Here is a 101,626-nt window from a genome sequence, read left to right as displayed (position 1 = left end):
CAACGCATGACTCGGGGACAGCGTGATTCGCTAAATCTTCTGCTGTCAGGGACTTTCACCCTTTACTCCTTGCCGGTTAGCCGGCGCACACTGTATATATTTACAGTACCTGTATGGATAAACAGTAGGAGTCCGGCCATGGAACACCTGATCCGTGTGCAAAACGACTATGACCGCCAGGTGCTGGCCTGGCTGCGCGGCCGCATCGGCGATGCCGCCTTGCAGAGCGCCGCGCTGCGGCTGGGCGACCAGCGCAAGCCATACCTGTCGACGATCTGCCGCAGCCTGGGCATCCGTCCGCCCAGCCGGCGCGATTTCGCCGCCGAAGCCGCCCGCATGCACCGCGCCGTGGGCGACAGCTACCTCGCCCGCATCCGCGAGATCCTCGGCCAACCGCCTGCCGGGAGCGCAGCACACCGGTAAGGCTTCCACCGGTTACCGGACCACGCGGGCGCCACGACGCGCGTGGCCGCTGCCCGTCACCCCGTTGCGCTGTCTGCGCTTGCCTGCGACTGACTATCATCGATCTATGCGTCCGCCGCAGCCCGCGGCGAGCCTTATCGGCAGCCATAGCCAACCAACGGGGACACTACATGAGCAAGATCGGCTTTATCGGACTTGGCGTGATGGGCAAGCCCATGGCCCAGCACATTGTCGACGGCGGGCATACTGTGTTCGCGCATACGCGCAGCGGCGTGCCGCAGGACCTGCTGGATGCGGGCGTCAAGGCGTGCGCCAACGCCGAGGAGGTGGCGCGCCAGTCGGAGACCATCATCCTGATGCTGCCCGACACGCCCGACGTGGAGAAGGTGCTGTTCGGCAAGGAAGGCGTTGCCGACGGGCTTGCCGACACCCCGGGCGGTGTCACGGTGATCGACATGAGTTCGATCTCGCCGATCGCCACGCGCGAGTTCGCGCGCTGCATCGAGGCGCTGGGCGTGGACTACATCGATGCGCCGGTTTCCGGCGGCGAGGTTGGCGCCAAGGCCGGCACGCTGTCGATCATGGCCGGCGGCAAGCAGGACGTGTTCGACCGCGTGCTGCCGCTGCTGCAGCTGATGGGCAAGAACATCACGCGCGTGGGCGAGGTCGGCGACGGCCAGGTCGCCAAGGTGGCCAACCAGGTGATCGTGGCGCTGACCATCGAAGCCGTCAGCGAGGCGCTGGTGCTGGCCGCGCGCGCCGGCGCCGATCCGGCGCGCGTGCGCGAGGCGCTGATGGGCGGCTTTGCCAGCTCGCGCATTCTGGAAGTGCATGGCGAACGGATGATCAAGCGCACCTTCGACCCGGGCTTTCGCATCGCGCTGCACCAGAAGGACCTTGAGCTGGCGCTGTCGACCGCGCGCCAGCTCGGCGTGGGGCTGCCCAACACCGCATCGTGCCAGCAGCTCTTCAATGTCTGCGATGGCCTCGGCGGCGCGGAGTGGGACCACTCGGCACTGGTCAAGGCGATCGAGCATCTGTCCTCGTACGCCATCGACAGCACGCCGCCGGCCGGCTGAACCCGCGCACGACCTCCGCCCCCGAAAGCCGCCACGCATGCCGCGCGCGCGCACCCTGCTGCTGACGATCCTGGCAATGCTGGCGTTCGCCGGCAACTCGCTGCTGTGCCGGCTCGCGCTCAAGGGCACCACCATCGATGCGGCCAGCTTCACGCTGGCGCGCGTGGCCGCGGCGGCGGCCGTACTCTGGCTGATCGTGCTGGCGCGGCGGCAGATGCAACGCGCGGGCCATCGGGAATCCTCGCTGCAGGGCAACTGGATCTCCGCGCTGGCGCTGTTCTGCTACGCCGCGGCGTTCTCCTTTGCCTATGAGCGCCTGAGCGCGGGCACCGGCGCGCTGCTGCTGTTCGCCGCGGTGCAGGCGACGATGACCGGCTATGGCCTCTATGCGGGCGAGCCGCTGCGCGCGCAGCAGTGGGTCGGCCTGGCGATGGCGCTGACGGGGCTGGTATGGCTGCTGTTGCCCAGCCTGCAGACGCCGCCGCTCGCGTCGTCGCTGCTGATGATCGCAGCGGGCATCGCCTGGGGCGTCTATTCGCTGCGCGGCAAGCGTGCCGCGGATCCGGTCTCGACCACGGCGGGCAACTTCGTGCGCGCGGTGCCGATGGCGCTGGCACTGGGCGCGGTCATCCAGGCGCAGCGCTCGCTGGACGGCGCAGGACTGTTGTATGCACTGCTGTCCGGCGCCATCACCTCCGGGCTTGGCTACGTCATCTGGTACACGGTGGTGCCGCAGCTCAGGTCCGCCACCGCCGCGACCGTGCAGCTCAGCGTGCCGGTCATTACGGCGGTGGGCGGGATTCTGCTGCTGGGTGAAGCGCTCAGCCTGCGCCTCGCACTGAGCGCGGCCGCGGTGCTGGGCGGCATTGCGCTGGTGATCGCCGGCAAGCGCGCCGAGCGCGCGTAGCGGGCTATGGCTTGTCGGGCTTGTCGGCGCTGGCGACGGCGGCAAAGCCGCCGCCGTGGAACACCAGCGGCGCACCGGGCGATGCACCGTACGCCACCACCTCCACCACGAACACCACATGGTCGCCCACCACGCGTACCGAGCGGTGCCGGCAGATGAAGTACGCCAGCGCGCCCGCGATCAACATCGTGCCGCACGGCCCCGGACGGCAATCGGCGCCGGCAAAGCGCTCGATGCCGCGGGCGGCAAAGCGCTCGCACAGGGCCTGCTGCCCGCTCGCCAGCACGTTGATTGCATGGCAAGGGGCCGCGCGCACCGCCGGCAGGCTGCCGGAGGCGCGCGCCAGGCACCACAGCAGCAGCGGCGGCGCCAGCGACACCGAGGCAAAGGCGTTGATGGTGACGCCGACAGGCTGGCCGTCGGCGCCGGCAGCGGTGACCACCGTGACGCCGGTGGCAAACTGCCCCAGCGCATCGCGCAGCGAACTCCGGGCGCCTTCGTCGTGGCCGATGCCGATGGCCTCGTCGTCAAAGGCGCTGTCGTTGCAGGCCTCCGTGGCAAACGCCAGCGGCGCGAGCGCGGGCTTCATTGCGCGGCCTGTTGCGCCACCGGCTGCACCTCGCCGGGCGGCGCATCGATATCCAGGCCCAGTGCCATGCGCCCCGCGTACTCCTGCTGCGCGCCCGCCTGCAGCGGATGGAAGCGCGCGCCCTGCGCATCGCGGAAGCGCCGCTCCAGTCCGGCATCGCGATAGAAGCCCGCGCCGCCGGCCAGATCCATCGCGGCCTCGACCGTCCCCAGTACCGCACGCGCGGCCAGCGCGCGTCCGCACATGATGCGGTTGGTGGTGACCGCGCCCGGCGCCGGGCCGGAGGCCGCGTCGAACATTGCATTCAGCGCCATGCCGGCAGCCTCGGCCTCGGTGCACAGGCGCCCCGCCGTTGCCACCGCATGCGCATTCAGGCGACGCTTGCGTGCGAGCTGCAGCGCGATATTGCGCGCGGCTTCGGCAACGCCGACGTAGACCGCATAGATCAGCGGCATCGCGATCATCGCCACCGTATGCATCATCGGATGCCAGACGCCCTGCGGCCGGCGCGCGGCAATGGCGCTGTCCGGTACCACCACGCCTTCAAGCTCCACATCGTGCGAGCCGGTGCCGCGCATGCCCAGCGTGTGCCAGTTCGACATGACGCGCACGCCCGGCGACTTCATCGGCAGCGCGAAATGCAGCACCGTGGGCCCGCTTTCCGGATCGTCATAGACCGCGCAGGTCATGAACAGGTCTGCCACCGGCGCGCCGCTGGCGAAGATCTTGCGCCCGTCCACGCGAAAGCCGCCTTCCACGCGGGTGGCCGTGCCGCTGCCCTGCAGCCAGTCCGAACCGCCGCTGCCCAGCAGTACCACCTGCTCGCCCGCGACGCGCTTGAGCAGGCCTTCGACCGGCGCTTTCTGATTGCGCCAGCGCCATGCGGCGGTGGCCACCGGATGCGTGTGCATGGCAAACGCCAGCGCGGTCGAGCCGCAGTACTTGCCCAGTTCGCGCAGCACGGCGCCCAACTCCTTGTGCGAAAGTCCGCCACCACCCAGCTCCTGCGGCACGGCGGCGGCAAAGAAGCGGTGTGCGCGCAGGTCGTCGTAGTTGGCGCTGACGAACTGCTCGCTGGCGTCGATCTCCGGCGCGCGCGCATCGAAGGTGCGGCCCAGCGCCGCGGCAAGGGCGAGCCAGTCGGTCTGCGCGCCGGCGCTGGCATCAGTGCTGGTATCCGTGTTGGTACCGGATTGGGAAAGCGTTTCCATGGGGGTTGTCTCCTGCGGGTGTGATTCGTGCCGCCGCCTTTGTCTACGCCTTTGTCCACGTTGTCCGGCATCGGGCACGGTGCTAGTATCGGAGCCCGGTCCCCTCGCCCATATGATCGGGCGTCCGGCTTTCTTGCGCGAAACTCCGGATCTGGAGGAATGTGACCATGGATGCCCTGTCCGACCTCTTGCGCGCGGTGCAGCTAAGCGGCGCCGTCTTCCTCAACGGCGAGTTCAAGTCGCCGTGGTGCCTGGTCTCTGAAGCGGATGCTGAATTGCGCGCCGCGTTCCTGCCTGGCACCGACCGCGTGGTCTCCTACCACCTCATCACCGAAGGCATCTGCTGGGCGCGGCTGGTCGACGGCAGCGGCCCGGGCCTGTGTGTCGAGACCGGCGAGTTGCTGGTGGTGCCGCAAGGCGAACCGCATGTGCTGGGCAGCGACTTGCGCCTGCAGCCGATCCCCTCCGCGCCATTGGTCTCGGACATGCTGCGCAACAGCCCCGGCGAAGTCATGCGTGTGTCGTACGGCGGGGGCGGCGACACCACGCGCATGGTGTGCGGCTTTCTCGGGTTCGACGACACCATGGGCAACCCGTTGCTGACGTCGCTGCCGCGGCTGTTCAAGGTGGGATTGGGTAGCGGGCTCGAGTCGGCCTGGCTGGCGTCGGCGCTGGCCTTCGCCACCTCGGAAGCGGCTGAACCGCGCGCGGGCAGTGCCACGGTGCTGGCCAAGCTGTCCGAACTGCTCTTCGTACAGGCGGTGCGCCGCTGCATCGACACGCTGCCCGACAATGAAAGCGGCTGGCTGGCCGCGCTGCGCGATCGGTACGTGGGGCGCGCGCTGTCGCGCATGCATGCGCGCCCGGCGTATCCGTGGACGGTGGATGAACTCGCGGGCAACGTGGGCCTGTCGCGCTCGGCGCTGGCGCAGCGCTTTACCGATCTGCTGGGGCAGCCACCGATGCAATACCTGGCGCACTGGCGGCTGCGCACCGCGGCCGCCGAACTGCGCAGCGGCAATCGCTCCATCGGCGAGATCGCGTGCGCGGTGGGCTATGACTCCGAGGCCGCGTTCAGCCGCGCCTTCAAGCGCGAATTCGGCCAGCCGCCAGCAAGCTGGCGCCGCAGCCGCGTCGACGAGATGCGCGCGCCGGCGGTGGCGGCGGGCTGAAGGCACACCCGCACCAGCCCGAACGAAAAGCGGCCCGCGCCAGGAGGCGCGGGCCGCTTTGCTGGTACCGACCGAGGCGGGGGTGCTTACATCTTCTGCTTGGTGGTTTCCGCCGCGCCCTGTACCTTCTCGCCGCCGCGTTCGATGTCCTTGCCTGCGCCGGCCAGGGTGTTGCAACCAGTAACCAGCATCACGCCAGCGAGGGCAAACAGTGCGAATAGCTTTCTCATGACGATCTCCTTGCTTCGTGTGGATGCGGCATGCGCCGCCAGGATGGAAAAGATCGGGACAGCATGATCGGGCAAGCCGCTCGCCCAACCGGCAATTGGATCGTAGCAAGGCATGGCGGCCGAATAAGTCGGCATTCGTCCTACCGCGATGTCAGCCGAAGGCGCGACATGGCCCGGCAGCGCTGGTAGGACCGCGACCGATAGCCGCTGGCCATCGCATCGGATAGAAAGTCAGTCAATCTGTAAAACCGCTATTCGGTTCTTTTTTCGGGCTTTTCCATTTCCTTCCCTTTCTTCCTCGGAGACCACCACGACGTCACGCATCCACGTGCTTCCCGCCGCGAACGGCGAGTCGCGCGGCGGCGGGATGCGTATGGGCCGCCGACATCACAGGCCGGCCCTAGCGCCGGCTCCTCAACGCTCGCCGCATTGACCACGATCAGGAAATATCACTCTCCCGGCAAATGTGAACAAGTGTCATATCGGCTTGGCAAAGATATGACCCCTGCGAAAGAATGGGCTTCCGCATGCGGCGCGCTCTGCCAGGGCACTCGCCGCTGCACCATTTTCGTGACGCAGCGACATGAATCGAACCACCCGGGAATGCGTGTTGGCGTTGATTTCCACCCTGCGAGCCAAGGGGCCGATGCCCCGGCACCGGCTTGCCGCCGCCAGCCGCCTGAGCGCCGCGGAACTGACCCGCGCACTGAAATCCGCCCGTCAGATGGGCGTCGTCGCCTACGTTGGCGAGCCGGAAATGCCGGCACAGGCCGACACACCGCTGATGCTGACCGGCAGGCCGCTGCCGCCACCGCGTCGCGTTTCGCCGCCACCGCGCGAGAGCACGCCGCACTTCCAGCCGCTGCTCGACGCCTGGGGTATCGCACGCCCGGCGGCGCTGCCGCGCGGCCATGCTTCGTCGCGACGAGTTCTCCCCTGATACCGGCGCTCCGGTACCCCCTTCTTACAAAGGCCGGTAAAGAGCACACGCAGGGCACACGGAGTGTCCAGGCACGACCCACGCGCAGTGCAGGCACAACGCCACGGAGCCGCGCAGCGATCCGGGCTCTGCATCCCCCGGGCATGCGCCTATGCCGCGCCCGCCATACGCGCAAGGCGTCCGGCGCCCCTCTCTCAGACCTCCGGTACGGAATTTGCGCGACGCTTCAGGATAATCTCCCCTGAGGTGCGACATGAGGCAACAGAATCCGCCCGGCACCACGGCGCACGTCGCGCCGGACACACCGCATGAGTTCCAGGAGCCGGCCAGTTTCAAGCTGGAGCCGGGCCGCAACTGCTGGCGTGTCGAGCCATGCCAGCGTTTTGCCATGCTGGTCGATGCCGATGCCTACTTCCGCGCGCTGCGCGAGGCGCTGCCGCTGGCCGAGCACACCATCTTTATTCTGGGCTGGGACATCGACAGCCGCATGGAACTGGTGCCCCAGGGCGTGACTGACGGCCTGCCTGCGGGCCTGCGCGATTTCCTCTGTGCGCTGGCCGACCAGCGCCCCAATCTGCGCATCTACATCCTGAGCTGGGACTACGCCATGGTGATGGCGCTGGAGCGCGAGTGGCTGCCCTCGGCCAGCGCGCACTGGCAGGCGCACCGGCATCTGTCATTCAAGCTGGACGGCAATCATCCGCCCGGCGCCTCGCACCACCAGAAGGTAGTGGTGATCGATAACAAGATGGCCTTTGTCGGCGGGCTCGACCTGACGCTGCGCCGCTGGGACGATAACAGCCACGCCCCCAAGGCGCCGCTGCGCATGGCTGAAGGCAAGCCCTATCCACCTTTCCATGACGTGCAGTGCGCGCTCGATGGGCGGGCCGCTGCTGCGCTGGGCATCCTGTGCGCGGCGCGCTGGCTGCGGGCCACCGGCAAGCGACCGCGGGCGCCTGCGCCGACGTCGTCGGATCCATGGCCGCCGTCGCTCGCGCCTGAGCTGACCGACGTCCGGGTCGGCATCGCGCGCACCATGCCCGCTACCGAAGACGAACCCGGCGTCAGCGAGATCCGCATGCTGATGCGCGATGCCATTGCCTCGGCGCGGCACAGTGTCTACATGGAGAACCAGTACTTCAGCTCCGGCGTGATCGCCAAGGCCCTGGCCGCGCGGCTGGGGCGCGAAGACGGCCCGGACATCGTGCTGGTCTCGCGCCGCAACGAAAGCGGCTGGCTTGAGGCGCACAGCATGGGCGTGCTGCGCGCGCGCCTGTACCGCAAGCTGCATGCGGCCGATACCTACGGGCGCTTCAGGCTGTTCTGCCCGATCATCCCGGGGTTACACCCCGATTGCGTCAACGTGCACAGCAAGGTGACGGTGATCGACGACGATTTCATTACCATCGGTTCGTCGAACCTCAGCAACCGCTCGCTCGGGCTCGACACCGAGTGCAATGTGGTGGTCACCTCGGGCGGCGACGAGCGCGTGCGCAAGGTCATCGCGGCCATGCGCGCGAGGCTGCTGGGCGAACATCTGGGCGTAGCGCCAGAAGAATTCCAGGCCGTCGTCGCCGACACCCGCAGCCTGCTGGCGGCGATCCGCTCGCTGCAGCGGCCCGAAGGGCGCACGCTCGAAGACTATGAGCCGCCGCTGCCGGAAGACCTCGACGCCGCCTCGCCCGCCGACCATCTGCTGGACCCGATCGAGCGCATCGACAGCGAGCAGGTGCTGGCGGAATTCGTCAGCCACGAGGCCCGCCCGCGCGTGATCGGACGCGTGGGGGCGCTGGTGACACTGGCGCTGGTGCTCGCGGGGCTGGCATTCGCCTGGCGCTATACGCCGCTGCGGGAGTGGGCAGATTTCCGGGCGTTGCTGGCCCTGGTCGAGCGGCTCGACGACATGCCCTTCGCGCCGCTGGCGATGATGGGCGTGTACCTTGCCGGTGCCGTGACGATGATACCGGTGACCATACTGATACTGGTGACCGTGGTCGTGTTCGGCCCCCTCTACGGTGCGGCGCTCGCGCTGTGCGGCACGATCGTCAGCACCTGTGCCGGCTACCTGGCCGGACGCGTGCTGGGGCGCGCTACGGTGCGCCGTTTTGGCGGCAGACGGCTCAACCGCGTCAGCCACCAGTTGGGCCGCCATGGCGTGCTGGCGATGGTGGTGCTGAGGCTGGTGCCGCTGGCGCCTTTCTCGCTGGTCAACCTGGTGGTGGGCGCCTCGCGCATCAGCCTGCGCGACTGCCTGATCGGCACGGCGCTGGGGATGCTGCCAGGCATCCTGGTCTCGGCCGCCCTGGTCGACCGCGTCGCGGCCGCGGCGCGCAATCCGGGGCTGCTGACCTTCGGGCTGCTGTTGCTGGTGCTGATGCTTCCCGCATCGGTGCTGCTGCTGTTGCGCAGCCGGCGACGGCGCAATGCCGAGCGCCGCGCGGCACGCGGGCACGACGAGCCGCCCAGGCCGGGCGGCCGTCTCGGGCGGCTGTCGAAGCTGGCCGGCGGGCGCACTTAGCGGCGGCCGGCTCGCTTACCTGCTTGCCTGCTAACGCTTGCGGCGGTAGGTCGCGCTCATGAACTCCGTCCACTCGCCATTCTCGTCTTGCATGTAGGACGTCAGCAGGCGGTGGTCGTCGTCCTTGAAGGTGATCACGTCGCGGTACTGCGCCATGCGGCCGTTGCCAGAGCAGTCCGGCCCTTCGGCGCGCAGCGTCAGTTGCTGGCCGCTGGCATCGAGGTCGCCCTCATAGATCCACAGGTGGGTCATCATCGAGCCGATAAAGGTGCCCACGAAATGCTTGCGCGCCGGATCGTAGCCCAGCGTCATCACAGTGGTGGCTGGCCCGCAGCCCGGCATGTCGCCTTGCGCCACGCACTGCACCCAAACGTCTCCCACGCTGCTGACACGCTCGGGGATTTCCCACTTCTGCTTCGGCTGGTCCGGCCCCATCATCGCTTCGCCTTCGGCGATCCAGTCTCCGACCAGGCGTTGCAGCCAGCGGTGTTCCTTCTGCGCTTCGATTTCCATCGTCGGTCTCCTTGGCAAGGTACCCACAAACGGCAGCAGCACGGCGCTACAGCCTGGGAGCATGCTTTTGTGGATGCTGTACACATAGGCTAGCAAAGGAGCTGGACAGTGTCCACATCAAATTGCGATGAAGCGCTCACACTGTTCAGAGGCCGGATCGCGTTCGGGAAGGCAAGGCCGCGGGACCGCGGCCGGAGAGGATTACTGCGGCAACCGGACCTTCGGAACGATGAACTGGTTGCCCGGTGCGCGCATCACGTCGCACTGCACCTTGGCCTTGCGCACGGCGCCATCCTGCGCCCGGTATTCGACATCGGCCACCACGCTGTAGGCGTCTTCCGCCACCTTGCGGGTCTGGCCGGCGATCCACTTGAACGTTGCCGGATTGGGCAGCGCCGCTTTCACGGCCTTCATGCAGGCAATCGGCGCTTCGGGCGCCTCGTCCTTGCCGCGCGGCCGGGGTGCCTGGTCCTTGCCGGCCGCCAGCGCCGCCTGCGCGCACGCGGCCGCAAGCATCAGCACGAGCGTGGCGGAGAGGGATCGGGGCGGGCGGCGGACAAACATGGTGGGACTCCTGAGGCGCAGTGGCTGGCGCGACATTCTAACGCTGGCGCCGATACCATTCAGTCCGGGCGGCCACCCCATAAGTTCCCTTGGCGTCACTGCGCATCACGCTACCGTGGCAAGGCGAGACACGGCAGGGGATGGCCGGCCGCGTGATACAGTCTTTCGCGTACCGCCCACCGCCACCCCGCACGCATGAAGACCCTGCTGATCATTTACCACACGATGACGGGAGGCACCCGGCAGATGGCGGAAGCGGCGGCAGACGCCGCGCGCGCTCAGTCCGGCATTACGGTCATCCTCAAGCGGGCCAGCAAAGCCGGCCCGGACGATGTCCTGGCAGCCGACGGCTACCTGTTTGCCACCCCCGAGAACCTGGCCGCAATGGCCGGGATGATGAAGGACTTCTTCGACCGCTGCTATTACGCGGCACTCGATCGCATCAATGGCCGCCCCTACGCCACCATGATCTGCGCCGGCAGCGACGGGCAGAATGCCCTGCGCCAGATCGACCGCATCGCCACCGGATGGCGGCTCAACAGCGTGGCGCCCGGCCTGATCGTCTGCACGCATGCGCAGACGCCTGAGCGGATTCTCGCGCCCAAGCAGATCGGGGCCGAGGACCTTGCGAAGTGCGCGGAGCTTGGGGAAGCGTTGGCGGCCGGACTGGCCCTCGGGGTGTTCTGACACGCCCGCCGGCGCTTACGCCCGGGAACGGCTCTTGCACGGCTAAGGCATCGCCATCCCACCGTCCTTCGCCATGGAAGACCCCGAAATCACTGCCTCGGAAGCCCGACGCGATCCGCTGGCCGGTACCGCGCGCGGTCCCATGCGGCTGGTCGATGCGCTGACGCAGACCGGACTGGTGGTGGCCACCGCCACGCTGGCGTGGGTGCTGTGGCGCCGCACCGACGCCTTTGCCTGGTTCGGCTCGCTCGAGCCCGCCGCCACCGCGGTGCTGGCGTTGCTTACCACGCTGGTGGCATTGCTTGGCGTCTGGATGGGCGTGCGCACCTGGCGGCGTGTGGGCTGACGGCGTCGCTAAACCTTACAAAGCGGCGGTAAAAATAGGCTGCGCCGGTGTGGCGCCTTGCAGCCTTCGATATACAGATTCCCTGTTCTGGAGGCCACCGTGTCTGACACCCCCCTCACCCCTGGCCCGGCGCCGCGCACCGGCCTGCTCGCCGTCGTCACCGGTGCATCGTCGGGTATCGGCTATGAACTGGCGCGCTGTTGCGTGGACCGGGGCTATGACCTGGTGATCGCCGCGGACGAGCCGCAGATCGAGATCGCCGCCGAGCAGTTGCGCGACGAAGGCGCGGAAGTGGTGGCGCTGCTCGCGGACCTGTCAACGCCCGAAGGCGTCGACAAGGTGTGGGCCGCGCTGGGCGGCCGCCGCGTCGACGTGCTGTGCGCCAACGCCGGCCGCGGCCTCGGCCACGCCTTCCTGGACCAGAACTTTGCCGAAATCCAGCGCGTGGTGGAAACCAACGTGACCGGCACCCTGGACCTGCTGCACCGCGTGGGCCAGCGCATGCGCGAGCAGCAGAGCGGGCGCATCCTGATCACCGGCTCGATCGCGGGCTTTCTGCCGGGCACCTACCAGGCGGTCTACAACGCCACCAAGGCCTTCCTGGATTCGTTCTCGTATGCGCTGCGGCATGAATTGCTGGGCAGCGGCGTGACCGTGACATGCCTGATGCCGGGCACGACGGAAACCGAATTCTTCGAGCGCGCCGACATGCTCGATACCAAACTCGCGCAGAAAAAGAAGGACGATCCGGCCGAAGTGGCGCGGATCGGCTTCGACGCGATGATGCGCGGCGAAGGTGAAGTCATTACCGGCTGGCAGAACAAGCTGCGCGCCGCCATTTCGATGTTGACGCCGGCGGACGTGCTGGCCGAGCGGCATCGCCGCGTGGCCGAGCCAGGCAGCAATCTGCCTGAAGCGGAACGGGAAGCGGAAAGAGAGGCGCAAAGAGAGGCGCAAAGAGAGGCGCAAAGAGGTGCGCAACCGCCAGCCGGTTGAGCTGGGCTGCAAGCACGCAGTTTCCGCCATGGTGACATGGCCGCGCCACTACAGGCACGGCCATGTTTGCCGCTAGTGGCGAGTGGTGCCGCCGGTGCTGTCGCGGCCCTGGCCGGGCCCGCCGCTGCCGGTTTCCATGCCGCCGCCATAGCTGCTGGCGCTGGAACCCGTGGCGCTGCCCGAGCTGCTGACGCCGCTGACTTGCCCTTGCGACGAAGCGCCGGTCTGAGAGGTCCCTGTGGTGCTGCCTGAGGTCCGTGCGGTCCCCATCGACCCTTGCGTGCCCTGCATGCCTTCCGAAATGCCGGACACGCCAAACGCTCCGGGCGAGCCGAGCCTGACGGCATTGTGGATCTCGCGCACGCCGAACACGTCGTCGGCGATTTCCTCGATGGAGTACTTCTGGCGCCGGTCCTGTACGTTGCCGCTCAGGCGCACCACGCCGCCCTGCACCTCCACTTCCACGTCGCGCACATCGACATGGCGAGCATGGGCCAAGCGCTCGCAGATTTCTTCGCGGATGCGTTCGTCACTGCGTTGGTAGCCCTTGGGGCCGACCCGGTCGCGGCCGCGCATCGTGCCGTACGCGGACTCGCGCGCCCCTGGCGCGTCCTTGCCCGGTTCGCCGATCCGGCGGCCCGCCGATCCGGGACGCTCATACATGCCGGTGCGGCCTGACTCGTCTTCATCCCAGCCGCTTTCCCAGCCATACGAGGACGTGCGCGACTGCCCGCTTTGCGGGCGACGTGTCTGCGCGCCCGGCGAGGCGTAATCGGAAATGCCGTAGCCCTGTTCATAGCGGCCGCGCCCTTCCATGCCGCCCTGGCGTCCAGTCATGCCACGCCGGCTTTCGCCCCATTCGTCGCGCAAACTGCCGCCCCCGCTGGGCCGCCGCGTGTCCTCGTCTTCCCATGGCGGCCGTTGGCCGGCCTGCTGCCAGTCCTCGCGGCCAGCGCCCTGGCGGCTACCGTAGTAGCCACCTTCGCGCACATCGCTCTCATGCCACTGCCGGCCTTCATAGCGGCCTTCGCCATAATCACTGGCCGAGCCGCCACGCTGGCCGTAGCGGCCTTCGCCGTAGCCGCGCGGATCTCGTTGATCCTCACCGCGGCCCTGGCCTTGCCACGGCTGGCGTTGTCCCTGGCCCTGCCATTGCTGCCCTTGCCCTGGCCCTTGCCGGCTACGTTCGCCACGGTTGCGGCGCACGTCATCATCGTCGCGGTCCTCGCGCCACCAGGAGCCGCCGCCTTCATTACGGGATATATTCATTGATGTCTCCGCTGATTGGAAACCACGGCGCCGCTTTCGCAGCCGCGCCGCGCCAGTCGCTCTGGGGCGCAAGTTCCATACCACTGGGATCACACACGGACAGCGCGTCGATTCGCAGCGCGCGGCAACTGCCGTGCAAGCAAAACAGCGGGCGCCATGGGTAAAAAGCGCCCACCGTTGTAAAGGCATCCTTCGCGGCGCCAAAGGCGGCGAAGGGAGGGAAATGCGGAGGCCGGCCTGCCTGGCGCCGGTTTTCCCGATGTGCTGTCGGTGGTGTCTCTTCTGTGCGTTGCCTCGACGCTCAGGCGGCCAGGGGCTGCGCAAAGCCCCGCGGGGTGTTGAAGCCGCCATCTTCTTCCTGCACGATCAGCTCGACGCCGCGCCGCCTGGCCGCGGCTGTGCCGATATTGACGGCGATTTCCCGGTCTGCGCAATGAACCAGGCCCTTGCGTGCACTTTCGACCGTCAGTTCCCAGCCTTGGGGCGTCTGCCTGATGAGGAAGTTCGCTGCCATGGGTTGCTCCCGAGTCGTTGGTGTTCTTGCAGGGTAACGCATGGGACTACAGGGGAAACCGGCGTCCGTCCGATAGCGTGTGGGCGCTGCTCCTACACGAATACGGAAAATTAGGGTTGGGAAACAGCAAATGCGACGTATTAATGTCACTAAAATGCGATTCTTGACACATATCATGGTAATCGCCAGATCAGGCCATAGAATCCGTCGCGATTCAACGGCATACCACGGCAAACCCCGTCGACGCTCCCGTTTACAAACCGCGAAAAATAGCGTGGCGGGTCATGACTATCGGAAACCGTATTGTGCCCCGATATTCCCGCCACCCGATTTTCCCATCCCCTGCCCTGAAAACAATGGACGCACGCATTCCCGCCGAACCCCCGCATGCCGGCATGCCCGTCAAGAGTGTGCTGCAGGACATGGAACAGACGCGCCTTGCCGTCGAGATGATCGGTCTCGGCGCCCGGCTGCAGGTGCTGGAATCAGAAGTGTCGCTGCCGCGCGTGCGCCTGCTCCGACTGTACAAAGAGCTGTGCGGCGTGTCGCCACCCAAGGGCATGCTGCCATTTTCGACGGACTGGTTTGTCACGTGGCGCCCCAATGCCCATGCCTCGATGCTGCTCAACGCGTATCGCTTCATGCGGCGAGGCGGCGGCCTCGATGGCACCCGCGCCATGCTGGCCGGCTTCCGCATGTACCGCGAACACGTCGGTGTGATCGGCGAGGCCGCCGAACTGAGCTTTACCCGCGCCTGGACGCTGGTCCGCTTCTACGAGCGCGGCATGCTGCAGCTGGCACGCTGCCAATGCTGCGGCGGGAAATACGTGGTGCACGCCCACGATCCGCGCCGACACTATATCTGCAGGCTTTGCATGCCGCCGGCGCGCGCCGGCAAGAGCCGCAAGCCCACCACCGCGGGCGCCGCGGGATGAGCCGGCGCGCGGCACCCCGAACTGTCTCCTTTCGCACAGTCCGGCCGCGCACCGGCTTCCATGATGCGTACATCAGCAAAGGCTGGCCGCCGTAACGCCATCCGGCAAAAATGGTGTTGCCCGCTCCGGGAGTCAAGTCCATGTTCAGGATCCACATGCTTTCAAAAATGCTGGGCGCCGCGGCGCCGCTATCCCAAAAGCCAGGAACCGCTGCTGACAGTGAGGTTCAACACGCGGTCCAACCCCAGGCGCAATCCGACGCCCAAGCCACCCCGGCCGCGGGAACCTCCCCGCCCGCCACGCATCCGGCAACCTCCACCGAGCCCGGCTTGCCGGAACAATTCGCCCGCAACCTCAAGACGCAAGGCGACGCCATGGTGCAGTACGGCGCCCGACTGCTGGTCATCCGCGAGTTGCTCTTCTCGCTGGCGGCCAGCCTGCCCCCGGCGTCGCGTGCCGGCGTGGAGCGGCGCTTCCGTCAGCGCATCGACCAGTTGCTGGCGCTGACCGACGACCGCGTGCTGCCGGGCGAATTCCACGACACGCTGCTGGCGGAAATCAATTATTACCTGCGTGAGCTGAAAGCCTGAGCGAATACCGGTGATCGCATTTTCCTGGCGCGATAATTTGTTCCTGCCACGATAATCCGCGACCATCTCATCGTCGCATTCGGATTCCACACTCGGAATTCACGCGAGCAGAATGAGAAATTTCGCTACGACAATAAGGAACCGACTCGCGCCGGCGTTCTTATAATCACAAACACGGCAAGACACCACGCGTGCCGGCGGGATAATCCTTCTGTCGGCTGACGCCATTCACTCCGTTCACGCCATTCCACGCGTGGTCAGCGCCGCGTTATGTCGCCCGCCCTCCGCGGACGGCATCCAGACTGACAAGAACGCCGCCGGCGGCACGTTGCCGGAAAGCGCCGACGCCCTTGCGCCATGACCGACCAGCATTGCTCCAACTGCCCCATGGGGCGCTCCTGCCTGCCCGCGGACCTCGACCCCGCCGAACTTCCCGCACTGGACACGGTTCCGACACGGCGGCTGCGCCTGAAAAAGGGCGAGACGGCTTACCGGGTTGGCGATCCCGCGCTGGCAATCTATGCCGTGCGGCTGGGCACGCTCAAGTCGCATGTGGTCACGGAGGATGGTCGTTCGCAAATCGTGGGTTTCCACCTGCAGGGCGAGATCCTGGGGCTGGACAGCGTGTTCGCGCCTACCCACCCTTCCAGCGCCACGGCGCTGGAAGACACGCAGCTGTGCGTGCTGCCGGTCAGCGCGCTGCAGGCGGTGCTGCCGCGCCTGCCCACGCTGCGCCGGCACCTGGTGCTGGCGCTGGCGCAGGAGGCCCAGCACGATCGCGCCATGATGACGACCATCGGGCTGATGACGGCAGAGGAACGGCTGGTGGCATTCCTGCTCCAGCATTCCGAGCGTCTGGCCGCGCGCGGCTTCGCGCCGAACGAGTTCGTGCTGCGCATGAGCCGCGAGGAGATCGGCAGCTACCTGGGGCTCAAGCTGGAGACCATCAGCCGGCTCTTCTCCCGCCTTGCCGAAGCCGGGCAGATCGAAGTGCACCATCGGCACATCCGGCTGCTGCGGCCTGACGTTCTGCGCCGCATCTATCGCCGCTCACGCTCGGTGCCGGCAACGGTACGCACGGCCCACCATTGCGCCGCCGGGACGGAACCGGCGACGGCCGTTCTGGAATCGCTGACCGCGCTTTAGATGGGCGCCCCGCGGTGCCTTGACGCAAGTGCAGGCGCCACCCGTGGTTCAATACAAAGCCGATAGCGCGGCCGTGCTACAGTGCGCGCTTCAGACCCAGCTTGCGCAGCGACGCATAGCGCACTTTTGCCGCCCCAACACACCCGCGCGCCGCGCCGGGGCGGACGCCACAGCGCACTTCCTGCCTTGCCCGCGGTCTCAGCCCCGACGCCGCACACCGTGCCGCGCCAGGCGCCGCCCGCCTTTCGCTGGGCTGCCGGCAATTGCTCTTCCCGCTTGCGCCTTTTCGTTGCGCGCACTCCGCCCGCCACCAGACCGTGGCGCCGAACCATTGCCGCGCAGCGGCCCGCCGGGCCCCGCCCGCCGCCGCTGCCACCGCATTCAAAGGATCTTCATGACCCATCGGCTCCAGGCCGCACTGACCACCGCAGTCTTCAAGTTTTTCGCCGCATTGCCATATGGCGTCACCGCACGGCTGGGCGACGGCATCGGCAAGCTGCTGTACCGCATTCCCAGCCGCCGGCGCCGCATCGTCCATACCAACCTGCAACTCTGCTTTCCGGACATGGACGAAGCCACGCGCGACCGGCTGGCACGCAGCCACTTCGGCCACGTGCTGCGCAGCTACCTGGAGCGCGGCGTGCAGTGGTTCGGCAGTGCCGAGCGCCTGGGCAAGCTGATCGAACTCGACACGCGCATCGACCTGGCAAGCTGCACCGAGCAGCCCACCATCTTCATGGGCTTTCATTTCGTCGGCATCGAGGCCGGCTGCATGTTCTATTCGATGCGCCACCCGGTCGCGTCGCTGTACACCAGGATGTCCAGCCCCATGCTGGAAGAGATCTCGCGCACGCAGCGCGGCCGCTTCGGCGCCGAGATGATCCCGCGCAGCGGCAGCGGCAAGCAGGTGGTGCGCACGCTGCGCTCGGGCTGCCCGGTGATGCTGGCCGCGGACATGGACTTCGGCATCAACGACTCTGTATTCGTGCCGTTCTTCGGCGTGCCGGCCTGCACGCTGACCTCTGCCTCGCGCCTGGCCAGCATGACCGGCGCGCGCGTGGTGCCATTCACCACCGAGGTATTGCCCGACTACCGCGGCTACCGGCTGCGCATCTTCGACGCACTGGAAGGCTTTCCGTCGGGCAGCGTGGAAGAGGATTCGCGCCGCATGAATGCCTTCCTGGAAACGCAGATCGAGACCATGCCGGAGCAGTACTACTGGATCCACCGGCGCTTCAAGAACCGGCCCGAGGGAATGCCGTCGGTGTATTGAGATGGGACTAGGCGGCCGCGCGCTGCCAGGCCGCCTGGATATCGGCTACCAGCCTCTGCAGCTTCGCTGCATAGCGCACGCGGGCATCGTCGCGGCTGTGCTGGTCTTCCGCGTACGGGAAGCTGATATTGAGCCCGTATAGCTGCTGGTCCGGGCCGCAGAATGCCGCGCCCACGGCCAGCAGATGCCCCGGCTGGTAGGCCGCGGTGCAATACCCCTGCCGCTGCGCCTGCGCAATGCCGCGCAAAACGCCCGCACGCATGCCGGCCCAGGCCTTGCCCTGGCGCGCAGCAATGCCCTCCAGCATGTCTTCCCGCACACCCGGCGGCTGCGCCGCCAGCCATGACAGCCCGATCGCCGTCAGCTCCATCGGCACGCGCGAGCCCGGCTCCACGCGCCGCGTGCGCGACACCACGTCGCCGCTGTGCCGGATCGCCGCCAGGTACACCATCTCGAGCTGGTCGCCCACGGCCAGCCCCACGTTGACCTTGTCGGCCTCGGCCACTTTGCGCATCAGCGGCAGCGCGATATCCGGCGCGCGGTTGGCCTGGCGGAAGGCATCGGCCAGGCTCAGCACCGCCGGCGCCAGGCGGTAGGCGCGGTCGTTGACGTCGTAACGCAGGAAACCCGCATCCACCAGCGAGCGCGTCAGCCGGCTGACGGTGGGGCGCGGCAGGCCGGTGCGGACCGCCAGCTCGGCGTTGGTCAGGCTGGTGGTGCCGACACGGAAAGCGCGCAGCAGCAACAGCCCCCGCTCCAGCGACTGGCTGCCGGCGGTTTCGCGGGTAAAGCGGCCGGTCTGGTGCGTGACCCGGCGGGTGGAGGCTTGTGACGGCACAGCGTCCGGCATCGCTTTGTAATTTCAGTAAGTGAAATCCGAGTATAGCGGTGCGGCGGCGCAGCGCGAATACTGGGTGCTCCCCAACCAAGAGGAGCGCTCCGCATGTCATCCGACGCCGAAATCCAGCTCACCCGCGAGGGCCATGTGGCCCGCATCGTGCTGTGCCGCCCGCCGCACAACTATGTCGATGCCGAGGCGATGCGGCGCCTGGCCGACACCCTGCTGGCGCTGGACGATGACCATGACTGCCGCGCCATCGTGCTGGCTTCCGGCGTCGGCACCTTCTGCGCCGGTGCCGACTTCAGCGGCGCCGGCCAGGGCGACGTCGCCAACGATCCCGCCGGCTTTTACGTGCATGCGATGAAGCTGTACCGCAACCGCAAGCCCATCGTCGCCGCGGTGGAGGGTGCAGCGGTCGGGGCCGGCCTGGGCCTGGCGCTGGTGGCTGACTTCCGCGTGACCTGCGCCGAGGCGCGCTTCAGCGCCAACTTCAACCGGCTTGGCTTCCACCCGGGCTTTGGCCTGAGCGTCACGCTGCCGCGGCTGGTGGGCGAGCAACAGGCCGCGCTGCTGTTCTATACCGGGCGCCGTATCAGCGGCACCGAAGCGGTGGAAATCGGGCTGGCCGATGCGCTGGTGCCGAAGGAAGAAGTCGGCGCCCGCGCCATGGCGTTGGCGCAGGAAATCGCCGCCTCCGCTCCACTCGCTGTCGAAACCACTCGCGCCACGCTGCGCGATGGGCTGGCCGAGCGCATTGCCGAGGTCAACCAGCGCGAGCTGGCGATGCAGCGCGGGCAATTCCGGAGCGAGGACTTCCGCGAAGGCGTCGCCGCCATGGCCGCGCGCCGCACGCCGGTATTCAAGCGCCGTTGAAAGGGGGACCCCGATGAGCCAACCCGCCACCACGCCCACCGGACCGCTCGACGGCATCCGCGTGCTCGACCTCACATCCGTCGTGCTGGGGCCGATGGCCACGCAAGTGCTGGCCGACTTCGGCGCCGACGTGATCAAGATCGAAGGGCCCGAGGGCGACCTGATGCGCGCCAACGGAGTCTCGCAGCACGCGGGCATGAGCTCGATCTACCTGGCGCTGAACCGCAACAAGCGCTCGGTCGTGCTGGACCTGAAGACGCCCGCCGGCGCCGAGGCGCTGCGCGGCCTGATTGCGAGCGCGGACGTGCTGGTGCACAACATGCGCGTGGCCGCGATCGAACGGCTCGGCTTTGGCTATGCCGACGTGGCGCGCATCAATCCGCGCATCGTCTACTGCATGGCCACCGGCTTCGGCCAGGACGGCCCGCATCGCGACAAGCCCGCCTTCGACGACATCATCCAGGCTGGCTGTGGCCTGGTGGCGCTGGGCTCGGCCGCCGGCGAGCCGCCGGAATACGTGCCCAGCCTGATCGCCGACAAGACCACCGGCCTGGCGCTCGCCAACGCGGTGCTGGCGGCGCTGCTGCACCGGGAGCGCCACGGCGTGGGCCAGTCAGTGGAGGTGCCGATGCTGGAGACCATGGCCGCCTTCGTGATGGCCGAGCACCTCGGCGGCCTGACCTTCGAGCCCGCGCCCGCCGGCGCCGGCTATGCCCGCCTGCTGCAGGGCGGACGCCGGCCAGCGCCCACACGCGACGGCTGGATCTGCGCGCTGCCCTACACCGGGCGCCACTGGCAGGCCTTTTTCCGTTCGGTAGGCCGCGACGACCTGGCCGACCGCTACGACGTGGACGACCGCGCGCAGCGCAACGCCAATATCCGCGCGCTGTACAGCCACCTGGCCGAGCTGACGCCGCAGCGGAGCACCGACGAGTGGATGGCACTGTTCGAGGCGCTCGATATCCCGGCCACGCCGATCTACGGGCTCGATGCGCTGGTGGACCACCCGCACCTGCGCGCCGTAGGGCTGTTCCAGGCCACGCACCACCCGACCGAAGGCCCGTTGCGTGAAGTGCGCCCCGCCGCGCGCTTCTCGGCCACGCCGTTGTCGCTGCGCCGCCATGCGCCGGCGCTGGGCGAGCACACCGCGGAGGTGTTGCAGGAAATCGGCATCACCCGGGACGCCGCCTGAACCGCGCGCAAGCACGCAACGATGCCAGCACAAGGAAGAGACAAGCATGAACTTCGAACTGGATGAAGAACACCGGATGCTGAAGGACCTGGTCGCGCGCTTCGTGCGCGAGCAGCTGATCCCGCTGGAGCCCGCGGTACTGGCGCGCGAAGCCGCCGGCGGGCAGCTGGCGCTGCAGCCGGAAGAGCAGGCGCGGCTCGACGCCATGTCGCGCGAGCTCGGCCTGTGGGGCCTGGACGCGCCCGCCGAGATGGGCGGCGCCGACCTGCCGGCGGTGGCGATGGTCGGCGTCAACGAAGCACTGGGCAAGACCATCACGCCCTACGAGCTGCCGCCGGACTCGCCCAACCTGCGCATGCTGATGCTGACCGCCAGCGATGCGCAGCGCGAACGCTACCTGGCACCCTACGCACGGGGCGAGACCGTGTCAGCCATTGCCATCTCCGAGCCCGGCGCCGGCGGCGACCCGGCCATGATGACCACGCGCGCCGAGCGCGACGGCGACGACTGGGTCATCAACGGCCGCAAGATCTGGATCAGCCGCGCCGCGCGTGCCGACTGGACCATCGTGATGGCGGTGACCGACAAGGCCAAGGGCGCGCGCGGCGGCATCTCCGCCTTTATCGTCGAGCGCGGCACGCCGGGCTTCCGGGTGGAGCGGCGCATCCCGATGATCGGTGGCGCCTCGACCTATGAAGTGGTGCTGGAAGACTGCCGCATCCCCGCCTCGCAACTGCTGGGCACCGAAGGCCAGGGCTTTGCGCCGATGCAGACGCGGCTGTCGACGCGCCGCGTGCAGATGGCCGCCTGGTGCATCGGCCGCGCGCAGCGGGCGTTGGACATGATCTGCGAGTACGCGCCGCAGCGCCAGACTTTCGGCGCGCCGCTGGCGCAGCGCCAGGCGATCCAGTGGTGGGTGGCCGACGCCGCCACGCGCATCCACGCCTGCCGCCTGATGACTTACGAAGCCGCCAGCCGCATCGACGCGGGCGACGAGGCGCGCACGCAGGTGTCGATGATCAAGGTGTTTGCCACCGAGATGGCGTGGGACGTGATCGACCATGCGATGCAGACCTTCGGCGCCATGGGCATGACCAAGGAGCTGCCGCTGCAGCAGATGGCCAACGAAACCCGGCTGATGCGCATCTACGAAGGCCCCAGCGAGGTCCATCGCTGGGTCATTGCGCGCGACCTGCTGGGCTTGCGCCGCTGACAGCGCCCTCGCCTTTCCCACTGCACCGGCGGGAACACGCCGGGCCTGATGACAGAAAAGGAGACACCATGCTTCACGCTTTCCGTTCGCGCCGGCGCTTTTTCGGCCTGGCCGCGGCCGTGTTGGCCGGCATCGCCGGCACTGTGCCATCTCTGGCAATGGCGGCCGAATCCGCCGACGCCTTCCCCTCGCGGCCGATGCGCTTTATCGTGCCATTCCCCGCCGGCAGCGGCACCGATACCACGGCACGCATGTTTGCCAAGAAGATCGGCGAGCTGACGGGCCAGGGCGTGGTGGTCGAGAACAAGCCTGGCGGCAACGGCTTTATCGGCGTGCAGACCGTGCTGAACGCGCCAGCCGACGGCTACACGGTATTTATCGGCAGCAATTCCACGTTGTCGACCAATGCCGCCACGTTCCGCAAGCTGCCGTATGACCCGCTCGCGGACTTCGCGCCGATCACGCTGCTGTCGCGCGGACCTTGCGTCATCATCGTGCCGTCGACTTCCCCATACCGCACGCTGGCCGAGCTGCTGGAGGATGCGCGCAAGCGTCCGGGTGCGCTCAACTACGGCTCGGGCTCGATCTCGTACACGCTGTATTCCGAGTGGCTCAACGAGCTGGCCCGCATCAAGACCACGCCGGTGCCATACAAGGGGGCGGGCGATGCCATCAACGGCGTGATGGCGGCCAATGTCGACTTCGCGGTGGTGGATGCCAGCGGCGCCATCGAACTGGCGCGCAGCGGCAAGATCCGCGCGCTGGCCTACACCGCGCCGCAGCGTTCGCCCCTGCTGCCCGACGTGCCGTCCATCGTCGAAGCCGGCCTGCCTGACTTCCTTGCCTACAACTGGGTGGCGGCGGCGGTATCGGTCAAGACGCCGCCGGCGCTGGTCAAGCGGCTGCAGGACCTGTTTGGCCAGGCCGGCCAGGCCGCCGATGTGCGCGAGTACTACACGCGCCAGTCGACCAAGCTGATCCTGTCGTCGCCCGCCGAAATGCGGCAGTACCAGAAGGACGAGATCGAGCGCTGGAAGCGGCTGGCGGCCGTGGCGAAGATCCCGCTGCAGTAGCCCGGTCGCCGCGCGTCAGCGGCTGTGCTCGCGCAGCAGCGCGGTCAGCCGCTGCGCCAGCGGCGACAGGTAGGCGCCGGCGCGGGAAATCACCCCGACCTGCCGGCGCAAATCCAGTTCCTCCACCCCCAGCGGCAGCGCACGCAGGCCATGCTGCATGGCATCGCCGCCTTCGTTGGCGATGCTCAGCATCTGCGTGCCCTGCATCAGCGCGAACAGCGAGGTGCTGCCGAAGTCGATCTCGACGCGCAGCTTCGGCTCGGGCAGGCCGCGCTGGCGGAAGGCGGCATCGACCTTCTGGCGCAGCGTGATATGCGCTTCGGGCAGCAGCCATTCCTGGTCCGCCAGGTCGGCCAGCCGCAGCTTGCGCCGCCGCAGCAGCGCATGGCCCTCGTCCGCCACCACCATCAGCCGGTCGTCGAACAGCGGCTCGACCGCGAAATCCCCCGATGCCTGCGCCGGCGCGGGCGCCACCGCCACATCGAGCTCCCCCGCCGCCAGCAGGTCCAGCAGGTCGCGCGCCAGCCGGCGGCGCAGCCGCAGCCGGGCCACCGGCCGCTCACGCATCAGCTGGCGGCAGGCGCCGAGGATCACGCTGCCCGGGATCGACGGCGAATAGCCCACCCGCAACACGCCCTGCTCGCCGGTGCGGATACCGAGCATCTCCTTGATACCGTCCTCGTACTCCAGCCGGATGCGCCGCGCGCGCTCCAGGAAGCGCGTGCCGGCATAGGTAGCGGTCATGCCGTTGGCGGTGCGCTCGAACAGCGGCAGACCGGCCTGCGACTCCACGCGCTGCACCGCCTTGGTCAGTGCCGGCTGGCTGATTCCCAGCGCGTCCGCCGCGCGGCCGATGCCGCCATACGCCGCCACGGCCAGGATGTATTCGAGGTCCCGCGTCTCCATTGCATCACATTCCCAACGGTTATGGCTTTATAGCCAATGCTGCATTGTGGTGATGCCAGCCATCTTACAGACTACGGTGCAAGGCAGTCCAACAAAACCATCGCATCAACGGAGACAGCATGGGTTTCGCGTATTTCTTGCGCCGCGCCGCGCGTTATTGGGGCGACCAGCCTGCCATCCTTTACCAGGACCAGGTGGTGACTTACCGCGAGCTGGACGAGCGCTCGACCCGGCTGGCCAATGCGCTGCTGGCACTCGGCCTGCAGCGCGGCGACCGCGTGGCGGTGCAGTCGCGCAACCGTCCGGAACTTGTCGAGCTGGAATGCGCGCTTTACAAGGCCGGCCTGGTCAAGGCCGCGCTCAACCCGCGCTTCACCGCCGGCGAAGCCACCGATGTCGTGGAGAACTGCACGCCGCGCGTGCTGATCGCCGGACCGGGCTATAGCGGCTACTCGCGCACCACGCCGGGCTTCGGCAGCATCGAGACCTTTATCGCCATCTGCGACACGCCGCCCGGCTATGTCGAATATGAGTCGCTGCTGGCCAACGCCGGCACCTCTCTGCCCGACATCCTCCCCGCTGCAAGCGACCTGGCGGTGCTGCACTTCTCGTCGGGCTCGACCGGCAAGATCAAGGCCGCGATGCAGAGCTACGGCAACCGCATGGCGGCGCTGCGCAAGATGGTCGCGGGCATGGACCGCCCCGCGCGCCCCGGCGACCGGCTCGCGCTGATCGGCCCGGTCACGCATGCGTCCGGCATGCTGATGCAGCCCTACCTCTACCTCGGCGCCACGCTGGTGCTGTTCGAGAAATTCGAGCCCGCGCACTTCCTGGCCGAGGTGGCGCGGCTGCGCATCACGCACGTGTTCATGGTGCCGGCAATGATCAATATGCTGCTGGCCGAGCCGACGCTGGCGCAGGCCGACCTGTCCAGCCTGAAGACCCTTGCCTACGGCGCCGCGCCGATGGCGCCGGCGCGCATCCGCGAGGCGTGGGAGCGCATCGGGCCAATCCTGTCGCAGGGCTATGGCGCCAGCGAATCGACCTCCGGCGTCACGCGTCTGTCGACCGCCGACCACGCCGAGGCCATCGCCCATCATCCCGACCGCCTGGCCTCGTGCGGCCGCGCGCTGGGCGAGACCGAAGTGCGCGTGGTCGACGAGCAAGGCCGCGAGGTAGCGGTCGGCGACATCGGCGAACTGGTGATCCGCGGCGAAGACGTGTTCCAGGGCTACTGGGGCGAGCCCGCGCTGACCGCCGAAACCATCGTCGACAGCTGGTTGCACACCGGCGACATGGCGCGCATGGATGAGGCCGGCTACCTGTACCTGGTCGACCGCAAGAAGGACATGATTATCTCCGGCGGCTTCAACGTGTACCCGACCGAGGTGGAAGCCACGCTGTACCAGCACCCCGACGTGCTGGAGGCCTGCGTGATCAGCGTGCCGGACGATACCTGGGGCGAGAGCGTCAAGGCCGTGGTCACGCTGCGGCCCGGGCGCGAAGCCACCGCGCAGCAACTGATCGCGCATTGCCGCGAACGCATCGCCGACTACAAATCGCCGCGCTCGGTCGACTTTGTCGCCGAGCTGCCCAAGAACGCCAGCGGCAAGCTGGCCCGCAAGATCGTGCGCGAACGCTACTGGCAAGGCGTCGGTCGCCGCGTCAACTGAGGAACCCGCCATGTTCGATCACCTGACCAATCCCGTGCTGGTGGAAACCCGCGCCGGTATCCGCCGCTTTATCGACGAAGAGCTGCGCCCGCTGGAACAGGAGCTCGGCCTCGGCTCCGAGGATCCCTGGCCGCGCGATGTGCTGCGCAAGGTCTGGCGCCGTTCCTACGAACTGGGCTTCTATGCCGCCTGCCTGCCGACGACGCTGGGCGGCAAGGGCCTCAACATCCAGGAGCAATGCGCGCTCAAGGCCGACCTGGCCGCCAGCGGCTCAACGCTGGCCGCGCACGTGCTTGGCGACCTGGGCGGACCGCCGCGCGTCGGCAATATGCTCAAGTACGCCACGCCCGCGCAACTGAAGCAGTACTTCGAGCCGGTGATCCGCGGCGAGAAATCGACCTGCTTCGCGCTGACGGAAACACACTCCGGCTCTGATGCGCAAAGCATCAGGACGTCGGCGGTGCCCGACGGCGACGTCCTCGTCATCAACGGCGGCAAGCACTACATCAGCGGCGCACCGTTCGCGGACTTTGCCATCGTGATGTGCGTGACCGGTGCCAGCACGACACCGCCTGCCATCAGTGCGGTGCTGGTCGACCTGGACCTGCCGGGCGTGACGGTGACCCATGAATACGTGCCGATGTCGGGCCAGCATATCGACGGCGATATCCGCTTCGACAACGTGCGCGTGCCGCGCGCGAATATCTTTGGCGGCGAGGGCAACGGCTTCAAGCTCGGCATGTCGCGCATCAACGTGAACCGTTTGCTGCACTGCCCGTCGATGCTGGGGCTGGCCATGCGTGCCTATGAGTCGTCGGTGGAATACGCCGGCGAGCGGCGCCAGTTCGGCGGCCCGATCGCACGTTTCCAGGCGATCCAGCACATGCTGGCCGACATGGCCGCGGCGCTGTGGGCCTGCGAAAGCATGATCGCGCACACGGCCGAGCTGGCCGATGCCGGCGCCGACCTGCGCATGAAAGCGGCGGCGTGCAAGCTGTTCGTGTCGGAGCGCTGCTTCGAAGTGGCCGACAAGGCGGTGCAGATCCACGGCAACGTGGGCGTCACGCGCGGCCATCCGGTCGAGCAGACCTTCCGCAAGCTGCGCATGTTCCGCATCTTCACCGGCACCAGCGAGATCCAGCGCAATACCATCGCGCGCGCTATTCTGGAACCGCTGCAGCAGAGCGCCTGATTGTGCCGGCGGCACGGTCGCCGCCGGCATGACGACAAGACGACAAGACCACGGAGACAACGCATGAACCGCCGAGACTGGCTTGCCACCGCTGGCGCTGCCGCGCTGGGCAGCCTGCTGCTGCCCGCGCGCGCCGCCGCGACTTACCCCAGCCGCCCGATCCGGCTGATCGTTCCCTTTATCGCCGGCAGCACGCCGGATAACGTCGCCCGTACGCTGTCGGCCGAGCTTGGCAGCAAGCTCGGCCAGCCGGTGGTAGTCGAGAACATGCCGGGCGCCGGCGGCATCATCGGCGCCAGCGCGCTGCGCCGCGCGGCGCCCGACGGCTATACGCTCGGGATCCTCGCCAACACGCACGTGATCAACGTGCATATGTACCGCAAGATGCCGTATGACCCGGCACGCGACTTCACGCCGATCACTGCGCTGTCCGGCGGCCCGACCGCGCTGGTCGTGCCCGCCTCGTCGCCGTACAAGACCGCCGGCGAACTGGTCGCCGCGATGAAGAAGGCGCCCGGCAAGTTCAACTACGGGTCCGGCGGCAAAGGCAGCATCGCCCATCTGGCGGTGGAGACCATGCTGCACCAGGCGGGCTGCGAAGCCGTGCATATCCCCTACAAGGGCGCGCCGGAAATCATCACCGCGATGCTGACCGGCCAGACCCAGTTCGGCATGCCGGTGCTCGGCACCGCCACGCAATACGTGCGCAACGGGCAGATCCGCGTACTGGCCGTCACCGCGGCGGCACGCTCGCCGTTTTATCCCGAGGTGCCCACCATGGCCGAGGCGCTGCCGCCCGGCTTTGTCATCGACAACTGGAGCGGCCTGTTCGCGCCGGCCAATTTCCCCGCGGAACTGACGCAGAAACTCCACGCCGCCGTCAGCGCGCTGCAGACCGCCGGCGTCTTCGATGCGCAGCTCAAGGCCAACGCCGGCGAATTGCGCCGCAGCGCGTCGCCGGCACAGTTCGGCACCATGGTCGCCAGGGACCACGCCCGTTATGGCGAGCTGATGAAGTCGATCGGCATGATCGGCGACCTTGGTTGACCCCGCTATATCGAAACCGGGATTACCCCATGAAACCAGAATGGTCCTGCCTGAAGGACGTCACTATCATCGATATCAGCCAGCTTCTGCCTGGACCCCACGCGTGCAGCCTGCTGAGGCAGTTGGGCGCCGATGTGGTCAAGGTCGAGCAGCCGGGCACGGGCGATACCGCTCGGCAGCTTGGTGCGTCTGTGTTCGCGCAATTCAACCGTGGCAAGCGCTCGTTCGCGCTCGACCTGAAGACCGATGCCGGCCGCGAAGCCTTTCTTGAGCTGGTGCGCAATGCGGATGCCGTGGTGGAAGGGTTCCGGCCCGGCGTGATGGCGCGGCTGGGACTGGGCTACGAAGCGCTGGCGGCAGTCAATCCGGCCCTCGTGCTGTGCTCGGTCTCCGGCTTCGGCCAGACTGGCCCTTATGCCAGCCATGCCGGTCATGACCTCAACTACCTGGCGCTGGCCGGGTACTGGGCGACACCGGTGCAAGTGCATGACAAGGTGTCGCGTCCGCGTGTGCGGGTATCGGACTATGCCGCTTCCGGCTATGCCGCCCTGTCACTCGCCGTCGCCATTATGAGTGCGCGGCAGCATGGGCGCGGGCAGCATCTGGATGTGTCGATCCATGATGCGATCCTGTCGTGGACCGCGCATGGCGCATGGGCCGCGCGAGGCTATGAAGCCACGTCCCACGAGTCGCCGACTGTGATGCCGGAGAACGACTTGTTCGAGACCCGCGATGGCCGGCATCTGGCGATGGGCATCCTGGAGAACAAGTTCTGGGTCAACCTGTGCGAAGCGCTGGGGGACGAGTTTCCCGCACTGCGCGATCCGCGTTTTGCCACGCGCGCGGGGCGGTACGGCCATAAGCTCGAGGTCAATGCGCTGATGGCGGCGGTATTCCGCACGCGGGACCTGGCGGGCTGGGAAGCGTTTTTCGGGCCGCTGGATATTCCGTTTTCGCCAGTCCTGGGCGCGACGGCGTTGTTTGCGGATGCGCATGTGCAAGCACGGCGGGTGGTGCGGCAGGTGGCTGGCGAGAATGGGATCGCCGTGAATTTTCCGGTGAAGTTTTCGTTGGGACTGCCCGAAGGTGAAGATTTTGTCGCGGCAGTCGGCGAGCACAACGCCATCTAGGTTACTAGGTTACTCAGAGAGCCCCTTGGCGCACTTTCTGGACAGTAGCAACGACAGGACTGGACCGGTTTAGGGAAAATTATGGCTGGGCTATAATTATTGCCAGCCCATAATTCACCTTAAGTGCGTCATGACCAATATCTACCGCCGTCCTGCTCTGGCCGACCAGATGGCTCGGCAACTACTGCACCCCGGGGTCCTGGATGAAGGCTTGCGCTCCGGCCTGTTCCTGTCGGGGCTGCGGCGCACCGGCAAGACCACGTTTCTGATCAATGACCTGGTGCCGGCGCTGGAAGCCGACGGCGCGATCGTGATCTACGTCGATCTCTGGAGCGACACGCAGCGCAGCCCTGCCGCCCTGATCCTGGCAGCGGTGAAAAGAACCCTCACCGAGCTGGAGCAGCCCGGCTCCGCAGCGCTCAAGCACCTGAAGCGTGTTGCCGGGGCGGACATCGGCGGTTTCGGCTTCAAGTTCGGCTTCAAGCTGGACAGCTTGGGCGAGCCCGGCGGGGCCACCCTGGCGCAGGCTTTAGCTGAAGTCGTCGACAAGGCGAAGACCAACGTGGTGCTGATCGTCGACGAGGTGCAGCACGCCATCACCTCCGAGGAGGGCAACCGGATGCTGCTCGCGCTCAAGGCCGCGCGTGACGCCATCAATCCGCGCCCCGGCACGCCCGGGTACTTTCTGTTTGTCGGCACTGGGTCGCACCGGGCGCTGGTAGGCGAACTGACGGCACGCCGCAACCAGGCCTTTGCCGGCGCCACTTCAGTTTCCTATCCGGTGCTCGGCGAAGACTATGTCGCCTACCTGCTGGAACGCCTGTCGGCAGAGGGGTTCAGCGCCCTGCCCTCGCTCGATGTCGCCATCCAGGCGTTCCGTGCGCTGGGCAGCCGGCCCGAAGAGATGATCAAGGCCTTGCGCCAATTGCACTTCCACCTGCCGGCTGGCAGCGATCCGGACGAATACCTGCCGGTTATCGCCAACACGCTGCGCTCCACCGCCGCGGACCTCGAACTGATGAAGCTCGAACAGTTGGGCGGGCTAGCCACCGCAATCTTCGACCGCATCGCTTCCTCCGACGGCGACGCCCGCGGCCTGTTCTCGGCCGAATCCGCCGCCGCGTACTCCGCCGCCATCGGACGCGAAGTCCGCATCGAAGAGGCACAGCCGGTGGTCAATGAACTGATGGCGACGAACCTGATCATGCGCAAGGGCCACGGCATTTACGGCGTCACGGACCCGTTCGTGCAGGAGATCTGGCTGGAGCGGAAGTCGATGGAAGGGAAGCTGTAATAGCTGCCGCGGCCAACTTTTACGGACGAGGCCGACCGTGAGGTGGTGCATCAGGTTATCTATGAAGAGTTATGCCATGGCAGCGTGCGCGATGTCGCAAGGGCCGAATACCAACGCATCGTTGCCGCGCTCGCGGCGCAGGGCGCCGAAGGCGGGCGTGGAAACCCGAGTAATAGAAGCGAACAGAGGTTGCCCCGACTCGATTTGATAGATTGCAATCCTAGTCTATTGATTGCGCCGTACAAGCCGTCGCGCCGGCCTGTGCCGGAAACGAAATCAGAGCGAAAAGCCAGCTGCATTTCGCTGGCTGGCCGTTGATGGCGATCTTGCCAGTCATTGCTGTTCTCCAGTATTGGTGATGTCGCCCGCGGGCTTATGCCGTGGCCGGCGCGAAGCCCCCCAGGAACGCGTCCAGGCCGCGCCCGATGGCATCGACCTCGTAGCCGCCCTCCTGCACCACCACGGTGGGCAGGCCCAGCGCATGGATGCGCTCGCCGATGCCGCGGTAGCCGTCCATGCTCACCTTCAGCACGCTGATGGGATCGTTCTCGTAGGTATCGAAGCCCAGCGCCAGCACCACCGCCTGCGGACGGTAGTCGCGCAGCGCGTCGAGCGCGCCCTCCAGCGCATGCAGGAACTGGGCGTCGCCGCTGCCGTGCGGCAGCGGGAAGTTGAGGTTGTAGCCATAGCCCGCGCCATAGCCCCGTTCATTGGCATAGCCGGTGTAGAACGGGTAGTAGCCGGCCGGATCGGCGTGCAGCGAGATCGTCATGACGTCGGAGCGGTGATAGAAGATCTGCTGCGTGCCGTCGCCATGGTGGGCGTCGACGTCGAGCACCGCCACCTTGCCGAAGCGGGCGAGGAGGGTCTGCGCCGCGATGGCCGCGTTGTTGACGTAGCAGAAGCCTGCCGCGCGATCGCTGTGGGCGTGGTGGCCGGAGGGGCGGCACAGCGCGTAGGCCATGCCGGCGCCCTCCTGCCGCTCACACACATGGCGCGCTGCAGCTACCGCGCTGTGCGCGCCGCGCAGGATCGAGCGCCAGCTGTCCGGGCCAAGCGGGCAACTCAGGTCGCCGAGATAGAAGCCGGCCTGGGCGATCACCGAGTCGGTGGGGCACACCGGGCGGCGCGGGTCCCCCAGCGTGCCGTTGTGATACGGCGAAAGATTGGGCAGCACCTCGATGCCGGGCTCGAAGCCGGGACGCGCCAGTTCCTGCCAGCGCGCGTAAGCGCTGGCGAGAAAGTCGAGATAGGCCGGACTGTGCACCGCTTCCAGCGGCGCGCGCCCGCAGTCGGGCGGTATCGCCAGTTCGATACCGCGCGCCGCCAGCGCGCGTTGCAGTGCCGCTGCCCGGGCCGGCACGTCGGTCGGCTCGCACAACCGGCCCGCGCGCATGAACTGGCGGGGCTGGTGCAGCAACTGTTCATCCGAGAAGAAGGCACGCATGGTCTGGATATGGTTGTGAAGAGAATCCCGGCTCAAGCTGCCGCCTGGCGCGCCAGCGCCGCCGCACGGATGCCGGAGAGGGTCATGCCGGGAGCGATGCCGTCCGGGTCGTAGCGCAGCTCCAGCAGCGCCGGCATGCTGTGGGTGTTGGCGAAATCGAGCGCGCGGTCCAGCGCGGGGCCGAACTCGGCGTCGCCGGCCACCACCTCTCCGTAGCCGCGGTAAGCGCGCGCCAGTTCGGCGAACTCCGGGTTCTCGAAGCCAAGCGCGATGGTCCGGCCGGGAAACTCCCGTTCCTGGTGGGCGCGGATCGTGCCCCAGATGCCGTTGTTGAACACCAGCACCACGATGCCGAGGCGGTACTGCATGGCTACGCCCAGCTCCTGCAGGTTCATCTGGAAGCAGCCGTCGCCCGCATAGCAGACCACGGTGCGTTGCGGGTGCTCCAGCTTGGCCGAGATGGCGGCCGGCAGCCCGTAGCCCATCGAGCCCACGGTGGGCGCAAGGCTGGTGCCCAGGCCCTTGTAGCGGTAATAGGTGTGCGGGAAGACTGCGTAGTTGCCGGCGCCGACGGTGATGCAGGCATCCTCGGGCAGGCGCTCGCGCACGTGGCAGGCGGCCAGGTTCAGGTTCAGCGAACCGGGCGCAGGCTGCGCCTTCTGGCTGTCGAGATAATCGCGCCGCGCGCGCTCCACCAGTGCCGCGCGGTTGGGCTCCCGCGCCGGACGCAGCCCGTCCACCGCGGCCGCGAACGACACCACGTCCGCGACAATGGGCACTTCCGCACGGAATACGCGGCCCAGTTCCTCGGGATCGGGATACACATGCACCAGCCGCTGGCGCGGCAGCGGACTCTCCACCACGGTATAGCCCTCGGTGGTGGCCTCGCCCATGCGCGTGCCCACGGCGATCAGCAGGTCGGACTCGCGGATGCGCGCGCGCAACGCCTCGCCCATGCCCCAGCCGACGTGGCCGGCATAGTTGGGATGGTGGTTGTCAAAGCACTCCAGCCGGCGCCATGCCAGCCCCACCGGCAGGCCGAAGCGCTCGGCAAAGCCTTCCATCTGCCGCATCGCCGCGGGGGTCCAGCCGGAGCCGCCGATCATCAGGAAAGGACGCTCGGCCTGTTCCAGCATGGCGGTCAGCGACGCCAGCGCCTGCGGCGCGGGGGCGGCATGACTGCGTACATAGCGCGGCATGTCGGCCACGGTGGCATTGCCCCACAGCGTGTCCTCGGGCAGCGCCAGCACCACAGGGCCGGGCCGTCCGCCGGTAGCCACCGCGAAGGCACGCGCGATGAACTCGGGGATGCGGTCGGTGCGGTCGATCTGCGCGACCCATTTAGCCATCTGGCCGAACATGCGGCGGTAGTCGATTTCCTGGAACGCTTCGCGCTCGTAGAAGTCGTTGCCCACCTGGCCCACGAACAGGATCATCGGCGTGGAGTCCTGGAACGCGGTATGCACGGCGATGCTGGCGTTGGTGGCGCCCGGGCCGCGCGTGACGAAGCACACGCCTGGCTCGCCGGTCAGCTTGCCGAGGGCTTCGGCCATATAGCCGGCGCCGCTTTCCTGGCGGCAGACGATGGGGGTGATCGCGTCCTGGTGGTCGTACAGCGCGTCGATGCAGGGCAGGTAGCTCTCGCCCGGCACCAGGAACACGCGCCGCACGCCCTGGATGCGCAACTGCTCGACCAGTATCTGGCCGCCACTGCGCTCGCGCAGGGTGGAATGGTCGCGCAGGCTGGGATTCGCTTGGCTCACTGGCAACTTCCTCCGCCCGCGGCGCCGGCCGCCGGCTTGATCTCGATTTCCACGAACACGCATTCGCCGTCGTGGGCATTGATGACGTTGTGCTCGACGCCGGCCGGACGGTAGTAGGCCTGGCCGGCGACCAGCTGGCTGGTGGCCTCGCCGGCCGACGTCTGCAGGCGCAGCGCGCCGGTGGTCATCGGCACCACCACGTAGTCGAAGCCGTGGCGATGCTGGCCGGTCTCGGCGCCGGGCGCGAAGCGCCACTCGGTCACGATCACGCGCTCGTTGTCGACCTGCACGGTGCCGACTGCCTTGGGACGCTCTTGCGCCGCGCTCACCGGTCCACCCCGCCCATGCACAGGTATTTGATCTCCAGGTATTCGTCGAGGCCGTACTTCGAGCCCTCGCGGCCCAGGCCCGACTGCTTGACGCCGCCAAACGGCGCCACCTCATTGGAGATCAGGCCGGTGTTGATACCGACCATGCCGTACTCGAGCGCCTCGGCCACGCGCCACACGCGGCCGATGTCGCGGCTGTAGAAATACGAAGCCAGGCCGAATTCGGTATCGTTGGCCATCGCGATCGCTTCGTCATCGGTGGAAAAGCGGAACAGCGGCGCCAGCGGGCCGAAGGTTTCCTCTCTGGCCACGCGCATCGCAGGGGTCACGTCGGCCAGCACGGTCGGCTCGAAGAATGTACCGCCCAGCGCGTGGCGCTTGCCGCCGGCCAGGAGGCGCGCACCCTTGCCGAGCGCGTCGGCGATATGCGACGCGACCTTGGCCACCGCATCCTCGTTGATCAGCGGGCCTTGCAATACGCCCGGCTCGACGCCGTGGCCGACCTTCAGCTTTGCGACCGCAGCCACCAGTTTTTCAGCGAACGCGTCATAGACCTTGTCGTGGACATAGAGCCGGTTGGCGCAGACGCAGGTCTGCCCGGCGTTGCGGTACTTGGAGGCGATGGCGCCCTCCACCGCCGCATCGAGGTCGGCGTCGTCGAACACGAGGAAAGGCGCGTTGCCGCCGAGTTCGAGAGAGAGCTTCTTGATGGTGTCGGCGGACTGCCGCATCAGGATGCGGCCCACCTCGGTCGAGCCGGTGAAGCTGAGCTTGCGCACCACCGGGTTGGCGGTGAGTTCGCCGCCGATGGCAATCGCGTCGCCCGTGATCACGCTGAACAGGCCCGCCGGCAGCCCGGCACGCTCGGCCAGCACTGCCAGCGCGAGCGCCGACAGCGGCGTGTCTTCAGCCGGCTTGAGCACCATGGCACAGCCGGCTGCCAACGCTGGGCCGGCCTTGCGGGTGATCATGGCGAGCGGGAAGTTCCAGGGCGTGATCGCCGCGCACACGCCCACCGGCTCCTTGACCACCACCAGCCGCTTGTCGTTGGCGGGCGTGGCCAGCACATCGCCGCTGACGCGCTTGGCTTCCTCGGCGAACCATTCCAGGAAGGAGGCGGCATAGACGACTTCGCCCCTGGCTTCGGCCACCGGCTTGCCTTGCTCGGTCGTCATCAACAGCGCGAGATCGTCGGCGTGCGCCAGCATCAGTTCGTACCAGGCGCGCAGCACCGCGCCGCGCTCACGCGCGGTCTTGCGGCGCCAGCCGGCCTGTGCCGCCTGCGCGGCTTCGATGGCGCGGCGCGTTTCGGCCACGCCCATGGCGGGCACGGTGCCGACCTGTGCGCCGTTGGCGGGATCGGTGACAGCGAAGGTGGCACCGCTGTCGGCGTCCTGCCAGCTGCCAGCGATATAGGCCTGCGCGCGCAGCAGGCCGGAGTCCTTGAGTTGCATGAGAAGCCTCGTTGGTGTCGATAGGGGTGGACGCGTCAGCGCGTCAGTGCCTCGGCCAGGATGTCCAGGCCTTCGTTCATCACTTCGTCCTGGATCGTCAGCGGGAACAGGAAGCGAATCACGTTGCCGTACACGCCGCACGAAAGCAGCAGCAGGCCCTTTTCCAGCGCGCGGTTCTGCACCGTGCGCGTAAAGTCGGGATCGGGGCTGCCGTCGGCCTGGCGGAATTCCACCGCCACCATCGCGCCGACGCCGCGCACTTCGGCAATCTGCGGCACGCGCGGACGCAGGCTCTCCAGGCGTGTCATCAGGCGCTGACCCAGGTCGGCGCCGCGCCCGATCAGCTTTTCGCCTTCGAGCACATCCAGCACCGCCAGCGCCGACGCCACCGCCAGCGGGTTGCCGGCATAGGTGCCGCCCAGCCCGCCGGGCGCGGGGGCGTCCATGACCTCGGCACGGCCGCACACCGCCGACAGCGGCATGCCGCCCGCCAGGCTCTTTGCCATGGTCGTCATATCCGGCGCGACGTCGTAGTGTTCCATCGCAAACAGCTTGCCGGTGCGGCCGAAGCCGGTCTGCACTTCATCGGCGATCAGCAGGATGCCCTGCTCGTCGCAGAGCGCGCGCAGTGCGCGCACGAACGTGGCGGGCGCGACGTTGAATCCGCCTTCGCCCTGCACCGGCTCGAAGATGACCGCCGCCACGCGCTTGGGATCGATGTCCGCCTTGAACAGGTGCTGCAGTGCCTTGAGCGAGTCCTCGGCGCTGATGCCGTGCAGCGCGCACGGGTACGGCGCGTGATAGACCTCGCCCGGGAAGGGGCCGAAGCCGATCTTGTACGGCGCGACCTTGCCGGTCAGCGCCATGCCCATCATGGTGCGGCCGTGGAAGCCGCCGGAGAAGGCGATCACGCCAGGCCGGCCAGTGGCGGCGCGGGCAATCTTGATGGCGTTCTCCACCGCCTCGGCGCCGGTGGTGAAGAAGGCGGTCTTCTTGGCAAAGCGGCCCGGCGCGCGCTGGTTGATCTTCTCGGCCAGCTCGATATAGCTGGCGTAGGGCACGATCTGGTAAGCGGTGTGGGTGAAGCGCGCCAGCTGCTTCTCAATCGCCTCGACCAGGCGCGGATGGCGGTGGCCGGTGTTGAGCACGGCGATGCCTGCGGCGAAGTCGATATAGCGCTTGCCCTCGACGTCCCAGATTTCCGAATTCAGCGCGCGCTCGGCGTAGAAATTGCACATGACGCCCACGCCGCGCGGCGTGGCGGCGTCCTTGCGGCGAACCAGTTCGGCGTTCTTCATCCATTCTCTCCAGTTGTCCTTGCTGTGGCGGCGGTATGGATCCACGCCGCTCAGGCGGCGGCGCGGATCAGTGTGGGGTCCCATTCCTTGCCGGGAATCGCGCCGATCAGGCGCTGGGTATAGGCGTGCTGCGGGGCGTCGAAGATCTGCCCCGGCGGGCCGGACTCCACCACGCGGCCCTTGTGCATCACGATCACGTGGTGGCAGATCTGCGCGGCGACGCGCAGGTCATGGGTAATGAAGATCAGCCCGATGTTCAGGCGCTTCTGCAGTTCGGCCAGCAGCTCCAGCACCTGCGCCTGCACCGAGACATCGAGTGCCGACACCGACTCGTCGGCCACCAGCAGCTTCGGTTCGAGCGCCAGGGCCCGTGCGATACCGATGCGCTGGCGCTGGCCGCCGGAAAACTGGTTGGGATAGCGGTCGTAGGCGGATGCCTCCAGCCCCACCAGTTGCAGCAGCTCGCGCGCCCGCGCCTGGGCGGCAGACAGCGGCACGCCGTTGGCGACCGGGCCGTCGGTGATGATGCGTCCGACGGTATGGCGCGGATTGAGCGAGGCGAACGGATCCTGGAAGATCATCTGGACGTCGCGGCGCAGCGGGCGGAACTGTCGCTCGGACAGCCTGGCGATATCCTGGCCGTCGAACAGCAGCGCGCCACCGTCGATATCGGTCAAGCGCAACAGGCATTTGCCGATGGTGGATTTGCCCGACCCCGACTCGCCGACGATGCCCAGCGTTTCACCGCGGCGCACCGTGAAGCTAACACCGTCCACCGCATGCACCACGCGCTTCCTGGTGAACAGGCCACCGCCGTTGACATAGGTCTTGCGCAGATCGCGCACCTCAAGCACCGTCTCTGCCTGGCTGCGCGCGCGCTCGGCGGCGCGGCCGTGCGGCACCGCGCCGATCAGGCGCCGGGTATAGGGGTGCTGCGGGCGGTTGAGCACCTGGTCGGCACTGCCCATCTCGACCAGCACGCCCTTCTCCATCACCGCCACGCGATCGGCGATCTCGGCGACCACACCGAAGTCGTGGGTGACGAACATCACGCCCATGCCCTTCTCGGCCTGGATGCGCCGGATCAGGTCCAGGATCTGCGCCTGCGTGGTGACGTCAAGCGCGGTGGTGGGTTCGTCAGCGATCAGCAGCGCTGGTTCGAGCGCGAGCGCCATGGCGATCACCACGCGCTGGCGCTGGCCGCCCGACAAGCGGAACGGATAGGCATGCATCAGTGTGGCCGGATCCGGCAGGCCGACGAACTCCAGCAGCTCGAGCACGCGGCGCGCACGGGCCTCGCCCGGGCAGGCGCTATGCACACGCATGACCTCGGCGATCTGGTCGCCCACTGTCATCACAGGGTTCAGGGCCGACAGCGGCTCCTGGAACACCATGGCCATGTCCTTGCCGCGCATGCCGAGCAGTGTGGCTTCGTCCTGCGTCAGCAGGTCCCGGCCCTTGAACAGGATCCGGCCCTGCTCGGGCTTGAGGTAGGCCGGCAGCAGGCCCATGATGGCGTTGGCGCTCATCGACTTTCCGGAACCCGACTCGCCGACGATGCAGAGGATCTCGCCGGCATCCAGGTCATAGGAGATATCCCGTACGGCGTAGGGCCGGTCGCCGCCCGCGGGCAGTGCGATCGAGAGATCGCGGATTGACAGCAGGGGCGCTTGATCGCTGGCTTTCATCACAGTTTTCCTTTGCTGGTCCGGATGGAGCGCTCACTCGCCGCGGCGGCGCAGCTGCGGGTTCATGGCGTCGTTCAGGCCCTCGCCGATCAGGTTGATCGACAGCACCGTGAGCAGGATGGCCACGCCCGGCCACACGCTCATCCACCAGGCTTCGCGGATCATGGTGCGCGCGGCGCCGATCATGAAACCCCAGCTCATCATGTTGCGGTCGCCCAGGCCCAGGAAGGCGAGCGCGGATTCGGTCAGGATCGCGGTGGCAACCATGAACGAGGCGGACACGATGATCGGCGACATGGCGTTGGGCAGAATCTGCGTGGCGATGATGCGCACGGGCCTTTGCCCGATCACCACCGCGGCCTGCACGAATTCGCGCTGCTTGAGCGAAAGGAACTCGCCGCGCACCAGGCGCGCCACCGGCGGCCACGACACCACCGAGATGGCAGCGACGATGGAATAGATCGACGGGTTGAAGATCGCCACGATGACCACGGCCATCGCCAGCTGCGGGATGGTCTGGAAGAACTCGGTGATGCGCATCAGCGCATCGTCGATGCGGCCGCCGCAATAGCCGGCCACCGCGCCTACGGCGATGCCCACGGCGAGCGCCACCGCGGTGGAGATCACGCCAACCAGCAGCGAGACGCGGGCGCCGTACAGCATGCCGGCGGTGATGTCGCGGCCCAGCATGTCGGTGCCGAACGGAAGCGCCGGGTCGGTGAACGGCTGCACCAGCGGCTCCGCCACCATCAGCCACGGCGACTCCTCGTAAAAGACGGGCGCAAGCACCGCAAGCGCCAACACTGCCAGCAGCACCAGCAGGCCGATCACGGCGCCATAGTTGCGGCAATAACGTTGCAGGAAGGCTTTCATGCGGTGGCTCCGTTGCCGCGCGCCGCGATGCGGGGGTCGATAAAGCGGTAGATCACGTCAGTCACCAGGTTGAAGAACACCACCAGCGCCGAGGTCACGAAGAAGATGCCGAGCAGCAGCTGGTAATCGCGCTGCAGCAACGCATCGAACATCAGGCGGCCGATGCCCGGCCACGAGAACACGGTTTCGGTCAGCACCGCGCCGCCGGCCATCTGGCCCAGCTGGATGCCGGCGAAGGTGATCACCGGCAGCAGCGCGTTGCGCAGCACGTGCACGCGGATCACGCGGCCGGCGGGCACGCCCTTCGCGCGCGCGGTCTTCACGTAGTCCATGCCCATCACTTCCAGCATGGAAGCGCGCGTCAGGCGCACGTACACGGCCATGAAGAAGCAGCCCAGCGACACCGTCGGCAGGATCATGTGCAGCGCCACGTCCTTGACACGGGCCAGGCCGGAATAGCCGGCGCCGATGGTCTCCATGCCGAAGGCGGGCAGCCAGCCCAGCACCACCGAGAACAGGATGATGGCCATCAGCGAGAGCCAGAACAGCGGCGTGGCATACAGCAGCAACGCGCCCGACATCACCGCGCTGTCGATCCAGCGGCGGCGGTTCTCGTAGCGGGTGCGCGCCGCGATCACGCCGAGCAGCACGCCCAGCACGATGGAAAAGACGAAGGCGCCGCTCATCAGCAGGAAGGTCGCGGGCAGCCGGTCGAGGATCAGGTCCAGCACCGGCAGGTGGTTGCGGTAGGAGTAGCCCAGGTCAAGCTGGGCCACGCCCTTGAGGTAGATGCCAAGCTGGGTCAGTACGGGCTGGTCCAGACCGAACTGCTCGCGCAGCTGGTTGACGAAGGCGGCGTCGCCGGCACCGGCTTCGCCCGCCATCACGGTGGCCGGGTCGCCCGGCGCCATCCGGATCAGGAAGAAATTGATGACGACCACGCCAAGGACGACCACGACGGCCTTTCCGAGACGGGCGCCAAGGAAGGATAGAAAGTTCACGGCTTGCTCCACGCTGGCGGCCGGGCTGGCGAGCGCGGCACTGGGATGCAGCTGCCCCTCGCCGTTCCCTTGCAGGGCGCGGCGATGGCAGCGGTTTTCAGGCTTGATGACTGGCTGCCCGCGCCGGTTCAGGCACGGGCAGTGGCGCTGGTCTCGTTCAGTTCTTCTCGATCGAGACGTTGTCGAAGGACTCGTTCAGGCCGATGGCAGTCGTCACGAGGTTCTTGACATGCTTGCGATACAGCGTGGGGAACTCCACCTCGAACAGGTTGGCGTTGGCGACCTCGGTGACCAGGATCTTCTGCAGCTCGCTGTACAGCTTCTGGCGCTCCGCCGTATCCAGGGTCGATCCCGCCCTGGCCCACAGCTCGTCAGCTTTCGGGTTGCTGTAGCCCTGCACGTTTGCGAACGGCGTGCCCTTGACGATATTGCGCGTCACGTAGAGCCGTTCCACGCCGAGCGCGGGATCGCCGTACTGGTAGGTGTAGGTGGAAGTCAGGTCGAAGTCCCAGTTGCTGACGCGCGCCGACCAGGTACCGGCGTCGGCCGACTCGATGCTGACCTTGAAGCCGAGCTGCTCGAGCATCTGCTTGACGTACTCGTCCAGGCGGTCCCAGTTGGCGCCGTACGAGGTCGACAGGATCTTGACCGGGTACTTGCCCACGTCCACGCCCGACGTCCTGACCAGCTCGCGCGCCTTCTTCAGGTTGAAGTCGTACTCGGGCATATTCTTGTCGAAGAACAGCGTGGTCGACGAGAACGGGCTGACCGCCGGCTTGCCCATGCCGAAGAAGATATTGTTGACGATCATCTTGCGGTTGAGCGCATGCATCACCGCCTGGCGCACCTTCACGTTGTCGAACGGGGGCTTGCGCTCGTTGAGCAGCATGCTCGCCATCGGCGAGAACATTTCCCAGCCCTTGGTGGTGTACTCCACGTTCGGCAGCGCGCGCAGGCGCTTGACGTCGACGTTGTCGACATCGCCGCCTCGCAGCACCTGCACGTCGCCCTTCTCGAAAGCCACCGCGCGCGAGGCCGAATCCGGGATCACGTAGAACACCAGCTCATCCAGGTAAGGCTTGCCCGGCTTCCAGTAGTTGGGGTTCTTCGCCAGCTTGATATAGGCGCCCTTCTTCCACTCCTTGAACATGAAGGGGCCAGTGCCGACCGGTTTCTGGTTGGCCGGGTTGTTGCGGTAGTCGGTGCCATCGTAAATGTGCTTTGGCATCATCGGCATGGTGCCGGTCTCGAACATCGAGATAAACGGCGGGAACGGCTCCTTCAGCTTGATCTCGACCGTGCTGTCGTTGACGGCGCGGATCGAAGCCATGTACTTGTTGATCACCGCACGCGTGCGCACGTGCACGTCGCGCAGCATCTTGTCGATCGAGAACACCACGTCGGCGGAGGTGAACGGCTTGCCGTCATGCCACTTCACGCCCTTCTGCAACTCGAAGGTATAGGTCAGCCCGTCCGGCGAGATGGTCCACGACTTGGCCAGTTCCGGCTGCGGCTTCAGGTCGGGGCTGTAGGTCAGCAGGCCCTGGTAGATCTTGCCGGCCACGTACTGGGTCGGCGCCTGCGAGTTCATCGCGCTCACCAGGATCGGCGGCTCGGGCTGGACGATCCCGGACAGCGTGCCGCCCTTGGTCTGGGCGATGGCGTTACCCGCGGGCAGGGCCAGCGGCATCAGCGTGAGGCCGACGGCGGCAAGCGCCATCGAACATACGCTCTTGCTCAGGCGCATCGTGATTCGGTTCATCGGGCAGGTCCTCAATTTGGCTCGGTTTGGTGATAGCTTTGGGATGGCAATGCCGGTTGTGCTTGCGCGGGGCTTCTTCAGGCCGCGTCGCCGGCCGGTTCCACGCCGCACCAGTCCACCAGGAACTGGGCCAGCGTCGTGGTCACTCGCACCATGCTTTCCAGCGACACCGATTCGTCGATGCCGTGGATATTGCGGGCCTCGGGGCCGTAGCAGGTCACCGGCGTTTCCAGGCCCAGACGGAAATGCCGGGCATCGGTAGTCGCCGTGGTCGCCTGGCGGCAGATCGGCGCGCCATTAACCTTGCGGTGCGCTTCGCCCAGCGCCTGCATGCTGGGCACGTCGAGATCGAACTCGCAGCCCGGGGCGTGGAAGCCTTCGTAGCGGATGCGCAGTTCCAGATTGCTGGCCAGGCGCCCCACCGTGGCGCGGATGCGCGCCTCGACCGTGGCCTTGGCCTCGTCGATATCCATGTTCGGGAAGAAGCCGATGCGCACCCCCAGCGTGCAGGTGCACGGCACCGACGAGTTCCACTCGCCGCCCTGGATCTGGCCGAGATTGAAATTGATCGGGTGAGCGTGGTCGCGGTACGCCGCCGGCCGGTGCTCGGGGCGGTTCCATTCGGCTTCGAGCTGGCGCAGGTCTTCCATCACCGCGATGCCGGCCTCGACCGGGTTGACGCCGCTGGTCATGTAGGCCGCGTGCGCCGGCTTGCCGGTCAGTTCGATAAACAGCCAGAACACACCTACCTGCGCGCTCATCAGGCTCTCGCCCAGCGGCTCGGGAATGATCACGGTGTCGAAGGACGCCAGCTTGCCGGCACCGACCGCGCTGCGCAGTGCCGCCACCGTGGCGAGCGCACCGTTCCCGGTGCTCTCCTCTTCCAGCACGGCGTTGAAGCCGACCGTCCCCGCCGGCTGCAGGCCCAGGCTCGCGAGCGCCTTGAACGCAGCCAGCGCGCACACGATGCCGCCCTTCATGTCGCCGGCGCCGCGGCCGTAGAGCCAGCCGTCCTTCACCACCGGCGCAAACGGGGGCTGGCTCCACATCGACGCCGGCCCGGTCGGCACCACGTCGAGATGCCCGTTGAACAGCACCGAGCGGCCGCCCTTGCGGCTGGGTCGGTGCGTGGCCAGCAGGTTGTAGCGGCCGCCGTCCGGGCAGCACGCCGGCGAATACATCGGCAGGTGGCGGATATCCTCGGTACGGAGTGCGATGCGCTCGGAAACCAGGCCCAGGTCGACCAGTGCCGCTTCGATGAAGTCCGCCGCGGGCTGTTCTTCGCCCGACGGGCTTCTGGCCGCCACGAAGCCGGACAGCGTCCGGACCATATAGGGCAGCAGCGCGCGCACGGCTTCCGCGAGTTCACTGGTAGTCGGCACCGCGGCCTGACCGGAGGGCGGGCTTGTCGCGAAGGATTCAAAACCTGACATGAAAACTCCTGGCATGGGGGACGCATGTGCGGACGCACGAGGGACGCATCGGGCATCACCAACAAAACCTGCGCGATGACGCTGACCACGGATGGAAAATTAAACGATCGTTGGTACCATACATAGGTCCATGTCCACGATATTTGCTGGAGCCATTTTGAAAGAAATGATTCTGTCCGAGCTGTTGCTGCAGCGGCTGGAGCGTCCGGCAGGGATGCAGGCGGAGCGTAACGGGACGCATATGAATCGCCAGCTCTATGAGCTGATTCGGCAGGAAATCCTTGCTGGCTCTATCACCGCAGGCGGCAAGCTGCCGGCATCGCGGATGCTCGCGACGGAGATAGGGGTTTCCCGCAATACCGTTTTGTACGCGTACGAACAGTTGCTGGCGGAAGGTTATGTCACGGCATCGACCGGACGTGGCACCTTTGTCTCGCAGACTTTTCCCGACCATCGTGCATTGCACCAGCCCGGTGCCCGGATTGGCACCACGTCTGTGCCCGCAGTGCAACAAAACGCAAACCGCTTTGATCTGTCGCGGCGCGGCATGCATCTGGTGTCCAACGCCGGCGCGTCGGATCGGCAGTGGGGCGCCTTCATGGCGGGCGTGCCCGATGTCTCGCTGTTCCCGCACGCGATCTGGGCACGGCTGCTGAACAAGCACTGGCGCAACCCCCGCCCGGAGTTGCTGACCTATGCCCACCACGGCGGCTATATGCCGCTGCGGCGCGTGCTGGCCGAGCACCTGCGGCTGGCGCGTTCGGTGCGTTGCGAGCCGGAGCAGATCATCCTGACCACCGGCATCCACCAGGCCATCGACCTGATCGCGCGCCTGCTGGCCGATCCGGGCGACAAGGCATGGATGGAAGACCCGGGCTACTGGGGCACGCGCAGCCTGCTGACCAATGCGGGCGTAGACGTGATCCCCGTGCCGGTGGACGACGAAGGCATTGCGCCGGATGCGGCGACGCTGCAGAACCCGCCCCGCTTTATCTTCGCCACGCCTTCGCACCAGTACCCCCTCGGCACGGTGATGAGCCTGACGCGCCGGCGCATGCTGCTGGAATACGCGCGCCAGCGGGGCGCCTGGATCGTGGAGGACGACTACGACAGCGAGTTCCGCTTCGAGGGCCGCCCGCTGGCTTCGCTGCAGGGCCTGGACGAGCACGACCGGGTCATCTACATGGGGACCTTCTCCAAGACGCTCTTTCCAGGGCTGCGCAAGGGCTTCATGGTGCTGCCCAAGCCGCTGGCGCCGCATTTCGCCACCGGCCTGTCGGAGTTGTTCCGTGAGGGCCAGCTGATGCAGCAGGCGGTGCTGGCGGACTTTATCGAGGAAGGCCACTACGCTACCCACCTGCGCCGCATGCGCCTGCGCTATGCGCAGCGGCAGGGCTTGCTGCGCGAGGCCATCGCCGCGCGCTTCGGTCAGGACTGGCCCACTTCCACGCACGAGGCCGGCCTTCATCTGGTGATGCACCTGCCGCCAGGTGCCGACGACCTCGGCATCAGCATGGCTGCGCGTACGCAAGGTCTGTCGGCGCGCCCGCTGTCGCGCTACTACTGCGACGAGGAACGGGCGCGACAGGGGTTGCTGCTGGGCTACGCTTGCGTGCCCGAGGACGACATCGACCCGGCCTTCCACAAGCTCGCCGAAGTCATCGAGCCGGCCATGGAGCACCTGGCCCGCACACGCCAGACGCCGCGCGAATCCAGCGCGCGCATCAACAGCGAAGCGTGGAGCGGTGCATGACGCAGGGATATCAACGTGGTGCCACCGCGCCGGCGCCGATTGGCTCTTATCACCGTGCGCGGCCTTGCCGTAGCATTCTCGGCTGCGCTTAAGCGCTCCCGCCGCTCCTCAGACTCCACGCAACCGGAAAGACCGCCGATGGCAATCCTGCAAGACCCCACCGCCCTGCTGGCCGAACTCGCCGGCGTTCTCGATGCTGCCGGCCTGCAGACCGGCGATGCCATCGAAACTCGCTTCCGCAAGGACTGGTACGCGCCGCTGGACCCGCACCCGCCGGTGGCGGTGGCGCGGCCACGCAGCACGGCGGAGGTATCGGCGGTGCTGGCCATCTGCAATCGCCATCGGCAGCCAGTGGTACCGCAGGGCGGCCTGACCGGCCTGGCTGGAGCGGCGACGCCCGCCAGCGGCGAACTGGTGCTGTCGCTCGAACGCATGCGCGGCGTGGAGGAAATCGACGCGCAGGCCGGCACCATCACCGTGCTGGCCGGCACCACGCTGCAGGCCGTGCAGGATGCCGCGCGCGCAGCGGACTGGCTCTTTCCGGTGGACCTGGGCGCACGCGGCAGCTGCCAGATCGGCGGCAATATCGCCACCAACGCCGGCGGCAATCGCGTGATCCGGTACGGCATGATGCGAGAACAGGTGCTGGGCCTCGAAGCGGTGCTTGCCGACGGCACCGTGGTCAGCGCGCTCAACAAGATGCAGAAGAACAACGCCGGCTACGACCTGCGCCAGCTCTTTATCGGCAGCGAAGGCACGCTGGGGGTGATTACGCGCGCCGTGCTGCGGCTCGCGCCGCTGCCGAGCTGCACGCAGACCGCCCTGTGCGCGCTGCGCAGCTACGACGATGTGGTGGCGCTGCTACGCCATGCGCAGCGCCGCCTGTCCGGCCGCGTATCGGCCTTCGAGGCGATGTGGGCCGATTTCTATGAACTGGTGACAACGCGCGTGCCTGGCGTGCGTGCCCCGCTGCCGGCCGGCTCGCCCTTCTATGTGCTGGTCGACCTGCAGGGCAATGATGCCGGCCAGGACGGCGCGGCTTTCGAATCCATGCTGGAAACGGCGATGGAAGCTGGCCTGATCACTGACGCCGCGCTGGCGTCCAGCGAGAAAGAAGCCGAGAGCTTCTGGAAGCTGCGTGACGCGGTCGCCGAGTTTCCGGTGATGTGGGCGCCCAATGCCGCCTATGACGTGAGCCTGCCGATCGGCCAGATCGGCGGCTTCGCCGACAGCCTGCGCGCAGCGGTGTTGGCGCGCTGGCGGCATGCCGAGCTGGTCAACTTCGGCCATGTGGGCGACAGCAACCTGCATGTCAGCGTGTACCTGCCTGGCACGTCGGCCGAGGATTTCCCCGAGCATGAGATCAGTGAGGTGCTCTACCCCAAGGTGCACGAGTTCGACGGCAGCATTTCCGCCGAGCATGGCATTGGCACGCACAAGAAGCCCTTTCTCGGGCATTCGCGAACGCCGCAGGCGCTGGCGTTGATGCGGCTGCTCAAGCGGTCGCTGGATCCGAACCTGATCCTGTGTCCAGGGCGGGTGATCGATGTGGATTGACCAACTTCACAGCACGCGCCACAAGCCTTTCCTTCTCCGATTGGGTGCTCCCTCACCCGCAAGCGGGAGAGGGGGCAAACCAGCGGCTGGGGTTAGTCAAACCGCCAACCTCTCCACCACCCTCTCCCGCCTCACCACCCCCAGCGAAAACATCGACATCGCAGCGATCAGCGCCGGCAAGCCGATCAACGCAAACAACGCCGGCATCCCCAGCCCCATCGACAGCATCGTCGCCCCGCCAACCGAGCCTACGACCGATCCCATGCGGCCGACGGCATTGGCCCAACTCACGCCAGTGGCACGGCAATCCGTCGGATAAAAGCTGGCGGACAGCGCATTGCCGCCCACTTGCGACCCGGAGATGCAAAACCCCGCAAAGAACACCGCAATCCCCGCAGCGATCGGTTCCGAAGCAAAGCTGCCCACCGCCGCAATACACACTGCCGCCAACGAATAGCTGGCCGTCAATACATAGTGCGGATTGATCCGATCCATCAGCCATCCCAGCACGATCGCACCCACGGTCCCGCCAATCTGGAACATCGTGGTTACCAGCGCCGCCGTGCGCAGCGACTGGCCGGTACTACGCAGCAACGTCGGCAGCCAGCTCGACAGCAGGTAGATCACCAGCAGGCTCATGAAGAACGTCAGCCAGAACAGCAGCGTGCCGCGCAGCAGTTCCGGCCGGAACAGGTGGCGCACTGGCGAGCTGCTGGTGCGCTGCTCGCCGACCGAGAAGGTGGCATCGCGCAGGTCCGCCTGTGGGGCAATGCGCTGCAGCGTAGCGACGATCCGCTCGCGCGACTTGCCGGTCAGCACCAGATAGCGTACCGACTCAGGCAGCAGCCACACCAGCAGAACGACCAGCGCCAGCGGCAGTACACCACCTACCACCAGCACGGAGCGCCAGCCAAACGCTTCGATCAGCCCGGCCGAAGCGAGCCCGCCCAAAGCCGAGCCCAGCGTGAAGCCGCAAAACATGGTCGTGACGAGGAACGAGCGGCGCTTGTCCGGGCAGAACTCTGACGTCAACGTGATCGCATTGGGCATCGCGCCACCCAGGCCGAGCCCCGTCAGGAAGCGCAGCAACACCAGCGTCCACAAATCATGCGACCAGGCGGATGCCAGGCTGGCCGCGCCGAAGAACAACACCGACAGCACCAGCACGCTCTTGCGGCCGAAGCGGTCGGCCAGCGGGCCGAACAGGAAAGCGCCGGCCATCAGGCCGCCCAGGCCCGCGCCGAACAGCGGCGCGAGCTGTGCCGGCGTCAGGTGCCATTCGGCGCGGATGGCCGGTGCGATAAAACCGATGGCCGCCGTATCGAAGCCATCGACGGCGACAATCAGGAAGCACAGTACGACGATGGTCACCTGGAACGCCGACAGCGGCTGGCGGTCGATGAACGCGGTGACGTTCAGGGGTTGGCTGGCAGGCATGGTGGTCTCCTCCTTGATGCCAGGATTAGGGGCGAGTCACGCCCGGCGGCTTCATGGGCCGCCGGATCGTTATCGGATTGACTGCGAAAGAAAAGGAAAGGCGCTGTCAGCAGGCTACAGCCATGGCGTCTGACTGAGGCACTTGTCGGCGCGCCAGCCATGCAGCCACTGCAGTGCGTCGTAGAACCGGGCTTGCGTGCGCCCGGTCCACAGGCTGTTGCGCACCTGGCGGTCCACACCCTTGGCGTGGTAGACGCGGCCCATGTCCCGCGCGGCGTAGAGCACGCGTGCGGTGCGCGGGATCCGTGCCTGCTCGTAAAGCTTGAACGCCGCTTCAAAATCGCCGCCCGCCACCTTCACCGCTTCGCCCAGCGTGACGGCGTCCTCCAGCGCCTGGCAGGCCCCCTGCGCCACGTACTGCGTCATCGGGTGCGCGGCATCGCCGAGGATGGTGGCACGGCCGAAGCTCCAGCGCTCGACCGGGTCGCGGTCGGCGGTGGCCCAGCGCTTCCATGAGGTGGGGCGGTCCAGCATCTGGTGCGGCAACGGGTGGATGCCTTCGAAGTAAGACAGCACCTCTTCCTTGCTGCCGTCGCGCACGCCCCACGTTTCCTGCTCGCGGCTGTGAAAGGTCACCACCAGGTTGTACTGCTGGCCGCCGCGCAGCGGGTAGTGCACGAGGTGGCAGTTCGGACCGGCCCACACCACCGGCGCATTGACCTGCAGGTCTGGCGGCATGTTGGCAACGTCGACCACGGCGCGATAGACCACGTGGCCGGTCACGCGCGGCTCGTCGCCGATCAGCGCCTGGCGGATGGCGGACTTGACGCCGTCGCAGCCGATCACCGCGTCACCGCGGTGGGGCTCGCCGTGCTGGTCGATCACCGTAACGCCGCTGTCGTCCTGCAATAGCTGCCCGACGCGCGTGCTGGTGCGGAAGGCGATCAACGGGTGGTCCTGCACGGCCTCCAGGATCGACAGGTGGATATCGGCGCGATGGATCACCGCATACGGGTTGCCGAAGCGCTCGCGATACGCCTGCCCTACGTTGACCTCGGCAATCACGCGCGTGTCGATCGCATCGCGCAGGCTGAGGTAGTCGGTAAAGACCGCACGGCTGCGCGCAGCCTCGCCCACGCCAAGCGCGTCGAGCGCGGCAAAGGCGTTGGCGGCAAGCTGGATGCCGGCGCCGATCTCGCCGATCTGTTCGGCCTGCTCCAGCAGTTCGATGCGGATGCCCTGGCGTGCCAGCGCCAGCGCCGCGGCCAGGCCACCGATGCCGCCGCCGATGATCAGGACCTTGCCGGTCGCGTTGTTGGTTCTGCTCATTCCTTGTCTCCTGGCCTGCGCGATGCGTCAGGCGGTGTAGTCGGGCTGGCGCACAGGCGCGGCCCGGGCAAAGGCCGGGTGCGCACTGGCATAGGCATAGACGGCCATCGCGCGTGCATAGCGGTCAAGGTCGCAGCCCATGCGCAGCGCATTGGCGACCTGCGGCACCAGTGTGACGTCGGCAAGCGTCGGCGCATCGCCAAAGCACCACTTGCCATGACCGTGCAGCGCCAGCAGACGCTCCACGCCGGCCATGCCTTCATCGATCCAGTGCCGATACCAGGCATCCTTCTGTTCCGGCGTGACCTTCAGCACGTCCTGCAGGTAGCGCAGCACGCGCAGGTTGTTGACCGGATGGATATCGCAGCCGATCAGCGTCGACAGCTCCAGCACACGCGCGCGCTGCTCCGGGTGTTGCGGGATCAGCCGCGGCTCGGGATGGTGCGCGTCCAGATAGTCGATGATCGCGAACGACTGGCCTAGCGCGAAATTTTCATCCACCAGCGCCGGCACGGAGGCGGACGGGTTGATGCCGTCGACGTACTCCGGCTCGCGGTGCTGGCCGGTGCGGATATTGACCGGCAGGTAGTCGTAGGGCAGGCCTTTCAGCGCCAGCGCGATGCGCACGCGGTAGGACGTCGAGCTGTTGAAGAAACTATAGAGCTGCATGGTCGGTAATGCCTGTTTGCTGCAATCGATTCGCGCTCAGACCACGCGAACGGTCAGCTCGCCCAGTCCATCGACGCCGGTGACCATGGTGTCGCCAGCCTTGACCGCGCCTACCCCTTCCGGCGTGCCGGTGAAGATCACATCGCCCGGCTCCAGGCGAAAGAACTGCGACAGGTAGGCCACCGTCTCAGCCACCGACCAGATCAGGTGCGACACGTCGCTACGCTGCTTCGTTTCGCCATTGACCGTCAGCCAGATACCGGCCTGCTGCGGGTGGCCGATGTCGCTGGCGCGATGGATCGGCGCCACCGGGGCCGAGGCATCGAAGGCCTTGCCGATTTCCCACGGACGGCCCATCTCGCGCATTTTCATCTGCAGGTCGCGCCGGGTCATGTCGAGGCCGGCGGCATAGCCCCAGACGTGTTCGAGCGCCTGTTCGACGGGGATATCCGAACCGGCCTTGCCGATCACCGCCACCAGCTCGGCCTCGTAGTGATAGTTCTGCGTCTGCGCGGGATACGGCAGCTCCAGCGTGGTGCCCGCCTGCACCGGTACGATCGCATCGGCGGGCTTGCAGAAGAAGAACGGCGGCTCGCGGTCCGGGTCGAAGCCCATCTCGCGGGCATGGGCGGCGTAGTTGCGGCCCACGCAGTAGACGCGGCGCACGGCGAACTGGTCGTCGCTGCCGGCAACGGGGATGGCGACGGTGGCGGGAGGCGTGAAAACGTAGGACATGGTCTTGGTTTCAGAAAGTCAGGTGAGCGAGGGCCGCGGCGGCGCCCGCAGGCAACCGTCGCAAGCGAATCAGGTCAGGCTTGCGGCCATTCAGGTGCGCGATTCGCGCAACAGGTTCAGCGCGGACAACACCGGCCGGTCTGAATAGCTGAACAGCACCGCATCGTCCAGCGCGCCGAGCTGCACCGGTGCCCACGACGGGGCAACAAAGACATCGCGCGGCTCGAACTGGAACTGTGCATCGCCGATGCGCACCGTGCCGCGCCCTTCCACCACGCTGTACACGGTGGCGTCGGTGCTGCGATACGTCTTGCCCTGGAAGCCCGCCGGCAGGTACTGCATGAAGGTGGCGATGGTCGGCATCGGCCAGCCACCAGTGGCTGGGTTGACGTAGCGCAGCTTGACGCCGTCCCACGGATCGAGCTCGCCATTGCGGTAAAGCTGGTCCAGCGCCTCGCGCGAGCGCTCGTACGGGTAGCTGAAAATCGGCGAGGTGGGATCCGTCACGCGGTGCCGCACCGGCACCATGTTGTGGCCAAAGCGCGCAAAGCTGTCGCCTTCGGCGCGGGTCACAGGCTGCTGGGCTTGCGGGTAGTTCTCGGCAAACCCGGCGTCGAACTGCTGCACCAGCGGGATATCCAGGCCATCGAGCCACACTACCGGCTCGCCACCATCCTCCACGGTGGGATTGCCGTGGTCATGCCAGGCCCACGACGGCGTGATGATGAAATCGCCGGGATGCATGGTGGTGCGCTCGCCGTTCACGGCAGTCCAGGCGCCCTTGCCTTCCACGATAAAGCGCAGCGCGGACTGGGTATGGCGATGGCTGGGTGCGATCTCGCCCGGCAGGATCAGTTGCAGGCCGGCGTAGAGCGTGGAGGTGATGCTCGACTTGCCGGGAATGCCGGGATTCTCCAGCACCAGCACGCGGCGCACCGCTTCCTCGGCACTGATGACGCTGCCCGCCTGCATCACCAGCGGGCGGATCTGTGCGTATTTCCAGATGGCGGGAACGATCTGCGGCCGCGGTTGCGGCGGCACCAGGGCATGCAGCGACTCCCACAGCGGGGTCATATGGCTGCGGCCGATTTCTTCGTAGTAGGCCACGCGGGCCGGATCTGGGGTGTGTTCGGACATGCTGTCTCCGTAACTTGAGCGGGTGCTTTAGGGAGCGCTCTTTGCGGGTGCCTGTGTCAATGCGCACCGTCTTGTTGTCGTTATACGCCGCACCCTATAAGATTTGAAATGAAGCTTTCATCTTATCGATACGATTTTTTATATAGGTCGTCACCATGGACTGGACCCAGAGATTGCGGCTACGCAACCTGCAGATGCTGCTGAGCCTGGCCGAGACCGGCAATATGAGCCAGTCGGCGGCCATGCTGAATACGACCCAGCCGGGTCTCTCCAAATGGCTGAAGGACCTGGAGGACGATATCGGCCTGCCACTGTTCGAGCGGCAGGCGCGGGGCCTGCGGCCCACACCCTATGGCGAATCGCTGATCGGGCATGCCCGCCGGATCGAGGCCCAGCTCGACGCCGCGCGCGACGACCTGCAGGCGATGCGCGAAGGGGGCAGCGGGCTGGTGGTGGTGGGCACATCGGGGGCCTCGGCGGCCGACACCGTGCCGCTGGCCGCGCTGCAGTTGCTGCAGCAGATGCCGCGCGCCAGCATGCGGCTGGTGGAAACCACCATGGACCGGCTGATGAGCCAGCTTGCGCGCAGCGAACTCGATATCGTGGTGGGCCGCTCAGCGCCCGAGCTGCAGGACGCGCATATGCGCACCGAATCGCTCTACATGGAGCCGATCCACTTTGTCGCGCGGCCGCGCCATCCGCTGCTGCAGGGCGGGCGCATCGGCTGGGACGACCTGTACCGCTACCGCTGGGTGGTATGGCCGCGCGGCACGCCGATCCGCAATGCGCTGGAAGGCGCGCTGGCCAGCGCTGAACGTGCGCTGCCTGCCGACTGCGTGGAAAGCAATTCCACGGTTCTGAATCTGACGCTGTTCAACAACAGCGACATGATCGGCCTGGCCTCGCACCGTACCGCGCGCCGGCTGGAAGAGCTGGGCGCGCTGCGCATCGTGCCGCTGCGGCTGGCGGGTTTCGGCTCGGTGTCGATGTACTGGCGCGAGGATGGGGTGTCGCGCGCTGCGGTCGCGGCGATGCTGGACTGCCTGCGCAGGGCGGCCGGCGCGACACAGGTTGGCGTGGGGAGTCTTGCGTAGCGTGGCCCGGCTGGCCCGCATGGTGCGCAACAGTCAGCCATCGATTTGCGCTGGCACCGCATTGCCAAACTGCTTGCGATAGGCGGATGGCGAGACCGAAAAAGTCTGCGTGAAGTGCTGCCGCAACGATACCGCCGAGCCAAAGCCAACCAGCTCACGGTTGGCCACCTCCGCGCCATGGTCGCGGCGCACCAGGTGCAGGCAGCAATCCAGCGCGGCGGCTGTCCCGGCCGAAGTCGCGCCCTGGCGGCGCGCCTGAAAGTCGATTTGGAGAGATTTGCCGCGCGCTGCCGGCGAGGATCAGCGGCTGACCGCGCGACGGATCGCGAGCGCCGCGGCCACCATGGCCTCGGCGGTTTCCAGCGCGCGCGCCGGATCGTCGCGCTGCTGCACCGTGGCCTCGCCGAACGGGTTGCCTGCCAGTTCAGGCACGTACTGCGCCAGCCGCGCTTGCGGATCGAGCTTGCCCTCCTCGATCAGCATCGCGGCCAGCAGCCCGGTCACGGACTTGGTCATCGAAGCCCAGATATGCGGCTGGTAAGGACCAAAGCCTGCAAGGTAGCGCTCATACACAACCTTGCCCTGGTGCAGCACGATGAAACCGTCGGTATGCGTGTCGCGCAAGTAGTCCGCCAGCCGGATGGTATTACCCGCAACTGCGAACGTTGTGCCATCGAGCCCGGTTCTCTGCTCTCCTGCCAGTGCCAACGGCTGGCTCGCATGGCGGATACCGGAGGTAGGCGACATCTCGCGCGCATGCCGGAACGCCCAGCGCATGTATGGCGGGCGCAGGCCACTGCCGCGGCTCACTTGCTTGTCCGGTGGCGGCGGGAAACCTTGCATGACGCCATCCTCGGCAACGGCCGATGACTGCCCGCCCTGCTGCGCCAGTGATCCGCCTGCCGGCATCAGCAGCAGCGCTGCTGCCAGCCAGGCGCAGCCGCGCACGAATCCCGTCCTGGGCGATGGCAAAGATGCTCGCATGCTGTCTCCTCTTTTTTATCGAGCTGGTGCACGCCCGGTGCGCCGCCTCGTTTTGATGGAATGCAAGCCCGCGTGGTGCAGGCCGCGGGCGCCATCTTGAAGCACGCGGGCCACGACCACAACGATCTACTGGGAATAGCGCCATAACCTTGTGGAATGGCTGGCGGTGGGACGGGACGTGCTCTGGCTAGTGGAGAAGGCGCTCGAGCAAGCGCCTTGCCATTGCATGGAAGGCGGTGAAGCAGGTGTGGAAATCCGGCTTTTCGGTGGCGAAGACAAGGGGCGTCAATTGCTGCGCGAAATCGTCGCGCAGCGCCCGGTCGGTGGCCGCGCCCTTCAGCGCGCGAGACAGCACGCCATGGGGGTCGCGATCAAATTCAGGATGCTGGCCGCGGAACGCGAGCCTGTCTTTATTGACCACGGCCGGAAAAACTTGAAGAGCACCGTCCATCGCAACAGGTCTGCTTGTCGCAATGCGCCATACGTCGTAGACGTGTCGAACCAGCGTCGGATCGAGTGGGCCGCGCTGGTGTCCGTCCCACTTCCATGCGCAGCGCCGCAGCAGCGAGAGCACCTTCTCCGCCAGCGTCTCGGCAACCGATATGCAGGCCATCGAGAAGCGTAACGGGTCCTTGCGGGAGACGAACTGGTCGAGCATGTAGCCCATTTCGAGCTTTTCCATGCCCAGCTCCAGCGACCGATGTATCAGTTCCAGCTTTAGCTGGGGCCGCAGGACGCCAGAGAGATCACGGAAGCGGGAATCGTATGAGACCATCAGGCAGTAGTAGCGCCGACTGTCCCGCGTAATGGGATTGTCCATTTGTTCCAGCTTCACATTTCCGAAGCCGAGGCCTGTCAGGCAAGCTTCCACCGCCCGGTGGAGGTCACCCAGCCGTGCGCGATCAGACTGCCCCTTGGGCAGGACATAGCCGTCGGGGACGGCTTCGAGCATGACCTTGATATCGATGTCCTCCGACATCCGCTCGATGATGCGGTGAGCTTTCGATAGGCATGTGCCCCCTGCAAAGACAAGCTGCGTGGATAGTTCTATCCGCGCTGGGCGGGGATCGCCCTTGCTCCGGTTGCGGTGGCAGGCGATGTGCGACAGCCTGATGTTGGCCAGTGCATGCAACGCGTCGGTGATGTGTTGATCCTTCTCGGCAACGGCAGGATGCAGATCGCCAAGAATTCCCACATCGTGGGCGTGGAAAATGTCAGAGCTGACCGCGTCCGAGATGCTTCTCATAGACGACCGAACGGCTGCCCACAGTGACCTTCCTGGAAATACGCCGGCGACCCGTATTGGCTATGTTGGTCGGCGGCACCTGCGTACTTCTGCCGCTGTTGTACTCCGCCACGAGCCGGCTCGGCATGAGCTCGATCCCCAGCTTGCGGAAGAGCTCGGCCCCGATGTCCTCCAGCGTTCCGTCGGGCATCGGTTGCCCCGTGAACTTGTTGATGCGGGTCTTGGCAAACGCGCCCTTGCTGACGCGGATCAACTTGCCTTTGTCGATCAGGCGGGACAGCACCCGTCCCACCTGCGCCGTGCTTCCCATATTGGCGAAGTCGGAACGCAGCACAACCGCGCCCTGGCGCTGGGCGATAGATCGAGAGATGCGATCTTCAAGTTTCATAGAAAGCACCGAAAATTTAGTTATGACGAAGTCACTCTATCACAGATTTCTCGGTAACCCATTGATACAAAAAGTAATTCTTTTTCAGAATCTGCTCATTAACGATCAGTTTTTGTATGCCGAGAAAGGCACGCAAGTTATCAACGCACTACCCAATTCCTCCGACCCCGCATAATGTCGAAACGTGCTCCTCTCGGATGTCCGCCATGCAGCCTCCCGACGCCCGCGTCCCAGACCTGCTCCGCCATCCGGGGCGCTTTGCCTGGCATACGCTGAGGCAATTCCGCGCCAATCAGGGCCTGTTGCTGGCGGGGGCGGTGGCCTATTACGCGCTGCTGTCGATCGTGCCGCTGCTGATCCTGATGGTGATCGCGCTGTCGCATGTGGTCGCCCCAGACCTGCTGCTATCGACGCTGGCGCACTACCTGGAGTGGGTCGTGCCGGGCCAGTCGCGCGCGCTGACCAGCGAGCTTGCCGGCTTCCTGCGCAACCGGGGCACCGTCGGCTGGGTGCTGCTGGGCACCATGCTGTTCTTCAGTTCGCTGGCATTCACGGTACTGGAGAACGCGATGTCGGTGATCTTCGTGCATCGCGTGGCGATCCGCCGGCGGCATTTCCTGGTGTCGGCGGTGCTGCCTTACTGCTACATCGTCGTGCTGAGCGTGGGCTTGCTGCTGGTCAGCGTGGTCGCCGGTGCGCTGCTCGCGATTGGGGAACGGCATGTGGCCGTGCTGGGGCATGACTGGTCGCTGGACCGGCTGTCGACCACGCTGCTCTACCTGCTTGGGTTTCTCGGCGAGGTCCTGATGCTGACGTCGATCTACATGGTGATGCCGGTGGGCCGGCTGTCGTTGCGGCATGCGCTGTCCGGCGCGGTGATTGCGGCGGTGCTATGGGAGATTTCCCGCCATGTGCTGGTGTGGTACTTCAGCACGCTGTCACAGGTGGGACGGGTCTACGGGTCGCTGACCACTGCGATCGTGGTGTTGCTGAGCCTGGAAATTGCGGCGACGTTGCTGTTAATGGGCGCGCAGGTGATTGCGGAGTTCGAGCGCAGTGGCTGGGAAGGACAGGGTGCGAAGCCGGCGGCTCCGGAAGAATTCCATACCTGAACCAGCCGCGGCTTCTCAGGCCAGCGCCAGGTCCAGGCAGGCACGCAGGCGCTCTTCATCGGCGGCATCGAAGGCGCCGATAAAGACCAGGGCTGATTCCCTGCTCTCCCCCCGCGCTATCGGGCTCAGCCGCATGCGGCCGGCAACGACGTGTACCTCATGCCAGCGCGGATCGGCAGCAAGCCTGACGATGCCCTTGGCGCGCAACAGCCGCACGGGCGGCGTTGTCAGCGCCTGTCGCAGCCGGGCCTTGTCGAAGCCGCGGTGTGTCCGGTAGCAGACGCTGCGGATTCCCGCATGTACTGCTTCAGCCGCTCGCTGCCAGCCTCCGCCGGCCCGCAGCATCGCGTCACCCTGCGGCTCCGGCAAAGCCGCATCGACAAAGACCGACAGCGGCACCTCCCCTTCCCAGGCAGCCAATACCGTCGCCCGCGCTGCGATGCTGGCGACTGTCTGCGCGGCGCACGCGACCTGCGCCGCATCACCCAGATCAGCCTTGGTCAACGCCACCACCGAAGCGCCGGCAATCTGCCGCCGCACCATCTCGCCTACCAGCGGATCGCGCAGGCTGCTCTCCACGCCCGTCACATCGACCGCCACCACCACCGCATTGAGCCGGAATGCCGGATCGAGCAAGCCGACCTGCGCGATGCGCTGGGGATCGGACACGCCGCTGGCCTCGATCACCAGCAGCTCCGGCCTCTGCCCGCGCGCCGCGACGGCCATCAGCGCCTCGGCCAGCCGAGCGCCGATCGAGCAGCAGATGCAGCCGTTCTCCAACTGGATCACGTCGTCGCTACGCGCGCGGATCAGCGCGGCGTCGAGATTGATCTCGCCGAAGTCATTGACCAGCACCGCGATGCGCCGCCCCTGCGCATTGGCCAGCAAGCGGTTGAGCAGCGTAGTCTTGCCGGCGCCGAGGTAGCCACCGACCACCACCATCGGAATCGGCGGCGCACTCATCGCGCCGGCGCCGCGAACACCCGCCCGCCCAATACCGTGCCCCATACGCGGATGTCCTTCAGACGCTCCGGTTCCACGACTGTGGGATCGTCCTCCAGCACCGCGAAGTCGGCCAGCTTGCCAGGCGCGATGCTGCCGATGCGGTGGTCGAGCCCCAGCGTATAGGCGGCGCCCAACGTGATCGCATACAGCGCGTCCGCGACGGTCAGACGCTCGGCCTCGCCCAGCACGCGGCCGGATGCGGTCTGCCGCTGCACCGCGCACCATGCCGTGAACAGCGGGTTCAGCGGCGTGATCGGCGCATCGGAGTGGATCGCGAACGGGATGCCCAGCCGCCGTGCGCTGCCCGCCGGGTTCATGCGTGCAGCACGCGCAGGCCCGACGGTCTGTTCGGCATGCGCATCGCCCCAGTAGTACAGATGGTTGGAAAAGAAGTTGATGCATAACCCGAGCCGTGCGGCGCGTGCCAGTTGCACCCCGTCGGCGAGTTGGCAGTGCTGCAGCGTATGGCGATGATCCGCCCGCGGATGACGCAACAGCAGTACTTCCAGCACATCGAGCACCACCTCGGTCGCCTCGTCGCCATTGGTGTGGATATGCAGCGGCAGGCCGGCGAGGTGAAACGGCGTGAACACCTCCAGCAACTGCTCAGGCGGAATCAGCCACAGGCCGTTGGGCTGGCCACCTGCATAACCCGGCGCGCGCAGGCGCGCGGTAAAGCCCTGGATCGAGCCGTCGACAATGAACTTGACCGGACCGAAGTGGAGTTTGTCGGAACCCGCTGCGGCCGCGTCTCGCACACGTCCTGGCCCGCCTTGCGCATCGCGCTGCGGCGCGAACGCCGGCACGATCCGCAGCGGGAAGTCCGGATCCGCCGTCACGGCGCGCAGCGTTTCGAGTCCCTTGGGCGACAGGTCGTTGACGAGATCGGTCGCCGTGGTCACACCGGCCAGCTGCGCCACGCGGCCGAAGCGGCGTACCGCCTCCGGATCTTCGGCGGCGGCGAGAGAAAGCCCGCGGCCGATCACGCGCTGCACCGGGAACATCGCCGCGAACTCCTGCAGCTCTCCGGTCGGCTTGCCGTCCGCGCCCTTGTGCACGCCATCGATATCGGTGTCCTCGTCGATGCCGGCCAGCGCCAGCATCGCTGTATTCACGTTCATCAGATGAACGCTGGCATGCATCACCACGATGGGCCGCATCACCGAGACACGATCCAGCTCGCGCACCGACAAGCGCGCGGTACCGAAGTAGATCGGATCGAAGCCCCACGCCAGCAGCGGCACGTTGGTGTCCTGCATCCGGCTGGCAGCGGTGGCGAGCCGGTCAATCACCTGCTCCAGCGTGCGCAACCCGCGCCACAGCCTGCCGTCCGGATCGCGCCGGTCGAAATAGCCGACGTAGACCGCATCCCACATCGCGCCTTCCATCAGATGGCAGTGACCTTCCACCAGGCCGGGCATCAGCACCTTGTCGCGGAAGGTGTCGACGTGCACCGCATCCGGCCACCGTGCCATATCGGAGGAACCACCGACTGCCAGGATCTCGCCACCGCGCACCGCGACATGCGTCGCCTCCGGTTGCGCGGCTTCCATCGTAAGGATCTTGCGCGCCACGAATACCTGCGTGCGCGCCGTGTGTTGAGCGGTCATTGCTTGTCTTGAGAATGGTGATCAGGCCGGCTGCACGCGGGACAGACGCGGCGCGTAGTTCACGATCGCCGTCACCAGCAGGTTGGCGCCAAGGCTGATCAGCCCGAGGTTGATGCCGCCGAAATCGGCCTGCTGCACATAGAGCGCGATGGCCAGCACCTGTCCGCTGACGATGCCGAGCGCAATCGCCACCGGGCGCACCTTCAGCGAAAACAGGATCACCATCACGCCCGGAAAGAACTGCGTCACGCCGTAGTAAGTGGTGTTGATCAATGTCAGCATCAGGTTTGGCGTGGCCAGCGTCATCGCAATCGACAGCACCAGGTAGATCACGATCACCACCTTGGCGCCCTGCTTCTGGCGCGCCTCGGGCATGCCGGGCAGCAGGTTGCGCGTGACGATGGGGCCGATCGCCAGGCAGATGCCGGCCAAGACCAGCAACCCCGACAGCGCCGCGCCCGCCGCCACCAGCCCGAGCAGCCACCCTGGCAGCAACCGCACCGCCGCCGCAAAGAAGGCCTCGTTGGGCGAGGCAAGTTCCAGGTTCTGGCTGATCGCGTAGTACGACGCCAGCACCAGGAACGGATACATCAGCATGTACAGCGGCATCGCCACCTGCGTGCGGCGGATGGTGTTGGCGCTCCTGGCGGTAAAGAAGTTCTGCACCGCGAACGGCATCACATAGAAGCCCAGCGCCTGGAACAGCATGGTGCTCATCGAAAAGCGCAACTGGGTGTCGCTCATCTGGTTGCTCACCTGCACGCTGGCGGCGTGGAACACATCGCCGACGCCCGCCTGCCACCCCACCGCGACACCGGTCGCAACGATTGCCACCACCATCAGGATGTCCTTCAGGATGGCGATATAAGCCGACGCGCGCACCCCGGAGATGGCGATATAGGTAAAGGCGAGCACCGCGGAAATCATCACCAGGTACACGGGCCTGAACTCCCAGCCCAGCCCTTTGAGCGCTGCCACCAGCCCGGTGAACTGCAACTGGCCCCACGGCAGCAGGAACAGGATGGCCGAGCCCGCGACGATCAGCTCCAGCGCGCGGCTGCCGTAGTGGCCCTTGAACAGGTCGGGCAGCGTGATCGCGTTGTAGCGCGCGCCGGCCTGCCAGATCTTCGGACCGAGAAAATACCCGAGCGGATACGCCAGCAGGATGTAGCCGAGAAACCAGACACCATAGGTGGGCCCCTTGGCGTAGATGCCGCCGGGAAAGCCCACCATGGTGCCGATGCTGTAGATCTCGCCCGCCGCCAGGAAGAACACCAGGTAGGCGCCGAACTGCCGCGAGGCCACGAAGAAGTCATGCACGCTCTGCGCGCCGTGGCCCTTCTTCGAACGGATCGCCAGATAGAGCGAGAAGACGATAAAGCCAAGGAATACCGCTGTGGTCATGGCCGCTCTCCCTTCAGGCTTCATGCGCCGGTTCGGCGGCGTGGCGGTCGAACAGCAGCCAGCACGCCAGCATGCAGCCGGAGGTCAGCACGAACCACGCAAAGATCCAGGCATAGATAAAGGGCACGCCGAGCACGAAGCGCTCGACGGTCGCCACCCAGGGCAGCAGCCCGATGACGCCGATATACGGCAGGCCAAGGCCGATCAACAGCTTGAGCATGATGTCTCTCTCCGATTGCCGATGGAAGATGGGTGGCGGACGCCGTGTGTGCTGTCACCGGTCCGCTCTTGTGTTCCGGTCATCATAGGGAGCGCCAGGGTATGATTCAAATGCAAATGTTGAACCGCTTCCATAACCATTACGCATGGATTGCCGCATGGATACCCAGAAACTTCTGCACCTGCTCGCGGTGGTTGAGCACGGCACCTTTTCCGAAGCGGCGCGCGCCGTGCACCTGACCCAGCCCGCACTGAGCCGCAGCATCCGCGCGCTGGAGGACGAGCTGAAGGCACCGCTGTTCGACCGCGGCGCGCGGCGCGCGCGGCTGACGGTATTCGGCGAGCTGGTGGCCGAGCGGGCGCGCCGCATGCGACTGGAAGAACGGCAGCTACGGCGCGACCTGGACCTGCTGCGCGGCGGCGAGGAAGGGTCGATCGCGATCGGCGTGGCGCCTGCCCCCGCCGCGCTGCTGCTGACTCCGTTCCTGGTTCACATGGCGCAGGCGCATCCGCGCATCAAGGTTCGCACCGAGACGGGCGCCACCAGCGCAATGCTGGAAGCGCTGCGCAGCGAGACCATCGACGCCATCGTCGGCGACGCCTACGTGCTGCGCGCCGCCGACGATATCGACATGGAGCCGCTGGGTGAACTGCCCGCGGGACTGGTATGCCGCGCCGGACATCCGATCCTGCGCAAGCGCCGCGTCGATATCGACACGATCCGCGGGTACCCCGTGGCGACCACCACGCTCAGCACCATCGTCAGCCGCCAGCTTGCCGAGCTGTGGGGCCCGGGTGCCGCGCCGGACAAGCTCTTCACCCTGCACTGCGACAACCTCGACATGCTGCGCAGCGTGACGCTGGCCACCGATACGCTGCTGTTCGGGGTGCTGTCGATTACGCGGCAGGAGCGCGCGGCCGGCCTGATGGCCGAAGTCCCGATGCCGCCCGACCCGCGCCGCTGCGGCCGCTACGGCATCGCGCGCATGGCGGCGCGCTCGTTGTCGCCCGCGCTGGAAGTGCTCTACAGCTTCACGCGCGCGCACTGGCAGGCGTTGTCGACGCAGCCGGCCACGCGCACGCGCCGCTGATCGTCACACGCTGAAGGCCGCACGCCGCACCCGAGCGAGCCGCTGATGTATCCTCGGGCCTGACATCTGCCCACGCCGCGCATGCCCGATTCCAAGCCCGACAAACCCCGCCGCCTCACCATCCACGACGTCGCCCGCGCCGCCGGCGTCTCGCTCACCACGGTGTCGCACGCACTGAACGACCGCGGCGTGCTGGATCCGGCCACGCGCGCGCGGGTCAAGCGCATTGCGGCGGAGCTGGGCTACCGGCCCAGCGTGCGCGCGCAACGGCTGCAGTCGGGCCGCGCCAACTGCATCGCGCTGCTGTCGTCGATGCCATTCGCGGTCGCGGGCGGCACGTCGCGGCTCGGCTTCATGATGGAGGTGGCGGCGATCGCGGCCGAAGCGGCGATGGGCCGCGGCCTGGGCGTGGTGCTGGTGCCGCCGCTGGAAGGTGCCGGCGGGCTGCTCGATACGCTCGATATCGACGGCGCCATCGTGATCGAGCCGGTGGCCGGCGATCCGCATATCGCGCGGCTGCGCGAGCGCGGCGTCAGCATCGTGTCGATCGGACGCGAGCCGCTGACCGACACGCCGGTGCCTTGCGTCGACCTGCAATCGGCCGACACCGCGCGGCTGCTGCTCGCGCACCTGCACGGGCACGGCCGCCGGCATATCGGCCTTATGATCGGTGCGGCGCCGCGGCAGTCGTATGTGGAAACCGAGCGCGCCTATCGCGAGTTCACGCAGGCAGCCGGCCTGCCCTGCCATATCGTCAAGGCCCCCGAGGATCGCGGCGAGGCGGCCGGCGCCGAAGCCTGCGCGCAGTTGCTGGCACAGATGCCCGAACTTGATGCGCTGTGCGCGCCGGTCGATGCATTCGCGGTCGGCGCGATGGCGCACCTGCAGTCGCTGGGCAAGCGCGTGCCCGACGATGTGCTGGTGGTGACGCGCTACGACGGCATCCGCGCCCGCAGCGCACAGCCGCCGATCACGGCGGTCAACCTGCACCTGGAGCGGGTAGCGTCGCTGGCGGTAGAGCTGCTGTTCGCCCACCTGTCCGGCGACCGCAGCCGCAGCATCAGCGCCGGGCCCGCGCCCGAACTGGTGGTGCGTGAGTCCTCCACGCCAACGCGCTAGCCGCGCAGCAGCACCACCGCGCCGGACACCAGCGCGAACACCAGCACGCCGATGCGCAGCATGCGCTGGTCGATGCGACGATGCACCAGGTGGCTGGCCACCATGCCGACACCGAGCACCGGCAGCAAACCGATGGCATACGCCACCTGCTCCATGCCGAGCCGCTCACCCAGCGCCAGCACTACCAGCGAGATCACTTCACCGACCAGGAAGCACAGCGCCACGGTCGCGCGCAGCGTGGCCACCGGCGCGTGCTGGTAGGCCAGCGCGAGCGGCGGGCCGCCCACACCGGTGGCAGTTTCGGTGACACCGGTGATCAGGCCGGTCGACGCAAAGGTCAGCCGTCCGGGCGTGAAAGCAGGGGCCAGCAGCGACGCCAGCGCGGCGGCAATGGTGCTGCCGCCGACCAGCGCGTTGAGCCACGCCATTGGCATCGACACCAGCACCCACAGCCCGCCAAAGGTGCCGGCCAGCCGCCCGGCGCTGATCCAGCCGGCGCCGCGCAGATCGATGGCATGGCGTTCGCGCCAGGCCACGTAGGCATTGAGCGGCAGCATCGCCAGCAGCAGCGCACCGGGCAGCATCGCCGGCGCTGCCAGCGCCAGCACCGGCACCACGATCAGCGCGAAGCCCATGCCGGTCGCGCCCTGGATCAACGCGCCGGTAAAGACCGCCGCGCCAACGTTGAACAACGTCATGTCCATCGTCAGCACTCCGCCGTGCCGGCGTGGCGGGCGCGGTGCACATCCGCGGCTTCGTGCAGCTTGCGGATCGGCGCGTTGGCGACGGTTTCCTCGGCCATCGCATGGATCGCCCGCATCAGCGCGCGCGCATCCCAGTCGGTAGGCCAGCCCTGCCACAGTCGCAGCTGGCCATCGACAAAGACCGCGCGAATCTGGTCGCGGTTGGCCAGCCGCACCAGCTCCCAGGTCAGGTCCCACGACGGCGCCAGCTCAGGCACGTCGAGGTCGAGCAGCAGGAAGTCGGCCCGCTTGCCCGCAGCGATCTCGCCGGTCAGGGCGCCCAGTCCCGCCACATCGGCCGCGTCGTGCGTGGCCATGTCGACCCAGCGCCAGCCCGCGCCGCACGACGAATCGCCCACGCCGATGCCGAAGGCAAAGCGCTGCGCCGCCTCGGCATAATCCAGCAGCCGGAAGCCGTCGCTGCGCGTGCCATCGGTGCCCAGGCCCAAGCGCACGCCAAAGGTCGCCATGGTCTCGGCCGGCGCCACCGCGTTGCCCTTCCAGGCGCTGGCCACGGGGTTGTAGGCCACCGCCGCGCCGGTATCGGCGAGCAAGCGGATTTCATGCGGCGTCACCAGCGTGGCATGCGCGAGCAGCGCCGCCGGGCCGAGCGCCCCGATCGCCGCCAGGTGTTCGATGGGGCGCCGGCCGCAGGCGTTGAGCGAGCGCTCCACTGCCACCAGATGCTCGTTGGCATGGGTCTGGAAGATGCGGCCGGACTCGGCGCAAAGCTGGTAGACGTGATGCAGCATCGCGTCGGAGGCGACCTCGGGGATCGAGATCGCCAGCGACGGCGTCACCAGCGGATCGCTCGCGTACTTGTCCAGGTGCGCGCCGGCGCGGCGCAGGATCGGCGCGGCGTCGAGCGTTTCGGCGCCGGGCTTGTCGTTGCAGATCAGGCCGAGCACGCAGCGCACGCCGGCATCGGTGACCGCGCGCGCGATCGCGTCCAGCCCCGCGTCGCTGCGCGTGCCGGCGTCGACCACGGTGGTAAAGCCGCCGCGCAGCGCTTCCAGCGCCGCCAGCCTGGACGACAAGTACAGGTGCTCCGCCTTCAGGCTGCCTTCCAGCGGCACCCACACGCGGCGGAAGATCTCGGACGGCTCGCCGAACACCAGCGACTTGCCGAACGACTGCGTCAGGTGGTGGTGCGTGTCGATCATGCCCGGCATCAACAGCATGCGCGGCAGCGGCAAAGCCTCCAGCTCGGGAAAGCGCGCCGCGATGTCCGCGGCCTTGCCGACTGCCTTGAAGCGGCCGCCCTCCACCACCACCGCGTGCCCGCGGACCGCCCCCTGGCGCAGCAGGGTCCATTCCGGCAGCAGCACGCGCGGCCGGTCGAAGCTGTCCGGCTGCAGCGCCGGATGGGTATCGCCGGGCCAGGCCGGCGTCGATGCATAACGTTGGGTCATTGGGATTCAGGAAGCGGGCTCAGTGCGAGGCGGCGGCATCGTCGGCGACCGCAGGGGTCGGCGTCGCGGCCGAGGTTGCGCCCCGCAAGCCCGTGTGGAAGAACAGGAAGTTGAGCAGCGCCGCGGTGATGGCGCCCATCGCCACGCCGTTGCCCACCAGGATGCGCAGGTTGGCCGGCAGGCCGCCGTAGATGCCGGGCACCAGGATCGGCAGCAGCCCCACGGCCAGCGCCACGGCCACCACGTACATATTGGCGTGGTCGCGCAGGTCGACCTTGCGCAGCATGTCGATGCCCATGGTGCCGACGATGCAGAACACCACCAGCCCGGTGCCGCCGACCACCGCCTCGGGGATCGCGCTGATCAGCGACGACACCGGCACCAGCAGCCCGAACACCACCAGGATCGCGCCCGACACCGCCGTGACAAAGCGCGAGCGCACACCGGTGGCGCGCACGATGCCGATGTTCTCGCCGCTGGTGATGATCAGCGAGGTGCCGAACATCCCGCCCAGCAGCGAGGTCAGCGCATCCGCGCGGATGGTGCGCGGCACGTCGCGCTGCTGGTCCACCGGCTTGCCCACCGCATCGCTGATCGCCAGCGTCTGGCCGGTGGCCTCCACCATCGAGATCACGGCAAACACCATCAGCGGGATCGCGGCCACTACATCGAAATGCGGCCAGCCGAACGGGAACGGCGTGGGCAGCGCCAGCACCGGCGACATCGACACATGGCCGACATGGAAAGCCCCGGCCAGCACCGCCACCAGCGCACCGCCGAGCAGCCCGAGCAGGATCGCGAGCTGCGCCAGCATGCCGGTCAACAGCCGCGATGCCGCCACCGTGCAGGCAATGGTGGCAAAGGCGAGCAACAGGTTGAGCGGATCGACGGTGGCGCCGGGGGCGGGATGTCCCGCCACCAGCTTGCCCGAGACCTGCGCCAGGTTGATCGCCACCAGCAGCAGCATCGTCCCCACCACCACCGGCGGGAAATAGCGCAGGCAGCGCCGGAACACCGGCAGCACGCAGAAATAGAAGATGCCGGTCAGGATCACCGCGCCGGCCGCGGTCTGCACATCGGTTTGCTGCGCGATCAGGATAAACAGCACGATCGGCGCGCCGCCGGGCAGCATCACGAACGGCAGCCGCGCGCCGATGCCGCGCTTGCCGAGCGACTGCAGCAGCGTGCCGAGGCCGCAGATCACGAAGGTGGCGCTCAGCAGCTGCACCGCCAGTGCGGGCGGGAAGTTCAGCGCCTTGCTCATCAGGAAGACGGACGCGATCGGCGACGCGGCCATGACCAGTACGTGTTGGAGGCCGAAGACAAACAGGCGCCGCCATGGCAGCCGTTCATCCACCGGCGCGGGGGCGGGGTGGGACATGAAGTTGCTCCTCGTTTGGTGTGTCGGGCGTTGTGCCGGCGGCCCTATGCCGCTCGCCGCGTCTGTGCGCAGTTCGCCTCTGATGTTGTCGATTTCCGCTAACAAAAACGTTTTGGTAAGTGTAGGGAAACCAAAACGACGACGCAAGCGGTTTCTCGGCGAGGGCACAAAGGACTTCCCCTATATCGATTCGATCGATAAGCGCTAGCTGGAAAACCCGTTTCACAAATTGGTTGTCCGCGACGCAAAGTAACCGCCACAACGCATTGCGCACGCCCTGCCGCGCCCCAAGAAGACGCCCCCATGCGAGACAACAACAACCCTCCCGATCATCCTCCGCTGCCCACCGCGCGCCGCCGCTTCGTTCGCAACGCCGGCCTGCTGACACTGGGCGCCTCCCCGCTCGGCGCGCTGGCGGCGCAACTCGCGAACCACGGCGACGGCGTCACGCTGGCCGACGGCCCGCGCCCGCTGGTGCGCTATCCGGGCAAGCGCCCGCTGGTGCGCGTCAGCACCCGCCCGCCGCACCTGGAGACGCCGTTCGCCGCGTTCAACGAGGGCCCGATCACCGCCAACGATGCCTTCTTCGTGCGCTACCACCTGGCCAATATCCCGCTGTCGGTGGACCTGGCCAGGTATCGCCTGAAGATCGGAGGCCATGTCAGCAAGCCCTTGCAGCTGTCGCTGGACGAGCTGAAAAAGCTGGCCGGCCCGGTCGAAGTGGTTGCGGTCAACCAGTGCTCCGGCAACAGCCGCGGCTTTGCCGAGCCGCGTGTATTCGGCGCGCAGCTCGCCAATGGCGCGATGGGCAACGCGCGCTGGACCGGCGTGCCGCTGCGCAAGGTGCTGGAACACGCGGGCGTCAAGGCTGGCGCCAGGGTGGTCACGTTCAACGGGCTCGATACGCCGGTGCTGCCGGGCACGCCGGATTTCCGCAAGTCGCTCGATATCGACCATGCGATGAACGGCGAGCCGATGCTGGCCTGGGGCATGAACGGCGCTGACCTGCCATTGCTCAACGGCTATCCGCTCAAGCTCGTGGTGCCGGGCTACTTCGGCACCCACTGGATCAAGCACCTGTCCGAGATCGAAGTGCTGGACCACCCGTTCGAGGGCCACGACGCCTTCTTCATGACCAGCGGCTATCGCGTGCCGGACAACGACTGCCAGTGCGTGGCGCCGGGCACGCCGGCAGGCAAGACGCGGCCGATCTCCACGCTGGCGGTGCGCAGCTTTATCACCAGCGTCGGCGCCGGCGGCGTGCTGCCCGCGGGACGCATGGTGGCGCTCAAGGGCATTGCCTTCGATGGCGGCTCCGGCATCCGCGGCGTGGAGGTGTCGGTCGATGGCGGGCACAACTGGCAGGCCGCCACGCTGGGCGAGGACCTGGGCCGCTTCTCTTTCCGCGCGTGGCAATTGCCGGTGAAGTTCGCGCGCAAGGGTCCCGCGGTGCTGATGGTGCGCGCCACCAGCCGGCAAGGCGAGGTGCAGCCCGCCACGGCCAGCTGGAACCCGGCCGGCTATCGCCGCAATGTCATCGAATCCACGCCGGTCACTATCGCCTGAGGAGCGCTCCATGAAGCCGATCATCGCCCCCGCGCTGCTGGCGCTTGCCGTGCTTGGCGGTACCGCCGGCGCCCGCGCCGCGCAGCAGGACGTCAAGCTGCCGGCAGAGACGGTCCAGCTCAAACCCGCCAGGCTGCCCGGCTACGGCATCGCCATGGAGAAATGCGCCATCTGCCATTCGGCCGACTACGTTGCCTACCAGCCGCCGGGCCTGAGCCTGGCGCAATGGACCGCCGAGATGAAGAAGATGCAGCGTGCCTACGGTGCGCCGATCGACGACGCCGAGGTGGAGCAAATCGGTGCCTACCTTGCCGTGGCCTACGGCTCAGCCAGGCTGAAGGACCCGGAGATCGTGGCGATCGCGCAGAAGGCGAACAGGCCGGCAGCGGCAGCCTCGGCGCCGGCTGCGCCCGGCGTCGACGTGCAGGCCCTGCTGGCGAAGAACGCCTGCCTGAGCTGCCACAGCGTGGCGCAGAAGGTGGTTGGCCCCTCGTACCACGAGGTCGCTACCCGCTACAAGACCGATGCGCAGGCGCAGGCGAAGCTGGAAGCCAGCATCCGCGGCGGCAGCAGTGGCAAATGGGGCGCCGTGCCGATGCCGCCGTTTGCCGGGCTGAAGGCGGAGGAAGTGCGGGCGTTGGCGGCGTACGTACGGCAGCAGTAGCGCCCGCCTCCTCAGGCCGCGTGCATGGCGCCCCGCTCGGCGGGGCGCGTTGCATGTTGTCCTTGCAGGTTCTGCCGCCGCTCCTATACTTAGCCGCATGGCTAACTATTGGTACCGAATTTCCTGACGTGTCCCCGGCTGTCGATGTCTCCCCGCTCTCCGACGTGTTCTACGCGCTGGCGGATCCGACCCGCCGGGCCATCGTCAGCGTGCTCGGGCGCGGTCCTGAGACAGTTTCGGCGCTGGCGGCCCCGTTTGCGATGGCGCTGCCCTCGTTCATGAAGCACCTGCAGGTGCTGGAGCGCAGCGGCCTGATCCGCTCGCGCAAGACGGGGCGGGTGCGCACCTGCGAGCTGGTCCCGCAGCCGCTCTCCGACGCGCAGCAATGGCTGGCCGATCAACGCGCGCTATGGGAAGCCAGGACCGACCGCATGGCCGCCTTTGTCGAAGCGCTTCACCAGGAGGAACTGACCGATGCCCAACGAAAACACCGCCAGCCCTGACAGCCTGGACCTGGTCATCTCCCGGCTGCTCAAGGCTCCGCGCGCCAGGGTCTGGCGCGCCTGGACCGATCCGCAGCTCCTCAAGGAGTGGTGGTGCCCCAAACCCTGGACCACCGAGGTCCGAGCCTTCGATCTGCGGCCCGGCGGCGCCTTCCATACCTTCATGAAAGGCCCCGACGGCGGCACCAGCGACAACCCGGGCTGCTTCCTGGAAATCGTTCCGATGGAGAAGATCGTCTCCACGTCGGCACTGGTGGCGGGCTATCGCCCGGCCAAGCCATGGCTGTCGATGACCGCCGTCATCACCATGGCCGACGAAGGCGACGGCACCCGCTACACCGCGCGCGTCATGCATCCGGATGAGGCGACGCGCAAGCAGCACGAGGAGCTGGGCTTCTACGAGGGCTGGAATACCTGCATTACGCAACTGGAGGCGTTTGCGTCGCAGCTGAGTTGACTTCGCCCTCCGGTCATTGAGCGCCGCGCATGGCGCGGCCAGCAATGCAGACTAGGACCCCACCTCGTGGTTGGCCAGCAGCTCCAGCGCCCGCACGATCGCCGAATGATCCCAGCCCTCACCGCCATGGCTGGCGCAGGCATTGAACAACTCCTGGCACGTCGCCGTATTGGGCAGCGACACGCCAAGTTCGCGGGCATTGGACAGCGCCAGGTTGAGGTCCTTCTGGTGCAGGCCGATGCGGAAGCCCGGATCGAAGGTGCGCTTGATCATGCGCTCGCCATGCACCTCCAGCACCTTGGACGAAGCGAAGCCGCCCATCAGCGCCTGGCGCACGCGCGCCGGGTCCGCACCCGCCTTCGACGCAAACAGCAAGGCCTCCGCCACGGCCTCGATATTGAGCGCGACGATGATCTGGTTGGCCACCTTGGCGGTCTGCCCCGCGCCGTTGCCGCCCACCAGCGTGATGTTCTTGCCCATCCGCTCGAACAGCGGGCGCACCTTGTCGAAGGTGGCTTCGTCGCCGCCGACCATGATCGACAGCGTGGCATTGCGCGCGCCCACCTCGCCGCCCGACACCGGCGCGTCCAGGTACTGGGAGCCCAGCGCCTCGATGCGGCGCGCGAAGTCCTTGGTCGCGATCGGCGAAATCGAGCTCATGTCGACCACGATCTTGCCGGCACCCAGCCCCTCGGCCACCCCGCCCCCGCCGAACAGCGCCGCTTCCACATGCGGGGTGTCGGGCACCATCAGGAAAACGATGTCGGCACCCTCGGCCACTTCCCGGCCGCTGCCGCATGCCACGCCGCCCTTGTCGAGCAGCGCCTGCGGTGCGCCGCTGCGGCTGTACAGCCTGAGCTCGTGCCCGCCGCCAATCAGGTTGCCAGCCATCGGGCTGCCCATGATGCCAAGGCCGATAAATCCGAGTTTCACTGTGATCTCCGTTGAATGGGTTGGAAGCTGAGGTGGTTGGAAAGAGCGATGGCCGGCAGCGCGCCAGCGCTCAGTAGCCTGTCGCGGATGCCGGCGATGCCACCCCGGCCCGCATCTGCGCCATCACCTGGCGTGCCCCCGCGGCCATCAGGCGCGCGTCGGAGCTCACCGTGACAAAGCGGAACCCTTGCTGGATGCGCCGCAGCGCGGCTTCCGGCGCGCCGTTGTGGATGCCGGCAACGCGCCCGAACGCCTTGGTCCGCGCCACCACATGCGCAATGGCCTGCGCCACCGGCGGATCGACATCGTCGAAAGTCGGCCGGCAACCGAGCGCGAGCGACAGGTCCGACGGGCCGATATACACGCCGTCGAGCCCGTTGACCGCCAGGATCTCGTCAAGGTTGTCCAGTCCTTGCATGGTCTCGATCATCGCCAGCACCACCACCGTGTCGTTGGCATGCTCGGGATAATCGGCGCCGCCATACAGCAACCCGCGCAACGGTCCGAAGCTGCGCGCGCCCAGCGGCGGGTAGCGGGTGGCGGCGACCAGGCGCTCGGCGTCGGCGCGGTTGTTGACCATCGGGCAGATCACGCCGTACGCGCCGGCATCGAGGATCTTCATCAGGATGCCAGGCTCGTTCCACGGCACGCGCACTACCGGCATCGTGTTCGTGGTGGAAATCGCCGTCAGCAACGCCAGCGCATCGGCGTAGTCCAGCGCGCCGTGCTGCAGGTCCACCGTCAGCGAATCCCAGCCCTGGTGGGCCATGGTCTCCGCGGCAAAGGCGCTGGGGATGGAAAGCCAGCCGTTGACGACTGGCTGGTCGGCGGCCCACATGGTTCGAATCCGGTTTTCGCGCATACGGTCACCCCCAAGCCTGATACGTTGTCGTACAACATTGTAAGGGCAAGGCCTGAAGTTGCTGCTGGGGATTACCCCGAGGCCACACAGGCATTCCCGTTGATGGGTAACACTTTGACACTGATACGCTACCCCACGTAAATGCGCAGACACCCTACGCTGCGGAAGCATCTCATAGGATGACTGACAAGTCTAGCGTCTTCGCATCCCTGAACTGACGCGCAAGGCGATGGGCGACGGAGCCCATCAGAGGCAAACAAGAGCGACCAAAACATCACCGCTCGGAACGGCTGCCAGCGCCCATGATAGCGCTGAAGGCCCGGTAAAGGCGCGCTCGGGCTCGGTCTGCCTAAGTCGAACCCAAGCGGCCTGACACTCGACCCGCCCTTACTGCATGTGCTGCCCGCCGTTGATGGCGATATTGGACCCGGTTACGTAGGCCGCTTCTTCCGAGCACAGGTAGGCAACCAGCGCTGCGACTTCTTCCGGTTTGCCGAGGCGGCCGACCGGAATTTGCGGCAGGATCTTGGTCTCCATGATGTCCTGCGGCACGGCGTTGACCATCCTGGTGGCAAGATAGCCAGGAGAAACAGTGTTCACTGTCACGCCCTTTCTTGCCACTTCCAGCGCCAGGGACTTGGTAAAGCCATGCATACCAGCCTTGGCGGCGGCATAGTTGGTCTGGCCGAAGGCGCCCTTGGATCCGTTGACCGACGAGATATTGATGATGCGTCCCCAGCCGCGTTCCACCATGCCTTCGCAAAGTGGCTTGGTGAGATTGAACACGGAGTCGAGATTGGTCCGCATCACGGCATCCCAGTTCGGCTTGTCCATCTTCTTGAACGCCATGTCGCGGGTAATGCCGGCGTTGTTCACCAGGATATCCACGCGACCTACATCGGCCAGGATCTGCGCTGCGCAAGCCTGGCAGGCATCGTAGTCGGATACATCAACTTCGTAGGCACGCATCTCGCGGCCGGTGGCGGCCATCGCGGCAAGCCAGTTCCGGGCGTTCGCATTGCCTGGCGAGTGCGTCACCACCACGGCATGGCCTGCATCGTGCAACCTGATGCTGATGGCTTCGCCGAGCCCACCCATACCGCCTGTTACCAGTGCGATTCTCTTCGTCATTTTGTCTCCTGCATTCTCATAAAGTTGAAAGACCCCTGCCTTGCCTGGAAGGTTTTTTTCCTGGTTGTCCCGAGCAGATTCCCGTTGCCCTGGCGCGCGACAGGCGAGTGCGAGCCGGGCCGGATGATTGCGGTCCCAGTTGTATGCTGATGCGGAAAGGTTGGCGTCGCCGTGCGGCAAGCCAGGGAAGCGGATGTCCCCGGCCTGCAAGCCTGCGATCTGTTCAGAGCGCAGGCCTGGCCGCCATTGCCGACGGTACGCCGTTACTGCCTGGAGGCGGCTGCGGCCGTCGTGGCAAACTTGGCCCTGGCGACTTCAGCTGTCTGCTTTGCCGCGTTCTGGAAGGATTGATAGGTGCCGCTGGCGGCTGCTACGCTCGATTGCAGCAGCGCGACGATCGCTTCAGAGCCGGCCGGCGCGTTCTTGACGAACGCGTCAACGAAGGCTTGCACATTACGGTTGTGCTGTTCGTACTGGGCCTCGACTGCCTTCGTCAGTTCCGCCTGCGTGTTCGATGCGATGTCGTACACATTGCGTGCATACGCAACTGCCTTCTCCGCGGCAGGTTGGGCCAGATTGCCCTGGGCGACATTGGCCTGGCCTTCGGCAAGTGTCGTCCTGACTACCTGCAGGTTCAGTTCGGTCAACTTCTGGAAGCCATCAAAAGCCGTGTTCGTCAAAGCAAACAGATGGCCCAGATTGGCCTTTTGCACTGCAGCAAACTGATCGGGCATAAAAGGGGACATGCGTAACCTCCTTTTGGATTGATCGACCGCTCTCGTTGGGAAAAGTAATGTAAAGAGCGCCGGTATGCTTGATGGATCGGCAGCCTCGCCGATCCTGCAGCGCAGCATCCGAATGCGCATCCTAGGGTGTTTTGTCTGATTTGAAACCCTAGGGATATTCCTACAAAGTACTTAAAGCATGACAATTAAAGTATCGTATAAGGCATAAAAACTGGATGTTCTGCAAGGTCCCCAAAGGCAGTATCCTTACGACATCCCGCTCACAGCACAGGCGTGTGCGACATTCCGCCCGCCGGCGACCATGGTTGGCCGGCTTCCTTCTCGTGGTCTTCCTGTCAACCCAGTTGGCAGTGGCTGCGTACGCCTGTACCGGCAGCCGCTACCAGGTCGAAGACAGCGGCACGATGGCCGCCATGGCCGAGTCCTGTGCCGATATGGCCGCCGGTACCAGCGCCAGCGGGCAGGACATCGAACAGAGCGGCCTCTGCCTCGCCCATTGCCAGGCCGATTCCAAGAGTGCCGATCACGCGTCGCCGCAGCTTCCGGCGTTCATGCCGGTGCTGCTGCGGGTCATCGAACCAACGCGCGTGGTCATGGCAGAGTTCCGCATTGCGCTGCGAGCCGAGGGGCAGGCGCGCAGTCCGCCACCGCTCAACATCCTTCACTGCAGTTTCCAGACATAGCCTCCGGTCCGACGTCACCTGGTGCTGCCCGCTTGCATGCGGGCAGCGGTCGTCGTTCCCGGAGGCTTTATGCTTTTTCTACGTCACTTGACCGTGGCGCTGCTTAGCGCGCCCGCCGTCGGCCTGGCGGCGCCGCAAGGCGCGCCTGGGCAATCCGCCCCTCCCCTTTCGCTCGCGGAAACCGTCGCCATCGCCAGCACCCATGCAGGCGATGCCGAATCCGCGGGTGGCGCCGTCGAAGCCGCCGGGCACATGGCGGTTGCCGCCGGCCGGCTGCCGGATCCCGTGCTCAAGCTCGGCATCAACAACGTACCGGTCAACGGCTCGGACCAGTTCTCGCTGAGCCGGGATTTCATGACCATGCGCTCCATCAGCGTGATGCAGGAATTCACGCGCGCGGACAAGCGCCGCGCCCGGGCCGCGCGCTTCGAAGCCGAGGCCGCTGCTGCGCAGGCGCAGCGCGCCGTGGGGCTGGCCGGCGTGCAGCGCAATGCGGTCAATGCCTGGCTCGACCGGTGGTATGCGGAGCAGGCCGGCGTACTGCTCGGCCATCACAGTCATCCGCTCGAGCTGGCACTGCAGGCGGCCACCGCGGCCTATCGCAGCGGGCGCGGCTCGCGTGCCGAGGTGCTGGCGATGGAACTGGAAATCCAGAAATTGCATGACCGCGCGGACGAGAACCGCGCCGCGCTGGCGACCACCACGTTGAATCTGGAACGCTGGATCGGCGCCGCGGCCAGGCGTCCGCTGTCGGTGCGGCCGCCGCTCGACGTGCCGCAGGGCGCCCTGCGGCTCGCCAGCGGCGAGTTCGATGCCGTTCCTGAACTGTCGGCTGCGCAGCGCGACGTGGCGCTGGCCGAATCCGAGATCGAGGTGGCAACGCAAGCCCGCAAGCCGGACGTGACGGTCGAGCTGATGTACAGCCAGCGCGGTTCGGCCTACGCCAATATGGGGTCGCTCAACGTGAGCTTCCCGCTGCCATGGGACCGGGGCAATCGCCAGGACCGGGAAATCAGTGCGCGGCTGGCGCAAGCCAACGATGCGCGGGCCAGGCTTGAAGTGGTCAGGCGCAATACCCAGGCGATGGTCGGCGCCAGGCTCGCCGAGCTGCAGCGCAACCTTGAGCGGCTGCGGCGTTACGACGACAAGACCCTGCCGCTGGCGCGGGCGCAGGCGGATGCGGCGCTGACGGCTTATCGCGCCAACACGGGCTCATTGCTCGCCGTTGCCGAAGCCAACCATCGCGCCATCGACACCGCCATGGATCGGCTGCTGCTCGAAGCAAAGACCGCGAAGCTGTGGGCCGACCTGAACTACCTGGTGCCCTTGCCCACCGCCCGGAGCGAAGCCGCAGTAGAGGAAGCAAAATGAAAAAACACGCCATTGCAGCAGCGGCCGGGCTGGTCGTCGTCTGCTTCGCCCTTTACGGCGCCTACCGGTTCGGCGTTACGCGCGGCACGCAGACCGCGCAAACGTCGACGACGCCCGGCAAGGAAGCCGCAGCGCTCAAGGCCGGCGACATCGATCCGAAGACCGGCAGGAAGATCCTGTACTGGCACGATCCCATGGTGCCTGGCCAGCGCTTTGACAGGCCGGGCAAGTCGCCTTTCATGGACATGCAGCTCGTGCCCGTCTATGCCGACGGCGAGGGCAGCGGCAGCGGTGTCACCGTCGACAGCCATGTCGCGCAAAACCTTGGCATCCGCACAGCCGAGGCAAAGCTGGGGCGGCTGGCAACGGTGCTGCAGGCGCCGGGCAATGTCGCCATCGACGAGCGCAGCGTCCACGTGATCCAGGCGCGCACCAGCGCCTTCGTCCAGCACGTTTCGGTGAAGGCAACCCTTGACCCGGTCCGGCGCGGCCAGGCGCTGGTGACGCTGTACTCGCCCGACTGGGTCGCGGCGCAACAGGAGTTCCTGGCTGTGTCGCGCATGGCAGGCAGTGAACCCCTGGGCGACCTGCGCGGTGCGGCCAGGGCCCGCATGCTGCAGGCGGGCATGACGCCGGCCCAGGTCAGTGCGGTCGAGAAAACGGGGAAACTGCAGCCCGGTGTTGCCATCGCCAGCCCGGTCGATGGCCTGGCGACCGAGGTGGCGGTGCGCGAGGGAATGACAGTGTCGCCGGGCATGACGCTGTTCCGCCTGGCCGATCTCAGCCAGGTCTGGGTGATTGCCGAAGTACCGGAAGGCCAGGCCGGCACCATCCGGCCCGGCGTGGCAGCCACGGTGCGGCAGAGCGGCGCGGCCGAGTCCATCGCCGGCAAGGTCGACGCCATCCTTCCCGACGTCAGTGCGGCGACGCGCACCGTCAAGGTCCGCATCGTCCTGCCCAACCCCGGCAGGCGCCTGTTGCCGGGCATGTTCGTGACAGTCGGTTTTGACAGCGCCGCACAGCAGCAAGCGCTGCTGATACCGTCGGAGTCAGTCATCCGCACCGGCCAGCGCAGTCTCGTCATGGTCGATGCCGGCCAGGCCGGGTTTGTTGCGGCCGACATCAAGACCGGCCGCGAGGCCGACGGCATGGTCGAGGTGCTGGACGGGCTGAAGCCGGGACAGAAAGTGGTGACGTCCGGCCAGTTCCTGATCGATTCGGAGGCGAGCCTGCGTGGCAGCGCGCAACGGTTGGCGGCCCCGTCCGCAGCGTCTGCCGCTGCCGCTGCCGCGCCGCCCACCGAGCATGAAGGCACCGGACGCATCGAGGCCGTGAACGGCAACGAAAGCCTGACCATCTCGCACGGCCCCATCCCGTCGGCACAGTGGGGCGCGATGACCATGGATTTCGCCGCGCCGCCCACCGGCCTGCCCAAGGGGCTGAAGCCAGGCGACCGCATCCGCTTCCGTTTTCACCTGGACCGCGACGGTGCGGCCATCCTGTCTTCGGTCGAGCCGTCTTCCACCGCGCAGGGAGCCAGGCCATGATCGCGCGCCTGATTCTGGCCTCGATCCGCAACCGCTTCCTGGTGCTGCTGGCCACGGTGATGCTGACCGCATGGGCATTGTGGGCCGTGCGCAGCACGCCGCTCGACGCCTTGCCTGACCTCTCCGATGTGCAGGTGATCATCCGCACGCCCTTCCCCGGCCAGGCGCCGCAGATCGTCGAGAACCAGGTCACATACCCGCTGACCACCACGATGCTGTCGGTACCCGGCGCCAAAACGGTCCGGGGCTACTCGTTCTTCGGCGATTCGTTCGTCTACGTCCTGTTCGAGGATGGCACCGACCTGTACTGGGCGCGCTCGCGGGTGCTGGAATACCTGAACCAGGTGCAGTCCCGCCTGCCCGCCGCGGCCCGGCCGGCACTGGGGCCGGACGCCACCGGCGTCGGCTGGATCTACCAGTACGCGCTGGTCGACAAGACCGGCCGGCACGACCTGGGCCAGCTACGCGCGCTGCAGGACTGGTTCCTGCGCTTCGAGCTGAAGTCGTTGCCAAATGTCGCCGAGGTCGCTTCGCTGGGCGGCATGGTGAAGCAGTACCAGGTGGTGCTGATGCCGGACCGGATGCGCGCCTACAACCTGTCGCAGGGCAAGGTGCTGGCGGCGCTTAAGGGCGCCAACCAGGAAGCCGGCGGCTCGGTGCTGGAAATGGGCGAGGCCGAGTACATGGTCCGCGCCGGCGGCTACCTGAAGACGCTCGACGATTTCCGGCAGATTCCGCTGGCGACCAGCGACGCCGGCATTCCGGTGCGGCTCGGCGATGTCGCGACAGTGCAGCTTGGTCCCGAAATGCGGCGCGGCATCGCCGAACTCGACGGCCAGGGCGAGGTTGCAGGCGGCATTATCGTGATGCGCTCGGGCAAGAACGCGCTGGAAACCATCGACGCGGTCAAGGCCAGGCTCGCCACGTTGCAGAAGAGCCTGCCGTCCGGCGTGCAGATCGTCCCGACTTACGACCGTTCGGCGCTGATCAACCGCGCGGTGCAAAACCTGACGCACAAGCTGGTCGAAGAGTTCATCGTCGTCGCGCTGGTGTGCATGCTTTTCCTGTTCCACCTGCGTTCCGCGCTGGTGGCCATTGTCTCGCTGCCACTGGGCGTGCTGGCCGCTTTCCTGGTGATGCGCTACCAGGGCATCAACGCCAACATCATGTCGCTGGGCGGCATCGCCATCGCCATCGGCGCCATGGTCGATGCCGCGGTGGTGATGATCGAAAACGCACACAAGCATCTGGAACGCTGGCACGCGGACAACCCCGGCCAGGAGCTGCCAGGAAACGAGCGCTGGAGCGTGATCGGCCAGGCCGCCGCCGAGGTCGGGCCTGCGCTGTTCTTCTCGCTGCTGATCATCACGCTGTCGTTTATCCCGGTCTTTACGCTCGAGGCGCAGGAGGGCCGGCTGTTCTCGCCGCTGGCTTTTACCAAGACTTACTCGATGGCAGCGGCGGCGGGCCTGTCGGTGACGCTGGTGCCGGTGCTGATGGGCTATCTGATCCGCGGCCGGATTCCCCCGGAGCAAGCCAATCCCTTGAGCCGATGGCTGATCCGCGCCTATCGCCCGTTGCTGGCGCGCGTGCTCGCGTGGCCCAAGGCCACCGTGGCGATCGCCGTGGTGCTGCTGGCTGCGACGGCGTGGCCGGTCATGCGGGTCGGCGGCGAATTCATGCCCCCGCTCGACGAGGGCGACCTGCTTTACATGCCCTCTGCGTTGCCGGGACTTTCCGCCGGCAAGGCCGCGCAGTTGCTGCAACAGACCGACCGCCTGATCAGGACCGTGCCGGAGGTCGCGACCGTGTTCGGCAAGGCGGGCCGTGCCGATACCGCGACCGACCCGGCGCCCCTCGAGATGTTCGAGACCACCATCCAGTTCAAGCCGCGCGACCAGTGGCGTGCCGGCATGACCACCGACAAGCTGGTGGAAGAGCTCGACCGCGTGGTCAGGGTGCCGGGGTTGTCCAATATCTGGGTGCCGCCGATCCGCAACCGCATCGACATGCTTGCCACCGGCATCAAGAGCCCGGTCGGCATCAAGGTGGCGGGCGCGGACCTGAACGAGATCGACCGCCTCGCAACGCGCATCGAGGAAGCAGTGAGGACAGTGCCGGGCGTCACGTCGGCGCTGGCCGAACGGCCGACCGGCGGGCGCTATGTCGATGTCGATATCGATCGCGTTGCGGCCGCCCGCTACGGGCTTAATATCGCCGATGTGCAGAGCGTGGTGTCATCGGCCATCGGCGGCGACAACGTGGGCGAGGTGGTAGACGGTCTGGCACGCTTTCCGATCAACGTCCGCTACCCTCGCGATTACCGCGACTCGGTCGAGCAACTGCGCGGCTTGCCGATCGTCACCGACAGGGGCCAGCAGATCGTGCTGTCCGACGTGGCGCGCATCCGGGTGGTGCAGGGGCCGCCGATGCTGCGCAGCGAGAACGCCCGCCTGTCCGGCTGGGTCTACGTCGACATACGGGGACGCGACCTGCGCTCGGCCGTACACGACATGCAGGCCGCCGTCGCCCGCGCGGTGCCGATGCCAGCCGGCTACTCACTGAGCTGGTCGGGGCAGTTCGAATACCTGGAGCGGGCCGCAGCAAAACTGAAGGTCGTGGTGCCGTTCACGTTGCTGATCATCTTCGTGCTGCTCTACCTGGTGTTTGGCCGTCTCGATGAAGCACTCCTCATCATGGGCACGCTGCCGCTGGCGCTGATCGGCGGCTTCTGGCTACTGTACGTGCTGGGCTACAACCTGTCGGTGGCGGGGGCGGTGGGGTTTATCGCGCTGGCCGGCGTTGCGGCCGAATTCGGCGTCATCATGCTGCTCTACCTGAAACAGGCCTGGGCCGCGCGCGAGCACAGGGGCGACGCCAGCCTGTCCGCGCTGCTCGAAGCCATCGAGGAAGGCGCCGTGCTGCGCGTGCGCCCCAAGGCGATGACTGTCGCCGTGATCCTTGCTGGCCTGGTGCCGATCATGTGGTCGCATGGCACCGGCTCTGAGGTCATGCAGCGTATTGCGGCGCCGATGGTGGGCGGCATGCTCACCGCACCATTGCTCTCGCTGTTCGTGGTGCCGGCGGTGTACCTGCTGATGCGCCGGCGCCGGACCACAAATCAACCAGCTTCTAACCAACCCTCTCTTCAGGAGAAGCCACAATGAAATCCGTCCAGACACTCGCATTTGTTCTTGTCTTCGCCACCACCCCGGCAGCCTTTGCGGCGGGATCGATGGCCGGCATGGACATGAAGGGCGGCGCAGCCTCGCAGCAGGCACCGCAACCCGTGGCGGCCGAAATCAAGAAGATCGATGCCCGCGCGGGCAAGGTTACGCTCAAGCACGGACCGATTGCCAATCTCGGCATGGGGCCCATGACCATGGCATTTCCGGTCAGGGACCGGGCTTCACTGAAGGATTTCAAGGAGGGTGAGGCGGTATCGGTGACGTTCGACAATGTCGATGGCACGCCGACTGTGGTGGAAATGCGGCGCAAATAGTGGGCGGGTCTCGCATTGCCACCTCGAAAATTGCCACCTCGAAAAAGTGACAAGTAAAAGCCCCTATGCCAGACAGCGCCGCTTCAGGAGAACCGGAGCGGTGGGGCAAGCTCATCAAGACAGCGGAGGCCCATCCGGAGCCGCAGTCGTTGGCGCGGCCCCGGGCTTGCGCAGCATCTTCTCGACCTCTCCCGCATGCAGCTCCTCGCTCTGGATCAACTGGCGCGCATACTCTTCCAGGGCGACGGAGCGGCCCTCGACCAGCGTTAGCAGCTCGCGGTACAGGTCCAGCCCCACCATCTCCGTCGCCAGCGATTCGCGCAGGATGGTGGCGATATCGCTGGTATGGCTGTCCAGCAGTTCACCGATGCCCAGCGAGGGATAAGCGCCAAGGGTCGTGATCCACTCCCCCGCCTGATGCGCGTGCAGCAGCGACTCGTCGGCTTGCTGGCGCAGCCACGACACGATCGGAATGCGGCCGAAACCGAATATCAGAAACGAATAGTGCGTGTAGCGCACAACGCCGGCCAGTTCGGCTTCGAGTATGCGATTCAGCACGCCGACGACCTTCTCTTTTTCGATTTCCGTCATGGCTTATCCCTCCCTGACGCATCCGGAAACAGTGAAAAGCGACGCGATCGCCATTGGGCCAACCAAAAACGGCCCGCGATCACGGCAACTTAACGATAGACGAGGACAGGAATGCTGCAGTGGGTCAGGACCTTCTGGGTTTCACTGCCCACCAGCAGGCTCTCCAGGCCCCGCCGGCCGTGCGATGCCATGAAGATCACATCGCACCCGTGCCTGGTGGCGGCATCGATGATTCCCTTGTACGGAACCGACGTGCTCATGTCGGTCTCGCATGTGACGCCCGCGGCCTCCGCGGCCGCGACCACCGCGGCCAGCCGGGAGCTTGCGTGCAGGGCCGCCTCTTCCTCGAACGCCTTGCGCCTGGGGTGGCCGGCGTCGCCCGACGCCACGTAGGGATACTCCTCCATGCACGTATAGGCGGTCAGCTTCACGCCATCCACCCTGGCGAAGTCGATGGCCGCGGCCATCGCCTTCTTTGAAAGCTCCGAGCCGTCGGTGGCCAACAAAATATGCTTGAACACGATTCCCCTCCATTGGCTGCTGGTCATGGTGCCCGGCCTGCGCGCAGGGCAAGGTTCAGTATGGACAAGAAATTCGTGTCTGGCAGGGGCGCGGTGCTGCCGGCGACTGATTCCTCCGCGGGGAGAAACAGGAGCAATCGGTAACGCGCGGTGCACCGATACCGATCACCGTCCGGTGAACCGCGCCGGCCTGCGCTCGATAAAATGCGCGACGCCCTCGGTAAAGTCCTCGCTCCGGATGCTCTCGAACATTTCGGCATTGGCCTCTCGCGTGGCTTCGGCCAATGACTGGAACGGCTGGTCCCACAATTGCCGCTTCATCACGCGGATGGATCGGGGCGAAACGTTCTCGGCCAGGTCGTCGGCATAATCGAGCGTCGTCGCCATCAGGGCGTCCGCATCGACCACACGGTCGACCAGCCCGATCCGCAGCGCCTCGTCGGCCGGCACCTTGCGCGCCGAGTACAGCAGGTCGGCCGCATGACCGGGGCCGACCACGCGCGGCAGCAGCCAGGAGATGCCGTGTTCGGCAATCAGCCCGCGGCGCGCGAACGCGGTGCTGAACGCGGCGTTGGCGCTGGCGAAGCGCATGTCGCTGTATAACGCGAACACCAGCCCCAGCCCCGCTGCCGCACCATTGACCGCCGCGATCACGGGCTTGCGCATGGCCGGGAAGTAGCCATAGCGGGTCTGGTAGTCGGCGCGCCGGTTCATGTCGAACGGCCGCATCCACTGCGCGGCGCGGATATCGCCCGGCGGCAGCACTTCCAGTTCGTTGATGTCCATGCCGGCGCAAAAGCCCTTGCCTGCGCCGGTCAGCACCACCACGCGCACGTCGTCGTCGCGATCGACCGTCTCCATGGCGTCGCGCAGTTCGGCCTCCATGACCTTGGTCAGCGCATTGAGTTTGTCCGGCCGGTTCATCGTGACCACGGCGATCCGCTCGCTTTTTCCGGCGCGAGCAACGGTAACCTGACTGTACATATTGCGAATCCTTTCGATGTCGTACTTGCGATGTCGTACCTAGGGAAGCTGAACGGATCTCGGCTCCAGGAATTCTTCCAGCCCGTAGACGCCGCCCTCACGCCCCACGCCGGACATGCCGAATCCGCCAAACGGTGCCGCGGGATTGAAGCGGGCGCCATTGACGTCCACCTGCCCTGCCCGCAATGCGTTGGCAACCGCTGCGCCGGCGTTGTCGTCGGCTGCCCAGACCGTGGCAGCCAGCCCGTAGCGCGTACCGTTGGCCAACGCAATCGCTTCGTCGACGCTGTCATAGCACAGCACCGCCAGCACCGGCCCGAAGACCTCCTCTTGCGCCAGCCGGCTGTCGGGGGCGACGTTGCCGTAAATGGTCGGCGCGACGAAATAGCCGGTGGCAGGCACGGGCGCATCGGCTCCGCCCGCGATCCGGTCGAAGCCGGCCTGCTCCGCTTGCGCGATATGCGCCTGCACGCGCTGGCGCTGCTGCGCCGACAGCAGCGGGCCGATCCGGGTCCCGGCGTCGGCGGGATCGCCGAGTTGCATGGCGGCCGCCGCCTGCGCCAGCAGCTGCCGGCACCGCGGGTAGTCCTCGCGCGCGACGATCAGCCGGGTGGTGGCGCTGCAGGTCTGCCCCGAATTGAGGAAACAGGAGCTGACGGTCGCCTTGACCGCCCTGGCGAGATCCGCGCCCGGCAGCACCACGGCCGCCGACTTTCCGCCCAGTTCCATCGACACACGCTTCATGTCGCCAGCCGCCTGCGCGGCCACCTTGCGGCCGACCGCCGTCGAGCCGGTGAACGACACCATCCGGATGTCGGGATGCGATACCAGCGCCTCGCCGACGGCCGCACCGCCAAGCACGATATTGAGCACGCCCGGCGGCAGCTTCGCCGCCTCGCACGCAGACATCAGCCGTGCGGTCACGGCCGGTGCCAGCTCTGAGGGCTTGAGCACCACAGTGCAGCCGGCCAGCAGCGCCGGCGCCAGCTTGGCGGTGATCTGGTGCAACGGGTAATTCCACGGCGTGATGGCGGCCACCACCCCGACCGGCACCAGCGTCACGCGGGAATTGCCGATCGTGTGCACGAAGGCGAACGTGTCGGCCAGCGCCGCGGTGGCGCGCCACGCCGCGACGGGCGCATCCACCTGGATGCGGCGCGACAGCCTCAGCGGCATGCCGACTTCGCGCGAGACCTCGTTGGCGAGCTCCGCCGCGCAAGCTTCCAGCGCGTCGGCCAGCGCCCGCAGGTACGGCGCGCGTCCGGCTGGGCCCAGCGCCTGCCAGCCGGGCTGTGCCCGCAAGGCCGCCGCCACGGCTTCGGCCACATCGTCCGCCGTGCCGAGACAGACTTGCGCCAACGGGGCTTCGGTCGCCGAATCGTAGACGCGGAGCGACTCGCCGCCCCGGACCGGGCAACGCACCCCGTCTATGTAGTGTTGGGTCAACTGCTTCACTGCGACTCCCTTGTATTGCGTTTGTTGAGGAACGCAGCCATCACGCGCTGCGGTTCGCCGTCGGCATAGCATTCGAGCTGCGCCCGGATCCCGGCCACGCAGGCGTCGTCGAATCCCGGCTGCGTCATGGCGCGAAAACGCTGCTTGGACAGCCGGATGGCAGTCGGCGGAAGTGCCGCCAGCGCCCTGGCCTGCGCGAAAGCCTGCGTCATCAGTTCGGGCGCGTCGCACAGCGCTGTCACCAGGCCGATGTCGAAGGCGCGCTGGCCACTGACCAGTTCGCCCGACAGCGACATCTGCAAGTTATGGGTGTGCCCCACGTGCAGCGTCATCAGATAAGAACCCACGATGCTTGCCAGACCTGCCTTGACCTCCGGCTGTCCCCAGCGGCTGTCTGCCGTGGTCAGCCGCCAGTCAGCGCACAGCGCCAGCTGGAAACCCGCGCCAGCGGCCACGCCCCGCACCGCGGCCACGCAAGGCTTGTCGAGGTCGCGGACCGCCTGGTACATCGCCCGCTGCCGGTTCAGCCAGGGCACGATCTGTTGCCACGTCACGGTGGCCGCTTCATCGAGATCCTGTCCGGCGCAGAACGCGCGTTCGCCGGCACCGGTCAGCACGACGGCGCGCACCGAAGGTTCGGCGTTGAGCCGGCCCAGTGCTTCGATCAGCTCTCCACGCAGCGCATCGTTGACCGCGTTCATGCGTGTCGGACGGTTCAGCGTGACGATCGCGATGTCGTGATCCTGTTCGACGCGTACAGCTTCCATGATTCAATTCCCCTTGAGTTCCACCACGGCATCGACCGCCATGACACCTTCGCCGGCCGCCATCACCATCAGCGGATTGATGTCGACCGATGCCAGCGCCGTGCGGTGACGCAATGCCCAGTCGCCGAGCGCCACCGCGGTCGCTGCCAGCGCGTCGAGATCGAGCGCCGGGATGTCGCGATAGCCACCGAACAGCGGCGCCAGCCGCAGCCGTGCGCAGGCCGTCCTGACGTCTTCGGCCGCAAATGGCGCCAGCAGTGTCACGACGTCCTTGCGGAGTTCGAGCAGCGTGCCGCCCTCCCCGATCATCACCAGCGGCCCGAACACGGGATCGACCGAAACGCCCAGCGCAAATTCATGGCGGCCCCTGATCATCGGCGCCACGACCACCCGCGGCGATGCCACGCCCAGCCCCTGCAGCATGCCGAGGCAGTGCTGCGCCGCCCGGGCCACGCTCGCCGCATCGGCCAGCCGAAGATGCACGAGGCCATGCTCGCTCTTGTGCGGGACATCCGCCGCACAGCCCTTGACCACCACCGGCACCCCGCCGAGCGCTTCGAACGCTGACACAGCCGCCTGCGCGCTGGCACATAGCCGGTGCGGCACGACCGGTACGCCGGCTTCGGCGAGCATGGCCAGGCTCCGGGCTTCGTCCTGCAAGCCGCTGCCCTCGAGCGGCCTGGCGTCGGGCCAGGCAGGCGCCTTCGCCATCAACGCAGCGGTGGCGGCAAGCCGATGGTGCGCGGCGTACTGCGCCAGCGCTGCAACGGCATCGGCTTCGGTGACGAACGCCGGCACGCCGTAACGCGCAAAGGCCTCGCGTACCGACTGTTGCGGCGCGCTGGCCAGCAGCGGCTTGGCGTGGTGCGCGCTGAAGGCGGCGGCGTCGCGCGCCAGCGCCTCGACGTCGTAGCCGGGACCCGCCACCGGAATGCCCACCATCACCATGTCGGCCTGCGGATCGGCGCCCAGCGCCTGGAGCACGCGCGGAAACATGTCGCCCTTGCCCAGCAGTGCCGCCGTCATGTCGAGCGGATTGCCGGCCGTGCCGAACTCCGGCAGGATCGCGCCCAGTTCGCGCAACGTCGCTGGCTGCAGTTCGGTCAGCGGCAGGTCGTGCCGTTCAGCCAGGTCGGCAGCCATGACGCCCACCGCGCCGCTATGGCTCATCACCACCGTGCGGCCCTGCCCTGGCGGGCGCTGCTGCAGGTACAGCGGCACGGCACGGACCAGTTCGCCGATATCGCGCGCACGCCAGATGCCGTGACGGGCCAGGAAGGCATCGATGGCCGCGTCGTTGCCGACCAGCGCGCCGGTATGCGAGGCCGCCGCCCTGGCGCCGCGCTGGCTGTTGCCGGCCTTGATCGCCACGATGCTGGCGCCACGCGCTCGGGCCACCACCGCAGCGCGGGCAAGCTGGGCAGGGTCGGAAACCGATTCAAGGTAGACCAGGATCAGCCGCACGTCGGCGTCCGCCGCCACGGCCGCGGTCATCGCGCAGGCATCGAGATCGGCGTCGTTGCCCGTCGCCACCAGATAGCGCACGCCGTAGCCGGCCTGGCGCAGCAACGCATAAGGCATGACGCTCGCCGCGCCGCTCTGGCTGATGATCGCGATCGGGCCATCCTGGGGCGCCACTTCCAGGAACATCGTCGAGAAATTAAGCACCGCGCCGCTGGCGAAGTTGGCCGTGCCTTGCGCGTTGGGGCCCACCACCCGCATGCCACTGGCATTGGCCACGGCCACCAGTTCCTGCTGCCGCCGGCGTCCCGCCTCGCCCGTTTCGGCGAAGCCCGACGCCATGATGACGGCAGCCTTGACGCCCGCGGCGCCGCACTGCCTCACCTGCTCGAGCGTGGCATCGCCGGACACGGCAATCACGACGGCGTCCGGCGTCTTGCCGATCGCACCGAGATCGGGGTACGCACGGTAGCCCTGGATGACCTCTCGCGCCGGGTTGACCGGAAACACCTCGCCCGTGTAGCCGAACGCGCGCAGGTAGTGGATGGGCCGTCCGCCCACCTTGTTGGGATTGTCCGAGGCCCCGATCACGGCCACCGATGCCGGTGCGAACAGGGCGTCAAAGGTCGCAGCAGTCTCAGTCAAGGGTCGCTCCCGATGCCTTGACCACCGGCGACCACTTGCCCGCGTCATGCTGGATCAGTTTCGAGAAGTCAGCCGGCGTACCCGGCAGCGGTCTGGCGCCGAGCGCGGCGAGCTGCTTCTGCACGTCCGCCTGGGCGAGCACGGTCTGCAGTTCGCTGTTCAGCCGGCGGATCACGTCGGGCGTGGTGCCCTTCGGGGCCGACAGGCCGAACCAGATCGTGACGTCGAAGCCCGGCAGGCCCGCTTCCGCAATGGTCGGCACCTTGGGCAGCGCGTCTGAACGCGTCGCGCCGGTCACGCCGAGCGCCTTGACCTTGCCCGTGCCGACGTACTGCACCTGGCTCGATACCGTGTCGAACATCATCGACAGGCGTCCGCCAAGCAGATCGGTGAACGCCGCGGCCGAGCCCTTGTAGGGCACATGGACAATGTCGATGCCCGCCATCGACTTGAACAGCTCGCCAGACAGGTGGTTGGAACTGCCGTTGCCGGCCGAGCCAAAGGTCAGCGTGCCCGGTTTCTGCCTGGCCAGCGCCACCAGTTCCTTCACATTGCTGACCGGCAGGTTGTTCGGCACTACCAGCACGTTGACGGTGGAGGCCACCGAGCCCACGGCATCGAACGACTTGACCGGGTCCACCTTCAGCGAGCGGTAGAGCCAGGGGTTGATCGCCATGGTGCCGGTGGTGGCAAAGAACAGCGTATAGCCGTCGGGTGCCGCCTGCGCGACGGCTTCGGTGGCGATGGTGCCGCCGGCGCCGCCCCGGTTGTCGATCACCACAGGCTGGCCGAGCTGCTGCGACAGGTGCTGGCCGATCAGCCGCGCCATCGCATCGGTGGGCCCGCCGGCGGGAAATGGCACCACCAGGCGGATCGGCCTGGCGGGATAGCCGGTGTTGGCGTCAGCAGTGGCGCTGAAGGCGGCCGGAGCGGCGGCGACCAGCAAGGCGCATAACGGCCGCCGGAGTGCGCGAAACACGGCGGAAAGGCACGGCATGTTGTCTCCCTATGTCTGGTAAGCCCTCTCTCAAGGAGGGGATGGCCTCAGTGTATGGAGTCCAGGGACAACACAAAAGAGTAGAATCGTCGATACCAGATATCGACATTTTGGATGGAGTGGCACCGTGAACCTGAAACAGCTCGAAACCGTGGCGCTGGTGGCCGAAGTAGGCTCGCTGTCGCGGGCGGCACGGTCACTGGGGATCGCCCAGTCGCTGGTGAGCCGCGCCATTGCCCAGATCGAAGCGGAATGGGGCGACCGGCTCTTCGACCGGACCGGCCGGGGCGTGGTGCTGTCGGAGTTCGGCCAGCGGATCTTCCCGCATATCGAGTTGCTGCTGGCCCAATCGGCACGGCTACGCGACGAGGTCAAGGACGCGGCGGGCGTTCCTTTCGGACAGGTCAGGATCGGCGTGCTGCCGTCCATGGCGCCGCGCCTGATTCCGGCGCTGTTCGAGGACTTGCGCGCCACGGGGCCGGGTGTGCGCCTGCGCGTGGCCGAAGGGTTCAGCGGACAACTCGACGAGGAACTGGAATCGGGCCATCTGGATCTGGCGGTCATCAACCGCTATGGCCCCGGGCCGCGCCAGGACGAAGACGTGCTTGCGCAGGTCGCCACCTACCTGATCTGCGCGCCGGGGCATCCGCTCGCCGGGAAGCCCACCGTGCCGTTCCGCAAGCTCGACGGCATCCCGCTTGTGCTGCCGCCGGCTCCCAACGGGATGCGATCTATCCTCGACCAGCACGCGCGCCAGCTCGGCATCTCGCTGGAGGTCGCGCTGGAAGTGGAATCGCTCAATACGATGAAGGAGGTCGCTCTTGCCGGTGGCGCGCTAACCCTCCTTCCGATGCTTGCCGTGGATCACGAAGTCGCCACCGGACGCTTGTCCGCCGTCGAGATCATCGAGCCGCGCTTGCCGCGGACCATTGCCATGGGCGTCACGCGGCATCATCCATTGTCGAGGGCGGCACGACTCGTTCTTTCGCGACTCCATGACCTGGTGCCTGCAGTGGCAAGGAGCAGCACTGCCGGCTAGTGATAGTCCCTTGCCACTGCCTGGGCGGCTTCACGACAGATCCTCCACCCGCGCGCGTTGCGAGCGGATCTCCTCCGGGCTCAGAACGATATAGCCCAGCGACTTCAGCAACTGCACCGCCTCCAGCTCCGCATCCAGGTACACCGCCCGTTGCGGCTGGCGCGCGCGCGGCGCGGCCGGCGGCAACGCCGCGCCGGCGTGCGGCTCGGGCGCGGCGTTGGCATCGGACCATCGGGCCGTCAGGATGCGGCAATGCTCCACGTTGGCCGTCCACGAGACATCCACGGCGGCATTGAACCTGGCGGTGCAAAGCCGCAACCGCTTCAGCGCCTTGAGCCAGCTGACGAAGCCATCGCGCTCCGACGGCTGGTACCCCTTCAGCAAGATATTGAGATAGTCCTGCGCGGTCGCCCCGGCGGCTACGGGGTCGTCTTCCAGCAAGGAAATCTCAAGCGCCACGCGCTGGCGCCCGCTCTGGTCATAGATCGTGCATTCGCTGTCCAGCACGCCTTCGCGCAGCAATTCGCAGAGCAGTGCCCACGCCCTTGGATTCTTGTCGAGCCGGCCTTCGAGGGTCGGATCGATCTGGGCGAGAAGGTCCGGAATGGGGCGCGCCTCACCCGACTGGACTGCCAGTGCGAAGGCCATCGCGTTGGCAGAGGGCTTGTCACCGCGGGCCAGAAGCTGCAACGACGCTTCCCGGAGTTCGCGGACTTCCGCGGCGGTATCGCCGGCATGCATCCATGCATAGTCTTCCAGGCTTGTGCACAACTTGCGCGACGCCCTGGCAAGCTGGCCGGCCAGCGTCTGGACAAAACTCATGCAGACCGCGCAGCGGCATTCCAGGCGCCCTGCATGCAGGAAACCGGCGTACAGCCGCTCGTGGTGACCGCAGTGCGTACATTCGAGTGAAAAGCCGCCCTGTCGCGCCGGCCGCTGCATGGCGACCAGCCCATCGACCTGATAGTGCGCCAGTCCGTCGCAGCATGGACAAATCCAGCGCAGCTTGTGCGCGCCGTCACGAGGCGACACCGCCCGGTCGAACTGGCGCTCGATGGCGCTGCGGGGAATGCCCTGCGCCCGGCCGACCACATCCGCCGAGTAACGCCAATAGCAATATGTGTGCGCGGCGGCGGCGACCTCCGGGGACAGGCGCTGCAGTTCGGGCAGCCGACGGGTGTTGCACCGGATCTCGTCCGCCATCGCGTCGACCAGCGCCACGCCGCCCGGCATCATCGCCTCCAGCGCGGCGCGGCTCTGCTCCAGGAACTCGGGCACGTGCACCCGGCGGATAAAGTCCTCGTTCTCGAGCCAGAAAAAATGGCCGGGAAGCACTTCCAGCGCCTCGACGCCTTCCCGGACTTCCGCCATGCCCGGGCAGGCGAGAAAGGTGAACGGCTTGCTAAACAGGAATGGATCGGTCATGTGGCTGTCAACGGCGTAGCACGCCCACGAGCGTAAAAAGCCCCGTGTGCGATAGACTCACCCCGTGACTCGGCCAAGGCAATCGCACGGAACGCGCAAGCTTGCTGGCGCGGTCCGTTCCGGGGACTTCCCCCTTCTTGTTTTACAGATTCGTCTGCGGGCAACGCAGATGTGAATCTGCCACATGGAACAGCATAGGCGACACTTCCGCCTCGTTACAGGGGAATCGGGGTGCCTTTCATAATGAGAAATAATGACCTTCGGCCCTGGCACCGCATTCCCGCTGTCGAAGTAAAAGAATGCGGGTTTTTTCTTCCCTCCGGTCGCGGGGGCAACGCGTTGCCTGTATGGGACAGTAAGGCGAGTGCAATCAGGGTGCACCATCCTTGACCTTCCACTACCCCGAGAGTTGCCTCCTACTAAGCCAGTCGTGACCCGCATCCTCCGCTTCGCTCTTCACTGCCTGGCAACCGCAGCCCTCATGTCCGTCAGCGCCGCGCATGCCACCGATATCGATTGCGATCCGTCGGCCACGGCTGCCGGCGCCACCCGCGCGTCGCGGTTGATCTGCGAATCGGCGCTGTTTTCCATGGGCTACCAACGCATCTATGCCGATCAGCAGCGGCTGCTCAAGACAGGATCGATTACCGAGGCAGACATCGCAGCGTTCCGGAAAAAGCGCGACAGTTGCGCCTCCGCTTCCTGCCTGGATGCTGTCTTCCGGGAGTGGAGAGCGTTTGCGGCCCAGGCACGGAGCAAGCCGTAAGCGGCAGGTGAATCAGCCTTGAAAGGGCTGGCCCATCGGCTTGAGACGAATACCCGGCGCCAGCCGCGTCCAGGGCAGGTCGGCAGGATCGGCGGTCATCGGGCCTGGCGCCTTGGCCACCAGCACCGCGTGTGCGATCGCCTGGAAGTCGGCGCGGAAATGCACCGAGCTCTTGTTGACCAGGATCTTCATGGCCTCCGGCTCCACACCGGCCATGCGAAACAGATTACGGTCCAGCATCTGGGCTTTGCCTGTGCTGACCACTACATGGACGCCATCGATACGCAATAGCGCTAGAAGACGAAGTCGGCGCGCCACTGTTCGATCGCCATGCACGCGGCGTCCAGCCGACTGAAGTCGCGTTGCATCTGCTCGAGTACTGGCGCGGCTGCCGCGCACAGCAGGAACTCTTTGAAGACCGTCTGCAGGCATTGCGCGGCCTGCAGCATGGCGAGGTGCGCATCGCCACGAGCGAGGGCTATGTCGACGGACTGATGGACGACGTGCTGACCGATTTCTGCGCGCGCTATCCCAGGCTCGATGTGACCGTCGATATCCTGCCGGTGAACAACGTGCTCCAGGAAGTGGCGGAAAGCCGCGCGCATATCGGCCTGGCCTACAACCCGCCTTCGCATGCCGACATCGCGTGGGTTGCCACCTCTTCGCAACCGGTGGTGCTGCTGGTGCGGGCGGGGCATCCGCTGGCACGCCGGGGCGGCAAGGTTGACGTGCACGAACTGGGGGATTACCCCTTGGCGATGATGCCCCCGGCCTTCGGGCTCGGGCAGGTGGTGCAGATGCTGGCCTACGCCGAAAATATCCAGATCCGCCCGACCCTAACCACGAATTCGCTGGCCGTGCTGCGTCACTTCGTAAAGCGCCATGACGGCATCACGCTGATCGGTGCGTTTGCCGCCTATCGCGAATTGGAGGCCGGCGAGGTGGTCACACTGCCCATTGCGCATCCGCTGTTCGAGGCCGCCAAGGCGCGTCTGCTGGTGAGGGCTGGCCGCCCGCTGGGCGTGGCGGCAAATACGCTGCTGGACTGCATCCTGAGGGATATGCCGATGTTCGCGGCGGCCCGTTCGCGGCATCGGGGCAGGACGACATCGGGCAAGCCGGCTCGCCGGTGAACGGGAACTGAGCGCATGCGATCGCTGTCGCTGATGCTTCGCCGCTGTCGCCAGCGCAACCGCATGCCTCCCAGTAGAATCCCCGCCATGACCCGACGAAATGCCCCCAAACCCGCCGACTGGGTGCTTCGCGCCGAGCCAGCCGACGGTGTCGAAGGCATCGAGGCCTTCTTTGAAGGCAAGGCCTATGGCTGGCACCGGCACGATACCTATGCGATCGGCCGGACGCTGGCCGGCGTGCAGAGTTTCAACTATCGGCGCGGCATGCGCCATAGCCTGCCGGGCCATACCATGGTGCTGCATCCGGACGAGCCGCATGACGGCCAGGCCGGCACCGGCGAGGGGTTCCGCTATCGCATGGTCTATGTCGAGCCGGCGTTGTTCCAGGCGGCGCTGGGCGGCAAGGCGCTGCCCTTTGTCGAGGGCGGCGTGACCACGGATGCGCGGTTGTCGCGCGCCACCGAGGCGGTGCTCGGGCAAGTGTCTCGCCCGCTCGAGCCACTGGAGCTGGGCGACGCGCTAGGCGAGCTGGCGCATGCGCTCGCCGCGGTCTCCGGCACCGTGCCGGCGCGTGCCACGGCCGACTATGCCAGCGCCGTGCGCGCGCGCGACTTCCTGCATGCCAACTGGCAGCGCGTCGTCACGCTGGAGGAACTGGAGGCCGCCACCGGACGCGACCGCTGGAGCCTGTCGCGCGATTTCCGCACCTTCTATGGCACCAGCCCCTACCGTTACCTGACCATGCGCCGGCTGGCCGCCGCGCGCGGCATGATGCTGCGCGGGATGACCCTGGCCGACGTGGCTGCAGGCGCCGGCTTCGCCGACCAGAGCCATATGACGCGGCATTTCACCAGGACCTATGGCATGCCGCCGGCGCGCTGGCTGCGCATTGCCGGCGGGGATGGAGGTGATGGCAAGCGCGGCTGACGCCGCGCGCACAATCGTTCAAGACGGGGTGGTCCCGGCTCTTGTACGCTCTCTCCACAGTCCAACCACCTGGAGACAGCCCATGCAAGATGCATCCCCACAAGCCCCCGCAACGCGCGGCCAGCGCACCGTGATCAACCCGCTCGCCAAGGCCCGCATGATCGACGGACAGTGGCTGCCGCGCGTGATCGCGGAAATGAACGACTACCAGTTCAAGGTGGCCAGGATCGAGGGCGATTTCGTCTGGCACCAGCATGCCGAGACCGACGAGACCTTTATCGTGCTGGAGGGCGAGTTGCGCATCGACCTGCGCGACGGTGCGCTGGTGCTGCGCGCCGGAGAGATGGCGGTGGTGCCCAAAGGCGTCGAGCACAAGCCGTATGCTGCGTCCGAGGTCAAGCTGCTGCTGATCGAGCCGCGCGGGGTGGTGAATACGGGCGACGCGCAGGGCGAACGCACGGCACCGAATGATGTGTGGATCTGAAGGGGGAGCCTGGCACGTCGTCAGGCGCGAGCCTGCGGGTCTGCGCACGCCGCCAGGCTGTTGCTCTCGAGCAGCGCTTCGGTCAGCATCGTCGCCAGCGGCACGATAACCGGCTGCAACGCGGGGTTCTCGACGATCACGGCGATGCTCGCCATGCAAGCGGCGACCCACTCGCGCCGCGCGTCGTTGAGGACTTCGGTCACGATGTCACGGTAGGCGCACGGGGCATCATGACCAGCCTGAACGCCGCAGTGCTGGTCACTGAGCCTACCTGGCGGGCGTGTCCTACGACTTCAAGGTAGTCAAGCTGTTCGGCCAGTACGCGCAGTCGGACAACAGCTTCAGCACGCTGAGCCCGCTACGCAACCGCACCATGCAGGTGGGCGCCAGCGCCCCGCTCGGGCCGGGCTCCCTGATGGCAACCTGGGTGCGTACCTGGCAGGGCGGCAACGAGACGCTGGGCTCGGCCCGCCGCGACACCACCACGCTGGCCTACGACTACCCGTTCTCCAAGCGCACTGACCTTTACGCCGCCTGGCGCTATGACAAGGTGACCGGCCTGAATCCGGGCAACACCTTCGGGCTGGGCCTGCGCCACAAGTTCTAGTGGCAGCCTCGGCGCCTCCAGTCGAGGCGCCGACCAGATTTCCTTCGTCGCTCCAAAAAAAATATTTCCACAATCATATGTTTATGCCTAAACTATGCGGAACGACAACAAGTGCGTGGCGACGATCGCGCGAAACAGGTTCCCTGGCGGCCTCTCCGGTTCCCTATCCGCCACCCATCAGGAGACAGACAATGACCCCAGCTGGCACCATTCAGCCCTGGCGCCCCGCTTCTCGCGCGACCTATACCGTACTTTTCGTATGCTTCCTTGCGATTCTCTTTGAAGGCTATGACGTCGGCGTCATGGGAGCGGTACTGACCACACTCGCCGACGACCGCAACTGGAACCTGACGCCGCTGGAACTCGGTGCCCTCAGCAGCTATGCCCTGGTCGGCATGTTCTTTGGCGCCTTCCTGATCGGCACGCTGAGCGAGATGATCGGCCGCCGCCGCATGCTGCTGCTGTGCGTTTCCTTGTTCTCGCTGACCATGCTGGGCGCGTCCTATGCACCGACGCCCGCCATCTTCGGCGTGCTGCGGTTTATCGGCGGGCTCGGCCTCGGTGGCGTCATTCCCGTCGCCGCCGCCCTGACCATCGAGTACTCGCCGCCGCACCGCCGCAGCTTCAACTACGGGCTGATGTACTCGGGGTATTCCGTCGGCATTCTTTGCGCCGCACTCATTGCGATGTGGCTGTTGCCCAGTCTTGGCTGGCGTGGCGTGATTGGCCTGGGTGCGCTGCCCATGGTGGTGATACCGCTGATGGCGTGGCTGCTGCCCGAGTCGCTTGAGTACCTGGTCGGGCAAGGGCGGATCGATGAAGCGCAGGCATTGGCCAGTCGCACTGGCCATGGCCGGCTGCCGTCACAGGCCCGGCCCGCCAACGGCGCCACCCGCGCCACGTGGCGCGACGTGATGTCGAGCATGTTCGCCCGCAAGCAGTTGCGCGCAACCGCATGCTTCTGGATCGCACTGTTCTTCGGCTTGCTGCTGGTCTACGGCCTCAATACGTGGCTGCCGACGATCATGCGCAAGAATGGCTATGACCTCGGCTCCAGCCTTTCCTTCCTGGTTATCTTCAGCCTCGCTTCCGCGGTGGGCGGCCTGTTCCTGGGCAGCGCGGCCGACAGGATGGGGGCGCGTGGCACCGTCGCGATCTTCTACCTGATCGGCGCTCTCGCCATCGGCGCGCTGATGTTCCGCAACTCCGTTGCCGTCAATTACCTGCTGGTTGCGCTGGCAGGCGTTGGCAGCGTCTCGGCATCCCTGATCCTTACCGGACACCTGGCCGGTTACTACCCGCCACACGCACGGGCCGCGGCAACAGGATGGGCCCTGAGCTTCGCGCGCTTCGGCGCCATGAGCGGCCCGCTCGTCGGCGGCTACGTGGCCGGCTCAGGCCTGAGTTTCGGCTGGAACTTCATCACGTTCTCCATCGCCGGCCTTGCCGCTGCGCTGGCTGTGGCGCTGCTGCCATCGGCACGGCAACCAGTCGTCGTAGCCCGCGCCGGCCGGCAAAGCAACGCATAAATCGCCTGAGGAAGGCCTTCGGCTTCCGCGGAAGCCATCCCCGTACCTCGAGCTTCGTGCATACATATGATTATGGAAATATTTCTGCTTAAACTATATTTGTCTCACTCCAGGGTGAGCGTCAGGATGAATAGCCATGGCTGAGCGTTCGTTTGCCGAAGAAGTCAAGAAGTTGCGCCTCGGTTCCGGCGAGGTATTCAGCGGCGAGGGCATCCTCGCGGTCACCAAGGCGCTGCTGGAGTCCGGCGTCGCCTACGTCGCCGGCTACCAGGGCTCGCCGATCTCGCACCTGATGGACGTGCTGGCCGATGCGCAGGACATCCTTGCCGAGCATGGTATCCGCTTCGAGAACAGCGCGAGTGAAGCCACCGCGGCCGCGTCGCTTGCCGCCTCGGTCAACTACCCGCTGCGCGGCGCGGTCACGTTCAAGGCCACCGTGGGCACCAACGTGGCGTCGGACGCGCTGGCCAACCTGGCATCGGGCGGGGTTACCGGCGGCGCGCTGATCATCGTCGGCGAAGACTACGGCGAAGGTTCCTCGATCATGCAGGAGCGCAGCCACGCGTTCGCGATGAAGTCGCAGATGTGGCTGCTCGATCCGCGCCCCAACCTGCCGTGCATCGTGCAGGCGGTGAAGGACGGTTTTGACTTGTCCGAGGCGTCCAATACTCCGGTGATGCTGCAGCTGCGCGTGCGCTCGTGCCACGTACACGGCCAGTTCGTCGCTTCCGAGAACCGCCGCTCGAAGTTCTCCATCCAGGACGCGCTCGATAACCCCACGCGCGACCTCAGCCGCATCGTGCTGCCGCCGGCGAGCTTCGTGCACGAGCACGAGAAGATCAAGCAGCGCTGGCCCGCCGCCGTGAAGTTCATCGAGGAACGCCAGCTCAATGAGTTCTTCCAGGGCGAGATGGATGACATCGGCATCGCCGTGCAGGGCGGCAGCTACAACACGCTGATCCGCGCACTGGAGCAGCTCGGCCTGGCCGATGTGTTCGGCGAGTCGAAGATCCCGCTGTACGTGATGAACGTGGCCTACCCGCTGGTCGATTCGGAGTGGGAACGCTTCTGCGCGGGCAAGCGCGCCGTGCTGGTGCTGGAAGAAGGCCAGCCCAACTTTATCGAGCAGAACGCCGCCAACATCCTGCGCATGGCCGGCACCACCGCGGCGCTGCATGGCAAGGACCTGCTGCCGCTGGCCGGCGAGTACAACACCGCGACCCTGCTCAAGGGCTTGCGCGCCTTCCTGGAGCAGTACGGCAAGCTTGAACCGCTGCCTGAGCCGAAGCCGGCCCGCAAGGTGATCCCGCTGGTGCAGGCGCCGGCCGCCACCGTCGACGCCGTGGCTGCCGAGGTGCTGGAACCGCAGAAGCTGGTCGACGAGAGCGTGCATGCGCGCCCGCCCGGCTTCTGCACCGGCTGCCCGGAGCGCCCGATCTTCACCGCGATGAAGCTGGTCGAGCGCGAGATCGGCGAGCATCACGTCAGCGCCGATATCGGCTGCCACCTGTTCTCGATCCTGCCGCCGTTCAACCTGGGCAACACCACCATGGGCTACGGCCTGGGCAGCGCCAGCGCCGCGGCGCTGAACGCGCCCGGCGGCAAGCGCGCCATCTCCGTGATGGGCGACGGCGGCTTCTGGCACAACGGCCTGACCAGCGGCATCGCCAATGCGGTCTTCAACAAGAGCGATAACCTGACCATCGTGGTCGACAACAGCTACACGTCGGCCACCGGCGGGCAGGACATCCTGTCCTCGACCGCGCTGAACGACACCCGCAGCACCGGCCACGCCATCGAGGACGCGGTCAAGGGCGTGGGCGTCAAGTGGGTGCGCACCATCCGCCGCACCTATGACCTGAAGGCGATGAAGGCCACCCTCAAGGAAGCGCTGACCACTGGCGCCAAGGGCCCGAAGGTGCTGATCGCGCAGAGCGAATGCATGCTGAACAAGCAGCGCCGCGAGAAGCCGAAGACGCGCAAGGCGATCGCCGACGGCCAGCGCGTGGTGCGCGAGCGCTTTGGCGTGGATTCGGACACCTGCACCGGCGATCACTCGTGCATCCGGCTGTCCGGCTGCCCTTCGCTGACGATCAAGCCCAACCCGGACCCGCTGCGCACCGATCCGGTCGCCTCCGTGCTGGACAGTTGCGTGGGCTGCGGCCTGTGCGGCGAGGTGTCGCACGCTGCAGTGCTGTGCCCGTCGTTCTATCGCGCGCAGATCGTCACCAACCCGACCCGCATCGACAAGCTGCGCCAGCGCCTGCGCGATGGCGTGATCGGCTTCCTGCAGCGCCGCGATGCCGCGCGCCGCACCCGCCTTGCATTCTGAACACCAAGTTTCGAGAGGTTCAATCGTGAACGCATCCAACAACCTCAGCGCCAAACCGATCAAGGTCGCCATCCTGGCCATGGGCGGCGAAGGCGGCGGCGTGCTGGCCGACTGGATCGTGGATCTGGGCGAGCACAACGGCTATATCGCGCAAACGACGTCGGTCCCCGGCGTGGCACAGCGCACCGGCGCCACCATCTACTACGTCGAGCTGTTCCCGCGCGAGCTGGCCGAGCGGGCCGGCCGCCAGCCGGTGCTGGCGCTGATGCCCACCCCTGGCGATGTCGATGTGGTACTCGCTTCCGAACTGATGGAAGCCGGCCGCGCCGTGCAGCGCGGGCTGGTGACGCCGGAGCGCACCACGCTGGTGTCTTCCACCCACCGCGTGTATTCCATCGCGGAGAAATCCGCGATGGGCGATGGCCGCGTCGACAGCAACGAGCTGATCGCCCATGCCGGCAAGGCCGCCAAACGCTTTGTACGCTTTGACATGGCGCAGGCCGCCGAAGCCAGCGGCAGCGTCATCAGCGCCGTGCTGTTCGGCGCGCTGGCCGGCACCGGCGTGCTGCCGTTCAGCCGCGCGCAGTTCGAAGCCACCATCGAGCGCGGCGGCGTGGGCGTAAAGCCCAGCCTGCGCGCCTTCGGCGCGGCGTTCGCCACGGCCGAGGCCGCCGAGACGCCCGCCACGGAAGCCGCAAAGCCGCTGGGCGAACTCAAGCCGCAGGATCCCAGGGTTGCGCAGTTGCTGCATCGCGCCCGCGCCGAACAACCGGCCGAAAACTGGCCAGTCGTGGTCGAAGGCGTGCGCCGCATGATCGACTACCAGGACGTGGCCTATGCCGGCCTGTATCTGGATCGGCTGGCCGCCGTGCGCCAGGCCGTCGGCAAGGACGACAGCGCCCTGCTGCGCGAAACCGCGCGCCACCTGGCGCTGTGGATGTCGTACGAAGACACCATTCGCGTGGCCGACCTCAAGACCCGCGACTCGCGCTTCGCGCGGGTGCGGGGCGAGGTGCGCGCCGGCGACAAGCAATTGCTGGCGATCAACGAGTTCATGCACCCGCGCCTGGAAGAAATCTGCGAGACCTTGCCGGCCGGAATCGGCCGCTGGCTGATGCAGCCGCATTTCGTGCACCGCCTGGTGCGCCGCTTCACCACCTCCGGCCGCGTGGTCACCACCAGTTCGTTGCGCGGCTACCTGATGCTGTGGGCGGTCTCGCGCCTGCGCGGCATCCGCCGCAGCACGCTGCGCTATGCGCTGGAAACCGAGCGCATCGAAGGCTGGCTGGCCCAGGTACTGGCCGCCGCGCGCCTCAATCCAGCGCTGGCGCTGGAAGTGGTGCACTGCCAGCGGCTGGTGAAAGGCTACAGCGACACCCATGTGCGCGGCCTGACCAACTACCAGACCCTGATGAACGCCGTGATGCGGGCCGGTGCCCGCCTGGCCCCGGCCACGCTGCGCGAGTTGCGCGAGGCCGCGCTGGCCGACGAGCACGGCAAGAAGCTGAAGGAAGCCCTCGTCCGCCACGCGCTGGCGTGACCCACACGGGCCAACCCCTAGCAGGAACCGCAGACCATGAGCACTACGCATACCTTCCGGCGCCAGCACAAGATCCATTTCTCGGCATGCGATCCGGCCGGCATCGTCTTCTACCCGCAGTACTTCGTGCTGCTCAACGACCTCATCGAACGCTGGGTCGACACCCTGTTGCCGGATGGCTATCACGGCGTGATCGGCGCACGCCGGCTGGGCATGCCGACCGTGCACCTGGAGGTGGACTTCAAGGCGATCAGCCGCTTTGGCGACCAGGTCTGGCTGGAGCTGGAAGTGGTGCGGGTCGGCGGCAAGTCGATCACGCTGAACTGGCGCTGCACGGGCGCGGACGGCGAGCTGCGCATGTCGGCCATGCAGACCATCGTGATGACTTCGCTGGACACGCACCTGGCAATCCCGGTGCCCGCCGACCTGCGAGCCGCAATCGAGCGCGACCCTGCCTCCGCAGGCCGGCCGATTCCCGAAACCACCGTCTGAATGCCGACGTACCCGCTGCGGGTGCCGCAGGCTCCGCTAGTAACCTGATTGGAAGCAGCCATGAACATTGTATGTATCGGCGGTGGTCCCGCCGGCCTGTATTTCGGCCTGTTGATGAAACTGCAGGATCCCGCCAACAAAGTTGTGGTGGTGGAGCGCAACCGCCCCTATGACACCTTCGGCTGGGGCGTGGTGTTCTCCGACGCCACCCTGGGCAACCTGCGCGAGGCCGACCCGGTCTCGGCCGCAACCATTGGCGACGCGTTCAACCGCTGGGACGACGTTGAAGTTCACTTCAAGGGCCGTGCGGTGCGCAGCGGCGGCCATGGTTTTATCGGCATCGGCCGCAAACGGCTGCTGAATATCCTGCAGGCGCGCTGCGAGGAAGTGGGCGTGGAGCTGGTGTTCGAGACCAATGTCGAGGACGACCAGGCGATCGCGCGCAAGTACGGCGCCGACCTGGTGCTGGCTTCGGACGGCCTGAACAGCGTGGTGCGCAAGCGCTATGCCGACACGTTCCGCCCGGATATCGACACGCGCAAATGCCGTTTTGTCTGGCTGGGCACGAAGAAGGTGTTTGACGCCTTCAACTTTATCTTCGTGCCGACCGAGCACGGCTGGTTCCAGGCGCACGCCTACCGTTTTGAAGACGGCACGTCGACGTTCATCGTCGAGACCCCGGAAGAAACCTGGAAGGCCGCCGGCATCGACCAGATGAGCCAGGAAGAAGGCATCGCCTACTGCGAGAAGCTGTTCGCCCCGTACCTGGACGGCAACCCGCTGATCAGCAACGCTTCACACTTGCGCGGCTCGGCGATCTGGATCCAGTTCCCGCGCGTGATCTGCGAGAAGTGGGTGCACTGGAACACCCTGGCCGGCGACAACGGCGGTGAAAAGAAGGTACCGGTTGTGCTGATGGGGGATGCCGCTCACACCGCCCACTTTTCGATCGGCTCCGGCACCAAGCTGGCGCTGGAAGATGCCATCGAGCTGGCTCGCACGATCCAGCGTGTCGATGGTTCGCTGGCGGTCGCGCTGGAGCAATATGAGGCCGTTCGCTCCGTGGAAGTCCTGAAGATCCAGAACGCCGCGCGCAACTCGACCGAATGGTTTGAGAACGTCAAGCGATACGAAGGCCTGGAACCCGAGCAATTCGC

General features: G+C 66.8%; 94 protein-coding genes and 3 pseudogenes (1 of these 97 cut by a window edge). 48 read left to right on the top strand and 49 right to left on the bottom strand.

What is annotated here, in order from left to right; genetic code table 11:
• The first annotated feature begins 138 nt into the window (after nucleotides 1-138).
• The 3 genes from AB1I47_RS04235 (at nucleotide 139) to AB1I47_RS04225 (ending at nucleotide 2,409) form a co-directional block, all read left to right on the top strand.
• Nucleotides 139-423: a CppA family protein gene (locus tag AB1I47_RS04235; protein ID WP_354682527.1), complete on the top strand. Its 285-nt coding sequence runs from the start codon at nucleotides 139-141 to the stop codon at nucleotides 421-423.
• Nucleotides 424-593: 170 nt separating this feature from the next.
• Nucleotides 594-1,502: a 2-hydroxy-3-oxopropionate reductase gene (locus AB1I47_RS04230; protein WP_354682526.1), complete on the top strand. Its 909-nt coding sequence runs from the start codon at nucleotides 594-596 to the stop codon at nucleotides 1,500-1,502.
• Between the two features lie 37 nt (nucleotides 1,503-1,539).
• Nucleotides 1,540-2,409: a DMT family transporter gene (locus tag AB1I47_RS04225; protein ID WP_354682525.1), complete on the top strand. Its 870-nt coding sequence runs from the start codon at nucleotides 1,540-1,542 to the stop codon at nucleotides 2,407-2,409.
• Between the two features lie 4 nt (nucleotides 2,410-2,413).
• Here the strand turns inward: AB1I47_RS04225 and AB1I47_RS04220 are convergent, their stop codons facing one another.
• Nucleotides 2,414-2,998, bottom strand: coding sequence for a flavin reductase family protein (locus tag AB1I47_RS04220; protein WP_354682524.1), 585 nt, complete (start codon nucleotides 2,996-2,998; stop codon nucleotides 2,414-2,416).
• A complete protein-coding gene (locus AB1I47_RS04215) occupies nucleotides 2,995-4,209 on the bottom strand; it encodes an acyl-CoA dehydrogenase family protein (protein ID WP_354682523.1) in 1,215 nt (404 codons plus the stop codon). Before AB1I47_RS04215 ends, AB1I47_RS04220 begins: the two co-directional genes overlap by 4 nt.
• Nucleotides 4,210-4,376: 167 nt before the next feature.
• Between AB1I47_RS04215 and AB1I47_RS04210 the strand changes: the two genes are divergently transcribed.
• Nucleotides 4,377-5,381: an AraC family transcriptional regulator gene (locus AB1I47_RS04210; protein WP_354682522.1), complete on the top strand. Its 1,005-nt coding sequence runs from the start codon at nucleotides 4,377-4,379 to the stop codon at nucleotides 5,379-5,381.
• Between the two features lie 86 nt (nucleotides 5,382-5,467).
• Here AB1I47_RS04210 and AB1I47_RS04205 read toward each other — a convergent pair whose 3' ends face one another.
• Nucleotides 5,468-5,611, bottom strand: a complete 144-nt coding sequence (locus AB1I47_RS04205) for an entericidin A/B family lipoprotein (RefSeq protein WP_354682531.1) — start codon at nucleotides 5,609-5,611, stop codon at nucleotides 5,468-5,470.
• Between the two features lie 583 nt (nucleotides 5,612-6,194).
• Between AB1I47_RS04205 and AB1I47_RS04200 the strand changes: the two genes are divergently transcribed.
• Both AB1I47_RS04200 and AB1I47_RS04195 read left to right on the top strand, forming a co-directional pair.
• Nucleotides 6,195-6,551, top strand: coding sequence for a hypothetical protein (locus AB1I47_RS04200; protein WP_354682521.1), 357 nt, complete (start codon nucleotides 6,195-6,197; stop codon nucleotides 6,549-6,551).
• A 253-nt stretch (nucleotides 6,552-6,804) separates the two neighbouring features.
• Nucleotides 6,805-9,069 carry a VTT domain-containing protein gene (locus AB1I47_RS04195; protein ID WP_354682520.1) on the top strand — a complete coding sequence of 755 codons (2,265 nt, stop codon included), beginning with the start codon at nucleotides 6,805-6,807 and terminating at the stop codon, nucleotides 9,067-9,069.
• 30 nt (nucleotides 9,070-9,099) lie between these two features.
• Here AB1I47_RS04195 and AB1I47_RS04190 read toward each other — a convergent pair whose 3' ends face one another.
• On the bottom strand, nucleotides 9,100-9,582 hold the full coding sequence (locus AB1I47_RS04190) for a DUF1579 domain-containing protein (protein WP_354682519.1): 483 nt from the start codon (nucleotides 9,580-9,582) through the stop codon (nucleotides 9,100-9,102).
• Between the two features lie 201 nt (nucleotides 9,583-9,783).
• Nucleotides 9,784-10,146 carry a DUF2880 domain-containing protein gene (locus tag AB1I47_RS04185; protein ID WP_354682518.1) on the bottom strand — a complete coding sequence of 121 codons (363 nt, stop codon included), beginning with the start codon at nucleotides 10,144-10,146 and terminating at the stop codon, nucleotides 9,784-9,786.
• Nucleotides 10,147-10,341: 195 nt separating this feature from the next.
• Here AB1I47_RS04185 and AB1I47_RS04180 point away from each other — a divergent pair, with 195 nt between their 5' ends.
• From AB1I47_RS04180 to AB1I47_RS04170, 3 genes are all read left to right on the top strand, one after another.
• Nucleotides 10,342-10,833, top strand: a complete 492-nt coding sequence (locus AB1I47_RS04180) for a flavodoxin family protein (RefSeq protein WP_354682517.1) — start codon at nucleotides 10,342-10,344, stop codon at nucleotides 10,831-10,833.
• 73 nt (nucleotides 10,834-10,906) lie between these two features.
• Complete coding sequence (locus AB1I47_RS04175; RefSeq protein ID WP_354682516.1) at nucleotides 10,907-11,179, top strand: hypothetical protein; 273 nt, start codon at nucleotides 10,907-10,909, stop codon at nucleotides 11,177-11,179.
• A 99-nt stretch (nucleotides 11,180-11,278) separates the two neighbouring features.
• Nucleotides 11,279-12,175: an SDR family NAD(P)-dependent oxidoreductase gene (locus AB1I47_RS04170; RefSeq protein ID WP_354682515.1), complete on the top strand. Its 897-nt coding sequence runs from the start codon at nucleotides 11,279-11,281 to the stop codon at nucleotides 12,173-12,175.
• A 72-nt stretch (nucleotides 12,176-12,247) separates the two neighbouring features.
• On the opposite strand, the gene AB1I47_RS04165 is transcribed toward AB1I47_RS04170, so the two are convergent.
• Nucleotides 12,248-13,444: a BON domain-containing protein gene (locus AB1I47_RS04165; RefSeq protein ID WP_354682514.1), complete on the bottom strand. Its 1,197-nt coding sequence runs from the start codon at nucleotides 13,442-13,444 to the stop codon at nucleotides 12,248-12,250.
• 301 nt (nucleotides 13,445-13,745) lie between these two features.
• Nucleotides 13,746-13,958, bottom strand: a complete 213-nt coding sequence (locus tag AB1I47_RS04160) for a DUF2188 domain-containing protein (RefSeq protein ID WP_354682513.1) — start codon at nucleotides 13,956-13,958, stop codon at nucleotides 13,746-13,748.
• A 356-nt stretch (nucleotides 13,959-14,314) separates the two neighbouring features.
• On the opposite strand from AB1I47_RS04160, the gene flhC reads away from it, so the two are divergent.
• The 4 genes from flhC to AB1I47_RS04140 all read left to right on the top strand — a co-directional run bounded on the left by flhC (nucleotide 14,315) and on the right by AB1I47_RS04140 (nucleotide 17,902).
• Nucleotides 14,315-14,893, top strand: a complete 579-nt coding sequence (gene flhC, locus AB1I47_RS04155; protein WP_354682512.1) for a flagellar transcriptional regulator FlhC — start codon at nucleotides 14,315-14,317, stop codon at nucleotides 14,891-14,893.
• Between the two features lie 140 nt (nucleotides 14,894-15,033).
• A complete protein-coding gene (locus AB1I47_RS04150; protein ID WP_354682511.1) occupies nucleotides 15,034-15,483 on the top strand; it encodes a hypothetical protein in 450 nt (149 codons plus the stop codon).
• 357 nt (nucleotides 15,484-15,840) lie between these two features.
• Complete coding sequence (locus AB1I47_RS04145) at nucleotides 15,841-16,629, top strand: cyclic nucleotide-binding domain-containing protein (RefSeq protein WP_354682510.1); 789 nt, start codon at nucleotides 15,841-15,843, stop codon at nucleotides 16,627-16,629.
• Nucleotides 16,630-17,023: 394 nt separating this feature from the next.
• Nucleotides 17,024-17,902, top strand: a complete 879-nt coding sequence (locus tag AB1I47_RS04140; protein WP_354682509.1) for a lipid A biosynthesis lauroyl acyltransferase — start codon at nucleotides 17,024-17,026, stop codon at nucleotides 17,900-17,902.
• Between the two features lie 7 nt (nucleotides 17,903-17,909).
• Here the strand turns inward: AB1I47_RS04140 and AB1I47_RS04135 are convergent, their stop codons facing one another.
• Entirely contained in the window at nucleotides 17,910-18,752 is an 843-nt protein-coding gene (locus AB1I47_RS04135) for an IclR family transcriptional regulator (protein WP_354682508.1), read from the bottom strand.
• Nucleotides 18,753-18,845: 93 nt separating this feature from the next.
• Between AB1I47_RS04135 and AB1I47_RS04130 the strand changes: the two genes are divergently transcribed.
• The 4 genes from AB1I47_RS04130 to AB1I47_RS04115 all read left to right on the top strand — a co-directional run bounded on the left by AB1I47_RS04130 (nucleotide 18,846) and on the right by AB1I47_RS04115 (nucleotide 23,094).
• On the top strand, nucleotides 18,846-19,616 hold the full coding sequence (locus AB1I47_RS04130) for an enoyl-CoA hydratase/isomerase family protein (protein WP_354682507.1): 771 nt from the start codon (nucleotides 18,846-18,848) through the stop codon (nucleotides 19,614-19,616).
• A 13-nt stretch (nucleotides 19,617-19,629) separates the two neighbouring features.
• On the top strand, nucleotides 19,630-20,808 hold the full coding sequence (locus tag AB1I47_RS04125; RefSeq protein WP_354682506.1) for a CaiB/BaiF CoA transferase family protein: 1,179 nt from the start codon (nucleotides 19,630-19,632) through the stop codon (nucleotides 20,806-20,808).
• A 46-nt stretch (nucleotides 20,809-20,854) separates the two neighbouring features.
• Nucleotides 20,855-22,021 (top strand): acyl-CoA dehydrogenase family protein, encoded by a 1,167-nt coding sequence (locus tag AB1I47_RS04120; protein ID WP_354682505.1) that lies wholly within the window; start codon nucleotides 20,855-20,857, stop codon nucleotides 22,019-22,021.
• 68 nt (nucleotides 22,022-22,089) lie between these two features.
• On the top strand, nucleotides 22,090-23,094 hold the full coding sequence (locus tag AB1I47_RS04115; protein ID WP_354682504.1) for a Bug family tripartite tricarboxylate transporter substrate binding protein: 1,005 nt from the start codon (nucleotides 22,090-22,092) through the stop codon (nucleotides 23,092-23,094).
• A 15-nt stretch (nucleotides 23,095-23,109) separates the two neighbouring features.
• On the opposite strand, the gene AB1I47_RS04110 is transcribed toward AB1I47_RS04115, so the two are convergent.
• Nucleotides 23,110-24,000, bottom strand: a complete 891-nt coding sequence (locus tag AB1I47_RS04110) for a LysR family transcriptional regulator (protein WP_354682503.1) — start codon at nucleotides 23,998-24,000, stop codon at nucleotides 23,110-23,112.
• A gap of 119 nt (nucleotides 24,001-24,119) precedes the next feature.
• Here AB1I47_RS04110 and AB1I47_RS04105 point away from each other — a divergent pair, with 119 nt between their 5' ends.
• The 5 genes from AB1I47_RS04105 to AB1I47_RS04085 all read left to right on the top strand — a co-directional run bounded on the left by AB1I47_RS04105 (nucleotide 24,120) and on the right by AB1I47_RS04085 (nucleotide 30,336).
• Nucleotides 24,120-25,673, top strand: a complete 1,554-nt coding sequence (locus AB1I47_RS04105) for an AMP-binding protein (RefSeq protein WP_354682502.1) — start codon at nucleotides 24,120-24,122, stop codon at nucleotides 25,671-25,673.
• Nucleotides 25,674-25,683: 10 nt separating this feature from the next.
• Nucleotides 25,684-26,865, top strand: coding sequence for an acyl-CoA dehydrogenase family protein (locus AB1I47_RS04100; RefSeq protein ID WP_354682501.1), 1,182 nt, complete (start codon nucleotides 25,684-25,686; stop codon nucleotides 26,863-26,865).
• A gap of 63 nt (nucleotides 26,866-26,928) precedes the next feature.
• On the top strand, nucleotides 26,929-27,912 hold the full coding sequence (locus AB1I47_RS04095; RefSeq protein WP_354682500.1) for a tripartite tricarboxylate transporter substrate binding protein: 984 nt from the start codon (nucleotides 26,929-26,931) through the stop codon (nucleotides 27,910-27,912).
• A 29-nt stretch (nucleotides 27,913-27,941) separates the two neighbouring features.
• Nucleotides 27,942-29,042, top strand: a complete 1,101-nt coding sequence (locus AB1I47_RS04090; protein WP_354682499.1) for a CaiB/BaiF CoA transferase family protein — start codon at nucleotides 27,942-27,944, stop codon at nucleotides 29,040-29,042.
• Between the two features lie 130 nt (nucleotides 29,043-29,172).
• Entirely contained in the window at nucleotides 29,173-30,336 is a 1,164-nt protein-coding gene (locus AB1I47_RS04085) for an AAA family ATPase (protein WP_354682498.1), read from the top strand.
• Between the two features lie 373 nt (nucleotides 30,337-30,709).
• Here the strand turns inward: AB1I47_RS04085 and AB1I47_RS04080 are convergent, their stop codons facing one another.
• From AB1I47_RS04080 to AB1I47_RS04035, 10 genes are all read right to left on the bottom strand, one after another.
• Nucleotides 30,710-31,783 carry a histone deacetylase family protein gene (locus AB1I47_RS04080; protein WP_354682530.1) on the bottom strand — a complete coding sequence of 358 codons (1,074 nt, stop codon included), beginning with the start codon at nucleotides 31,781-31,783 and terminating at the stop codon, nucleotides 30,710-30,712.
• A gap of 32 nt (nucleotides 31,784-31,815) precedes the next feature.
• Nucleotides 31,816-33,546: a thiamine pyrophosphate-binding protein gene (locus tag AB1I47_RS04075; RefSeq protein ID WP_354682497.1), complete on the bottom strand. Its 1,731-nt coding sequence runs from the start codon at nucleotides 33,544-33,546 to the stop codon at nucleotides 31,816-31,818.
• Nucleotides 33,543-33,875: a cupin domain-containing protein gene (locus tag AB1I47_RS04070; RefSeq protein WP_354682496.1), complete on the bottom strand. Its 333-nt coding sequence runs from the start codon at nucleotides 33,873-33,875 to the stop codon at nucleotides 33,543-33,545. Before AB1I47_RS04070 ends, AB1I47_RS04075 begins: the two co-directional genes overlap by 4 nt.
• A complete protein-coding gene (gene gabD / locus AB1I47_RS04065) occupies nucleotides 33,872-35,329 on the bottom strand; it encodes an NADP-dependent succinate-semialdehyde dehydrogenase (RefSeq protein WP_354682495.1) in 1,458 nt (485 codons plus the stop codon). The genes AB1I47_RS04070 and gabD overlap by 4 nt, the downstream gene beginning before the upstream one ends.
• A 35-nt stretch (nucleotides 35,330-35,364) precedes the next feature.
• Nucleotides 35,365-36,627 carry a 4-aminobutyrate--2-oxoglutarate transaminase gene (gene gabT, locus AB1I47_RS04060; RefSeq protein ID WP_354682494.1) on the bottom strand — a complete coding sequence of 421 codons (1,263 nt, stop codon included), beginning with the start codon at nucleotides 36,625-36,627 and terminating at the stop codon, nucleotides 35,365-35,367.
• Nucleotides 36,628-36,677: 50 nt separating this feature from the next.
• Nucleotides 36,678-38,315 carry an ABC transporter ATP-binding protein gene (locus AB1I47_RS04055; RefSeq protein WP_354682493.1) on the bottom strand — a complete coding sequence of 546 codons (1,638 nt, stop codon included), beginning with the start codon at nucleotides 38,313-38,315 and terminating at the stop codon, nucleotides 36,678-36,680.
• A 33-nt stretch (nucleotides 38,316-38,348) separates the two neighbouring features.
• Nucleotides 38,349-39,188 carry an ABC transporter permease gene (locus AB1I47_RS04050; protein ID WP_354682492.1) on the bottom strand — a complete coding sequence of 280 codons (840 nt, stop codon included), beginning with the start codon at nucleotides 39,186-39,188 and terminating at the stop codon, nucleotides 38,349-38,351.
• The gene (locus tag AB1I47_RS04045) at nucleotides 39,185-40,189 is read right to left on the bottom strand and encodes an ABC transporter permease (protein ID WP_354682491.1); all 1,005 of its coding nucleotides are present in this window, start codon (nucleotides 40,187-40,189) and stop codon (nucleotides 39,185-39,187) included. Before AB1I47_RS04045 ends, AB1I47_RS04050 begins: the two co-directional genes overlap by 4 nt.
• A 157-nt stretch (nucleotides 40,190-40,346) precedes the next feature.
• Nucleotides 40,347-41,951, bottom strand: a complete 1,605-nt coding sequence (locus AB1I47_RS04040) for an ABC transporter substrate-binding protein (protein ID WP_354682490.1) — start codon at nucleotides 41,949-41,951, stop codon at nucleotides 40,347-40,349.
• A 77-nt stretch (nucleotides 41,952-42,028) separates the two neighbouring features.
• The gene (locus AB1I47_RS04035) at nucleotides 42,029-43,384 is read right to left on the bottom strand and encodes an ArgE/DapE family deacylase (protein ID WP_354682489.1); all 1,356 of its coding nucleotides are present in this window, start codon (nucleotides 43,382-43,384) and stop codon (nucleotides 42,029-42,031) included.
• Between the two features lie 157 nt (nucleotides 43,385-43,541).
• On the opposite strand from AB1I47_RS04035, the gene pdxR reads away from it, so the two are divergent.
• On the top strand, nucleotides 43,542-45,137 hold the full coding sequence (pdxR, locus tag AB1I47_RS04030; RefSeq protein ID WP_354682488.1) for a MocR-like pyridoxine biosynthesis transcription factor PdxR: 1,596 nt from the start codon (nucleotides 43,542-43,544) through the stop codon (nucleotides 45,135-45,137).
• 138 nt (nucleotides 45,138-45,275) lie between these two features.
• Nucleotides 45,276-46,694, top strand: coding sequence for an FAD-binding oxidoreductase (locus tag AB1I47_RS04025; protein ID WP_354682487.1), 1,419 nt, complete (start codon nucleotides 45,276-45,278; stop codon nucleotides 46,692-46,694).
• Between the two features lie 96 nt (nucleotides 46,695-46,790).
• On the opposite strand, the gene AB1I47_RS04020 is transcribed toward AB1I47_RS04025, so the two are convergent.
• From AB1I47_RS04020 to gtdA, 5 genes are all read right to left on the bottom strand, one after another.
• Complete coding sequence (locus AB1I47_RS04020; RefSeq protein WP_354682486.1) at nucleotides 46,791-48,131, bottom strand: MFS transporter; 1,341 nt, start codon at nucleotides 48,129-48,131, stop codon at nucleotides 46,791-46,793.
• Nucleotides 48,132-48,245: 114 nt separating this feature from the next.
• Complete coding sequence (locus tag AB1I47_RS04015) at nucleotides 48,246-49,460, bottom strand: 3-hydroxybenzoate 6-monooxygenase (RefSeq protein WP_354682485.1); 1,215 nt, start codon at nucleotides 49,458-49,460, stop codon at nucleotides 48,246-48,248.
• A gap of 27 nt (nucleotides 49,461-49,487) precedes the next feature.
• The gene (gene maiA / locus AB1I47_RS04010) at nucleotides 49,488-50,129 is read right to left on the bottom strand and encodes a maleylacetoacetate isomerase (RefSeq protein WP_354682484.1); all 642 of its coding nucleotides are present in this window, start codon (nucleotides 50,127-50,129) and stop codon (nucleotides 49,488-49,490) included.
• A gap of 36 nt (nucleotides 50,130-50,165) precedes the next feature.
• The gene (locus tag AB1I47_RS04005) at nucleotides 50,166-50,864 is read right to left on the bottom strand and encodes a fumarylacetoacetate hydrolase family protein (protein WP_354682483.1); all 699 of its coding nucleotides are present in this window, start codon (nucleotides 50,862-50,864) and stop codon (nucleotides 50,166-50,168) included.
• A gap of 90 nt (nucleotides 50,865-50,954) precedes the next feature.
• On the bottom strand, nucleotides 50,955-52,001 hold the full coding sequence (gtdA, locus tag AB1I47_RS04000; RefSeq protein ID WP_354682482.1) for a gentisate 1,2-dioxygenase: 1,047 nt from the start codon (nucleotides 51,999-52,001) through the stop codon (nucleotides 50,955-50,957).
• A 155-nt stretch (nucleotides 52,002-52,156) separates the two neighbouring features.
• Between gtdA and AB1I47_RS03995 the strand changes: the two genes are divergently transcribed.
• A complete protein-coding gene (locus AB1I47_RS03995; protein WP_354682481.1) occupies nucleotides 52,157-53,095 on the top strand; it encodes a LysR family transcriptional regulator in 939 nt (312 codons plus the stop codon).
• A 33-nt stretch (nucleotides 53,096-53,128) separates the two neighbouring features.
• Here AB1I47_RS03995 and AB1I47_RS03990 read toward each other — a convergent pair.
• The 4 genes and pseudogenes from AB1I47_RS03990 to AB1I47_RS03975 form a co-directional block, all read right to left on the bottom strand.
• Nucleotides 53,129-53,332 (bottom strand): annotated as a pseudogene (locus AB1I47_RS03990) (GlxA family transcriptional regulator); the annotation flags it as partial.
• Nucleotides 53,333-53,395: 63 nt separating this feature from the next.
• Nucleotides 53,396-54,079, bottom strand: a complete 684-nt coding sequence (locus AB1I47_RS03985) for a serine hydrolase (protein WP_407935794.1) — start codon at nucleotides 54,077-54,079, stop codon at nucleotides 53,396-53,398.
• 187 nt (nucleotides 54,080-54,266) lie between these two features.
• Entirely contained in the window at nucleotides 54,267-55,325 is a 1,059-nt protein-coding gene (locus AB1I47_RS03980) for a nucleotidyl transferase AbiEii/AbiGii toxin family protein (RefSeq protein ID WP_354682480.1), read from the bottom strand.
• The gene (locus tag AB1I47_RS03975; protein ID WP_354682479.1) at nucleotides 55,294-55,713 is read right to left on the bottom strand and encodes a DUF6088 family protein; all 420 of its coding nucleotides are present in this window, start codon (nucleotides 55,711-55,713) and stop codon (nucleotides 55,294-55,296) included. The genes AB1I47_RS03980 and AB1I47_RS03975 overlap by 32 nt, the downstream gene beginning before the upstream one ends.
• A gap of 197 nt (nucleotides 55,714-55,910) precedes the next feature.
• Between AB1I47_RS03975 and AB1I47_RS03970 the strand changes: the two genes are divergently transcribed.
• Nucleotides 55,911-56,825: a YihY/virulence factor BrkB family protein gene (locus AB1I47_RS03970; RefSeq protein ID WP_354682478.1), complete on the top strand. Its 915-nt coding sequence runs from the start codon at nucleotides 55,911-55,913 to the stop codon at nucleotides 56,823-56,825.
• Between the two features lie 15 nt (nucleotides 56,826-56,840).
• On the opposite strand, the gene AB1I47_RS03965 is transcribed toward AB1I47_RS03970, so the two are convergent.
• Genes AB1I47_RS03965 through AB1I47_RS03950 form a run of 4 tightly spaced genes read right to left on the bottom strand, consistent with a single transcriptional unit; the run spans nucleotide 56,841 to nucleotide 61,064 of the window.
• The gene (locus tag AB1I47_RS03965) at nucleotides 56,841-57,788 is read right to left on the bottom strand and encodes a CobW family GTP-binding protein (RefSeq protein ID WP_354682477.1); all 948 of its coding nucleotides are present in this window, start codon (nucleotides 57,786-57,788) and stop codon (nucleotides 56,841-56,843) included.
• Nucleotides 57,785-59,440: an amidohydrolase gene (locus tag AB1I47_RS03960; RefSeq protein WP_354682476.1), complete on the bottom strand. Its 1,656-nt coding sequence runs from the start codon at nucleotides 59,438-59,440 to the stop codon at nucleotides 57,785-57,787. The genes AB1I47_RS03965 and AB1I47_RS03960 overlap by 4 nt, the downstream gene beginning before the upstream one ends.
• A 21-nt stretch (nucleotides 59,441-59,461) precedes the next feature.
• Nucleotides 59,462-60,844, bottom strand: coding sequence for a sodium:solute symporter family protein (locus AB1I47_RS03955; RefSeq protein WP_354682475.1), 1,383 nt, complete (start codon nucleotides 60,842-60,844; stop codon nucleotides 59,462-59,464).
• Nucleotides 60,845-60,857: 13 nt separating this feature from the next.
• On the bottom strand, nucleotides 60,858-61,064 hold the full coding sequence (locus AB1I47_RS03950; protein WP_354682474.1) for a DUF3311 domain-containing protein: 207 nt from the start codon (nucleotides 61,062-61,064) through the stop codon (nucleotides 60,858-60,860).
• 157 nt (nucleotides 61,065-61,221) lie between these two features.
• On the opposite strand from AB1I47_RS03950, the gene AB1I47_RS03945 reads away from it, so the two are divergent.
• Nucleotides 61,222-62,154 carry a LysR family transcriptional regulator gene (locus AB1I47_RS03945; RefSeq protein ID WP_354682473.1) on the top strand — a complete coding sequence of 311 codons (933 nt, stop codon included), beginning with the start codon at nucleotides 61,222-61,224 and terminating at the stop codon, nucleotides 62,152-62,154.
• Between the two features lie 81 nt (nucleotides 62,155-62,235).
• Nucleotides 62,236-63,273 (top strand): LacI family DNA-binding transcriptional regulator, encoded by a 1,038-nt coding sequence (locus AB1I47_RS03940; RefSeq protein ID WP_354682472.1) that lies wholly within the window; start codon nucleotides 62,236-62,238, stop codon nucleotides 63,271-63,273.
• Here the strand turns inward: AB1I47_RS03940 and AB1I47_RS03935 are convergent.
• Genes AB1I47_RS03935 through AB1I47_RS03925 form a run of 3 tightly spaced genes read right to left on the bottom strand, consistent with a single transcriptional unit; the run spans nucleotide 63,270 to nucleotide 66,809 of the window.
• Nucleotides 63,270-63,977 carry a sulfite exporter TauE/SafE family protein gene (locus tag AB1I47_RS03935; RefSeq protein ID WP_354682471.1) on the bottom strand — a complete coding sequence of 236 codons (708 nt, stop codon included), beginning with the start codon at nucleotides 63,975-63,977 and terminating at the stop codon, nucleotides 63,270-63,272. The two genes, AB1I47_RS03940 and AB1I47_RS03935, sit on opposite strands and share 4 nt — an antisense overlap.
• A 2-nt stretch (nucleotides 63,978-63,979) precedes the next feature.
• A complete protein-coding gene (locus AB1I47_RS03930) occupies nucleotides 63,980-65,428 on the bottom strand; it encodes an amidohydrolase family protein (RefSeq protein WP_354682470.1) in 1,449 nt (482 codons plus the stop codon).
• Between the two features lie 19 nt (nucleotides 65,429-65,447).
• A complete protein-coding gene (locus AB1I47_RS03925; protein ID WP_354682469.1) occupies nucleotides 65,448-66,809 on the bottom strand; it encodes a uracil-xanthine permease family protein in 1,362 nt (453 codons plus the stop codon).
• Between the two features lie 303 nt (nucleotides 66,810-67,112).
• Here AB1I47_RS03925 and sorA point away from each other — a divergent pair, with 303 nt between their 5' ends.
• The 4 genes from sorA (at nucleotide 67,113) to AB1I47_RS03905 (ending at nucleotide 69,999) form a co-directional block, all read left to right on the top strand.
• On the top strand, nucleotides 67,113-68,375 hold the full coding sequence (gene sorA, locus AB1I47_RS03920; RefSeq protein ID WP_354682468.1) for a SorA family sulfite dehydrogenase catalytic subunit: 1,263 nt from the start codon (nucleotides 67,113-67,115) through the stop codon (nucleotides 68,373-68,375).
• Between the two features lie 10 nt (nucleotides 68,376-68,385).
• Nucleotides 68,386-69,039: a SorB family sulfite dehydrogenase c-type cytochrome subunit gene (gene sorB / locus AB1I47_RS03915; protein WP_354682467.1), complete on the top strand. Its 654-nt coding sequence runs from the start codon at nucleotides 68,386-68,388 to the stop codon at nucleotides 69,037-69,039.
• 128 nt (nucleotides 69,040-69,167) lie between these two features.
• On the top strand, nucleotides 69,168-69,542 hold the full coding sequence (locus tag AB1I47_RS03910; protein ID WP_354682466.1) for an ArsR/SmtB family transcription factor: 375 nt from the start codon (nucleotides 69,168-69,170) through the stop codon (nucleotides 69,540-69,542).
• Nucleotides 69,514-69,999, top strand: a complete 486-nt coding sequence (locus AB1I47_RS03905) for an SRPBCC family protein (RefSeq protein ID WP_354682465.1) — start codon at nucleotides 69,514-69,516, stop codon at nucleotides 69,997-69,999. Before AB1I47_RS03910 ends, AB1I47_RS03905 begins: the two co-directional genes overlap by 29 nt.
• Nucleotides 70,000-70,050: 51 nt before the next feature.
• Here the strand turns inward: AB1I47_RS03905 and glxR are convergent, their stop codons facing one another.
• The 4 genes from glxR to phaP form a co-directional block, all read right to left on the bottom strand.
• A complete protein-coding gene (glxR, locus tag AB1I47_RS03900) occupies nucleotides 70,051-70,932 on the bottom strand; it encodes a 2-hydroxy-3-oxopropionate reductase (RefSeq protein ID WP_354682464.1) in 882 nt (293 codons plus the stop codon).
• Between the two features lie 70 nt (nucleotides 70,933-71,002).
• Nucleotides 71,003-71,794 carry an aldolase/citrate lyase family protein gene (locus tag AB1I47_RS03895; protein ID WP_475572023.1) on the bottom strand — a complete coding sequence of 264 codons (792 nt, stop codon included), beginning with the start codon at nucleotides 71,792-71,794 and terminating at the stop codon, nucleotides 71,003-71,005.
• Between the two features lie 387 nt (nucleotides 71,795-72,181).
• The gene (gene phbB / locus AB1I47_RS03890) at nucleotides 72,182-72,925 is read right to left on the bottom strand and encodes an acetoacetyl-CoA reductase (protein WP_354682462.1); all 744 of its coding nucleotides are present in this window, start codon (nucleotides 72,923-72,925) and stop codon (nucleotides 72,182-72,184) included.
• 263 nt (nucleotides 72,926-73,188) lie between these two features.
• Nucleotides 73,189-73,671, bottom strand: coding sequence for a TIGR01841 family phasin PhaP3 (gene phaP, locus AB1I47_RS03885; protein ID WP_354682461.1), 483 nt, complete (start codon nucleotides 73,669-73,671; stop codon nucleotides 73,189-73,191).
• Nucleotides 73,672-73,946: 275 nt separating this feature from the next.
• Between phaP and AB1I47_RS03880 the strand changes: the two genes are divergently transcribed.
• The 5 genes from AB1I47_RS03880 (at nucleotide 73,947) to AB1I47_RS03860 (ending at nucleotide 80,774) form a co-directional block, all read left to right on the top strand.
• Entirely contained in the window at nucleotides 73,947-74,354 is a 408-nt protein-coding gene (locus AB1I47_RS03880) for a hypothetical protein (RefSeq protein ID WP_354682460.1), read from the top strand.
• 69 nt (nucleotides 74,355-74,423) lie between these two features.
• Complete coding sequence (locus tag AB1I47_RS03875) at nucleotides 74,424-75,725, top strand: TolC family protein (protein ID WP_354682459.1); 1,302 nt, start codon at nucleotides 74,424-74,426, stop codon at nucleotides 75,723-75,725.
• The gene (locus AB1I47_RS03870; protein ID WP_354682458.1) at nucleotides 75,722-77,272 is read left to right on the top strand and encodes an efflux RND transporter periplasmic adaptor subunit; all 1,551 of its coding nucleotides are present in this window, start codon (nucleotides 75,722-75,724) and stop codon (nucleotides 77,270-77,272) included. The genes AB1I47_RS03875 and AB1I47_RS03870 overlap by 4 nt, the downstream gene beginning before the upstream one ends.
• Nucleotides 77,269-80,439 carry an efflux RND transporter permease subunit gene (locus tag AB1I47_RS03865; RefSeq protein ID WP_354682457.1) on the top strand — a complete coding sequence of 1,057 codons (3,171 nt, stop codon included), beginning with the start codon at nucleotides 77,269-77,271 and terminating at the stop codon, nucleotides 80,437-80,439. The genes AB1I47_RS03870 and AB1I47_RS03865 overlap by 4 nt, the downstream gene beginning before the upstream one ends.
• Nucleotides 80,436-80,774 (top strand): copper-binding protein, encoded by a 339-nt coding sequence (locus AB1I47_RS03860; protein ID WP_354682456.1) that lies wholly within the window; start codon nucleotides 80,436-80,438, stop codon nucleotides 80,772-80,774. The genes AB1I47_RS03865 and AB1I47_RS03860 overlap by 4 nt, the downstream gene beginning before the upstream one ends.
• Before the next feature lie 114 nt (nucleotides 80,775-80,888).
• Here AB1I47_RS03860 and AB1I47_RS03855 read toward each other — a convergent pair whose 3' ends face one another.
• The 7 genes from AB1I47_RS03855 to AB1I47_RS03825 form a co-directional block, all read right to left on the bottom strand.
• Nucleotides 80,889-81,365, bottom strand: a complete 477-nt coding sequence (locus AB1I47_RS03855) for a ferritin-like domain-containing protein (RefSeq protein WP_354682455.1) — start codon at nucleotides 81,363-81,365, stop codon at nucleotides 80,889-80,891.
• A gap of 89 nt (nucleotides 81,366-81,454) precedes the next feature.
• Nucleotides 81,455-81,886 carry a universal stress protein gene (locus AB1I47_RS03850; RefSeq protein WP_354682529.1) on the bottom strand — a complete coding sequence of 144 codons (432 nt, stop codon included), beginning with the start codon at nucleotides 81,884-81,886 and terminating at the stop codon, nucleotides 81,455-81,457.
• Between the two features lie 165 nt (nucleotides 81,887-82,051).
• A complete protein-coding gene (locus AB1I47_RS03845; protein ID WP_354682454.1) occupies nucleotides 82,052-82,870 on the bottom strand; it encodes an enoyl-CoA hydratase in 819 nt (272 codons plus the stop codon).
• Between the two features lie 39 nt (nucleotides 82,871-82,909).
• Nucleotides 82,910-84,325 carry an aldehyde dehydrogenase family protein gene (locus AB1I47_RS03840; protein WP_407935793.1) on the bottom strand — a complete coding sequence of 472 codons (1,416 nt, stop codon included), beginning with the start codon at nucleotides 84,323-84,325 and terminating at the stop codon, nucleotides 82,910-82,912.
• The gene (locus AB1I47_RS03835; RefSeq protein ID WP_354682452.1) at nucleotides 84,322-85,092 is read right to left on the bottom strand and encodes an enoyl-CoA hydratase/isomerase family protein; all 771 of its coding nucleotides are present in this window, start codon (nucleotides 85,090-85,092) and stop codon (nucleotides 84,322-84,324) included. Before AB1I47_RS03835 ends, AB1I47_RS03840 begins: the two co-directional genes overlap by 4 nt.
• A 3-nt stretch (nucleotides 85,093-85,095) precedes the next feature.
• Nucleotides 85,096-87,198, bottom strand: coding sequence for an acetate--CoA ligase family protein (locus AB1I47_RS03830; protein ID WP_354682451.1), 2,103 nt, complete (start codon nucleotides 87,196-87,198; stop codon nucleotides 85,096-85,098).
• Nucleotides 87,191-88,195: a Bug family tripartite tricarboxylate transporter substrate binding protein gene (locus AB1I47_RS03825; RefSeq protein ID WP_354682450.1), complete on the bottom strand. Its 1,005-nt coding sequence runs from the start codon at nucleotides 88,193-88,195 to the stop codon at nucleotides 87,191-87,193. Before AB1I47_RS03825 ends, AB1I47_RS03830 begins: the two co-directional genes overlap by 8 nt.
• 127 nt (nucleotides 88,196-88,322) lie before the next feature.
• Between AB1I47_RS03825 and AB1I47_RS03820 the strand changes: the two genes are divergently transcribed.
• Nucleotides 88,323-89,234, top strand: a complete 912-nt coding sequence (locus AB1I47_RS03820) for a LysR family transcriptional regulator (protein WP_354682449.1) — start codon at nucleotides 88,323-88,325, stop codon at nucleotides 89,232-89,234.
• Nucleotides 89,235-89,264: 30 nt separating this feature from the next.
• Here the strand turns inward: AB1I47_RS03820 and AB1I47_RS03815 are convergent, their stop codons facing one another.
• The gene (locus AB1I47_RS03815; RefSeq protein ID WP_354682448.1) at nucleotides 89,265-90,659 is read right to left on the bottom strand and encodes a hypothetical protein; all 1,395 of its coding nucleotides are present in this window, start codon (nucleotides 90,657-90,659) and stop codon (nucleotides 89,265-89,267) included.
• A gap of 481 nt (nucleotides 90,660-91,140) precedes the next feature.
• Here AB1I47_RS03815 and AB1I47_RS03810 point away from each other — a divergent pair, with 481 nt between their 5' ends.
• Nucleotides 91,141-91,425, top strand: coding sequence for a hypothetical protein (locus AB1I47_RS03810; RefSeq protein ID WP_354682447.1), 285 nt, complete (start codon nucleotides 91,141-91,143; stop codon nucleotides 91,423-91,425).
• Nucleotides 91,426-91,437: 12 nt separating this feature from the next.
• Here AB1I47_RS03810 and AB1I47_RS03805 read toward each other — a convergent pair.
• A pseudogene (locus AB1I47_RS03805) lies at nucleotides 91,438-91,722 on the bottom strand (MlrC C-terminal domain-containing protein); the annotation flags it as partial.
• On the opposite strand from AB1I47_RS03805, the pseudogene AB1I47_RS03800 reads away from it, so the two are divergent.
• The 3 genes and pseudogenes from AB1I47_RS03800 to AB1I47_RS03790 form a co-directional block, all read left to right on the top strand.
• Nucleotides 91,719-92,558: pseudogene (locus AB1I47_RS03800) on the top strand (LysR substrate-binding domain-containing protein); the annotation flags it as partial. The pseudogenes AB1I47_RS03805 and AB1I47_RS03800 sit on opposite strands and share 4 nt — an antisense overlap.
• Before the next feature lie 87 nt (nucleotides 92,559-92,645).
• Complete coding sequence (locus tag AB1I47_RS03795; protein ID WP_354682446.1) at nucleotides 92,646-93,485, top strand: AraC family transcriptional regulator; 840 nt, start codon at nucleotides 92,646-92,648, stop codon at nucleotides 93,483-93,485.
• An 82-nt stretch (nucleotides 93,486-93,567) separates the two neighbouring features.
• A complete protein-coding gene (locus AB1I47_RS03790; RefSeq protein ID WP_354682445.1) occupies nucleotides 93,568-93,969 on the top strand; it encodes a cupin domain-containing protein in 402 nt (133 codons plus the stop codon).
• A gap of 20 nt (nucleotides 93,970-93,989) precedes the next feature.
• Here AB1I47_RS03790 and AB1I47_RS03785 read toward each other — a convergent pair whose 3' ends face one another.
• Entirely contained in the window at nucleotides 93,990-94,172 is a 183-nt protein-coding gene (locus AB1I47_RS03785) for a hypothetical protein (protein ID WP_354682444.1), read from the bottom strand.
• 77 nt (nucleotides 94,173-94,249) lie between these two features.
• On the opposite strand from AB1I47_RS03785, the gene AB1I47_RS03780 reads away from it, so the two are divergent.
• The 6 genes from AB1I47_RS03780 to AB1I47_RS03755 all read left to right on the top strand — a co-directional run.
• Nucleotides 94,250-94,576: a porin gene (locus tag AB1I47_RS03780; RefSeq protein ID WP_354682443.1), complete on the top strand. Its 327-nt coding sequence runs from the start codon at nucleotides 94,250-94,252 to the stop codon at nucleotides 94,574-94,576.
• 191 nt (nucleotides 94,577-94,767) lie between these two features.
• A complete protein-coding gene (locus tag AB1I47_RS03775; RefSeq protein WP_354682442.1) occupies nucleotides 94,768-96,105 on the top strand; it encodes an MFS transporter in 1,338 nt (445 codons plus the stop codon).
• A 136-nt stretch (nucleotides 96,106-96,241) separates the two neighbouring features.
• Entirely contained in the window at nucleotides 96,242-98,437 is a 2,196-nt protein-coding gene (locus AB1I47_RS03770; RefSeq protein WP_354682441.1) for an indolepyruvate ferredoxin oxidoreductase subunit alpha, read from the top strand.
• A gap of 79 nt (nucleotides 98,438-98,516) precedes the next feature.
• Nucleotides 98,517-99,977, top strand: coding sequence for an indolepyruvate oxidoreductase subunit beta family protein (locus tag AB1I47_RS03765; RefSeq protein ID WP_407935796.1), 1,461 nt, complete (start codon nucleotides 98,517-98,519; stop codon nucleotides 99,975-99,977).
• 36 nt (nucleotides 99,978-100,013) lie between these two features.
• The gene (locus AB1I47_RS03760) at nucleotides 100,014-100,469 is read left to right on the top strand and encodes an acyl-CoA thioesterase (protein ID WP_354682439.1); all 456 of its coding nucleotides are present in this window, start codon (nucleotides 100,014-100,016) and stop codon (nucleotides 100,467-100,469) included.
• Between the two features lie 60 nt (nucleotides 100,470-100,529).
• Nucleotides 100,530-101,626, top strand: partial view of a bifunctional salicylyl-CoA 5-hydroxylase/oxidoreductase gene (locus AB1I47_RS03755; protein WP_354682438.1) — the 5' end (the start) only. Its footprint extends 1,231 nt past the window's final position; only the first 1,097 of its 2,328 coding nucleotides appear in the window; the start codon lies at nucleotides 100,530-100,532; its stop codon lies off the right edge, out of view.

Source organism: Cupriavidus necator, from assembly GCF_040578825.1.
Lineage (GTDB): Bacteria > Pseudomonadota > Gammaproteobacteria > Burkholderiales > Burkholderiaceae > Cupriavidus > Cupriavidus necator_E.
The sequence above is the reverse complement of the archived record's forward strand: the minus strand, read 5'-3'. Positions and strand labels throughout refer to the sequence as shown.

Coding starts and splice junctions, on each gene's coding strand:
- AB1I47_RS04020 (WP_354682486.1), bottom strand. CDS start 48,131: ATGCCTGCCAGCCAACCCCTGAACGTCACCGCGTTCATCGACCGCCAG.
- AB1I47_RS04190 (WP_354682519.1), bottom strand. CDS start 9,582: ATGGAAATCGAAGCGCAGAAGGAACACCGCTGGCTGCAACGCCTGGTC.
- AB1I47_RS04230 (WP_354682526.1), top strand. CDS start 594: ATGAGCAAGATCGGCTTTATCGGACTTGGCGTGATGGGCAAGCCCATG.
- AB1I47_RS03825 (WP_354682450.1), bottom strand. CDS start 88,195: ATGCCGTGCCTTTCCGCCGTGTTTCGCGCACTCCGGCGGCCGTTATGC.
- AB1I47_RS03865 (WP_354682457.1), top strand. CDS start 77,269: ATGATCGCGCGCCTGATTCTGGCCTCGATCCGCAACCGCTTCCTGGTG.
- AB1I47_RS03980 (WP_354682480.1), bottom strand. CDS start 55,325: ATGAGAAGCATCTCGGACGCGGTCAGCTCTGACATTTTCCACGCCCAC.
- AB1I47_RS03955 (WP_354682475.1), bottom strand. CDS start 60,844: ATGACCACAGCGGTATTCCTTGGCTTTATCGTCTTCTCGCTCTATCTG.
- sorB (WP_354682467.1), top strand. CDS start 68,386: ATGAAGCCGATCATCGCCCCCGCGCTGCTGGCGCTTGCCGTGCTTGGC.
- AB1I47_RS04210 (WP_354682522.1), top strand. CDS start 4,377: ATGGATGCCCTGTCCGACCTCTTGCGCGCGGTGCAGCTAAGCGGCGCC.
- AB1I47_RS03905 (WP_354682465.1), top strand. CDS start 69,514: ATGCCCAACGAAAACACCGCCAGCCCTGACAGCCTGGACCTGGTCATC.
- gabT (WP_354682494.1), bottom strand. CDS start 36,627: ATGAAGAACGCCGAACTGGTTCGCCGCAAGGACGCCGCCACGCCGCGC.
- AB1I47_RS04110 (WP_354682503.1), bottom strand. CDS start 24,000: ATGGAGACGCGGGACCTCGAATACATCCTGGCCGTGGCGGCGTATGGC.
- sorA (WP_354682468.1), top strand. CDS start 67,113: ATGCGAGACAACAACAACCCTCCCGATCATCCTCCGCTGCCCACCGCG.
- AB1I47_RS04015 (WP_354682485.1), bottom strand. CDS start 49,460: ATGAGCAGAACCAACAACGCGACCGGCAAGGTCCTGATCATCGGCGGC.
- AB1I47_RS04005 (WP_354682483.1), bottom strand. CDS start 50,864: ATGTCCTACGTTTTCACGCCTCCCGCCACCGTCGCCATCCCCGTTGCC.
- AB1I47_RS03960 (WP_354682476.1), bottom strand. CDS start 59,440: ATGACCGCTCAACACACGGCGCGCACGCAGGTATTCGTGGCGCGCAAG.
- AB1I47_RS04180 (WP_354682517.1), top strand. CDS start 10,342: ATGAAGACCCTGCTGATCATTTACCACACGATGACGGGAGGCACCCGG.
- AB1I47_RS03770 (WP_354682441.1), top strand. CDS start 96,242: ATGGCTGAGCGTTCGTTTGCCGAAGAAGTCAAGAAGTTGCGCCTCGGT.
- AB1I47_RS04205 (WP_354682531.1), bottom strand. CDS start 5,611: ATGAGAAAGCTATTCGCACTGTTTGCCCTCGCTGGCGTGATGCTGGTT.
- AB1I47_RS03965 (WP_354682477.1), bottom strand. CDS start 57,788: ATGAGTGCGCCGCCGATTCCGATGGTGGTGGTCGGTGGCTACCTCGGC.
- AB1I47_RS04220 (WP_354682524.1), bottom strand. CDS start 2,998: ATGAAGCCCGCGCTCGCGCCGCTGGCGTTTGCCACGGAGGCCTGCAAC.
- AB1I47_RS04100 (WP_354682501.1), top strand. CDS start 25,684: ATGTTCGATCACCTGACCAATCCCGTGCTGGTGGAAACCCGCGCCGGT.
- AB1I47_RS03835 (WP_354682452.1), bottom strand. CDS start 85,092: ATGGAAGCTGTACGCGTCGAACAGGATCACGACATCGCGATCGTCACG.
- AB1I47_RS04055 (WP_354682493.1), bottom strand. CDS start 38,315: ATGAAAGCCAGCGATCAAGCGCCCCTGCTGTCAATCCGCGATCTCTCG.
- AB1I47_RS03995 (WP_354682481.1), top strand. CDS start 52,157: ATGGACTGGACCCAGAGATTGCGGCTACGCAACCTGCAGATGCTGCTG.
- AB1I47_RS03930 (WP_354682470.1), bottom strand. CDS start 65,428: ATGACCCAACGTTATGCATCGACGCCGGCCTGGCCCGGCGATACCCAT.
- AB1I47_RS03855 (WP_354682455.1), bottom strand. CDS start 81,365: ATGACGGAAATCGAAAAAGAGAAGGTCGTCGGCGTGCTGAATCGCATA.
- AB1I47_RS03935 (WP_354682471.1), bottom strand. CDS start 63,977: ATGGACATGACGTTGTTCAACGTTGGCGCGGCGGTCTTTACCGGCGCG.
- AB1I47_RS03875 (WP_354682459.1), top strand. CDS start 74,424: ATGCTTTTTCTACGTCACTTGACCGTGGCGCTGCTTAGCGCGCCCGCC.
- AB1I47_RS04135 (WP_354682508.1), bottom strand. CDS start 18,752: ATGCCGGACGCTGTGCCGTCACAAGCCTCCACCCGCCGGGTCACGCAC.
- AB1I47_RS04175 (WP_354682516.1), top strand. CDS start 10,907: ATGGAAGACCCCGAAATCACTGCCTCGGAAGCCCGACGCGATCCGCTG.
- AB1I47_RS03765 (WP_407935796.1), top strand. CDS start 98,517: ATGGGCGGCGAAGGCGGCGGCGTGCTGGCCGACTGGATCGTGGATCTG.
- AB1I47_RS03940 (WP_354682472.1), top strand. CDS start 62,236: ATGCCCGATTCCAAGCCCGACAAACCCCGCCGCCTCACCATCCACGAC.
- AB1I47_RS04095 (WP_354682500.1), top strand. CDS start 26,929: ATGAACCGCCGAGACTGGCTTGCCACCGCTGGCGCTGCCGCGCTGGGC.
- AB1I47_RS03795 (WP_354682446.1), top strand. CDS start 92,646: ATGACCCGACGAAATGCCCCCAAACCCGCCGACTGGGTGCTTCGCGCC.
- AB1I47_RS04120 (WP_354682505.1), top strand. CDS start 20,855: ATGAACTTCGAACTGGATGAAGAACACCGGATGCTGAAGGACCTGGTC.
- AB1I47_RS04195 (WP_354682520.1), top strand. CDS start 6,805: ATGAGGCAACAGAATCCGCCCGGCACCACGGCGCACGTCGCGCCGGAC.
- phaP (WP_354682461.1), bottom strand. CDS start 73,671: ATGTCCCCTTTTATGCCCGATCAGTTTGCTGCAGTGCAAAAGGCCAAT.
- AB1I47_RS04150 (WP_354682511.1), top strand. CDS start 15,034: ATGTTCAGGATCCACATGCTTTCAAAAATGCTGGGCGCCGCGGCGCCG.
- AB1I47_RS03895 (WP_475572023.1), bottom strand. CDS start 71,794: ATGCGCGAAAACCGGATTCGAACCATGTGGGCCGCCGACCAGCCAGTC.
- AB1I47_RS03860 (WP_354682456.1), top strand. CDS start 80,436: ATGAAATCCGTCCAGACACTCGCATTTGTTCTTGTCTTCGCCACCACC.
- AB1I47_RS03975 (WP_354682479.1), bottom strand. CDS start 55,713: ATGAAACTTGAAGATCGCATCTCTCGATCTATCGCCCAGCGCCAGGGC.
- AB1I47_RS04035 (WP_354682489.1), bottom strand. CDS start 43,384: ATGTCAGGTTTTGAATCCTTCGCGACAAGCCCGCCCTCCGGTCAGGCC.
- AB1I47_RS03760 (WP_354682439.1), top strand. CDS start 100,014: ATGAGCACTACGCATACCTTCCGGCGCCAGCACAAGATCCATTTCTCG.
- AB1I47_RS03970 (WP_354682478.1), top strand. CDS start 55,911: ATGTCCGCCATGCAGCCTCCCGACGCCCGCGTCCCAGACCTGCTCCGC.
- AB1I47_RS03845 (WP_354682454.1), bottom strand. CDS start 82,870: ATGTACAGTCAGGTTACCGTTGCTCGCGCCGGAAAAAGCGAGCGGATC.
- AB1I47_RS04025 (WP_354682487.1), top strand. CDS start 45,276: ATGGCAATCCTGCAAGACCCCACCGCCCTGCTGGCCGAACTCGCCGGC.
- AB1I47_RS04105 (WP_354682502.1), top strand. CDS start 24,120: ATGGGTTTCGCGTATTTCTTGCGCCGCGCCGCGCGTTATTGGGGCGAC.
- AB1I47_RS04090 (WP_354682499.1), top strand. CDS start 27,942: ATGAAACCAGAATGGTCCTGCCTGAAGGACGTCACTATCATCGATATC.
- AB1I47_RS04145 (WP_354682510.1), top strand. CDS start 15,841: ATGACCGACCAGCATTGCTCCAACTGCCCCATGGGGCGCTCCTGCCTG.
- AB1I47_RS03775 (WP_354682442.1), top strand. CDS start 94,768: ATGACCCCAGCTGGCACCATTCAGCCCTGGCGCCCCGCTTCTCGCGCG.
- AB1I47_RS04185 (WP_354682518.1), bottom strand. CDS start 10,146: ATGTTTGTCCGCCGCCCGCCCCGATCCCTCTCCGCCACGCTCGTGCTG.
- phbB (WP_354682462.1), bottom strand. CDS start 72,925: ATGACGAAGAGAATCGCACTGGTAACAGGCGGTATGGGTGGGCTCGGC.
- AB1I47_RS03810 (WP_354682447.1), top strand. CDS start 91,141: ATGTCCGTCAGCGCCGCGCATGCCACCGATATCGATTGCGATCCGTCG.
- AB1I47_RS04080 (WP_354682530.1), bottom strand. CDS start 31,783: ATGCGTGCCTTCTTCTCGGATGAACAGTTGCTGCACCAGCCCCGCCAG.
- gtdA (WP_354682482.1), bottom strand. CDS start 52,001: ATGTCCGAACACACCCCAGATCCGGCCCGCGTGGCCTACTACGAAGAA.
- AB1I47_RS03985 (WP_407935794.1), bottom strand. CDS start 54,079: ATGCGAGCATCTTTGCCATCGCCCAGGACGGGATTCGTGCGCGGCTGC.
- AB1I47_RS03815 (WP_354682448.1), bottom strand. CDS start 90,659: ATGACCGATCCATTCCTGTTTAGCAAGCCGTTCACCTTTCTCGCCTGC.
- gabD (WP_354682495.1), bottom strand. CDS start 35,329: ATGCAACTCAAGGACTCCGGCCTGCTGCGCGCGCAGGCCTATATCGCT.
- AB1I47_RS03790 (WP_354682445.1), top strand. CDS start 93,568: ATGCAAGATGCATCCCCACAAGCCCCCGCAACGCGCGGCCAGCGCACC.
- AB1I47_RS04130 (WP_354682507.1), top strand. CDS start 18,846: ATGTCATCCGACGCCGAAATCCAGCTCACCCGCGAGGGCCATGTGGCC.
- maiA (WP_354682484.1), bottom strand. CDS start 50,129: ATGCAGCTCTATAGTTTCTTCAACAGCTCGACGTCCTACCGCGTGCGC.
- AB1I47_RS04200 (WP_354682521.1), top strand. CDS start 6,195: ATGAATCGAACCACCCGGGAATGCGTGTTGGCGTTGATTTCCACCCTG.
- AB1I47_RS04225 (WP_354682525.1), top strand. CDS start 1,540: ATGCCGCGCGCGCGCACCCTGCTGCTGACGATCCTGGCAATGCTGGCG.
- AB1I47_RS04235 (WP_354682527.1), top strand. CDS start 139: ATGGAACACCTGATCCGTGTGCAAAACGACTATGACCGCCAGGTGCTG.
- AB1I47_RS03870 (WP_354682458.1), top strand. CDS start 75,722: ATGAAAAAACACGCCATTGCAGCAGCGGCCGGGCTGGTCGTCGTCTGC.
- AB1I47_RS04160 (WP_354682513.1), bottom strand. CDS start 13,958: ATGGCAGCGAACTTCCTCATCAGGCAGACGCCCCAAGGCTGGGAACTG.
- AB1I47_RS04215 (WP_354682523.1), bottom strand. CDS start 4,209: ATGGAAACGCTTTCCCAATCCGGTACCAACACGGATACCAGCACTGAT.
- AB1I47_RS04125 (WP_354682506.1), top strand. CDS start 19,630: ATGAGCCAACCCGCCACCACGCCCACCGGACCGCTCGACGGCATCCGC.
- flhC (WP_354682512.1), top strand. CDS start 14,315: ATGGACGCACGCATTCCCGCCGAACCCCCGCATGCCGGCATGCCCGTC.
- AB1I47_RS04050 (WP_354682492.1), bottom strand. CDS start 39,188: ATGAAAGCCTTCCTGCAACGTTATTGCCGCAACTATGGCGCCGTGATC.
- AB1I47_RS04140 (WP_354682509.1), top strand. CDS start 17,024: ATGACCCATCGGCTCCAGGCCGCACTGACCACCGCAGTCTTCAAGTTT.
- AB1I47_RS04040 (WP_354682490.1), bottom strand. CDS start 41,951: ATGAACCGAATCACGATGCGCCTGAGCAAGAGCGTATGTTCGATGGCG.
- AB1I47_RS04115 (WP_354682504.1), top strand. CDS start 22,090: ATGCTTCACGCTTTCCGTTCGCGCCGGCGCTTTTTCGGCCTGGCCGCG.
- AB1I47_RS04085 (WP_354682498.1), top strand. CDS start 29,173: ATGACCAATATCTACCGCCGTCCTGCTCTGGCCGACCAGATGGCTCGG.
- AB1I47_RS04165 (WP_354682514.1), bottom strand. CDS start 13,444: ATGAATATATCCCGTAATGAAGGCGGCGGCTCCTGGTGGCGCGAGGAC.
- AB1I47_RS03945 (WP_354682473.1), top strand. CDS start 61,222: ATGGATACCCAGAAACTTCTGCACCTGCTCGCGGTGGTTGAGCACGGC.
- AB1I47_RS03925 (WP_354682469.1), bottom strand. CDS start 66,809: ATGTCCCACCCCGCCCCCGCGCCGGTGGATGAACGGCTGCCATGGCGG.
- AB1I47_RS03950 (WP_354682474.1), bottom strand. CDS start 61,064: ATGCTCAAGCTGTTGATCGGCCTTGGCCTGCCGTATATCGGCGTCATC.